The following is a 115,343-nucleotide window of genomic DNA, read 5'->3' as shown; positions in this document are numbered from 1 at the left end:
CAAGGTCAGCCGGCGCAACAAGGACAACGACCTGGAAGCCTGGGTCTACAAGGATTTCGACAGCCTGGGCTTTACCGACCAGCAGCTCAGCCTGACGCAATTCCAGAAGGGCAATGTCGACTATCGCCTGGGCAACTACGGCCCTGGCATCAGCGCCAGCGGCATCAAGCAGTTGATCGGCGGCCTCAACCGTGCGGACTTCTATGACGAGACCGAATCCCGGGTCAACGACTTCACTATGCGTGAAGACATCAACGCCGGTTACCTGATGAACACGATCGATATCGACGACTGGCGCTTTATCGCCGGCCTGCGCTACGAAGGCACCGAGTTCGAAGCCAAGGGCACCGGCGCCACCGACGGTCAGTTCACCGCCACCGACACCCGGCGCCGCTACCACCATTGGCTGCCGGGCCTGCACGCGCGCTATCAGATCGACAAGAACACCCAGGTGCGTGCGGCCTGGACCAAATCCGTGGTGCGCCCGACCTTCGGCCAACTGGCGCCGGGTTTTGTGATTGACGATGACGAGGCCACCTTCGGCAACCCGGACCTCAAGCCGTTGGAATCGAGCAACCTGGACCTGGGCATCGAGCATTTCATGGGGCGTGCCGGCACCGTCTCAGCGTTTGTGTTCTACAAGGACATCCAGAATTTCGTCTACAACACCGACCTGGCCGGTACCGGGGCCTGGACCAACTTCGCCGAGGCCCACACCTACGCCAATGGCGACAGCGCCAAGCTGTATGGCCTGGAGCTGGCCTATTCGCAGAAATTCGATTGGCTGCCGGCGCCGTGGAACGGCCTGCTGGTGGGCGCCAACAGCACATTCAGCCGCTCCAGCGCGGACATCGAAGGCTTCGACGCTACCAGTGGCACTCACCGCAAGCGCAACATCAGTTTGCCCAGCCAGTCGGACACCGTCGGCAACCTGATGCTTGGTTGGGAAGACGACAAGCTCAGCCTGCGCCTGTCGGCCAACTACAAATCGGCCTACCTGTATGAGCTGGCGTCGATCAACGACAAGGCCCATGACCTGCATGTGGACGCGCAGACTTTCGTCGATTTCAGCGCGCGCTATTCACTGAGCAAGAACCTGCAAGTCAGCTTCGAGGCCCAGAACCTTACCGATGAGTCGTACTTCGTCTACACCGGCCACCGCAGCTACAACGGCCAGTACGAAGAGTACGGCCCCACCTACAAAGTGGGCCTGACCTTCACGCATTTCTAACTCACTCAATTCCAATGTGGGAGGGGGCTTGCCCCCGATGAGGGCCTGCCAATTGACGCATCAGTAGCTGACCCACTGAAGCCCCAAGCCCACAGCGTTCTGCATTTTTCCGAAGGATTTGTTCGTTCATGAGAATTTCCAAGCTGTACCTGCTGATTGCCCTGGCCACCAGCGGCCCCGTCTTCGCCGCTGATCTGGCGCTGACGCCCTGGGCGCCCAGCCTGAAGGCCGAAGCCGTGGCCTTCCTGCCCGACGGTCAGACGCGCCTCACCGCCAGCCCCCGTGACGGTCTGCAATTGCTCGACAGCAAGGGCGCCGAACTGGCGCGTCTCAACGGTCACTTCAGCAGCCTCGATACACGCGCCACCGGCCCCCACGCAGTGGTCGCCAGCCTCGACAACGACCGCCAGCAGGCACTGCTGATCAACCTCAATAGCGCCGCTAAAACCTGGGGCCAACCGCTGTACCTGCCGCCCCGCGATTTTCCGGTAAACGGTCTGTGCCTGTACCGCGACGCGGCGGCCAACCTGTTTGTGTTCCTGGTCGGGGAGGAGGGCAAGGGCGAGCAATGGCTGGTAGGCAATGGCTTGACGCTGCTCGCTGAAGCCCGCCGTGTGCGCGGGGTGCCGTTGCCGCCGTCGGCGCAGTTCTGCCAGGTGGACGACGCCACGCAGCAACTGGTGGTGAACGAAGAAAACGTCGGCTGGTGGGCCTACCCGGCGCATCCCGAAGCCGCGGTGAAACGCACGCCGGTGGCGCTGTTCGATGATTCCAAGCGTGAAGCCGGGGCCATGGTGCTGGTACCGGGGGGGATGGTCGCCCTGGACCCGAAAACCGCGCAGTTGCACCTGTTTCAGTCCTCCGGCGCGCGCTGGGTAGAGCAACCGAGCCTGGGTCTGCCCGGCCTCAAGGAGCCGGAGCAACTGGCAATCAACGGTCGGCAATTGCTGGTACGCGACGACGACAACGGCCAACTGTACCAAGGCACCTTCGACTGGCAGGCCAAACCCGTGCCGGTCGCGCCGGTGCTGCCGGAGGTCGCCGCGCTGCGCCAGAGCGAGCCGGTGGGGCGTCAGGGCGACGCGGCGGATGACCCGGCGATCTGGGTTCACCCCGAGCACCCTGGGCAGAGCCGCGTGCTCGGCACTAACAAAAAACAGGGCCTGCTGGCCTACGACCTTGATGGCAAGCTGCTGCAAGAGCTGGCGGTGGGGCGCTTAAACAACGTCGACGTGCGCCCGCGTTTCAAGCTTGGCCAGCAGACGGTGGACCTGGCCGTGGCAAGCAATCGCGATCGCAACAGCCTGAGCCTGTTCAGCATCGACCGGCAGACCGGCGAGTTGCGCGAGGCTGGTGAAGTGCCGACGCCGCTCAAGGAGATCTACGGCATGTGCCTGTTCCAGCCCGCCGGCGGCGACATTTATGCGATCGCCAACGGCAAGGACGGCACCTTTCTGCAATACCGCCTCAGCGCCCCGGACGGGCGCGTGCAGGGTGAGCTGGTGCGCCAGTTCAAGGTCGACAGCCAGCCCGAAGGCTGCGTCGCCGACGACCAGCGCCAGCGCCTGTTTATCGGCGAAGAAGACGTGGGCGTGTGGGCGGTGGATGCCCGTGCCGATCAACCGGCGACCCTGACCAGTGTGATCAAGGTCGGCGAACAATTGCACGCGGACGTCGAGGGCCTGGCGCTGTACCAGAGTGCGCAGCATGACTACCTGGTGATCTCCAGCCAGGGCAATGACAGCTACTTGGTGCTGGATGCCGAGCCGCCGTTCGCCAGTCGCGGTGCCTTCCGGGTCGGCCTGAACGCCGCTGCCGGTATCGACGGCGCATCGGAAACCGATGGCCTGGAAGTCACCGCCGTCAACCTCGGCGGGCCGTGGAACCAAGGCCTGCTGGTAGTGCAGGACGGGCGCAAACGCATGCCTGAGCAAACCCAGAACTTCAAGTTCGTGCCCTGGGCCGATGTGACCCGCACGTTGAAGTTGCCTTGAGCTGTCATCAGCCAGTCATGACTTTTTAATCACTGCACGTTAAACGGATAGAGGACATTCACCATGCACGCGACGATGGAACATATGACGATCTGGGGCTTGATCAGCGACGCCAGCCTGTTGGTCAAGGCAGTGATGGTAACTTTGCTGCTGGCCTCGTTGTGCAGCTGGTACCTGATTATTCAGCGCGGCACGGTGCTGCGGCGTCTGGAGCGGCAGCTGAACGGCTTTGTGCAACGCTTTCGTGCGGCGCCGGATTTGCACGGGCTGTACCGTGACACCCTGCAGGCGGGCGAGGGTGGAGTGGCGCCGATCTTCATCGCCGGGGTCCAGGAATACCAGCACCTGCATAGCCATGATCCGGCGGTGCTCGAAGGGGTGGAGCGGGCCTTGCAGGTGGCGATCACCGCGCAGGAAATCGAGCTGGAAAAAGGTTTGCAGTTCCTTGCCACTGTGGGTTCGGTGAGCCCGTATATCGGTTTGTTCGGCACCGTGTGGGGCATCATGAATTCGTTCCTCGGCCTGTCCCAGGTGCAACAGGCCACATTGTCCACGGTGGCGCCGGGGATCGCTGAAGCGTTGATCGCCACGGCCATCGGCCTGTTTGCGGCGATACCGGCGGTGATTGCGTATAACCGCTTTTCGGCGCGCAGCCAGACCTTGCTCACCCGCTATTACGCCTTTGGCAACGAGCTGCAAGTGCGGTTGCATCGCACCCTGCGCGGTACGCCGATCAACCTGGCCGCGGCCGCCTGAGCAGGAGTACTCCCATGTTAGTCAGGCCACAACGCAAGCACGGGCCCAAGGCCGAAATGAACGTGGTGCCGTATATCGACGTGATGCTAGTGCTGCTGGTGATCTTTATGGTCACCGCGCCGATGCTGACCCAGGGCGTGAAGATCGAACTACCCAAGGTTGCCGCCGAGGCGCTGGCCACCGACACCCGCCAGCAAATCCTCACCTTGTCGGTGCAGGCCGACGGCGGTTACTACTGGAACCTCGGCGAGGAACTGGACACCCAGCACCAGACCGACAGCGCGGTGAGCCTGGAAGAAATGGGCGCCAAGGTCGCGCAGGTGGTGGCGGCGCGCAGTGACACCCAGGTGTATATCCGCGCCGATGACAATGCCGGGTATGGCCGTGTGGTGGCTGCCATGGCGGTGTTGCAAAAGGGCGGTGTCAGCAACCTGGGGCTGGTGACCGAGGCCCCGCAATGACGGCGATGATCATGCACAGTCCCATCTTGCCGATGGCCTCCGCGGCGCCTTTGGGCTTCTGGCGCAATAGCCTGGCCGCCGGTTTGGCGGTGGCCTTGCATGTAATCGTGCTGGCGCTGTTGATGCTGGGCTGGGCGCCACAACCGCTCACGCCGGAGGCCCCGAGCGTGATGCACACCCAACTGGTGATGCTGCCCCCGGCGCCGGTCCCAGTACCGGCCCCCGAACCGGTTGCGGTGACGCCGCCAGCGCCGGAACCGGTGGTATTGCCAACGCCGGTCAAACCCGCAGTCGATCCTCGTGTGCAGGCACAAAAGCTTGAAAAAGCCGCCCTGGCGCGCAAGCGTGTCGAAGAAAAGAAAGCAGAGCAGCAACAACAGCAGCGCCTGGCCAGCGAACAGCGCGAGCGTGAACAGGAACAGCAACGCCAGGCCCAACAACGCCAGGCCGCCGAAACAGCCCGCGCCGCCGTACCTGCTTCGGCTCCGGCGTTCGACAGCCGCCAATACATGCCATTGAGCAAGGAAGCCCCGGAATACCCCGAACGGGCCCTGGACAAAAACATCGAAGGCGACTGCTCGGTGGAATACACCGTCAACCCCCAGGGCCGCGTGGAAAACCCCAAAGTACTGGACGGCTGCCACCCGTTGTTTATCCGCCCATCGTTGGCGGCGGCCAACACCTTCCGCTACCAGCCGAGGATCGTTGATGGCAAGGCCGTGGCCGTGCCGGCGGTGCGCAATACCTTTCACTACCGCATCAAATGACCGACCGGGCCTTGCGCCAGTCCTAAGACCAGCGGTAACCCAGGTGGGAGGGGGCTTGCCCCCGATAGCAGTGGGTCAGCAACCCAGGTATCGACTGAGCAGGCCCCATCGGGGGCAAGCCCCCTCCACAGGTTTGACGGCGTTGACTTGAGCACAGTGGTCCCCGGCTCGGTCGCCAGGTTTTACACCCATCCAAAGGCCAGCGGTAACCAGGGTGGGAGGGGGCTTGTCCCCGATAGCGGTGGGTCAGCAGCGCAGGTATGGACTGGGAAGGCCCCATCGGGGGCAAGCCCCCTCCCACAGGTTTGACGGCGTTGACTTGAGCACAGTGGTCCCCGGCTCGGTCGTCAGGTGTTACACCCATCCAAAGGCCAGTGGTAATCAGGGTGGGAGGGGGCTTGCCCCCGATAGCAGTGGGTCAGCAACCCAGGTATCGACTGAGCAGGCCCCATCGGGGGCGAGCCCCCTCCCACAGTTTTGACGGCGTTGACTTGAGCACAGTGGTCACCGGCTCGGTCGTCAGGTGTTACACCCATCCAAAGGCCAGTGGTAATCAGGGTGGGAGGGGGCTTGCCCCCGATAGCGGTGGGTCAGCAGCGCAGGTATCGACTGAGCAGGCCCCATCGGGGGCAAGCCCCCTCCCACAGGTTTGACGGCGTTGACTTGAACACAGTGGTCCCCGGCTCGGTCGTCAGGTGTTACACCCATCCAAAGACCAGCGGTAACCCGGGTGGGAGGGGGCTTGCCCCCGATAGCGGTGGGTCAGCAACCCAGGTATCGACTGAGCAGGCCCCATCGGGGGCAATCCCCCTCCCACGGGTTTGACGGCGTTGACTTGAACACAGTGGTCCCCGGCTCGGTCGTCAGGTTTTACACCCATCCAAAGACCAGCGGTAAACAGGGTGGGAGGGGGCTTGCCCCCGATAGCGGTGGGTCAGCAGCGCAGGTATCGACTGGGAAGGCCCCATCGGGGGCAAGCCCCCTCCCACAGGTTTGACGGCGTTGACTTGAGCACAGTGGTCCCCGGCTCGGTCGTCAGGTGTTACACCCATCCAAAGGCCAGTGGTAATCAGGGTGGGAGGGGGCTTGCCCCCGATAGCGGTGGGTCAGGCGCGCAGGTATCGACTGAGCAGGCCCATCGGGGGCAAGCCCCCTCCCACAGGTTTAACGGCGTTCGTGTCACGAAAAAATGCCTAGGCGATTTGCTCTTCAGTACGCAGTTGCGCACTCATCTCGTCGCAGCTGTGTGCCCAGTCCAGCAGCCACTGCGGCATCGGTGGCGAAGCTTCTTCCAGCCCCAGTTCCCGAACAAACTCACTCGGCGGCAAGGTGCCTTTGGCCGAGCGGAACAGCCCACGCATTACCACCACCCCAACCACGCGGCCGCGACTGACGAAACGATGTTCCATCAGGCTCCACTTATGGTCCCAGCCGAGCATGCGGGTGTGCACTTCGAACGCTTCGAACAGTTTCAATTCGCGACGGAATTTGCCCCAGGTATCGCCCACGATCGGCAATGCCTTATGCCGCAGGGCGACGCGAAAGGCCCCGGTGCGCAGTACGAAATCCATGCGCGCTACGTCCGCCAGGGTGAAATAACGACCATTGGTGACATGCCGGTTGATATCCAGGTCCAGAGGCCAGACGCGCATCCGCACCACCGTGGTGGCCAGGCCATGGGCAGGTGTGCGCCACGGGCGACGGCACAACATATACAGCAAGCGAAACCAGAGATTCATCAGTCCATCCGAGCCTTGATCAAAAGTGGCACTTTAATAAGCAGACGAGGGCTGGGGTAGGTCCGCAAATGACTGATTTCAGGCAAATCGTGCAATTGGGTGAATTGAGCGGAACGCCAGGCGAAAAAAAACCGGCTGATCAGGCCGGTTTGGGGTGCCTCGCAAACAGCGAGGGGTTAAGCGTGGTTGTCCAGCAGACGGTCAGCACCGCCTTCGACCAGGCCACGCTCCTGCAAACGATCCGCACCGCCTTCGACCAGGCCACGTTCCTGCAAACGGTCCGCACCGCCTTCAGCCAGAGCGCGTTCCTGCAAACGATCCGCACCGCCTTCAGCCAGAGCACATTCCTGCAAACGATCCGCACCGCCTTCGACCAGGCCACGTTCCTGCAAACGGTCCGCACCGCCTTCAGCCAGAGCACGTTCCTGCAAGCGATCCGCACCGCCTTCGGCCAGAGCACGTTCCTGCAAGCGATCCGCACCGCCTTCGGCCAGAGCGCGTTCCTGCAAGCGATCCGCGCCGCCTTCAGCCAGGCCACGATCCTGTAAACGGTCGGCGCCACCTTCGGCGACACGGTTTTCCATCAGGCGATCCGCGCCGCCTTCGGCGACTACGGGGTGAGCGAATGCATTGGCAGCGAGTACCGAGAAAGCAAGGCTAAGCAAGAGTTGGCGTTTCATGAGAGTGTGCTCCGAGTCATTAAGTTGGGGTGTTGCTGTGTATGGGTTGGATGTTACGCGTTGCTTTTTTTAAGAGAACTTCATTGGGCTGATGGTGACTATCGACGCCAGCGATGGCCCGGTTTCCCGGGCCACCGCGCGGTCGGTCATGGCATCTGTGGCAGTTCCTGAGGGCGCAGGTCGAACACCAACACCTCGGCGTCCTCGCCGTGGCTCAGGCGAATCTGGCGCTCATCCCGCACGCGGGCGCCGTCGCCTTCTTCCAGGCGCTGGCCGTTGACCTCAACGCTGCCGCGAGCCACGTGGATGTACACATGCCGCGCCGGTGGCAGGTCCAGCGTCGCGGTTTCTTCGGCGTTGAACAGCCCGGCGTAGACCCGTGCGTCCTGGCGCACGCTGAGGGAACCGTCGGCGCCGTCCGGTGAGATGATCAACTGCAAGCGTCCGCGTTTCTGCGCTTCGCTGAAGTGCTCTTGCTGATAGCGCGGCTCTGCGCCGGCCACCGAGGGCACGATCCAGATTTGCAGGAAGTGCACGCCTCGGGTCTGGCTGTGGTTGAACTCGCTGTGGGCCACGCCGCTGCCGGCGCTCATCAGTTGCACATCGCCGGGGCGGATCACCGAGCCGGTGCCCAGGGTGTCCTTGTGTTCCAGGGCGCCTTCGAGCACATAGGAGAAAATCTCCATATCGCGGTGCGGGTGCTGGCCGAAGCCTTTGCCGGCGGCGACGCGGTCATCGTTGATCACCAGCAGGTCGGAAAAACCCTGCTCGGCGGGGTTCCAATAGTTGGCGAACGAGAAGGTGTGGAACGACTTCAACCAACCATGATTGGCGGCGCCGCGTTCGGAAGCTTTGCGTAGGGTCAGCATGGTCTTTGTCCTCAAGTGAGCGCGGTCTGCGACATGCAGTGCGCTGGCGTTGAGAAGAAGGTTACTGGTTGTCTTTTAATTCATTAAGAAGATGAAAACTGAATAACTGTCCACTTGCGGTTGACAGTTGCGAGCGTGCAATAATGAGCGCCGCCTTCTTCTCTATGGATCCTCCGCACAATGAAAACCGTGGCCATGGCGCTGTTCCCGGACTTCCTCCTGCTCGACATGGCCGGGCCGCTCGAAGTGTTCTCCATTGCCAATCGCTACCTGCCCCCTGCGCAGCATTATCGAATCCTCACCCTGGGCACCGAGCCTGGCCCGTTGCGCGCCTCCAATGGGGTGATGGTGCAGGCCGACCTGTTGCTGGAGCAGGCCCTGGACGCTTATGACCTGTTGCTGGTGCCCGGCGGCCCTGGCGCCTACAACGAGTGCCACCCGGCGTTGCTGCCGTGGCTCAGGGCGGCGGTGCCACGGGCGCGGCGCTTCGGTTCGATCTGCACCGGCGCCTTTGTGCTGGGGTACGCCGGGCTGCTGGACGGTCATCGCGTCACCACTCACTGGCATTACACCGAGCGACTGATCAAGGCGTTCCCCAAAGCTATCGTGGAGACCGATCGCATCTACTTGCAGGACGGGCGCCTGATCACTTCCGGCGGGGTCACCGCGGGCATCGACCTGGCGTTGTCGGTGGTGGCTCAGGACCACGGCAAACAGGTGGCGGTGGAAGTGGCCAAGGTGCTGCTGGTGGTGATGAAGCGTCAGGGCGGCCAGGCTCAGTTCAGCCCGATGACCTCGGCCGTGGCGCCCCAGGAAACCCCGATCACCCGAGTGCAGAACCATGTTCTGGCCAATCTTGAACAGTCCTTCACCGTCGAATCCATGGCCGCTCTGGTTGATATGAGCGCGCGCCACTTTGCGCGGTTGTTCGCCAAGGATGTGCAGATGACGCCCATGGCCTTTCTGCAAGGTGCGCGCATCGACCGCGCGCGGCACTTATTGGAAACCACCGAGCTGCCGCTCAAGACCGTGGCGTTCCACGCCGGTTTCGGCAGCGTGCGGCATATGCGCTTTCTCTTCAGTGAAAAACTCGGCCTGACCCCGACCCAGTACCGACAACAGTTCAGTTAACGACACCATGTCCGTCTAGCGCACCGGATTGTCCGTATCGCTCCCTGTGCCAGCATTGTCCTGTCATTGCCAACTGGCAAGATAACGCCAAGCCCATGGAAAAGGATGCGCGAGCGCCCAAGAACGGGTGTTTCAGCGCGATGACGAGACATGAACAACCCTCAGTCGATGGACGCTGATGGCACACTGCGCTTCGGTGCTTATGTCTTTCACCGCCAGCAACGCCTGGTCAGCAAGGCGGGTTGGCCGGTGCCGCTTGGCGGGCGCGCGCTGGACATCCTCGCGGTGCTGCTCGAAGCGCCGGGACAATTCATCGACAAGGCGACCTTGATCGAGCGCGTCTGGCCGTGCAGCGTGGTGGAAGAGAACAACCTGCGTGTGCATATCGCCGCGTTGCGCCGGGCGTTCGATGGGCAACGCTACATCCTCAATGATCCTCATCGCGGCTATTGCTTCGCGGCACCGGTGCACGGCGCACTGCCTTCGGTGGCGACGCCGTGCCATAACCTGGTTACCCGGCTGACGCCGGTGATAGGCCGTGACGAAGTATTAGGCGTGCTGGTGCGGCGTCTGTCCGGCCAACGCCTGGTGACCCTCACAGGTTGCGCCGGGGTGGGTAAGAGCACCCTGGCATTGGCCCTGGCCGAGCGGGTCTTGCCGCGCTATCGCGACGGCGTATGGTGGGTCGACCTGGCCACGGTGCAGACGCCGAAGGCGATGCTGGAGCAGGTGGCCGCGGTGCTGCAGCTGCAAGCCGGGAGCAGCGCCCATGAGCTGGGACGGCAATTGGCGTCGCGCCAGTTGCTGTTGGTGCTCGACGGCGTTGACCTGCTATTGGTCGCGTGCCGGCAGTGGCTGCGCGTATTGCGTGAACTGGCGCCCCGGGTCAGCGTGCTGATCAGCAGCCGTGAACCGCTGCACCTTCCCGGTGAATGGGTGCTGCGCGTACCGCGCCTGGCGGTGCCCGCACCGGCGGCACTGGCCAGTGTCGAACAGGCGTTGGCCTGCCCGGCGGTGCAGCTGTTCGTGGCGCGTGCGCGGGCCGGTCAGCAAGGCTTTGCGTTGCGTCTTCAGGATCTGGCGCCGCTGCGCGATATCGTGCGGCGCCTCGACGGCATTCCCCTGGCGCTGGAGCTGGCGGCGGCGCAGGTCGACGCGCTGGGCATGCGTGGCGTGCAGGCGCAGCTGTGCAAGGGCTTACAGGTCTTGACTCGGGGGCGCCGCACGGCGGTTGAGCGGCATCAGTCCCTCGCGGCAGCCCTGGATTGGACCTACCAGCGCCTAAGCCTGCCGGAGCGCTGGTTGTTCCTGCAATTGGGGCTGTTCAAGCACGCGGTGAACGTGCCGACGTTGAGCGCGTTGGTGGCCGGCACCGAACTGGAGCATGCCGACCTGGCGTACCTGCTGACACGCTTGGTGAATGTCTCGCTGCTCAGCGTGGAGCCTGGCCCCGGATTGCCGCGTTATCGCCTGCTCAATTGCCTGCGCGGCTATGCCCTGATGCAGTTGCGCGACCCACGGCAAGTGCAACGTTTGCAGCAGGGCTATGGGCATTACCTGGGGCTGGGTTCAGGCCGGCCGTTTGTCCTGCAACTGGTCGAGCAGGCGGCGAGCGTCGACTAGATCCGGCGTCGCGAACCCTTCGCTAAACCGTTCGTACACGCCTTTGAGCAGGTCGCGGGCGGCATCCGCGCGGCCCAGGCTTTGCCATAACCGTGCCATCGATGCGGCGCTGCGCAGTTCCCAGGCCAGGGCGCCTTGGGTTTTGGCCAGGTCGAGGGCTTCGCGCAGCAGGGGTTCGGCAGCCAACGTATCGCCCTGGCCCAACATCTGCTCGGCGGTTACCCGCAATAATTCCGGCGCGCACCAACCGGCGGCCCCCGTGCGTGCACGCGCGGCGTTCTGTGCATCGACCGGGCAGGCGCCGAGCGTGACCAGAATGTCTTCGATCAGCCCCAGACCTTGCAGGTCGCTGCGTTCCATGATGCCGGCGTAATGCCCGGCCCAGGTCTGGAACAAGTGCACCCCATGTTTATGCGACTGTTCCAGCAATAGCGCTTGCAGGCGCTGCGCCGCCGTCTGGTCGCCGTTGTAGCGTGCGATCACCACGCCGGCCAGGGCCAGGGTGTAGCAGATCGAGGTGCCGTGGTTGACCTGCACGGCCAGTTCCAATGCCTGGCTGGCGGTGCGCCAGGCGCGTTCGGGGTAACCCTGCAGCCATAGGATGCGCGCCAGGACGGTCAATGAAGCAACATTCTGGTCGTACTGTATGCCGATGCCGTGAGCGAACCGGTTCAAGTGGCCGCTGTGGGCCATGCGCTGGATCAGCTGTTCGGCATTCTGGCGGGCCAGGACCTGGTCGCCGGTAAAATGCTGGGCCAGCACCTGCAGGCGCTGATTGCTCAAGCCCAGCAGCGGATCGGTGCGCGGATCGAGGCGATCGAACTGCACGCTCTGCGCCCGCGCCTGGTCATAGCGCCCGCCACAGAGGTCGACCGCCATTTGCCCAGAGATCGCGCGCAACTGGCCGCCCAGGTCCTGGCTCTGCTCGGCCAGGCGCGCGGCTTCGGCGAATGCCGTGCCGCTCTGGGTCGCGCCGCCGACTGCGTGATAAACCAGGCTGCCCAAGGCCAGTTGCAGCTGCATCGCCAGGCGCGGGCAGGGCGCTTGGGCCTTGTCCATCAGGGCCAGGGCCTTGCCCACGTACAAAGCGTGTTCGCGCAGCAGCGACAGTTCCTGCCACAGCGGCATGGCGCTGACCGTCAACTTGATCGCCAGCGCCGACGCACCGCCCGTGCCGAGGCCCCAGTCCAGCGCCGCGCGGATGTCTTCGCGCAGCGGGGCGTAGCGGTCGATCCACGGCTGGGTCGCGAGTAGCGACCAATCGGCCTGTGCCTGTTCCATCAGCGCCAGGCAATGCGCCGCGTGACGTTCGCGGGTGGCGTCCAGCTCGCCGGCGAGGCTGAGTTTTTCCAGGGCGTAGGTGCGGGTGATGTCCAGCAGGCGATACACCATATCGTCATCGCTGGGTTCTACGTTCAGCAGGGATTTGCCCACCAGTTGGCTGATCGAGCCGGGCACTTCGGCCGGGGCGAGCGCTGCGCCGGCAATCACCGCCGTTGCGCTGGCCAGGCTGAAGCCGCCGCGAAACACCGCTAGACGGCGCAGGCAGATTTGCTCGCCGGCACTGAGCAGGTTGAAGCTCCAGTCCAGGGTTGCGCGCAGGGTCTGATGACGGGGCAGGTCACTGCGCTGGCCACGGTTGAGCAGGCGCACGTTATCGTTGATTTGCGCCAGCAATCCCGACAGGCCGAAACGCTCGATCTGCGCCGCCGCCAGCTCAATGGCCAGGGGAATTCCATCGAGGCGCTGACAGATATCGATGGCCAGGGGCAGCTCGGTGTCGCTCAGTTCAAAGCTGTCCTGATGGGCCATGGCCCGCTCGATCAACAGTTGCAAGGCCGGGTAACCCAGGGCCTGGGCACGGTTGCCGGAGGCGGGTGGGCAGGCCAGCGGCTCCAGGCGTTGCACCGACTCGCCCTCGGCGCGCAACGCTTCGCGACTGGTGGCCAGGATGTGCAGGTGGGGCGCGTGGCGCAGCAAGGTTTCGCTGATCAGCGCGATGTCGTCCAGCAAGTGTTCGCAGTTGTCGATCACCAGCAGCAACTGGCGCTCCTGCAAGCTGCGCGCGAAAGCCACCAGCGGCCCTTGTTCGGCCGGTGCCAGGTCGAGCAGGGCGGCGAGGTTGGGCAGGATCATCGACGGCGTGCTCAGCGGCGCCAGGTCCAGCAGGTGAATGCCGTCGCGGTAGTGGCCGATCAGCAATTCCGCCACCCGCAGGGCGACGGTGGTCTTGCCGATGCCGCCGGCGCCGGTCAGGGTGATAAAGCGTTGCGTGGGCAGTTGTTGCACCAGGCGGTCGATCAAGGCCTGGCGCCCGATCATGCGAGTGCGGCGCAGGGGCAGGTTGTGGCACGGGCGTTGAGGCGCACCGTCGCTGGGTAGGCTCATCGGTTCGATGCTCAATGGCGCAACAAAACTGTAGCCGCGCTGGGCCACGGTGACGATATAGCGCTGCCCGGCCTGGCCATCGCCCAACGCTTTACGCAACGCCGCCATATGCACCCGCAGGTTGCCGTCCTCCACCACGCTTGTCGGCCACACCCGCGCGATCAGCTCCTGCTTGCTCACCACATTGCCGGCCTGCTCCAGCAGGATCAGCAGGATATCCACCGCGCGCCGCCCCAGGCGTAGCGGCCGACCGGCCTCCAGCACCAGGCGTTGGCGCGGGTGGATACGGTAGGGGCCGAACTGCACGGCCTGATCGCGGAGGTCGTTCATGGGTGGCCATGCTCTGGGAGCGGTAGGCGGCCAGCATAGGCCAGGCGTGTCTGGATCACTAGGCGGCGATCACATGGGACTTGTGACGCAGTTGGTGATTTCGCCAGGTCATTGGGTTGACCCCTTCACTGCGGGTAAACATGTGGCAGAAGTGCGCCTGGTCGCAGAACCCGCACTCCAGGCTGATCTGCGTGAGGCTCAGGGAGGACGTGGTGATCAGCTCCTTGGCACGCTGGATGCGCTGTTGGCGGATCCATTCCTGGGGCGACAGCCCGGTGCTGCACTTGAAAGCGCGAGAGAAATGGCTGCGCGACAGGGCGCAGGCCTGGGCCAGCTCGGCGATGGTCAGGCTTTCGCCGAGGTTGGCCAGGATCAGTTGTTTGGCGATGCGTTCGCGCCGAGGGCACAGGCCGCCAGTGGCGGGCAAGCGAGGCGCACAGTACTCAAGTCGGGCCATGACAGGTATCCGCAGTCGATGGGAGCGTTCCCGGTGAATGGATGCAGTGTAGACGGCTGCATTCTTGGCGCCGGTGCCTGTGCCTGACGAGTTAATCGTTGTTAATTTTGCCAGGTGAGGCGGTTTTTCCTGGCGAAAAAGACAGCACAGGCGTGCAATCCCGATGCCGCGCCTACGTGCTTAGCTGGCGGCCTGATAACCGTCTGGATAGCACCATGAACCGCAACGACCTGCGCCGCGTCGACATGAACCTGCTGGTGATTTTCGAAGCCTTGATGTTCGAAAAGAACCTGACCCGGGTCGCTGAAAAACTGTTTATGGGCCAACCGGCGGTAAGCGCAGCGCTGGGGCGTTTGCGCGATCTGTTCGACGACCCGTTGCTGCTACGCAACGGACGGGGCATGGAGCCCACGCCACGGGCAGTGGCGATACTCAAGGAGCTGCAACCGGCCATGGACACCATTTCCGGCGCGGTCAGCCGCGCCAAGGATTTCGACCCATCCACCAGCTGCGCGGTGTTCCGCATCGGTTTGTCCGATGACGCCGAGTTCGGCCTGTTTCCGCCGTTGCTTAGCCAACTGCGCGAAGAAGCGCCGGGGATCATCGTGGTGGTCCGCCGGGCTAATTACCTGTTGATGTCGTCGCTGCTGGCCAGTGGCGAGATTTCCGTAGGCGTGAGCTACACCACCGAATTGCCGGCGAACGCCAAGCGCAAGAAGCTGCGGGATATTCCGTGCAAAGTGCTGCGCGGCGATGACGGCGTGGCGTCGCTGAGCCTGGATGATTACTGCCAGCGCCCCCATGCAATGGTGTCGTTTTCCGGGGACTTGAGCGGCAATATCGACCTGGACCTGGCGCGCATCGGCCGCGCCCGGCGGGTGGTACTGGCGGTGCCGCAATTCAGCGGGTTGCGGGCGTTGCTGGCGGGCACGCAGATCATCGCCACTGTACCGGACTACGCGGCATGCGCCTTGACCGAGGGCACCACCCTGCGCGCCGAGGACCCGCCGTTTGCGATTGATGCGGCAGAGTTGTCGATGGTCTGGAGCGGGGTGCACGACAATGACCCTGCGGAGCGCTGGTTACGGGCGCGGATTGCCGAGCATATGGCACCGAGGGTCTGAGTCCGGCTCAAGGCCACGTGATGTCTTGTATGGGCGGGCTCGCCCCGCGTCAGGCCTGCGCCGTTATCTCGCGGCGTGGGTCGCCATCGCCTTGGCACGCGGCGCCACGCGCATGCACTTGGCCAACGCCTGGTGCACATCCGCCAGCAGGTCGGCCACATCCTCCAACCCGACCGACAACCGCACCAGACCTTCGCTGATACCGTGCTGCGCGCGTTCCTGCGGGGTGTAGGTGGAATGGGTCATGCTCGCCGGGTGTTGGGCCAGCGATTCGGCATCCCCCAGGCTGACCGCGCGGGTAAACAATTGCAGGGCGTTCATAAAGCGCCGGCCGCTGTCGATGCCGCCTTTTAGCTCGAAGGCCAGCATGCCGCCGGCCTGACCCATCTGTCGTTTTGCCAACGCGTACTGTGGGAAAGACGGCAGGCCGGGGTAGGTAACGTGCTCGACGGCGGGATGGGCCTGCAAGGCTTCGGCCACGGCTTGGGCATTGCTGCAATGACGGTCCATGCGCAGGGCCAGCGTTTTGAGGCCGCGCATCAGCAAGGCCGCGTCCTGCGGCGACATCACCGCACCGGTCAAGTCCTTGAGGCCTTGCAGGCGAATGCGCTGGGCCAGGGCCTGGTTGCTCACGGCAATGCCGGCGGTGATATCGCCGTGGCCGCTGAGGTACTTGGTGGCCGAATGCACCACCACGTCGGCGCCGAGATCGAGGGGGCGTTGCAGGTAGGGAGTGCAGTAGGTGTTGTCGACCACCACGGTCACATTCGGCTGCTGGTGGGCGAGGGTGGCCACGGCGGCGATGTCCACCAGTTGCAGGGTGGGGTTGGCCGGGGTTTCGCAGTAGATCATGCGCGTGGCAGGGCTGAGCGCGGCCTGCAGCGCGGCCAGGTCGGTCAGGTCGACGTGGCGCACCTTGATGCCGAATTCACCGATGCCGTGGTGCAGCAGGGCGAAGGTGCAGCCGTAAAGGGTCTGGCTAACGATCACCTCATCGCCGGGCCGCAACAGCGTCCAGAATGTCGCGGCGATTGCGCCCATGCCGGAACTGAACGCCACCGCCGCCTCGCCGTTCTCCAGGCTGGCCATGCGCGATTCCAACAGCGCGAGGGTGGGGTTGGAAATGCGCGTATAGAAATGTCCGTTGGCCTCACCGGCAAAACAGGCAGCGCCGTATTCGGCGGTGGGAAAGGCAAAGGTGGCGGACAAATAGATCGGCGGCACCAGGGCGCCGTGATGGTCTTTGGGGTCATAGCCGTGATGGATGGCGCGTGTGGAAAAGCCGAATGTCTTGTGTTTATTGTGCATGCCGGGCGCTCCTTGTTTCCTACAATGCTATGCTCGAAATCGCGGCCGAACTTTGCCAAGTTTGCTGCCAAATCCCGTATCAGGGGATGAAAAGCCAATAAAAATAACGTTTAGAGGCACGCTATGCCCACTCACCTCGATCGTACCGATAAAGCCTTGTTAAACGCCCTGCAAAGCAATGCCCGTCTCACGGTGGCCGAACTGGCCGAGCGTGTGTCGCTAACCACCTCGCCATGCTGGCGTCGGGTACGAAACCTGGAGGAAAGCGGGGTAATCAGCGGTTACCAGGCTATCCTGTCGCCCAAGGCGCTGGGGTATGGGGTGACGGCATTTGTCAGCATCATGATGGAGAGTCACACCCAGGAGATTGCCCGCGCTTTTGAACAGCGGCTGCTGGATATCCCGGAAATCGTGGCCTGCCATAACGTGTCGGGGCGCTATGACTTCTTGCTGGAGGTGGTGGCCAAGGATCTTGAGTCGTTCGGCGAATTTGCCCGCGAGGTGCTACAGACCTTGCCGTGCGTCAAAGAGATCTATTCGAGCTTCTCCTACAAATCGGTGCGACCGCTGCGGACTATTCCCTTACCTGCTTGATCGACTTTTCGCTGGTTCAACGCAACCCCGACTGACGGCTATTGTCAGAAATTTCCCACAGGAGTACAAATGTACTCCATGACGACCCTGACCCCCCGCCGTACCGCCATCCTGACCTTTATCCGCGACCGCATCGCGCAGCAAGGCCAGCCCCCCAGCCTCGCCGAGATCGCCGAGGCATTCGGTTTTGCCTCGCGCAGCGTGGCGCGCAAGCATGTGCTGGCGCTGACCGAAGCCGGTTTTATCGAGGTCAACCCCAACCAGGCCCGTGGTATTCGCCTGCTCAATCAGCCGGCGCGACCCGAATGGCTGGATGTGCCTGTGCTTGGCCGTGTGGCCGCCGGTCTGCCGATTGGCGCCGATGCCGAGGTGCACAGCCGCCTGCAACTGGACCCGGCTACCTTCGCGAAAATCCCGGATTACTTGCTGCGGGTGCAGGGCGACTCGATGATCGAAGACGGCATCCTCGACGGCGACCTGGTGGGCGTGCGGCGCAGTGCCGAGGCTTTGAATGGGCAGATCGTGGTGGCGCGCCTGGACGGCGAAGTCACCATCAAACGTTTTGAGCGCAACGCCGACACGGTGCGTCTGCTGCCCCGCAACCCCGCGTACCAACCCATTGTGGTGGGCCCCGACCAGGACCTGGCCATCGAAGGGGTGTTCTGCGGCCTGGTGAGGCAAGGCTGATGGGCGCCGTGGTTGCCCTGGACGCGCTGTTCAATGGTGGCCGCGTCTGGAAGGGCCGGCCCGCCGCGCCACCGGCCAGCCTGCATCCCACCGGGCTGGCGGCGCTGGATGCGGTGCTGCCCAGCGGCGGCTGGCCGGCGTCGGCCTTGAGTGAAATCCTGATGGCCAAGGACGGCGTGGGCGAATTGCAACTGGTGCTGCCGACCCTGGCGCGCTTATCGGCGGCGGGCGAGCGCATTGTGCTGGTGGCGCCGCCCTATACGCCGTACCCCCATGCCTGGCAGAACGCCGGGGTGGACGTGCGTCAGCTCTCAGTGGTGCAGGCCGAGGAGCGCGACGTGCTGTGGGCTGTGGAACAGTGCCTGCGTTCCGGCAGTTGCGGCGCCGTGTTGTGCTGGCCGCACAAGGCCGATGACCGTGCCTTGCGCCGCTTGCAGGTGGCGGCCGAAACCGGCCAGACCCTGGCTTTTGCCTGGCGTGCCCTGAGTGAAGCAATCAACCCATCGCCTGCCGCGTTGCGCCTGGCCGTCGAGGCCAGGCCCGCCCAGGTGCGCGTGCTCAAGTGTCGCGGCGGGCTGGCCCATCCGGCGCCGATTGCGTTGGCCGGGCACTGAGCTTGCCATGCGCTGGGTGTGTATTGTCTTCCCGCAATTGGCGCTGGACGGGGTGCAGCGCCTGCACCCTGAGCCGGATGCGCCCTTGGCGCTGCTCGCCGGTACGCCGCAGCGGCGCGTCCTGCAAACCGTCAATGCCGCCGCGCGTGCGTTGGGCTTACGGCCTGGCCAGTCCCTGACGGCGGCCCATGCGCTGGTCAAGACCTTTGCCAGCGCCGAATACGACCCCGTGCAAATTGAGCGTTGGCAGCAATTCCTGGCGGCCTGGGCCTACCGTTTCAGTTCTCAGGTCAGCGTGTATTACCCACGCGCCTTGCTGTTTGAAATCGAATCGAGCCTGGGGCTGTTCGGGCCCTGGCCGCTGTTCGAAGCGCGCCTGCGCAAGGAGTTGACCGAACTGGGCTTTCGCCACCGCATTGTCGCCGCGCCCAACCCGGCGGCGGCGCGGGTGTTGGCCAATCTCTATGATGGTCTGGCCGTGGCCGATGACGCCGCTTTACAGCAGGCCCTGGCCCCGTTGCCCATCGACCGCGCCGGCCTGGAGCCGCAGGCGGCTACCGCGTTATCGCGCATGGGCCTGCGTACCCTGGCCCACGTGCAGGCCTTGCCTCGGCACACCTTGGCGCGGCGGTTTGACGTCGGTCTGCTTCAGCACCTGGATGCCTTGAGCGGCCAGCGCCCGTTGGCTCTGGACTTCTACCAGCCACCCGACCGGTTTGACGTACGCATCGAACTGAACTTCGACGTGCATTCCCATCAGGCGCTGCTATTCCCTTTGCGCCGTTTGACCGCCGATCTGTCCGCATTCCTCTGCGGTCGCGACAGTGGCGTGCAGCGTTTCGATCTGCATCTGGAACATGCCCAGGCTGCCGACAGTGTGATCAAAGTCGGCCTGCTCAGTGCCGAGCGCGAACCGGGCATGCTGTTCGAACTGGCGCGCGGGCGCCTGGAGCAGGTGCAAGTCAGCGCCCCGGTGCGTGGCCTGCGCCTGCTGGCCGAAGACCTGCCGGTGTTTGTGCCGCAGCGTCAGGACCTGTTCGATGAGCGCCCGCAACAAACCCTGCCCTGGGAGCAATTGCGCGAACGCCTGCGCGCGCGCCTGGGGGATGACGCTGTGCAGGGCCTGCGCTTTCATGCCGACCATCGCCCGGAGTGTGCCTGGCAAGCGGCAGCGGACCCGCGTGCCTGCCAAGGCTTAAACAAGGTGCAGCGCCCCGGCTGGCTGCTGCCGCAACCGAGCCCATTGGCCGAGCAGGGCGTGCATATCCTGATGGGCCCGGAGCGTATCGAATCCGGCTGGTGGGACGGCGCCGATATCCGTCGCGATTATTACTTGGTGCAGACCCGCACCGGCCAACGCGGCTGGGCTTTCCGCAACGTGGGGCAGAGCGATGGCTTGTGGCTGCAAGGCTGGTTTGCATGAGCTACGCCGAGCTGCATTGCCTGTCCAACTTCAGTTTTCAGCGCGGTGCATCCAGTGCCCTGGAGTTGTTCGAACGGGCCAAGGCCCAAGGCTACAGCGCCCTGGCAATCACCGATGAGTGCAGCCTGGCGGGCATCGTACGCGCCTGGCAGGCGGCCAAGGCGGTGGAACTGCCGCTGATCATCGGCAGCGAAGTGCGCCTGGAAAACGGCCCGAAACTGGTGCTGCTGGTGCAAGACCTCAGCGGCTACCAGTACCTGTGCCGGTTGATCACCGTGGCCCGCCGCCGCGCCGAAAAGGGCCGTTATCGCCTGCTGCAAGACGATTTCGATCAACCGATGCCCGGCCTGCTGGCGTTGTGGGTGGCGGCTGACGATGACACCCAGGCGTCGATCAAATGGCTGCGCGAGACCTTCGCCGAACGCCTGTGGTTGGCGGTGCATCTGCATTGCGGGCAGGACGATGCGCGCCACTTGCAGCAACGCCTGAACCTGGCCGCCAGCCTGCAAATACCAGCGGTGGCTTGTGGCGATGTGCATATGCACGTACGTGGGCGCCGCGCTTTGCAAGACACCATGACTGCCATCCGTCATCACGTCAGCGTGGCTGAGGCCGGCACGCGCCTGCACCCCAACGGCGAGCGGCACTTGCGCAGCCTTGACGCCCTCGGCGCGCTGTACCCGCAAGCGCTGCTCGACGAAAGCCTGGCCATCGCGCGTCGTTGCACCTTCGACCTCAGCCAGTTGCGCTATCACTACCCGCGTGAATTGGTGCCCGAGGGGCATACCGCTAAAACCTGGTTGCGCGCCGTCACCGAAGAAGGCATGGCGCGGCGCTGGCCCCACGGCGTCGAGGCCAAGACGTCAATGCAGATCGACCACGAATTGGGGCTGATCAGCGATCTGGGCTACGAAAGCTATTTCCTCACGGTGCATGACATTGTGCGCTTCGCCCGCAGCCGTTCGATCCTGTGCCAGGGCCGTGGCTCGGCGGCCAATTCGGCGGTGTGCTTTGCCCTGGGCATCACCGAGATCGACCCGAGCCTGACCAACCTGTTGTTCGAGCGGTTTTTATCCAAGGAGCGCAACGAGCCGCCGGATATCGACGTGGACTTCGAACACGAACGCCGCGAAGAAGTGCTGCAATACGTATTCCAGCGCTACGGCCGCCACCGCGCGGCGCTGACCGCGGTGGTCAGCACTTATCACGCTGCCGGCGCGGTGCGTGACGTGGCCAAGGCCTTGGGGTTGCCGCCGGATCAGATCAACGCCCTGGCCGATTGCTGCGGGCGCTGGAGTGACGACGCACCGCCCCTGGAGCGCCTGCGCGAAGCAGGCTTCGACCCGCATACGCCGATCCTGCATCGGGTGCTGACCTTGACCCAGCAGTTGATCGGCTTCCCTCGGCATCTGTCCCAGCACCCCGGTGGGTTCGTGATTTCCGAGTACCCGCTGGACACCCTGGTGCCGGTGGAAAACGCCGCCATGGCCGAGCGTACGATTATCCAGTGGGACAAGGACGACCTTGACGCGGTGGGCCTGCTCAAAGTGGATATCCTTGCCCTGGGCATGCTCAGTGCGATCCGCCGTTGCTTCGATTTGCTGCGCCAGCATCGCGGTCGCAACCTGACGCTGGCCAGCATTCCCAAGGACGACCCGGCCACCTACACCATGATCAGCAAGGCCGACACCATTGGCGTGTTCCAGATCGAGTCGCGGGCGCAGATGGCCATGCTGCCAAGGCTCAGGCCCAAGGTCTTTTATGATCTGGTAATCGAGGTCGCCATTGTGCGGCCCGGGCCGATCCAGGGCGGCATGGTGCATCCGTACCTGCGGCGGCGTAACCATGAAGAACCGACGACTTACCCGTCGCCCGAACTGAAAACCGTGTTGCAACGCACCCTGGGCATCCCGCTGTTCCAGGAGCAGGTGATGCAGATCGCTATGGTGGCCGCCGACTACAGCCCCGGCGAGGCCGACCAGTTGCGCCGTTCCATGGCCGCCTGGAAACGCCACGGCGGCCTTGAACCCCATCGCGAGCGGTTGCGCGATGGCATGCTGAAAAACGGCTACACCGAGGCATTCGCCGCGCAGATCTTCGAGCAGATCAAGGGGTTTGGCAGCTATGGTTTCCCCGAGTCCCATGCGGCCAGTTTTGCCTTGCTGACCTACGCCAGTTGCTGGCTCAAGTGCCATGAACCGGCGGCGTTCGCGTGCGCGCTGATTAACAGTTGGCCCATGGGGTTCTACAGCCCGGACCAGATCCTGCAGGACGCGCGGCGCCATCGCTTGCAGGTCCGCCCGGTGGATGTGCAGGCCAGCGACTGGGATTGCAGCCTGGAGCCCATCGACGGCGCGCAACCGGCGATTCGCATGGGCTTGCGCCTGATCTCGGGGTTTCGTGAAGAGGATGCCCGGCGCATCGAAGCGGCGCGCCGGCAGCAAATATTCAGCGACATCGCCGACCTGGACCGTCGCGCCGCGCTGGACTCGCGAGCCCAGGCCCTGCTCGCCGATGCCGGCGCCTTGCGTGCCCTGGCCGGCAATCGCCACCGCGCACGCTGGGAGGTGGCCGGCGTGCACAAGCAACTGGGATTGTTTGCCGGCCTGCCCAGCCCCGACGAAGACGCGGTGGTATTACCGGCGCCCACGGTCAGCGAAGACCTGCACGCCGACTATGCCACCCTGGGCACCACCCTCGGCCCGCATCCACTGGCGCTGCTGCGCGCCGAGTTGCGTCAACGACGCTGCCGCAGCTCCCGCGAGCTGATGGCGGTGGAGCATGGGCGCAATGTCAGCGTTGCCGGGCTGGTTACCGGGCGACAACGGCCCGGCACCGCGAGCGGGGTGACCTTCGTGACCCTGGAAGATGAGTTCGGCAACTTGAATGTAGTGGTCTGGCGCGACCTTGCCGAACGTCAGCGCCTGGCTCTGGTCGGCTCGCGTCTGCTTAAAGTCGATGGCCGCTGGGAAGCGGTAGGCGAGGTGCGGCACCTGATCGCCGGGCGGCTGACCGATCTGTCCGCCTTGCTCGATGGCATGGATGTGCGCAGCCGGGATTTTCGTTGAGCCCAGTAGCATATGCGGCGAATTGCCCCTAACGTATGCAAATGAAACGATCCGCCCCCGGTGCGCTCCAACTGTTGCGACCGTCCTTTCTCTGCGCAGAGCCGAACGATGCAATTTTTATCCAACCCACACGGCTGTGAAGGTTGGGCCGGTGAAATGGCCCAGCGTATTCGCGCATTCGACTGGTCAACCACCGACCTTGGACCGATCGATCGATGGTCCACCAGCCTGGTCTGCACCGTGCAAATGATGCTGGCGTCTCCCGTGCCGATGGTGATGCTGTGGGGGCGAGCGGGCTACATGATTTACAACGACAGTTACTCGGCTTTTGCCGGTGGACGTCACCCTTATCTATTGGGCACGCCGGTGGAGCTGGGTTGGCCGGAAGTGGCGGATTTCAATCGGCATGTGGTGGACACCTGCCTGGCTGGCGGCACCTTGTCGTTCAACAATAAAGACCTGGTGCTGTTGCGCAACGGCCTGCCGGAGACCGTGTGGCTGGATCTGTACTACAGCCCCGTCGCCGGCGATGACCAGCAACCGGCCGGGGTGTTGGCGATTGTGGTGGAGACCACCGAACTGGTGAAGTCCGAGCAGGTGCGCCAAGAACTCACGCACAACCTGGAACAGCGGGTGGCCGCCGAAGTGCAGGCGCGTTCCGCCGCTGAGGACCAGTTGCGCCAGTCGCAAAAACTGGAAGCCATTGGCGGCCTCACCGGCGGCGTGGCCCACGACTTCAACAACCTGCTGCAAGTGATCTCCGGCAACCTGCATTTGCTGGCGCGGCATGAGCCGCACAATGAGCATGTGCAACGCCGGGTCAGCGCCGCGATTGCCGCCGTGGACCGTGGCGCCAAGCTGTCGGCCCAATTGCTGGCCTTTGCTCGGCGCCAGCCGCTGTCGCCAGCGGTGTACAACCCGCTGCGTATTTACGAAACCCTGGGTGAACTGCTGCAACGCGCCTTGGGCGAAACCATTCATATCGACGTGCAATTGCCCCGCGACCCCTGGTGTATCCACGTCGACCGTCACCAGTTGGAAAACGCCTTGCTCAACCTGGCGATCAATGCCCGGGACGCCATGAAAGGCGAGGGTGTGATTCGCATCAGCGGCGAAAACATCATCCTCAACCCCGACGATTGCGTGGGCAAAAGCGTCAACCCCGGCGAGTACGTGCGTCTGTCCGTGGCCGATACCGGGGTGGGCATGTCGCCGGCCATCCAGTCCAAAGTGTTCGAACCCTTCTTCACCACCAAGCGTGATGGCCACGGCACGGGCCTGGGCCTGAGTATGGTGTTCGGCTTTGTGCGTCAGAGTGGCGGCCATGTGGATGTGTGCAGCGAAGAAGGCAAGGGCACCGTGGTGCAGCTGTATTTTCCGCGCAGCCTCGGCGAGGAGTGCCTGGAGGTGCCGGCCGAGCCGGTGGTCTCTGAGTGTGGCCGGGAAACCATCCTGGTGGTGGAAGACAATGAGGGCGTGCGCCTGACCGTGGTGGAGGTGCTCGAACAATCGGGCTACACCGTGCTCACCGCCGAAGATGGCGACCAGGCCATGCGCCAGCTGCAAGCGGGCCTGCAACCGGAGCTGATTTTCACCGATGTGGTGATGCCGGGCCGGGTCAAAAGCACCGACCTGGCCGAGTGGGCGCGGGAGCAGATTCCGCCGGTGCCGGTACTGTTCACCTCCGGCCACACCCGCGACATCCTCTCCAACAACCATCTGCTGACTCCCGACATTCATCTGCTGAGCAAGCCCTACAGCCCCGAAGCCTTGACGCAACGGGTGCGCAGCGTGCTCACCGCTCGATAAGGTTGACCATGACCTCACAACGCAACCTCCCGCCGCTCACGGCCCAGGCCGCTGGCTTTGTGCGCGTGCGCGGCGCTCGCGAACACAACTTGCGCAACGTCGATGTGGACATCCCGCGCGATGCCCTGGTGGTGTTTACCGGCGTGTCCGGCTCGGGCAAATCGTCCCTGGCGTTTTCTACGGTGTATGCCGAGGCTCAGCGCCGCTATTTCGAATCGGTGGCGCCGTATGCGCGGCGCTTGATCGATCAGGTGGGCGTGCCCGATGTGGACAGCATCGAAGGCTTGCCGCCGGCGGTGGCCCTGCAACAGCAGCGCGGCACGCCGAGTGCACGCTCATCGGTGGGCAGTGTGACCACCCTGTCGAGCCTGATTCGCATGCTGTATTCCCGCGCCGGGCAATACCCGGCAGGGCAGGCCATGCTGTATGCCGAGGATTTCTCGCCGAACCTGCCCCAGGGTGCGTGCCCGCAATGCCATGGGCTGGGCCGCGTGTATGAGGTGACGGAAGCGCTGATGGTGCCCGATCCGTCCCTGAGCATCCGCCAGCGCGCGGTGGCGTCCTGGCCGTTGGCGTGGCAGGGCCAGAACCTGCGCGACATCCTAGTGACGCTGGGCTATGACGTGGATATCCCGTGGCGCGACCTGCCGAAAAAACAGCGCGATTGGATTCTCTTCACCGAAGAAACCCCAACGGTGCCGGTGTATGCCGGTTTCACCCCGGAGCAGACCCGCGAGGCGCTCAAGCGCAAGTTGGAACCCAGTTACCAAGGCACGTTCAGCGGTGCGCGGCGCTATATCCTGCACACCTTCAGCCACACTCAGAGCGCGCTGATGAAAAAGCGCGTCTCGCAATTTATGCAGGGCAGCCCTTGCCCGCTGTGCGAGGGCAAACGCCTGACCCGAGCGGCGTTGTCGGTGAAATTTGCCGGGGTGGACATCGGCGAGTTGTCCCAGCTGTCGTTGACGCAGCTGGCCGAGTTGCTGCGACCGGTGGCGGCGGGCGAAGACCGCATGAAACTGTCGGTGGAAAAGCGTCTGGCGGCGCAGCGTATCGCTGAGGATCTGCTGGAACGCGTTAATACACTGATCGAACTGGGTTTGGGCTACCTGTCCCTGGAACGCAGCACGCCGACTTTGTCGTCCGGCGAATTGCAGCGTTTGCGCCTGGCCACTCAGTTGGGTTCGCAATTGTTTGGCGTGATTTATGTGTTGGACGAACCATCGGCCGGCCTGCATCCGGCCGATGGCGAAGCCTTGTTTACCGCGCTGGAGCGGTTGAAGGCGGCGGGCAATTCGTTGTTTGTAGTCGAGCACGACCTGGAAACCATGCGCCGCGCCGATTGGCTGATCGATGTCGGCCCGGCTGCCGGCGAGCAGGGCGGGCAAGTGCTGTACAGCGGGCCGCCCGCCGGCCTGGCCGAGGTGCAGGCGTCGCAGACCCGCGAGTACCTGTTCGCCGCACCGCGTCCGGCCACTGCCGCGCGTCGTGATCCTAGCGCCTGGCTGACGCTGGAGGGCGTAACGCGCAATAACCTTAAAGATTTGCAGGTGGATTTTCCGCTGGGCTGCTTTACCGCCGTCACCGGAGTTTCCGGTTCAGGCAAGTCCAGCCTGGTCAGCCAGGCGCTGCTCGAACTGGTGGGCAGTGGCCTTGGGCGCGTGGTGGAAAGCGACGACGAACCAAGCCTGGAAGATGACGCGCCGCAAGCCAGCGGCGGACGTATCGGCGCTGGGCTGGAACATATCCGGCGTTTGGTGCAGGTGGATCAGAAACCCATCGGCCGCACGCCGCGTTCCAATCTGGCAACCTACACCGGCCTGTTCGACAACGTGCGCAAACTGTTTGCCGCCACGCCGGCAGCGAAGAAGCGCGGCTACGATGCCGGGCAATTCTCGTTCAACGTCGCCAAGGGCCGCTGCCCCAACTGCGAGGGCGAGGGCTTTGTCAGCGTCGAGTTGCTGTTTATGCCCAGCGTCTACGCACCGTGCCCAACCTGCCATGGCGCGCGCTACAACCCCGAAACCCTGGCGGTGAAGTGGCAAGGCATGAACATCGCCCAGGTGCTGGGGCTGACGGTGAACCAGGCGGTGGAGGTGTTTGCCGAACAGCCGGGCGTGCTGCGTTCGCTGGAGGTGTTGCGGGATATCGGCCTGGGTTACCTGCGCCTCGGCCAACCGGCGACGGAGCTGTCCGGCGGCGAAGCGCAGCGCATCAAATTGGCCACCGAGCTGCAACGCAATGCCCGTGGCGCCACCTTGTATGTGTTGGATGAACCCACCACTGGCCTGCACCCACGGGACGTCGACCGCTTGCTCAGCCAGCTCAATCAACTGGTGGACGCGGGGCACACGGTGGTTGTGGTGGAACATGAAATGCGCGTGGTGGCCCAGAGCGACTGGGTGATCGATATCGGCCCGGGCGCCGGTGATCTGGGCGGCAACGTGGTGGCCTGCGGCACGCCGCAGAAGGTGGCCAAAAGCAAAAAGAGCCGGACTGCGCCGTTCCTTGCCAAGGCGATGATCTAATAAGTGATGGGTTCCAAAGGTAGGAGGGGGCTTGCCCCCGATGGCAGCGGGTCAGTCAGCCCATTTGTCGCTGACCCATCGCTATCGGGGGCAAGCCCCCCTCCCACAGGTTTTGATCAGTGCTGGTTAAGGTCGATCTGAGCCTTGGCCTGTTTCACCACATGCTCAACCGTGAACCCGAACTTCTCCTGCAATTTGGCCAATGGAGCCGAGGCGCCGAAGCTGTTCATCACCACTTTGGCGCCCGTCTGGCCGACGTAACGGTCCCAACCCAGAGGGCCGGCCTGTTCGATCACCACGCGTGCCTTCACGGCAGGCGGTAATACGCTGTCGCGGTAGGCCTGGTCCTGGTCTTCAAACAGCTCCCAGCTGGGCATCGACACCACCTGCGCGGCAATCCCTTCAGCCTTGAGCTGTTCATAGGCGTCCACGGCCAGGCTGACCTCGCTGCCGGTGGCTATCAGGATCACCTCAGGCTGGTCAGCCGCCGCCAGCACATAGGCGCCCTTGGCCGCACCACAGGCCGCCGCATAGCGCGTGCGGTCAAGCGTCGGCAACGGTTGGCGCGACAGCACCAGGCAGCTGGGCCGGTGGGTCTGTGCAAGGGCGACCCGCCATAATTCCAGGGTTTCATTGGCGTCGCCCGGGCGCAGGGTCAACAGCCCTGGGGTGGCGCGCAGTTGGGTGAGGTGTTCGATGGGTTGGTGCGTCGGCCCATCTTCACCCACGCCGATCGAGTCATGGGTAAACACGAACACCACCGGCAGCTCCATGATTGCCGCCAGGCGGATCGGCGGCTTCATGTAGTCGCTGAACACCAGGAAGGTGGAGGTGTAGGGCCGCAGGTAAGACAACGCCAGACCGTTGGCGATCGCGCCCATGGCGTGCTCGCGGATGCCGAAATGCAGGTTGCGCCCGCTGTAGTCGTCGGCGCTGAAACGCCCGGCGCCGTCGAACGTGAGGTTGGTCTTGGTCGACGGCGACAGGTCCGCCGAACCGCCGAGCAGCCAGGGGATTTGTCGGGCGAAGGCATTCAGTACTTCGCCACCGGAAGCGCGGCTGGCGACGCCCTTGGCGTCCGTTTCAAAGGATGGCAATTCGTCTTGCCAGTGCGCAGGCATCTCGCCGGCGCGCATGCGCCGCAGTTCGTCGGCACGGTGTGGGTCCAGGCTGGCCAGGGTCTGATTCCATTGTTGGAACAACGGTTCGGCCCGCTCATACAGCGCATCGCGCAATGCCGTGCGTGCGGCATCGGGCACCAGGAACTGGGCATCCTCGGGCCAGCCATAGGCGGCCTTGGTCAGGCGAATTTCTTCATCGCCCAAGGGTTCGCCATGGGCAGCGGCGGTGTTGTGCTTATGGGGCGAGCCATAGCCGATCACGCTGTCGACCACGATCAGGGTAGGCGCCCCGGTATTGGCCTGAAACGCTTGCAGCGCCTGGCTCAAGGCGCCCAGATCGTTGGCGTCGGTGACATGCAGCGTGTGCCAGCCATAGGCCTGGAAGCGCTTGATCACGTCCTCGCTGAACGCCAGCTCAGTATGGCCTTCGATGCTGATGGTGTTGTTGTCGTAGATCCAGCACAGGTTATCCAGCTTCAGGTGGCCGGCCATGGATGCGGCCTCGCTGCTGATGCCTTCCATCATGTCGCCGTCGCCGCACAGGGTGTAGACGTTGTAGTCGAACAGCACCTGGCCGTCGCGATTGAAACGCTCACCCAGCCAACGCTCGGCCATGGCCATGCCGACGCTATTGGCGCACCCCTGGCCCAGCGGGCCGGTGGTGGTCTCGACACCGGTGGTCATGCGGTATTCCGGGTGCCCTGGCGTCTTCGAGTCGGCTTGGCGGAACTGCTTGATATCGTCCAGGCTGATCGCCGGCTGGCCGGTGCGCTGACCGTGGGCATCAACCTCCACCACGCCGGCCAAGTGCAGTAGCGAATACAACAGCATCGAGGCATGCCCCACCGACAACACAAAGCGATCTCGGTTAGGCCAATCAGGCTGCTCCGGGTGGTAGCGCAGAAACCGGCTCCACAGCGTATACCCCACCGGTGCCAGGCCCATGGGCGTGCCGGGATGGCCGGAATTGGCCTTCTGCACGGCATCCATCGCCAGGGTCCGCAGGGTGTTGATGCATTGAGTGTCGACAGCAGTGGCTGGATGAGTCATGAACCGGTCTCCCTCGGGTTGCGATCTGCAGTGGAGGGCAGGGCGGCGCAAAAGGTTTGATCTCATCTCACCTGCCGCGACGAACGGGGCAAGATCAATCCCGGACATGACAAAGCCCATGGGAATGGTCTAGCTTCAAAGGCGTAAGCCATTGATCAACATGCGGAGGTACGCCATGCCAGTGAAACACGACCTGTATCAGGATTTGGGGTTGAGCAAGGAGGCCGTTCACGAACGCAGGGCAAGTGACAAACGCCTGGATTCGCTGCTCGACCAATACGACGTCGCCGACGCGGAAGTGGTAAAGGCCGAAGGAGCAAGTGCCAGCGATGAAGACGTGGAGAAACTGAAGAAAAAACGCTTGTTGGTCAAAGATAAGATTGTGGCGCAGTTGGGCTAATGCCAAATATGAGCAAGCTAGCTTGCGAAAAGCGCTAATGATGACGTAGCGCATCTGTTTCGGCGCCGCGTCCTCAGGCTATTTGCGAGCAGCTTGTTTGCACCATAAAAAGCAATGATAAGTTTGCTGGCGCGTGTGGGGTTTAGAATTTGCATGATATTGAATTGAAGCGTTGCACTCCGAACTCTGAAAGTGGCACAGCACATTGTCGTTCAAAAGCCATATTGGCTAAAGCATCGCCAATGGCTGGCGCGAATTTGAAGCCATGCCCAGAACAAACGGATGCGAAATATACGGATTCCATTATTTGGGATCGATCTATGAGAAAAGATTCGTCAATGCTCATCGTGTAATAACAATTTATTGCGCATATGGGTTTTTTCTCCAGCTCCGGAAATATCAAGCTAACAGCTTCAGATATATCATTTATGTAATTATCTTGTACTGGTACGCTTTTCCATTGAGGATTTTCAGAGGTTTGCTGTCGATTGTGAAAACCAATTTTTACGCCAGGTTCGGAGTTGCAAATTGACGGCAAGCCATAAAGAAGGCTTCCGTCCTGACGTTCGTATAAGAACACCGGGAAATGATCAGCCGAGAAGAGTTGCTTTGACGAGTTTTTCGGCTTGAACCAATACACTGGAACTTGGCGCGGATCTAACAGGTGGTTCAGTTCAGGCATCAAATATTTCGCAATCCATGGGCCGGTCGTAACGATAACTGATTTGGCAACATAAATCTGTCCACGTCTCGTTTTGACAAGTACTCCCCGCTTATGGTTTTCGATTGCAGTAACGCAGTCACCAAAAACAGCGGTGGCGCCAGACTTAACCGCCTGATTTAGCATACACGATCTAGCATTGCTGGCCGATATTGCATATGCGCCTGGTTCGAATACGCCCTTCATTTGCTCTGATATATTGAAGGCTGGAAAATTATTTTTTATCTTCAATCCTGTCCATATTTTATGATCGACGCTTCCCTCCATGGCAGTGTTAATACTTCCTGCTACTAGGCGGCTGTGCTCATGCCCAATAAAAATTCCTCCAGTTCTAACAATTAGTTGCATCTGACTTGTTTGTTCAAGTTCATTCCATAATAGATTTGCCTGCCTAAGTAATGGAAGGTACTTGCAACCTTTCCAGTAAGCTTGCCTGAAAATTCTCGATGCTCCTTGGGAAGATCCTCTGCTATAAGTCGGACTTGAAGCATCAATACCCATTATTTTCGATGAATTTTTCGGCGACCTCCATAATGTTGCTGCACCCATGATTCCAAGGCCAATAACAATGACGTCATAATGGTTGTTCACTTTTTTAATCCTCATTTATCTGGTCCGCGAGTGACAAGCGTGTCGTAAGCGATAAGGATCAATAGTATGCTTGTTATTGTAATAATCATTATTTGTGATGTGTTGGGTGTTTCGGGATTACCGAAAAGCAGCCCAATGGAAAGAAGTGTTAGCGGTAAAATAAACTGCATAAGCCCAGTCAGCGATAATGGGATTTTTCCTGAAGAAAAAGAAAACATCAACAAGGGCGTCACAGATACGATGCCAGCGAGCCAGATTAGTTGATTTGTACCTTCGGGAAGTCTGCTAGGTAGAATAATCGGAAGACTCAATAGCCATACGGCTAATGCTAAGCACAAGCTTAGGAAAAACGTTTCTAAAAATAAACCGCTTAAGGCGTTCAAAATGGTGGTCTTCTTTATGTATGTGTAGGAGCCCCATGTGAAAGCGATTATTAAATAAGTAAAATGGCTGAGGTTTTCACTCCAAAATATAAGAATAATGATCGAAATTAATGCAATCGAAATTGACCACGCTTTGTTGCGGCTTATCTGATCATTGAAAACTAAAAGGCTTAATCCGATGGAGATGAACGGAGCCAGCAAGTATCCAAGCCCGCTCTCCAGCACGAATCCATTTATGGACGCCCATATGAAAGTTCCCCAATTTATAGCAACGAGGAAAGAAGCGAAAAAATGTATAGTTATTGACTTCTTTGTTAGTTTTTTTATTTTTTTGAGGTTGCTTGGGATGAAAAGCAGCGCGGCAAGGATAATAGTTGATAATACTATCCTGTATGCTACCAGTGTTACAGTTGGAACTTCGCTAAATTCTTTCCAGTAGAGAGCGGAGGCTCCAAGCAAAAAATTTGCTATGCCTGAAAAGAATATTGCTAAGTAATAACTTTGACGGGAAGCGTGTTTTGCTAACATGTTTAGGTCGCACGATGGTAAAGCTCGATGATTTCATAGGACCAAAATATATTCCCGTGTACGTCTGTGGAGTAAGCGGCTAAGTCTTGTTTAGACCATTTTTCGAACTCCTCTTTTAAACTTTTTTCAATGGATTGCCAGCCATTTGAGTAATAGAGAAGCGGAATTGTATGTCGTTCTATTAGCTTGTAGGCTAGTGGAGGCGTACCTCGGTGTTTTTGAATGTACCTGGAAAGTACGTCCTGTATTCCGATCAAAGAATTGAGCCCTATAATTGCTTTTCCTTTGGAGTTAAGGTGGGCGGGGAGCTGCTCAAGAAAACGTGATACTACCTCATCCCCATAAAACATGGCTTGAATGGGTAATTCTGTTGCTGGGTCTGCTTTTCTTAATTTATTAATCAGAGCCTGTGAAGGTGTTCGCCATCCGGGAGGGTTGAAAACTATTGTTTGAAACCGTCTCTCAGATAGGTCTTCGAATAAATCCCCAGTATGGAATTCTATTTTGTTGTTTTTAAAGTTTAAGTTTTCATGAAATTTTGCTTGTTTTATTGATATTTCGGATATGTCCGTAGCGATGATGTCATTGTTGCCGAGTTTACGCATTAAAAGTGCGTGAACACCGGTGCCCGTACCAAGATCTAAAAAGCTTTGCCTAAAAGCACTAGAGTCTAATGAGCGCACCAAGTAGTCTCCAAGCTTTATTCCGGCTGGGCTTACTTTGAAAACTTTAGGTGCATGAGTTAGGTTTATACACAGCCCCAAGCCAAAATAAATTTTGTATTTGTTCTCGATATGTTCAGTGCTTAAGTGTTTTTTGGCGGCTGTTTCATTATGATCAAGAAGTCCTTGCATTTTTACGTGCTCCTTCCCAGGGTCGCTGATCGCGCGCAAGCAGTCTTCAATCCATCGATAATAGTTTTTTTAATCTGGTTTTTTTCGAAAATGTTAACTGCTTGTTGTGTAGTTCCCCCAGGTGTCATCACTCTTTCGCAGAGCTTAATTGGATCGTCCTGAGCTAGTTTTAGTAGTCTGGAGGTGCCGCTCATTAATTGAGCTGTAATTAGCAGAGCGCTTGCTTTTTCGAAACCGCTACTAATTGCGTACTCGTAAAGGGCTGCTGCAAAAAATGAAAGGTATGCCGGCCCGCCCCCGACTAAAGCAGTGGCGCTATGCATCAGCTTTTCGTTTTGAATGAAAAGTAGTAAGCCAAGCCCCGAAAGAAGATTTTTGACTTTTTTACTATTGCTCTGGGTTACAGAAGCTGCTGCCAATACAATCGTGACGCCTTCATTCTCGGCACAAGCAAGATTTGGCATTGCACGAAATACCTGTGAGCAATTCAATCGGTCTGTAAGTTCGGATATACACGTCCCGGCCATCACTGAAATTATGATGCCTTTGTATTTTTTTATATGAGGGTTTATTTCCAAGAAACTTGAAAAGTCTTGAGGTGTCGTTGCTAGGAATAAAACCTCCGACGCAATGGGGTTTGGCAATATTTCTATCGCAGTGATGCCGCCATTGATGATTGACGCTCGGCGAACGGCATCGGGTTCAATTGCTAATATCGAGCTTTCTGGGTTGGCGCGTCGCAATCCAAGTGCGATGGCGCTGCCCATATGACCCGCTCCTACAACTATAATTTTTTTCAACGCTTCCATGGTTTTTTCTATCCGGAACGATGAGTGCTGTGTTTTGAGCTTCGTCCCGTATAGAAAATTTATCAAATTGTGAGGGTCCTAAAATCATGTAGTCCCTTTCTCATGGCCAAGCGGGATAGCAAAAATTTAGAGTTCGAAGAGTTCCAGAGGCGAGCAACTAAATCAGCCCAGCAACTCCCGCATACACTCATCCACCGACCGCTGTTGTGTCTCCCCATACAACTTCAATTCATCAATCGTCGGGCTGCCGAGGGCTTTTTCGAATTCAGCCTGGTTTGAGTTGGTTGTGTAGTGGCTTTGCGCAGCGTCCCCCAGGTTTGACTGGAAGATCCCCGCCGCGCTGACCGGCAGAAAGTCCTCGTACACCAGCGGTTCCACATCGATATGGCCTGCGTCGATCAGCTCCGGCAGGGTGCGGGGTTGTGCGGGGTTGCCGCGTGCCGCCAGGCCTTGGGCAGTGGCTAAGTAGCGGAAGTAGGCCAGGCCCTGTTCGCGTAGTTGCGCGTAGGTGTCGGGGAACGCCTGGAAATGGTGCGCCATCAGTTGACCATAGCGCGCGGCGTTCGCCTCGTTGGGGAACGCCCCCAGTTCATCGCGGGCGGCGTTCAGCAGTCGGTCATACAGCGCGCGGCCCTTGGGCGTGAGTGCGACGCCGCGTTGCTCGATTTCGCCGAAACGTGCGCTGTGGCTGCCTTGGGCGTCGGTGAACGCGATGGGTTCGTCGAGGGCTTTGAAGCTGGTCTGGCGCAGCAGGATCGGACACTGGCGGGGTGGCGGGCCTTCGATGACGGCCTTGGGTGTGATGCCTTTGCCGGGCATCGCCGCTTGCACCTGGTCGATGTCCAGCGTGCGCGGAGTGAGATGGTTGATATGCGGGCCTTTGAAGGCCACCACGTCGGCGATCAGGCGGTGTTGGTCACTGAGTTGCTGGTACTGCGCGGCGGTGACGGTCGCGGTGTGGTGCCAGCGGAAGGTTTCCAGGGCTTGTCGGATAAATTCGTCGGCATCCTCGGCGTTCAGGCCACCGTCTCGCTCCGCTTGTTCGATCAGCGCCAGGGCGCCCGGGGTGAAGATCGAGCGCTTGGCCAAGGCGTTTTCGGCGAAGGCGCGCAGGTCGGGATTTTCGATCAGTTCCAGGCGCAGCAGCGAGGTGAACACGCGGAACGGGCTGGTTTGCAGCGCGCTTTCATGCACCGCACGAAATGCCGTGGAGTGCACCGGCACGCCCGCCGGCGTCAGGTCGTAATAGCCCACTGGCTGCATGCCCATAACCGCGAACAAACGGCGGATGGTTGCCAGCTCGGCAGCCGTGCCCAGGCGAATCGCGCCGTGGCGTTCCATATCCAGGCGTTGGATCTCGCCGGTGCGCTGCAGGTGCTGTGCCAGCCGCGGATCAGCCTCCAGCGTCTGCGCGTTGACCTGCGCCACCAGCTCCATCAGCGCGCCATACAGCGGGACTTCAGCGCGGTACATCTCGGACATGGCCTTGGAAAAACCCTTGCGGATCTCGTCGGGGCTGACTTGGGCGCTGGCTGGCATAGAAAAATTCCTGATGACAATGAAAGAGGGCGTGGCCGTTGCCCGGATTTTGTTGAGCCCCGAGACGGCTTGCAAACGAAGAATCCTCTGGACTTCATTCTGCAAACGAATGAGTCAAGGTAAAACCGAGTTCATGTGCATTGATACGGGGATGGGTTCTACACTGGCCGCCAACCAGTGCCTGATGGAGGGTTGGATGACCGCATCTATTCTGCAAACGATCGAGGGCCAGCGCCTGGTGGGTGAGGGCGCCGATGCCTGGCGCGTGTGGGGCCCGTATTTAAGTGAGCGCCAGTGGGGCACGGTACGAGAGGACTACAGTGCCGACGGCGATGCCTGGCGCTTCTTTCCCCATGATCACGCACGTAGCCGCGCTTATCGCTGGGGCGAAGATGGTCTGGCCGGGTTCAGCGACAAGGCGCAGCATTGGTGCCTGGGCCTGGCGCTATGGAACGAGCGCGACCCGATCATCAAGGAGCGTCTTTTCGGCCTGAACAACGCTGAAGGCAACCACGGGGAGGACGTCAAGGAACTGTACTTCTTCGTCGATGGCGTGCCGAGTCATGCCTACATGCGCATGCTCTACAAGTACCCGCATGCAGCGTTCCCCTATGATGATTTGGTCGCCGAGAGCGCCCGACGAGGCTTGGGCGATGCCGAGTATGAAATCCTCGATACCGGGGTGTTCGAGGACAACCGTTATTGCGATGTCAGCGTCGAATACGCCAAGCACCAGCCAGACGATATTTTCATGCGCGTCATCGTGCATAACCGCTCGCCGCAGCCGACGCGCCTGCAGGTGCTGCCTCAGTTGTGGGCGCGCAATGACTGGAGCTGGACCTTCGATGCACCCAAGCCACGGTTGAGCCTGGACGGCGAGCAGGTGTTGGCGCGTCATCCTGCATTGCCGGATCGCTGGCTCAGCGCCTGGGGCCACGACGGGCTGGAGTGGCTGTTCTGTGAAAACGAGAGCAACACCACTCGCCTCGACGGGCAGCCAGCATCGGGGCCGTTCAAGGATGGCATCAACGATTACGTGGTGAACGCGGCGCATTCGGCGATTCGTCGCGACGCCGGCACCAAGGTCGCCGCGCGTTTCATCCTCGATCTGCCAGGCCTGGCGAGCCAGACCCTGTACCTGCGCTTCGCCCCCGTGGAAGCGCCCCAGGTCCACGCCCGCAAACTGTTCGAACAGCGCCGCCGGGAAGCGGATGACTTTTACGCGGCATTGCAACACGGCATCAGCGACGCAGACGCGCGCAATGTGCAGCGCCAGGCCCTGGCAGGGTTGCTTTGGTCCAAACAGCTGTACTACTTCGACGTCAACCAATGGCTCGACGGCGATCCCACCCAACCTGCACCGCCACCCGAGCGTTTGCACCTGCGCAATAGCCATTGGCGGCACCTGTCCAATTTCGACATCCTGACCATGCCCGACACTTGGGAATACCCCTGGTATGCCTCCTGGGACCAAGGGTTCCAGGCCGTTGCCATGGCGTTGATTGATCCGGGGTATGCCAAGCACCAGTTGTTACTGCTGGTCAAAGATCGCTTTATGCATCCCAACGGCCAATTGCCGGCGTACGAATGGCGTTTCGACGATGCCAACCCACCGGTCCATGGGTGGGCCAGTTGGCGCGTGTATCAGCAGGACAAGGCGCTGACCGGTATCGGTGATTTGGACTTTCTTGAACGGATTTTCCACAAGCTGCTGTTGAATTTTTCCTGGTGGGTCAACCGCAAGGACGCTGAGGGGCGCAATCTGTTCCAGGGCGGCTTCCTGGGCCTGGATAACATCGCCCTGTTCGATCGCTCGGCGGCGATGCCGCCTGGCTATCAGCTCGATCAGGCCGACGGCACGGCGTGGGTGGCGGCCTATGCGCTGGATTTGATGCGTATCGCTCTGGAGTTGGCCAAGCGCAATGCCGTGTATGTGGATATTGCGGTGAAATTTTTCGAGCATTTCTTGTATATCGCCGGTGCCATCAACCGGGTCGACGATAGCGAGGAAGGCCTATGGGATGAGCAGGACCTGTTCTTCTACGATGTGCTGCGTCGCCCAGACGGCCAGAACGAACCGGTACGCCTGCGCTCCATCGTCGGCCTGATGCCGCTGTTTGCCGTGCTGGTGTTGGAGCAACGCGAGCATGAAGGTTTGCCTGGGCTACGCGAACGCCTGCTGGGGTTTATGCACCACCGGCCCGATTTGGCCGCACTGGTATCGCGCTGGAACGAGCCGGGACAGGGCAATCGCCTGTTGCTGGCGCTGCTGCGTGGCGAACGGACCAAGGATCTGCTGCGGCGCATGCTGGCTGACGACGAGTTTCTTTCAACGTTTGGCGTGCGCTCACTATCCAAGGCGTTCGCGGACCAACCCCTGGCACTGAAGATAAATGGCGATACGTTGTGCGCGCGTTACCAGCCGGGTGAATCCGACTCGCGGCTGTACGGCGGTAATTCCAATTGGCGCGGGCCGTTGTGGATGCCCATCAACTACATGCTGATCGAGTCGCTGCGCGAATTCGAGCGTTATTATGCCGATCACTTTTCGGTGGAGTACCCGGCGGGCAGCGGTTATCTGGCGTCACTGGGAGAAGTGGCCGACGGCCTCAGCCAGCGGTTGACTCGCTTGTTTCTATTGGATGAAAACGGGTCACGCCCGTCGATGGCGGGGTATGCGCAGTTGGAGGCTGATCCCCTCAGCCGTGAGCTGGTGTTGTTTCACGAATATTTCCATGGCGAAACCGGCCGCGGCCTGGGCGCGTCACACCAAACCGGGTGGAGTGCATTGGTGGCGTTGTTATTAAGTGTTGCGCCGAAGGCTTGAGGGGAATAAGGCCGATATCCGGTTAGTCGGAGGCCGCCAGGGTGAACGAAAAATCCCGCCGGGTGGCGGGATTCTTTGAGCATCGACTTATCAGGCCGGAAACAGTTCGCTCAGCTTCATCGCCAGCATCATGTCGCCTTCGGTGCGCAGCTTGCCGCCCATGAACGCCTGCATGCCGTCGGTGGTGCCGTCGACGATGCCTTCCAGCGTGTCGCTGTCCATCACCAGGGTGACTTGGGCGTCTGGGTTTTCGCCTTCTTTGAGTTCGCAGGTCTTGTCTTTGACCACCAGGGAGAAGTTCTTGGTGTCGTCGATGCGGAAACCGAACACCAGGTCCAAGCCTTCGGCAGCGCTTGGGTTGAATTTGGCTTTCATTGCTTCTACAGCTTTGGCTACGTCAGTCATGGTTTCGATCCTTAAGGGTGGAGTCCAGTGACCTTGGGGTCACGGTTGGCCGCGGTTCATCGGAAGGTGATGAGCTGCGGCGCCTTCAACAGTTGCAAGTGAGTATGGCTGTTGAAGGAAGCCAGGGCCACCTCGCGACCGCGGAATTTCAGCTGGTTGAGCGAGGTGTTCACAATCTGCCAGTTCAGCTCGAAGGCTTGGGCGGCAGGGATGCGGGTAATCAGGTGGAGCAGGGCGGTGATGGTGCCGCCGGAGGTGAACACGGCGATTTTGTGGGTGTTTTCGGCTGCTTCCAGCAGACGCTGCAGGCCGCCTTGGACGCGCTCGACAAACCCCAGCCAGCTTTCCAGCCCCGGTGGGTCGTAGGTGCCGGCCAGCCAGCGTTCGATGATCAGGGCGAAGATGCGTTGGAACTCGCCGCGGTTTTGTGCGGCATTGCGCAGGATGTCCAAAGCATCGGGCTCGCTGTCGAGCAGGTCGGGGAGCAGGGCGCGGATGATGGCGTCGGCATCGAATTCGTTGAAGGCGCTGTCGGTTTCCAGGGTGGGAGTCGGCAGGCCGAGGGTGCGGTATTGATCGAACGCAGCAGTGGCGGTGTGCTGCTGGCGGCGCAGGTCGCCGGCTATGCAGCGGTCGAACACCAGGCCCATGTCCGCCAGGTGGCGACCGAGCACTTGCGCTTGTTCCACGCCGATGGGGGACAGCACGTCATAGTCGTCTGCACCGAAGGAGGCCTGGCCATGTCGAATCAAATAGATGCTGCCCACGTCCGTTCACCCGGTACGTTGAAAGTCTGGCGAGGTTATGAGGATGCCGGGGAGCTGTCAATGGAAAAACATACGCTTGTTTTAAAAGCGTGTTGGAGCAACTGAGCAAGGCCCCTGTGCACAGGGGCCTGGATGTTTTTAACGCGCTTATTGATCGACTCCGCTGACCAGGTGTTGGCCTTGATCGTGGCCGCCGGTAAGCAACAGGCCCAAGTTGAAATGCTCATCGCGCTGGCTTTGCGGGTCACGGGGGTTATTGAACGCTGCGTAGAGCGCTGTGCCCAGTTGCTGGGGCGAGGTCGAGGCGTTGAGCGAGAAATCCGTGCGGGTGTCGCGGCCTTGAATGTCGCGGCCAGTGATCTTCGCCTCGCCCAGTGCCACGCGGCCATGGCTGGAGGCGATGCGCGCGCCGGTCAGGTCGACTGCGCCGCCCACATGCAGCGTTACCCCGTCGCCGCCGTTGATGCCGGACGCCTCGGCGACCGTGTTATTGCTGAACCAGCTGAAGTCCCCCAGCAGTGTGGGTGTGGTGTCGCGGTAGGCCGGATTTTGAAACAGCAGGTTCTTCAACGTGGACGACCCCGTGGCCGCGCCAGTACCAGCCTGGGTCGCGGTTGAGCCACCGACCTTGCTGATCAGCTTGTCCTTGAGCGTGCGCGCCTTGTCGGCCGTTTTTTCGTAAAGGTTCTTTCCGGCGGTCTTGAGCTTGCCCGACCACGGCCCGCCGGCCACGCTGAGCTTATCGACCGCGCCCGCCGGGTTCTTTTCCGTGGTCAATTGCGCGTCGACCTGCACCTTCAAGCCTTGCACCTGATCCTGCCGGCTCTGCACCACCAAGTCGCCGTCGATTGTGCCGCTGACTTCGCGCGCCGTGACGGTGGCCCCCAGCAACTGCGTGTCGCCGCGGCTGTCGAGTTGAATGCGATCGGCCCGCAGGCGGGTATTGTCGTGGGTCTGACTGCTGAGTTGGTCCACGCCGCCCTTGGCGCGCGCGAACAGGCCGGAACCGTTATTGGCCGGGTCCGTACTGCGGGTGCCGCTCACACCCAGGCCGCCGGCGATAGTGCGGTTGTTGCGGTGCTCGTTGGAGACCGCAGACTCCAGCACCAAGTCGCCGCCGGTGGCCGCCAGCTCAAACGCCTGGGCCTGGCCCTGCACTCCTTGCAGGCGCACATGATCGGCCTGGATACGCACGGTGCCCGCGCTATCGAGCGTGCCACCGCGCTGCAACACGCTGTGTTCGTCGATGTCAGCCAGGCTGAACTGGGCACCGGCGCTGCCGCTTTTGCTGCTGGATGTGTCAGCCTGGGTCGCTTTGGCACTGACGCGAGCCCCGCCGCCGATCCCGTCGCCATTGGCCGTGTGGGTATCGACCCCGGCCAGGAACTCAAAGCGGTTTCCGGCGGTGAGGCGAATATCGCCGCTGTTGGACGTGCCGACCTTGGCGCCGTGCAGGGTCAGGTCCTGCCCGGCGTCGATTTCGATCACGCCGTCGGCGATCAAATCGGCACCGCGGCCTTGGGAGTCTTCGACGCTCAAGTCGGATTTATCCAACTGGAAGCCCGCGTTGGCTTTCTTGCTGGTGCCTGGGCTGCTGCCCAGTTCAACCCAGCCGAAACCGCTCAAGGTGCCTTCGCCGGAACCCTGCCAGTCGCGGGCTTGGTTGAAGGTCAGCGAACCGGCGGCCTGAATCTTTAAATCACCGCGTCCCGCGTCGAAGCGGCTGCCTTCATAGCGGCCGTCGCTGCCCAGCTGCACACTGATGCCGCGTTTGCCCTCGATGCTGCCTGGCACTGCGGTACGGGTGGTGTTACCCAGGTCGAAACTGCCGCCTACGCCCAGAACCCGCGCATTCAGGTCGCGGCCGGTGGTGGTGTACAGCCGTAGCGAAACGTCGGTGTCGGTGCCCTTGTCCTGTTGCCAGCTGCTGTTCTCGGCTGCGTTGAAGGTATGGCTGTCGGCCTTGATCGACACGCCGCCCTCGGTGGCCGTGTAGCGTGTGCCGGTATCGGTCAATGCACCCGCGACCTGCACGTTGACGGTGGCACCTTCGAAGGTGCTGACCACCGCTGTGGTGCCTCCGCTCTCGGCGCGGGTGTTCAGCACATTGACGGCCAGGTCGACGCCCAGGTTGGGTGGTTCAATCGCATCGAGCACCGAGGGTTGATAGAACTTGCTCTGATCCACCCCTTCGACCAGTTTCTGCACCGGGCGGGTGAGGTCTTTGTATTCGATGTTGCTGCCGATACTGGCGGTCCAGCCCTTGACCTGCTCGGTTTCGACGGTGCTGTTGGAGACCGCGCGGTTCTCCACGCTGCCGGCGCTGAGGGTGAGGTTTTTGTCAGCCTTGACCTGCGCGGCCTCGGTCAACAGCGTGCCCTGGCCCTTGTCGGCAACCAGATTCAGATCGCCGGCGCTGCTCAGATGGCTCGATTTGACGGTGGTGGAGGCGCTGCTTGTCATCACCTCTTCCTGGCCGACCTTGTAACCGCCGCCGGCTCGATCCATGCCGCCGGTGACAAAGTGGCCAAGGCCGAAGGTATCGGTTTCACTGACGCGCGTGGTCGTGTCGGCTTCGCTGAGCAGTTCGATGGCGTGGCCGGCGATGTTCAAATCGCCCTGGGTACTGCTCACGTCCGAGGCTTTGACCCGCACGGTATTTTCGGCAGTGATGTCCACCGTGGCGCCTTTGAGTTGGCTGCCTTCATGGGTGAGGCTGTCCTGGGTGGTGGTGTTGTGCTCCTGGCTATAGCCGACCCCGGCTTGAAATTGTTTCGAGCCCTTGATGCCGGGCGCCGCTTGTTTGGTCTCGGTGGCGGAAGAGGTGAACCCGTTGCGGGTGGTCTGCGTGACCGTGGTGTCGCGGCTCGTGCCCGCTAGCAAGTTGATATCGCCCGCGGCAGTCAGTTTCAACTCGGCCTTTGCTTCGACATCCGCGCCGATCACATTCAGATCACTGGCGCTTTGCAGGCGCAGGTTGCTCTGGGACTTCACCTGGCTGCGCACCAGGTTGCTGGCGTTTTTCCGCTCGTCAGTCTGGTCCTTGAATAGGCCGAACAGTTTGCTGTCGGAGCGCGACTTTTCCGAGTGCACCAGGCTTTGGCTGCCGTCGATCGTCAGCGAGCCGCTGTTGCTGATCAATACCGCGTCCTGCTGCCCCAGCACCAGGCTGCCGGTAATCAGCACATCGTCGGAGGTGACCCGCAAGGTGCCCTGGGTACTGACGCGGCTGCCGATGGATTGGTCTTCGCTGCGGTTGTCCTTGTCGTTTTTGCCGAACACGGCGCCGGAGAGCAGGTCGCCTTCGTAGTTGTTCTGCGTGCGTTGCTGGGCGGCGCGCGTGACGCCGACATTGACCTGTTTGCCGGACTCGATCGTCAGGTCCCCCTGACTCTGAACCTGGCTGCCCAGCACCGTCAGGTTCTTGCCGCTGCGTACGCTCATCGCCCCGTTGCTTGACAGGCTGCTGGCGCGGGCGGTTTCGGTGGTGCGCGAGGTGTCGTAATCCCCACGCCATAGGCCCTTGCGGTGGTTGAGGGTTTCGCGGGTGGTCTGGGAGTCGTTCAAAGCGCTAAGGCGCAGGTCTCTGCCGGCCGTGGCGTGCAGGTTGCGACCGGCGCTGGCGCTGGAGGCCGACAATTGCAGATCGCCACCGGCCTTGAGCGTCAGATCGGTGCGTGCCTTGAGCTGGGTGCCGACGTGTTCGACGTCGATCTGGGTGGTGGTCTTGTCGTAGGTTTCGGTAGTGATGAACAACACCTTCTTTTTCCAGGACTCTTGCTGTTGGCTCTGGCTTTTGCGGGTTTTGGCCTCAAGGCGCAGATGGCGTCCGGCGCTGGCGTCGATGGCACGACCCTGCACCTCAACCGCCGACAGTGTCAGATCGTTGTGGGCGGCGAGGGCGACGTCGCCGTTGGTGCTGCTGATGCGGGTGCGCACCGGCTCAGGGTTGCCGGAGATGGACAGGTTGCCGGCCGACGTCACCTTGAGATTGCCGCGCGCTGTCAGCGGCGCGGCGATCTTGACCCCGGCGCCGTCGGCGGTGCTGATAATGTTGATGCGTCCGGCCTGCATGGCGCCCAACAGCTGCGCGTCGACCGGCCGGGCGCTTGCCCGGCCGCTGCTTTCGATGACGGCGTCGGCGTAACGCAGGCGATTCTGCCCGATCAAAATGTTGAGATCGTCCCGTGCGGTGAGCGTACCGTGGGTGCTGATGCGTGGAGCGATCAGGTCGAGGGCGCCGGCGCTGTTGCTAACGCCTCGCTCGCCCACGTTGAGGGGATTGGCACTGTTGAAGGTGGTGAGGCGCTTGAGCTTGCCGTCCTCCAGTTCCGGGCTGCCCACTACAAAGCTGGCGCGCGGTGTATTGATAAAGCTGGCGCCGTTGACTGTGATGCCGTTGGGGTTGGCCAGCACGTAGTCGGCTGCGCGCCCGAACACTTCCTGCGGGCCGTTGATGTGGGAGGCCTTGCGGCTGGTTACTTCGTTGAGGATCAAGCCGGCCGCCCGGCCGCTGAACTGCGGATTGGCGGGTAACTGCCCGGCCAGTTTCGAGCGTCCCGCCGCCACCGCATTGTTCAATACCAGACCTGCGCTTTGCACGTTGTAGTCCACGAATCGATTGTGGGAAACCCCAGCCGGGTTGGGCGCGACGATGTTCAATACCGGTACATCCTTCACGGTGAAGCGCTGGGCATTGCCGCTCACCGGCACCACATCGGCGGCGAACGCCTGATGGCCATAGTGAATCGACAGCAGGCTGCAGATCACCCAACGCAGGGGGTGGGAGGGTTTGAGATGAACCGATGGAAAACGGCAATGACTAGTCATGGCTTGACCTTCTTGTTGTTATTGGGGGAGGCGTTATAAGTGCAGGCTTAACTCCATCAGCCAGAAACCTCGTTCCTTGATCGGTAGCGCGGGGCCGAACAGCCCGCGCTGGTAATCCACGTCCACTTGCCAGGTGCGGTGGTTCAAGGCCAGGCCAACGCTGGCCCCGCCTACACGCTGGATATCGGCGCCTTTGAGGTACTGGCTCCAGCCCAGGTCCACCCCCACGCGCGGGCTGATCTGCAACTGGCCCAGCAGGTGTCGGCGCAGGCTCAAGGTATTGCGCCACACCGCGCCGTTGGCGGCGGCCAGCGCAGCGAGGCGGAAGCCGCGCACCGCGTAATGGTCGGTGATCAGCAACTGTTCCAGGCTCGGCAGTGGGTCGGGGCTGTATTGCAGTGCGAGTTGGCTGTTCCACACACCGTCGGCGGTAGGGTTGTGCCGCGTGTAATCGATGTCGACGCGGTATTTATGAAATTGCGCGCGGGGCAAGTCCCGGGATTCACGCCGGCTGTCGCGGTCGGCGCCCAAGCCGTCGAGGCCCTGGGCATAGCTGATATTGGCGTTCCAGATGCCGTCCGCCAGCTTCAACAGGTTGAGACTGGCCTCGGCCACCGTCAGGCTCGGGCTCTGGATCGCCAGGTAGGTATCGGCGATGTAGCTTTGCGAGCGTTTTGTGCTCAGGCGCAGGTTGCCATTGAGCAACGTGTGCTGATCGCGCCACAGCAGGCGGTTGAGGGCGAGGCCGTATTGATGGGCCTGGCCGGTGGCGCTGACGGTCTGGCTGGGCAGGGCGATGCCATAACGGTAGTGGGCCTGGCTGGCGCTCAAGGCCAGGGTCCAGAAACCGTAGGGCAAGGTGTAGTAGATACCCTGGGAACGACTGTAGCGGTGGCTGTCGCCCAGGGAGGTACTGGCGCTGACACTGATGAAGTCATTCAGGCTCAGCGGGCTGTCGTACGCCAGATGGAGTAGCGCCGTGTGCCTTCCTGTCGACTCGGTGCCACGGTTGTTGTAGCTCGCGCTGCTGCTCAGGCGCGGCGCAGTCGAGCGCGGGCGCAGCAACAGGTGCGAGGCCCCAGGTTGCTGGCCGGGGAGTACATCCACCGTCAGATCGACTGAGCGCAGGCGGTTCAACTGATCGAGGCCCTGTTCCAGCTCGCGCAGTTGCAGCGGCCGGCCCAGCATGTCGGGGAACGCGCCGCGCAACGACACCGGTAGGTCCGGATCCGCCAGTTCGATGCTTTCGAGGTAGCCTTCTTCGATGACGATGTCGAGGCGCTGGCCATCTTCGGGAGGCTGTTTCAGGTAGGGGCGAGTGGTGATATAGCCGGCCTCGACGTACAGCGCGGTCAGTGCCGCCAACAATTGGTTGATAGGCGACGCGCCCATGCACGCGCTGAGGTGGGATTGCAGCACCGTGCGCAGGCGCGCCGGCTCGAGCAGGGTATTGCCCGTCAGGCGCAGGCCGCGTATCTGCCAGCACGGTTCGGTGGCGGACGATTGCGGGAGCGGGGCGGCGGGCTCCGATTGCACGGTGGCCTCACGCTCAAGCAGGCGCAGGCGCTGCTCGCGTTCCAGTTGCTCGCGGGTTCGACGCTCGAACTCTTGCGCACGCAGGTCGACCGGGTTGAGCTGTGCGGAGGCTGCCACGCCAGGGAGGCTGGCGCTCGACGCGATGCACAGCGCCATGAGCAGCCAGGCGCGGGTATCGAGGTGCTGGGGGCGCATCGGCGTCGCTCCTGTGTGGGTGTGTTCAACGCCGAGTTTAAAGTCGTTTTCTCCCGTATTTGCTGGGCTTCGGGTCTGAAAATGATGTGGGAATCGAACTACGCAAGTAGGACTTTGTCGCTATTTTTGTAGGATATTGGCCGGGTTAACAGTGTTAGACACGGTGGCGACAATCCCCGTAGACTGCGGCTTTCGAGCCTCATAGGTGTCTTATGGAGTTTCTTGCCGAGTACGCAAGTTTTCTAGCTAAAACCGTCACCCTGGTGGTCGCCATTCTGGTGGTGCTGATCAGCTTCGCGGCGCTGCGCAGCAAGGGGCGGCGCAAGTCCGCCGGCCAATTGCAGGTCAGCAAACTCAACGATTTTTACAAGGAGCTGCGTGAGCGCCTGGAGTCGACCCTGCTCGACAAGGATCAGCTCAAGGCCCTGCGAAAATCCGAGGGCAAGGCCGAAAAGAAGAAGGGCAAACAGAAAGCCGAGGCCAAGCCACGGGTGTTCGTGCTGGACTTTGACGGCGACATCAAAGCCTCGGCCACCGAGAGTCTGCGCCATGAAATCACCGCATTGCTCAGCCTGGCCACGCCCAAGGATGAGGTGGTGCTGCGCCTGGAAAGCGGCGGCGGCATGGTGCACAGCTATGGCCTGGCTTCGTCGCAACTGGCGCGTATCCGCCAGGCCGGCGTGCCGTTGACCGTGTGCATCGATAAGGTGGCAGCCAGCGGCGGCTACATGATGGCGTGCATTGGCGAGAAGATCATCAGCGCGCCCTTTGCCATCCTGGGTTCCATCGGTGTGGTGGCGCAGTTGCCCAACGTCAACCGCCTGCTGAAAAAGCACGATATCGACTTCGAAGTGCTCACCGCCGGCGAGTACAAGCGCACCCTCACGGTGTTTGGCGAAAATACCGAGAAGGGGCGGGAGAAATTCCAGGAAGACCTGGACATCACCCATCAACTGTTCAAGAACTTTGTTTCGCGTTATCGCCCGCAGTTGGCCATCGATGAAGTGGCGACCGGTGAGGTGTGGTTGGGTGTGGCCGCGCTGGATAAACAGTTGGTTGATGAGTTGCAGACCAGCGATGAATACCTGGCGACCAAGGCCAAGACGGCCGAGGTATTTCACCTGCACTATGCCGAGCGCAAGAGCTTGCAGGAACGCGTTGGCCTGGCGGCCAGTGGTTCGGTGGACCGCGTGTTGTTGACGTGGTGGAGCCGGTTGACTCAGCAGCGCTTCTGGTAACACCAATGTGGGAGCGGTGGCTTGCTCCCGATAGCCGTAAGTATCTAAAGGCTGATGCAAAACGCCGTGGTGAGCAGGCTTGCCCTGCGCTGGGCTGCGAAGCAGCCCTCTCCAAAAAATAGGGTTTATTTCGCACACCGAAGCGCTTGCCCCGGGTGCGGCTTTGCAGCCCAGCGCAGGGCAAGCCCGTTCACCCCAAAGAGCGCATTTTTTCAGGTTTGTTTTCATCGCAGGGTAAGTAGATGCCTATGCCCCGATAGCGGTGTATCAATCAACCTATGCGAACTTGAAGAGCGGCCATCGGGGTAAGTCCGCGTCTCACAGGGTTTACGCTTCGGGTACAGATTTTGTAATGATTTTGCGTTGTGGGAAATTCATGTTTCGAATGTAGGATTTAAGTCCTTTTCTCATTGCAGGACTTGCATGAATACCCTCTCGGAGCCCCCCAGTCGTCTTTCCCCAAGACGTTTATTGCTGCCGTTCCCGCTGAAACATCCCGTTTTTCGATTGCTGATCTTGTGCCGGTCCTACGACCGCGCGTTGCCGTGTCCGGCATTCTGAATTCAACCAAGAGACTTTATAAATGGAATGGTTAGCGGATCCAACGGCCTGGCTCGGCTTGTTGACCTTGATTGTGCTGGAATTGGTACTGGGTATCGACAACCTGGTGTTTATTGCGATTTTGGCGGATAAGCTGCCGCCGGAGCAGCGTGATCGGGCGCGGTTGATCGGTTTGTCCCTGGCCTTGCTGATGCGCCTGGGCCTGCTGGCGAGTATTTCCTGGCTGGTGACGCTGACCCAGCCGCTGTTCGAGGTGTTCGACAAGAGCTTCTCGGGCCGTGACTTGATCATGCTGTTCGGCGGCGTGTTCCTGCTGTTCAAGGCCACCATGGAATTGCATGAACGCCTTGAGGGTCACGTGGCGCAACGTTCGGGTACCGCGGCATATGCACTGTTCTGGCCGATTGTGGCGCAGATCGTCGTGCTCGATGCGGTGTTCTCCCTGGACGCGGTGATTACCGCCGTGGGCATGGTGGACGAACTGGCGGTGATGATGATCGCGGTGATCATTTCCATCGGGTTGATGATTGTCGCGAGCAAGCCGTTGACTCGCTTCGTCAACGCTCACCCTACGGTGATCATGCTGTGTCTGGGCTTCCTGATGATGATCGGCTTTGCCCTGACCGCCGAAGGCCTGGGCTTCCATATTCCGAAGGGCTACCTGTATGCGGCCATCGGTTTCTCGATTTTGATCGAGGTGTTCAACCAGGTTGCCCGTGCCCGTCGCAAGAAGTCGGCCCAAGGCGTGCTGCCGGTGCGTGAGCGCACTGCCCATGCGGTCATGCGCCTGTTGGGCGGACGCAGCCTGGCGGTGGAAGAGGTGGGTGAAGAGGTGGTCGATCTGCTGGGCGAGCCCGATGCAGCGCAAGGCCCGCTGTTTGACCGCCGTGAGCGGGTGATGATCAGCGGCGTGCTGCAGCTGGCCGAGCGACCGATCCGCAGCTTGATGACGCCGAGGGCGAAGGTCGACTTTATCGACCTGGCGGACGATCTCGAGACGATTCGCCTGAAACTGATGCATTCGTCCTACTCGCGGCTGCCGTTAATCCGCAACGGTGCCGTTGATGAGCCCTTAGGCTTCGTACACAAAAAGGAATTGCTCAAGGAATACCTGGCCGGTAACGAGCCGAACCTGGAGCACTTGGCGCGCCGGGCGATCAACCTGTTGGACAGTTTTTCGATCCTCAACGCGCTGGAGCAAATGCGCCAGCAGTCGACCCATATCGCCTTTGTGATCAACGAATTCGGCGATTTTATGGGGGTGCTGAGCATGACCGACATTCTTGAGTCCATCGCTGGCGAACTGCCGGACGCCAGCGAAATTGAAGGGCCGGATATTGTCGAGGAAGGCGCAGGCTTTCGCGCCAATGGCGCGCTGAACCTCCACCAGGTTCGCCAGCGCATCGGCTTCAACGCGGTCGCTACCGAGGATTACCAAACCTTGGCGGGACTGGTGATGAGCCTGCTCGATCGTCTACCCGTGGTGGGCGACTGCCTGGAGCATGAAGGGTGGCGTTTGACGGTGGTGGCGGTAGAAGAGCGGCGGGTGACGCAAGTGGTTTTGCAACCTTGCGGCGTGAGTAGTGTTTAAAGGTCCTGCGCACGACGCTGAGTTGCTGGGGCTCGGGCCCGAAGCCCTTGAGTTTCTCCATCAAGGTACCGCGCATATAGATCAGCAACGTCGGGGTGCCTGTTACATCAGGGTGCCTTGGCGTCTTCGCGCAATCCACCACGAGGCTGCGCACGCGCGGGTACTGTCGGGCAATTCGGTCAAATAGCGGCCCGGCCGTAACGCAGGCTGGGCAATGCTCAGAGACAAATAGAATGAATACCGGACGCTTGGTGTTCAATATCCGTTGATATTCCTGGGCATTGGCAATAGTTGCGGTGGCGTACCCCATGGCGTGAACCTCCTGGACAGAGCTGGTTTTCGCCAACGCTAAGCCGGGCCCGCTCCCGCGTCTACTGTCAACCTTTACAGGTCAGCCTCCCGTTCCGCGCGTTCCCGCGCCTTGCGTGCCTGGTTGGCGCACTTCCTGTATTCCTCGTTATCGCGAGAGGCCTTGGCGCGACGATAATCGTGATGGTTCTGACTGGTGTAATTGGCATCGAAAGACTCCTTGAGTCTGGCCAACTCCTCCTTGCATGCGCGACGATCCTCGCTGCCCAACGCATTCCCGGCCACCAACGCAAAAACTACCAGACCTACAACCCTGACCTTCATCACCACTCCCTCATCCTAAGCAGCCCCACCCCCTTCACAGCCTAGCCCCCCAGGCCCATTTTTCCACGCCCACCATCGCCCTCAATTGAGGCGTTCTCACCCAACCTGGGGCCCCGGGTAGCACTCCAGCTGCAAATGCTGGCTCATCGCCGCATAACGCTGCAGAGCTATGTGACTGATCTGCATGGTATTTCCCTTCAGCGTATGTTTTCGCTTTCGCCTATGGCACACTTTCTGCTGTCTATTCCGTTGTTACATACTAAGTTCCGGTATAGCGGAATACACAACCTCTGGAGTGCTTGTCATGCATCACCGACCTTCCGTGTTCAAAGCGTGTGTTTTTCTCTTCGTCGCATCGGCTTCCGTCGCCAGCGTTGTGCAGGCGGCGGGCAGCAAGCTCGATGATGTGCTCAAGCGTGGGCATCTGATCGTGGGTACAGGCAGTACCAATGCGCCGTGGCACTTCCAGGGAGCGGATGGCAAGTTGCAAGGGTTCGATATTGATATCGGTCGCATCGTGGCCAAAGGTCTGTTCAATGATCCGAGCAAGGTCGAGTTCGTGGTGCAATCTTCCGACGCACGGATTCCCAACCTGCTGACCGACAAGGTCGACATGAGTTGCCAGTTCATCACCGTGACCGCCAGCCGCGCGCAACAGGTGGCGTTTACCTTGCCTTACTACCGTGAAGGTGTGGGCCTGCTGCTGCCGAACAACAGCAAGTACAAGGAAATCGACGACCTGCAGGCCGCTGGCGATGGCGTTACCGTCGCCGTGCTGCAGAACGTGTACGCCGAAGAGTTGGTGCACCAGGCGCTGCCCAAGGCCAAGGTCGATCAATACGACAGCGTTGACCTGATGTACCAGGCCGTGAACTCCGGGCGCGCCGATGCCGCCGCCACCGACCAATCTTCGGTCAAATACTTGATGGTGCAAAACCCCGGCCGCTACCGCAGCCCGGCCTACGCTTGGAGTCCGCAGACCTATGCCTGCGCGGTCAAACGCGGCGATCAGGACTGGCTGAACTTCGTCAATACGGCACTGCATGAAGCCATGACCGGTGTGGAATTCCCCACCTACAAAGCCTCCTTCAAGCAATGGTTCGGCGTGGACCTGCCGGAGCCGGCGATTGGCTTCCCTGTCGAGTTCAAGTGACGTTTGAAAACCGGGGCGCCGCCATCGGCGCCCCTCTCAGGTAGCGTTGACCATGAATTATCAGTTGAACTTTGCCGCCGTCTGGCGCGATTTCGACACCTTGCTGGCGGGGCTCGGGTTGGGGCTGCAACTGGCATTGCTGTCGATCGCCATCGGCTGCGTGATCGGCCTGCTGATGGCGTTTGCCATGCTGTCCAGGCACCGCGCCTTGCGCATCCTGGCGTCGGTATACGTGACGGTGGTGCGTAATACACCGATTCTGGTGTTGATCCTGTTGATCTACTTTGCCTTGCCCAGCCTGGGCATTCGTCTGGATAAAATCCCTTCGCTCATCATCACCTTGTCGCTTTACGCCGGGGCGTATCTGACCGAAGTGTTCCGTGCCGGGCTGTTGAATATTCCCAAGGGCTTGCGCGAAGCCGGCCTGGCCATCGGCCTGGGCGAGTGGCGCATCCGCGCCTATATCACCGTGCCCGTGATGCTGCGCAACGTGCTGCCGGCGCTGTCGAACAATTTTATCTCGCTGTTCAAGGACACCTCCCTGGCCGCCGCGATCGCCGTACCGGAACTGACCTATTACGCCCGCAAGATCAACGTCGAAAGCTACCGGGTGATTGAAACCTGGCTGGTCACGACCGCGCTCTACGTGGCCGCCTGTTACCTCATTGCCCTGTTGCTCCGTTACCTGGAACAACGTCTGGCGATCCGTCGTTAAGGAGGGTTCCCCATGTACGAATCTCCCAGCTGGCTGCACGAGTTGTGGATCGCCCGAGACACCCTGTGGGCGGGGTTTCAGGCCAGTGTTTATGTGTCGGCGCTGGCCATTCTTTTCGGCACGCTGATCGGTATCGTCGCCGGGTTGATCCTGACCTATGGCAAGTTCTGGATGCGTGCACCGTTTCGCCTGTATGTCGACCTGATCCGTGGCACGCCGGTGTTCGTGCTGGTGCTGGCGTGCTTCTACATGCTGCCGGCGCTCGGCTGGCAGATCAGCGCATTCCAGGCCGGCGCGGTCGGGCTGACGTTGTTCTGTGGCTCCCATGTGTCGGAAATCGTACGCGGCGCACTGCAAGCCATTCCCCGTGGGCAACTGGAAGCGGGCAAGGCGATCGGTCTGACGTTCCGACAGTCCCTGGGCTACGTGCTGTTACCTCAGGCATTGCGTCAGATCCTACCGACCTGGGTCAATTCCTCCACGGAAATCGTCAAAGCCTCGACCTTGCTGTCGGTGATCGGCGTGGCCGAATTGCTACTGAGCACCCAGCAGGTGATCGCGCGCACCTTCATGACCCTGGAGTTCTACCTGTTCGCCGGGTTTTTGTTCTTTGTCATTAACTACGCCATCGAGTTATTCGGGCGCTACATTGAAAAGCGGGTGGCCTTGCCATGAACCAATCTCACACAACCGAACCGCTGCTGAATATTCGCGGCCTGCGCAAACAGTACGGCGAGGTAGAAGTGCTCAAGGGCGTCGACCTGTCGATGCAGCGCGGTAATGTGGTGACCTTGATCGGCTCCAGCGGTTCGGGCAAGACCACGCTGCTGCGGTGTGTCAATTTGCTGGAGGAATTCCAGGGCGGCCAGATCACCCTGGACGGCGAGTCAATCGGCTATAGCGACGTCGGTGGCAAACGCGTGCGTCACCCGGAGCGCGTGATTGCCCAGCACCGGGCAATGACCGGCATGGCGTTCCAGCAGTTCAACCTGTTCCCGCATTTGACCGCGTTGCAGAACGTTACCTTGGGCTTATTGAAAGTTAAGAAAATGCCTAAGGACCAAGCCGTTGCTCTCGCGGAAAAATGGCTGGAGCGTGTAGGACTTTTAGAGCGGCGCAATCACTTCCCCGGCCAGTTGTCCGGCGGCCAGCAACAGCGTGTGGCGATTGCCCGTGCGATTGCGATGAACCCAAGCTTGATGCTGTTCGACGAAGTCACCTCGGCCCTCGACCCGGAACTGGTGGGCGAAGTGCTCAGTGTGATCAAGGGCCTGGCGGAAGAGGGCATGACCATGTTGCTGGTCACCCATGAAATGCGTTTTGCCTATGAAGTGTCCGACCAGATCGTGTTTATGAACCAGGGGCGTATTGAGGAGCAGGGTTCGTCGAAGGACATCTTCGAACGTCCGCAATCGCCGCGCCTGGCGGAATTTTTGAAGAACATTCGTTTTTAATCAGGAGCACATTGTTATGAGCATCACTCGTTACGGAGCCGGCAGCACTGCCGGCGGTGGCCAGCCTCGGCCTTTCGCGCGTGCCGTGGAGGCGGATGGATGGTTATACGTGTCAGGCCAGGTGCCGGCTGTGGACGGCGAAATCATCACCGGCGGCATTGTCGAGCAAACCCACCAGACCCTGCGCAACGTGGTGGCGATTCTGGAAGAGGCCGGCTATGAATTGAAAGACGTCGTACGGGTCGGCGTATGGCTGGAAGACCCGCGGGACTTCTGGAGTTTCAACAAAGTCTTCGGCGAATACTTCACCCCGGAACACGCCCCGGCGCGGGCCTGTGTGCAGGCCAACATGATGGTCGATTGCAAGGTCGAGATCGATTGCGTGGCCTACAAGAAAAAAGGCTAAATGCTTCGACTTCCATACAGAACCCATGTGGGAGGGAGTAGCTCCCCCCACATTCGACCGGACCGAAAACCATCATGACCGAAGACACCATCAAACGCCGCGCCAAAGGCCTGGACCGAGCGTTCGATATCCTCGATTTTCTCAAGGAAATCGGCCAACCGCTGCGCCCGAACGATATAGCCAGCGGCATCGGCAGCCCCAAGTCCACGGTCTATGAACTGGTCGCTTCGTTATTGGAACGGCGCATCCTGGAAACGGTGGGCAAGGACGGCCACGTCTACCTCGGCCGCCAACTGTACTTTCTCGGTCAGGCGCACCTGCGCCATTTCGACCTGACCCGCGAGGCCGACCATGCCTTGCAGGAAATCGTCAGCCAGACCCACGAAACCGCCCAGATGTGCCTGCTCAACGGGCGCAAATACACCGTGGCGCTGATGCGCGAAGGTGAGCGGCATTTCCGTATTTCCTCGGATATCGGCGAAAACGCGCCCATCCCCTGGACCGCCTCCGGGCGTCTGCTGCTGGGGCACTTGAGCGATCAGCAGATTGTTGACCTGATCGACCCCGAAGATTTCATCCTGCCGGACGGCCAGCGCCTGCCGCTGGAGACTTTCCTGGCGCAGATTCGTCAAGCCAGCCTCGACGGTTTTTTCTCGTTCGACAGCGTGGCCGACACCTTCACCCATTGCTTCGCCGCCCCGGTGCGGGATGCCCAAGGGGTCAGCATCGCGACCCTGTGCATCGTCGCGCCCCGGGCCGACGCCCTCAACAACTACAGCGACTATCGCCGGGTGCTGATCGACAGCGCCAACAACCTGGCCCGTCGCATCAACGAATAGGAACTGCTTATGCCTGCCCTCAACGCCGTCGAAAAAGGCGCTGCCGCCATCGGCGCCCACTTGGTCCGCGACGTCAGCCTGCCGGCCCTGGTGCTGCACCGTGACGCCCTGGAACACAACATTCGCTGGATGCAGACGTTTGTCAGCAACAGCGGCGCCGAGCTGGCGCCCCATGGCAAGACCAGCATGATGCCGGCGCTGTTCAAACGGCAGATCGAACAGGGCGCGTGGGGCATTACCCTGGCCAGCGCGGTGCAGACCCGTGCTGCTTATGCCGGTGGCGTGCGCCGCGTATTGATGGCCAACCAGTTGGTGGGCGCGCCGAATATGGCGCTGATCGCTGACCTGTTGGCCGATCAGGATTTCGATTTTCATTGCATGGTCGATCACCCGGATAACGTCGCCGACCTCGGGTTGTTTTTCGCTGCCCGCGGCCTGCGCCTGAACGTGATGATCGAATACGGTGTGGTCGGCGGCCGTTGCGGGTGCCGCAGCGAGCAGGAAGTGCGCGACCTGGCCAAGGCGATCAAAGCGCAGCCGGCCCTGGCCCTGACGGGTATCGAAGGCTACGAAGGGGTGATCCACGGCGAACACGCCATCCGCGGCATTCGCGATTTCGCCGCGAGCCTGGTGCGCCTGGCGATGGAGCTGCAAGACAGCGGCGCGTTCGATCTGGCCAAGCCCATCGTCACCGCCTCGGGGTCGGCCTGGTACGACCTGATTGCCGAGTCGTTCGAAGCGCAGAACGCCGCCGGGCGTTTTCTCAGCGTATTGCGCCCCGGCAGCTACGTGGCCCACGACCACGGCATCTACAAAGACGCGCAATGCTGCGTGCTCGACCGTCGCAGCGATCTCAACGAGGGCCTGCGCCCAGCCTTGGAAGTCTGGGCCCACGTGCAATCCCTGCCGGAGCCGGGGTTTGCGGTGATCGCCCTGGGCAAGCGTGACGTGGCCTACGATGCCGGCCTGCCGGTGCCGCTCATGCGCTACAAGGCCGGTGTGCTGCCGGCTGAAGGCGATGATGTGAGCGCCTGCGTCGTCACCGCCGTCATGGATCAGCACGCCTTTATGACCGTGGCGCCGGGCGTGGAGCTGCGCATCGGCGACATCATTTCCTTCGGCACCTCGCACCCGTGCCTGACCTTCGACAAATGGCACGTCGGCTGCCTGGTGGATGAGCAATTGCAAGTGATCGAATCCTTGCACACCTGCTTCTAACCCGCGCCGCGCCTATCGGGGGCAAGCCCCACCCACCTGTTGAAATGCGTTCCAATGTGGGAGGGGGCTTGCCCCCGATAGGGCCCTCAGCCCCACCAGAGACTCAGGCATGAACACAACCCCACGCATCGCCCTGATCGGCGAATGCATGATCGAACTGCAACATCGCGCCGACGGCAGCCTGCACCAGAGCTTCGGCGGAGACACCCTCAACACCGCGGTGTACCTGCGCCGTGAGCTGGGCGCTGGTGGCAGCGTCGACTACGTCACCGCCCTGGGCGATGACAGCTTCAGCGATGCGATGTGCAAGCAATGGGCCGACGAAGGTCTCGGCCTGGGCCTGGTGCAACGCTTGCCGGGGCGTTTGCCGGGTTTGTATTGCATCCAGACCGACGCCCAAGGCGAGCGCAAATTTCTGTATTGGCGCAACGAAGCCGCCGTGCGCGACTGCTTTACCACGCCTGCCGCCGAGCCCGTTCTGGCGGCGCTGCCGGGCTACGACATGGTGTATTTCAGCGGTATCACCCTGGCTGTCTTGGGCGAAATCGGCCGCGCGCGCCTGCTGCAAGCCCTGATCGAAACCCGCCGCCGTGGTGGCCGGGTAGTGTTCGACAACAACTATCGCCCACGCCTGTGGCCCAGCGTGGAAGCGGCTCGCGCGGCGTATCACGCGGTGCTGGCCGAAGTGGACATCGCCTTGCTCACCGAAGACGACGAGCGCGCATTGTTTGGTTATGAGGACGCCGAGCAGGTGTTCGCGGCCTATCCAGCCATCGCCGAGGTGGTGCTCAAGCGTGGCGCAGATGCGTGCCTGATCCGCTGCAACGGCGAGCGGTTTTCTGTACCGGCGTTAAAGGTCGATAAGGTGGTGGATACCACGGCGGCGGGGGACTCGTTCAGCGCCGCGTATCTGGCCAGCCGGCTCCAAGGTGGTTCACCCGAGGCGGCGGCATTGGCTGGACATCGTCTGGCCAGTCGGGTGATTCAGGTTCCGGGGGCATTGATTCCCCAGGGGTGAATGGGCGCCTTCGGCGGATCGGGGGCAACCGTCCCACAGTCGATTGCATTGCTCCAGATATATGTAGGAGAGGGCTTGCCCCGATAGGACCCTAAAGGCATCCCTCAATCGCGATAAAACACCTGCACCAAGTGATACCCGAACTTGCTCTTGATCGGCCCATGCACCACCCGCAGCGGTTTCTTGAAAATCACTGCGTCGATCGCCCCCACCATCTGCCCCGGCCGGATCTCGCCCAAATCGCCGCCACGTTTGCCCGACGGGCAGGTGGAGTACTTCTTGGCCAGCACATCAAAGGCTTCGCCCTTGGCAATGCGCTGCTTGAGTTGTTCGGCTTCTTCGCTGGTTTTCACCAGGATATGACGGGCTTGGGCTTTCATTGATCTCTACCAGGTGTGCGACGGCGCGCGATTATGCCTGAAGTCCTTCGTCGACGCCGATCATGCCGCGGATTTTGGTGGCCAGCAGGTCGATGGAAAACGGCTTGGCCACCATGTCCATGCCATCCTCCAGAAACCCTTGGCGCTCGGCAGCCGTTTCGGCGTAGCCGGTCATAAACAGCACCTTGAGGCCCGGACGGTGCTGGCGGGCGATTTCCGCCAGTTGCCGGCCGTTCATGCCCGGCAGGCCGACGTCGGTCACCAGCAGGTCTACACGCAGGTCCGATTCCAGCAACGGCAAGGCGGTCCGGGCGTCCGCCGCCTGGTGCGCGGTGTAGCCCAATTCGTCGAGCAGGTTCACCACCAGCATGCGCACCGCCAGGTCATCCTCGACCACCACCACCGCTTCGCCCGCCAAAGCCACCGGGGCTTCACCGAGGCTGGCCGGCAGGCTGCTTTCCAGGGACGTGCCGTGCAGGCGCGGCAGGTAGAGGCGCACACAGGTGCCCTGGCCCGGGGCACTCTGGATGGTCACATGGCCGCCGGACTGTTGGGCAAAACCGTAGATCATCGACAGCCCCAGGCCGGTGCCCTGGCCGATGGGTTTGGTGGTGAAGAACGGGTCGAACGCCTTGGCGAGTATTTTCGGCGCCATGCCGGTGCCGTTGTCGCACACCCCGAGCATCACGTAATCGCCGGCCTTGACCGGTTCGAGGGTGGTGATGTCGGTGCCGTCCAGGTAGCTGTTGGCGGTTTCGATCAGTAGCTCGCCGCCATCGGGCATGGCATCACGGGCATTGATCACCAGGTTGAGCAGGGCGTTTTCCAACTGGCTGGCGTCGGTGTTGACCGGCCAGATGTCCTGGCCCAGCTTCACTTTGAGGGTGATATGCGCGCCTTTGGTGCGGCGAAACAGGTCTTCCAGGGATGCCACCAATTGGTTCGGGTCCAGCGGGCGGCGGTCCAGCGACTGGCGGCGCGAGAACGCCAGCAGCCGGTGGGTGAGGGCGGCGGCGCGATGGGCGGAGGCCACGGCGGCGTCGGTAAAACGGCCGATTTCATCGCTGCGCCCGGCGGCGATATAGCGCTGCATCAGGTCCAGACTGCCGATAATGCCGGTGAGCATATTGTTGAAGTCGTGGGCGATGCCACCGGTGAGCTGGCCCACCGCTTCCATTTTTTGCGCATGGCGCAGGGCGTCTTCGGCACGTTCACGTTCGTACATTTCGTTTTGCAGGCGCTGGTTGGCCTCGGCCAGGGCCTGGGTGCGCTGGGCCACCCGTTCTTCGAGGTTTTCGTTGAGGTGGCGCAAGGCCTCCTCGGTGAGTTTGCGTTCGGTCTCGTCGATCACAAAGATGTAGAAGCCATTGACCGAACCGTCGTTGCTGAAGCGTGGCAGGTACTTCATCAGTGCGTGCCGCGGCCGCCCATCGCGGTGCGGCGTGACGGTGAGGAAGCTACAGGCCTTGCCCTTGAGCGCGGCGGCGATTTTGTCCGCGCGCCCGGCGTACACCTCCTCGCCGAGCACTTCGCGGATGGTTTTTCCGTACAGTTCCTCGGGCGTCTTGCCGTACCACTCCAGATACGCGCTGTTGTTCAGGCGAAAGCGCTCGTCGTGGTCCACATAACCGATCAGCACTGGCATGGCGTTGATGATCAACTGCAACTCGGTCTGGCTCTGGCGTAGGGCCTGTTCGGTGTGCTTGCGTTCGGTCAGGTCCAGCGCCGCGCCGAGGAAGCGCGCCGGGCGGCCCTGTTGATCCTTGTAGCAGCGGCCGCGGGCGAACACCCAGCGCACCTCGCCATCGGGCTGCAACAGGCGGTATTCCTCGGCGTATTCGGTGCCGTTGGTGATGCAATACTTGATACTGCGCGTCACCGTGCCACGGTCTTCGGGGTGTACGCCTTGCAGGTAATCGCTGATGGGCAACAGGCCGGCGTCCGCCGGATCGACACCGTGCAGGTAGGCGAAGTGGGCGTCGGCGATGAAATGGTCTTCGCCGATGTCCCAATCCCAGGTGCCCACCGCGTCGGTGGCGGCCAGGGCCAATTGCAGGCGTTCCTCGCTGTTGTGTTGGGCCTTGAGGCTGGCCTCGGAGCGCTGTTGCAGCTCCAGGGCTTTGCTGCGCCGCTCGTTGGTTTCGATGGCGGTGACCAGGATGCCAGCGACCTCGCCGCTTTCGTCGCGGATGGGGCTGTAGGTGAGGTCCAGCCAGATCTCGGTATCGCGCTGGTTGCGCTGCAGCACAAAGCGCTGCTCGCTGAAGGTGCGCACCTGCCCCTCCATCACGGCGTTGTAGATCGGTGCGGTGAAGCTCTCCAGTTCCGGCCAAGCCTGGTGTGCCGGCTGGCCCATGGCGCCGGGGTGCTTGTTGCCCGCCAGTCGGGCGAAGCCATCGTTATACAGCTGAATAAGTTGGTGGCCCCACAACAGGAGCATCGGCATCGGAGAGTTGATCACGATGTCGACCGCTGTGCGCAGGCTTTGCGGCCAGTCATTGGCCTCACCGAGCGGGCTGTGTGCCCAGTCCAGCCGCGCGATCAATGCAGCGGCTTCGCTACCGGTGGATGTTCCATTCATGAAAAAGCCCTGAGCGTAACGCCTTGAAAGATGAAAACACCCATTATCCCGTGAGTCGGCCCTGGGTGACTACCCGGGAAAAATAGCACGCATTGGCGTTTTGTCTTGCTAATCAGCTGCTCAGGGCTGAAACCTTTCATCTTCACGCCAGTTCGGGACGGTCGCGAAAAGCCTCCAGTGCTTGGGGGTTAGCCAGGGCATCGGTGTTCTTCACCGGTTCGCCGTGCACCACATTGCGCACCGCCAGTTCGACGATCTTGCCGCTGATGGTGCGCGGAATGTCATGGACGGCGAGGATCTTCGCCGGCACATGGCGTGGCGTGGTGTTGGCGCGGATCACCTGGCGGATCTGCTGTTGCAGCGCGTCATCCAGCTCGACGCCATCGTCCAGACGCACAAACAGCACCACCCGCACATCGTCCTGCCAGCGTTGGCCGATGGCCAAGCTCTCTAGCACCTGGGGCACCTTCTCCACTTGGCGATAGATCTCGGCGGTGCCGATGCGCACGCCGCCGGGGTTGAGCACCGCGTCCGAGCGCCCATGGATCAGCAGGCTGCCATTGGCGCGCTCCTCGGCGTAGTCGCCCTGGGCCCACACGCCGGGAAACTGAGCGAAATACGACGCGCGCAGCTTCTGCCCGTCGTGGTCGTTCCATAGGCCGATGGGCATGGCCGGGAAGTGACGGGTACACACCAGTTCCCCTTTTTCGCCGATCAACGGCTGGGCCTTCTCGTCCCACACCTCGATGGCCATCGCCAGGCTCTTGCATTGCATTTCGCCACGGCGCACCGGCAGCACCGGGTTGCCGATCACAAAACAGGAGACGATATCGGTACCACCGGACATCGACGACAGGCACAGCTCGGCCTTGATCTCGCGGTAGACGTAGTCGTAGCTCTGGGGCGACAACGGCGAGCCGGTGGAGATCAAGCCCTTGAGGCTGCTCAGGTCATGGCTCAGACGCGGTTGCAGCCCGGCCTTTTCCAGGGTGGCGAGGAACTTGGGGCTGGTGCCGAACACGCTGATACGTTCGGCATCGATCAGGTCGATCAAGCGCTCGGGCCCCGGATGAAACGGCGAGCCGTCATACAGCACCGCCGTGGCGCCCAGGGCCAGCACCGAGACCAGCCAGTTCCACATCATCCAGCCGCAGGTGGTGTAGTAGAACAGGCAATCGTCGCGGGACAGGTCGGCATGCAGACCATGTTCCTTCAGATGGGTGAGCAACACACCGCCGGTGCCATGGATGATGCACTTGGGCACTCCGGTGGTGCCGCTGGAATACAGGATGTACAGCGGATGATCGAACGGCACAGCGACAAACGCCGGTTCGCCGCCGGGTTGGTAGGCGTCCTGCCACAGGGTGACGCGGGCCTGGGTGCGATAGTCCTCGACCCGTGCCTCGGGCCGTGCGTACGGCACCACGATCAACTGTTCCAGGGACGGCAAGCGTTCGAGGATCTCATCGAGCTTGGCGCTTTGGTCGATGATTTTGCCGGCATACCGATAACCGGCGCAGGTGATCAGCACCTTGGGTTCGATCTGGCCGAAGCGATCGATCACGCCTTGGGTGCCGAAATCCGGCGAGGAGCACGACCAGATCGCCCCAAGGCTGGTGGTTGCGAGCATACCCACCAGGGTCTGCCAGGTGTTGGGCATGCACGCCGCGACCCGGTCACCCAGACCAACGCCCGCCGCTCGCAGGCTGTTTTGCAGGCCGGCGACATGAGCGGCGAGTTCGGCGTAGGTCAGTTGTTCGCGCTGGCCGTCTTCGCCGATGGCGATCACGGCCGGGTGATGGTCGCGGCGACGCAGCAAATGCTCGGCAAAGTTCAGGGTCGCGCCGGGGAACCACTGAGCGCTGGGCATAGCATCCCCTTCGATCAGTACGGCGCTGGGCGGGCTGCGAAACTGCACATCGAAGAACGCCACGATGGCCTGCCAGAACTCGGCGCGCTGGTCGATGCTCCACTGGTGCAGGGCCGGGTAGTCGCTAAGCTGCACGGCGTGGCGATCATTGATAAAGCGCCGGAACTGGTCCATGCGCGTCGTACGGATGCGTTCCGGGGAGGGTTGCCAGAGGATCTCGGACATCAGCAGGGTCTCTTGTTCTTATGCACGTCTTGCAAACACCAGCGTTTCACTGTGTTTGATCTATTGGGCCAGCCAGCCACCATCGATATTCCACGCCGCGCCACGCACCTGGGCGCCGGCCTCGCTGCATAAGAACAGCACCAGCTCGCCCAGTTGCGACGGGGTCACGAATTCCAGCGACGGTTGTTTCTCCGCCAGCAGATCGTGCTGCGCCTGCTGCGGGTCCACGCCTTGGGCGATGCGATCGTCGATCTGTTTCTGCACCAGCGGCGTCAGCACCCAGCCGGGGCAGATCGCGTTGCAGGTCACGTTGCTGGTGGCGGTCTCCAGGCCCACCACTTTGGTCAGGCCGATCACGCCATGCTTGGCCGCCACATAAGCTGCCTTGCCCACCGAACCGACCTGGCCATGCACCGAAGCGATATTGACGATACGCCCCCAACCCTTGGCCTTCATGCCCGGCAGACCCAAGCGCGTGCTGTGGAACACCGACGACAGGTTGATCGCGATGATGGCGTCCCAGCGCTCGGCCGGGAAGTCTTCCACCGCCGCCACATGCTGGATGCCGGCGTTGTTCACCAGTATGTCCACACCGCCGAACTCACGCTCGGCATAGGCAAACATGTCGGCGATCTGCGCCGGGTCGCTGACGTCCGCCGGATGGTGGCCGACCTGGCCGCCATAGGCTTGCACTTGGGCGATTACCGCACTGGCGTCGCCGAAGCCGTTGAGGATCAGGTTGGCGCCGGCCTTGGCCAGGCTCAGCGCAATGCCCAGGCCGATGCCGCTGGTGGAACCGGTGACCAGGGCGGTCTTGCCGTTCAATGTCGTCATGTTCACCTCACACAATGCCAGTGGCATAGAAAGTACCGATCACCACGAACACCGCAAGGGTCTTGATCATCGTGATGCCGAAAATGTCCTTGTAGGCTTCGCGGTGGGTCAGGCCGGTGACCGCCAGCAGGGTGATCACCGCGCCGTTGTGGGGCAGGGTGTCCATGCCGCCGCTGGCCATGGCCGCGACCCGGTGCAGCACTTCAAGGGGGATATTGGCCGCGTGGGCCGCCGCGATAAAACTCTCGGACATCGCCGCCAGGGCGATGCTCATGCCGCCCGAGGCGGAACCGGTGATACCGGCCAGCAACGTCACAGTGATCGCCTCGTTGACCAACGGGTTGGGGATGCCCTTAAGCCAGTCCGCCAGTACCAGAAAGCCCGGCAACGAAGCGATGACCGCACCGAAGCCGTATTCCGACGCGGTGTTCATCGCCGCCAGCAATGCACCGCTGACCGCGCTTTTGCTGCCTTCGGCGAGTTTGCTCTTGATCGCCGAGAAGCCGAACACCAGCACCACGATAATCCCCACCAGCAACGCCGCCTGCACCGCCCAGATCGCCGTGAGCTTGGCGATTTCGGTGGTCACCGGCGCGCTCATGCCCGGCAGGCTAAGGCTGTGGGTCTTGCCGTACCACTGCGGGATCCAGTGGGTGAACAGCAGGTTCATCACCCCCACCAGGATCAGCGGCGACAGCGCGATCCACGGATTGGGCAATGTCAGGTTCTCGGCGGTTTCCGGCTCGTTGCGCAGTTCGGTGCCGTAGCCTTCACCGGCGCGCTGGGCCTTGTTGCGCTGGCGCGCCAGGTAAAGCATGCCGGCGCAGAACACGAAAATCGTGCCGATCAGCCCCAGCCACGGCGCCGCCCAGGCGGTGGTGTTGAAAAAGGTGCTGGGGATGATGTTCTGAATCTGCGGCGTGCCGGGCAGGGCGTCCATGGTGAACGAAAACGCGCCGAGGGCGATGGTCGCCGGGATCAGGCGCTTGGGGATATTGCTCTGGCGGAACATCTCCGCCGCAAACGGGTATACCGCGAACACCACCACAAACAGCGAGACGCCGCCATAGGTGAGCAGGGCGCAGACCAGCACGATCACCAGCATCGCCTGGCGCGTGCCGAGCAAGCGGATCGCCGCGGCCACGATCGAACGGGAAAACCCCGACAGTTCGATCAGCTTGCCGAACACCGCACCGAGCAGGAACACCGGGAAATACAGTTTGATAAAGCCGACCATTTTTTCCATGAACACCCCAGTAAAGGCAGGGGCGACGGCGGAGGGGTCGGTCAGCAGCACCGCTCCTAGCGCGGCGATGGGGGCGAACAAGATAACGCTATAGCCACGGTAGGCAGCCAGCATCAGCAGCGCGAGGGCTGCCAGGGCAATGATCACACTCATGGTGTGTCTCCAGATAGGATTGTTATTTTTGTGGTGACGCGGTGGGGAAGGGCTATAGCGAGATGCGTGCCAATTACTTAACTTGTTGAAATATATGAATATTTTTCAATTGGATTCGGCTAATGTCTCAATCTGGAGACAGGTGCGGATCAAGTGTGGGAGGGGGCTTGCCCCCGATTGCGGTGTATCAGCCCGAAATAGAGTGCCTTAACCAATGCTATCGGGGGCAAGCCCCCTCCCACAGTGATTGTCTATTTTTTAAGAATTAAGTCTCTGATTGGAGATCAGGTGATGCCTAGCGCGACCATTTTCTTGTACAACGTCGACCGCCCCAGCCCCAACCGCTTAGCCGCCTCCACCACATTCCCATCACAGGCCTTGAGCGCCGCTACAATCACCTGCCGGTCAAACCGCTCCCGCGCCGCGTTGTAGCTTTCACCTTCCTCCGCCGCCACGGCAGTGTTACGTGCCACCGGGCTGAAGGTGCCAATGGCCGCACGGACTTCCTGGGCGTTCAATATCAAGTCATCACTTAACAGCGCCGCGCGCTCCAGTACGTTGCGCAACTCACGGATATTCCCCGGCCAGGCATGCTGGGCCAACAAGTCCAGGGCTTCGCGGTCCAGTTCGTGATGGCTGCGCAGTTCTTCGAGGATCGCCTCGCTAAGCGCCGGAATATCTTCCAAGCGTTCGCGCAGGGGCGGGACCTGGATCGGCAGCACATTCAGGCGGTAATACAGGTCCGCGCGAAACTCGCCACGTTTGATCGCCGCCTCAAGGTCCATCGACGTGGCCGCAATCACCCGTACGTCGCTGTGTAGCATCTCGTTGGAGCCGACCGGTTCGAACTCCTTTTCCTGCAACACCCTTAGCAGTTTGCTTTGCAGCGGCAGGGGCATGTCGCCGATTTCGTCGAGAAACAGCGTGCCGCCCTGGGCGATCTGGAACTTGCCGGGGCGGCCCTTGCGGTCGGCGCCGGTAAACGCGCCGGGCGCAGTGCCGAAGAACTCGGCTTCGAGCAAATCGTGGGGGATCGCCGCGCTGTTGATGCTCACAAATGCCTTGTGTGCCCGTGACGAGGCGCCATGAATGGCCTGGGCCAGCAACTCCTTGCCGGTGCCGGTTTCCCCCAGCAGCAACACCGGCGACTCGGTCTTGGCGCTGCGCCGCGCCCGGCGTTTGACTTCCAGGCTCGCGGCGCTGGTACCGATAAAGTGCGCGAAGGTGTACTTGCTCTGGCGTGAGCGCAGCAACGAGCGGGTGGAGGCCAGTTCCTGCTGCATGCTCATGTAGCGCTCGATCAATGGCGACAGGTTGCGCAGCTCATCGAACAGCGCGAAGCCGATGGCACCGATCACCGCCCCGGCATCGTTGTGAATCGGCAGGCGCATCACCACCAGCGGGCCTTTGGGGGTGTCCTGGATATCCAGCAGGATCGGCCGGTCGGTGCGCACCACCTGGCGCAACAGGCTGTTGGAAATCACCCGCTCGCAGGGTTGGCCGATGGCCTCATCCGCGCTGTTCAGGCCGAAGCGCTTGGCGTAGCGCTCGTTCATCCACACGATATTGGCGTCGCGGTCGACGATCACCGTGCCTTCGCTGGACTGCTCGATGATTTCGAACAGCGACTGGATGGCCAGGCCGCGTACCTGTTGGTAATCGGTGAGGTTATCGGTGAGGTTCATGCCCATGCCGTCAGCGAAAGGGTGAGTGAAGTTCCATAACGTCCTACAGCGGAATATGCGCCGCTGCCATCAGTTCCTTGGTGTAGGGGTGTTGCGGCGACTCGAATACATCGTGGCTGGCGCCGCGCTCCACCACTTTGCCCTCCTTGATCACGATCATGTCGTGGGCCATGGCCCGCACCACGGCCAGGTCATGGCTGATAAACAGGTACGTCAGGCCGTATTTTTCCTGCAGTTCACGCAGCAGCGCCACCACTTGCTTTTGTACGGTGCGGTCAAGGGCGGAGGTGGGTTCGTCCAGCAGCATCAGCGCCGGCTTGAGCACCAGCGCGCGGGCGATGGCGATGCGTTGGCGCTGGCCGCCGGAAAACTCGTGGGGGTAGCGATGCCGGCTGGCGGGGTCCAGGCCCACGTCCTTGAGCACCTGAATCACCTGCGCTTCGCGCTCGGCCAGGCTGCACGGAGCGTGCACCTCCAGGCCTTCGCTGATGATCTGCTGCACAGACATGCGCGGGCTGAGGCTGCCATAAGGGTCCTGGAACACCACCTGCATCTGCTTGCGCCATGGTCGCATCTGGTGATGGTTGAGGGTATCGAGGGCCTGGCCCTGGAAGCGGATGCTGCCGTGGGAGTCCAGCAGGCGCAGGATCGCCTGACCGAGGGTGGATTTACCCGAGCCGGATTCACCAACGATGCCCAGGGTCTTGCCACGTTGCACGCTGAGGCTGATACCGTCCACCGCGCGCAGGTAGGTCTTGCGTTGAAATAGCCCACCACCGAGACGGAACTGCACGCTCAGGTCCTCCACTTGCAACACCGTCTCGCGTTCCTCGCTGCACAGTGCATCGCCCGCCGGTTCGGCATCCAGCAGCAGGCGGCTGTAAGGATGCTGCGGCGCGTTGAACAGAGCCTGGCATTCGGCCTGCTCGACGATCTCGCCGGCGTGCATCACGCACACCCGCTGGGCGATGCTGCGCACCAGGTTGAGGTCATGGCTGATCAGCAGCAGCGACATGCCCAAGCGTTGTTGCAAGGATTTGAGCAGCAGCAGGATCTTGCGCTGCACGGTCACATCCAGCGCGGTGGTCGGCTCATCGGCGATCAGCAGTTCCGGCTCGCACGCCAAGGCCATGGCGATCATCACCCGTTGGCGTTGGCCGCCGGACAATTGGTGGGGATAGGCCTTGAGGCGCTCCCTCGGTTTCTGGATGCCCACCATGTCGAGCAGTTCCAAGATACGCGCCTGCGCCGCTTTGCCGCCCAGGCCTTTGTGCAGCAACAGGGTTTCACCGATCTGCTTTTCGATGCTGTGCAGCGGGTTGAGGGAGGTCATCGGCTCCTGGAAGATCATGGCGATACGGTTGCCGCGCAGCTTCTGCAAAGTCGCCGCCGGGGCGCCCACCAGCTCTTTGCCGCGATACTTCACCGAGCCGGTGGTGCTAGTGCCGGCTTCGGGCAACAGTTGCAGGATCGAATGGGCAGTCACCGATTTACCCGAGCCCGACTCACCCACCAGTGCCAGGCATTCGCCGGGGCGCACATCCAGGCTCAAGTTGTGTACCACGGTCTGGCCGTTGAAGGCGACGCACAGGTCGCGGATCTCGATCAGGTTCATTTGCAATCACTCATGAGCGTGGGTCGAAGGCGTCACGCAACGCCTCGCCGATAAAGACCAGCAGCGACAGGATCAGCGCCAAGGTGAAAAACGCGGTCAGGCCCAGCCACGGCGCCTGCAGGTTCTGTTTGCCCTGGGCGATCAATTCACCGAGGGACGCACTGCCCGCCGGCATGCCGAAGCCGAGGAAGTCCAGGGCGCTCAAGGTGGAAATTGCCCCGGTCAAAATGAACGGCAGGTAGCTCAAGGTCGCAGTCATGGCGTTGGGCAGGATGTGCCGACCAATGATCTTGCCGTCCCCCAGGCCCAGGGCCCTTGCGGCCTTGACGTATTCCAGGTTGCGCCCGCGCAGGAACTCGGCGCGCACCACGTCCACCAGCGCCAGCCAGGAAAACAGCGCCATGATCCCCAGCAGCCACCAGAAATTCGGCTCCACGAACCCCGACAGAATGATCAGCAGGTACAACACCGGCAAACCGGACCACACTTCAAGCACGCGCTGTCCGATCAAGTCCACCCAGCCGCCGTAGTAACCCTGCAACGCGCCAGCCGCGATGCCGATGGCCGCGCTGATCGCGGTGAGCGCCAGGGCAAACAGAATCGACACCCGCGCGCCGAAGATCACCCGTGCCAGCACATCCCGCGACTGATCGTCGGTGCCCAGCCAGTTCACCGCCGAGGGCGGGCTGGGGGCAGGGCGGGTCAGTTCGTAGTTGGGGGTATCGTCGCTGAACGGGATCGGCGGGAACAACATCCAGCCGCCGTCCTGCTGGATCAGCTTTTGTACGTAATCGCTGCGGTAGTCGGCCTGGAACGGCAACTGCCCGCCGAACTGTTGCTCGGTGTAGCGCTTGAACACCGGGAAATACAGCTCGTTCTTGTAGCTCAGCACCCAGGGTTTGTCGTTGGCGATCAACTCGCCGCCCAGGGTCAGGATAAACAGGCCGATAAACAGCCACAGCGACCACCAGCCGCGACGGTTTCTCTTGAACCGCTCGAAACGTCGGCGGGCCACCGGAGACAGATTAAGCATCAGGCGTTCCTCGCGGCGAAGTCGATACGCGGGTCCACCAGGGTGTAGCAGAGGTCGCCGATCAGTTTTATCAGCAGCCCGAACAAGGTGAAGATAAACAGCGAGCCGAACACCACCGGGTAGTCCCGAGAGACGGCGGCTTCGTAGCTCATGCGCCCCAGGCCGTCGAGGGAGAAGATCACTTCGATCAGCAGCGAACCGGCAAAGAACACACTGATGAACGCCTGAGGAATCCCCGAGATCACCAGCAACATGGCGTTGCGAAATACATGACCGTACAGCACGCGGCGCTCGCTCAAACCCTTGGCGCGCGCGGTGACCACGTACTGACGCGTGATTTCATTCAGGAATGAGTTTTTGGTCAGGATGGTCAAGGTGGCGAACCCGCCGATCACCAGGGAGGTCACCGGCAGCACCAGGTGCCAGAAATAATCGGCCACCTTGCCCACGGTGCTCAGCTCTTCGAAATTCTCCGACACCAGGCCGCGCACCGGGAACCAGTTCAGGGAAGTGCCGCCGGCGAACACCACGATCAGGAACATCGCGAACAGGAACGCCGGCATGGCATAGCCGATCACAATGGCGGTGCTGCTCCATACATCAAAGCTGCTGCCATGGCGCACGGCCTTGCGAATGCCCAGGGGGATCGAAACCAGATAGGTGATCAGAGTGGCCCAGAGCCCGAGGGAAATGGTCACGGGCATTTTTTCCAGGATCAGGTCGATTACGGTTTTGCCACGGAAGAAGCTGTTACCGAAGTCCAGCTGGGCATAGCTTTTGAGCATCAACCACAACCGCTCCTGCGCGGGCTTATCGAAGCCGTATTGCTTTTCGATGTCCTTGATCAGCTTCGGGTCCAGACCGCGACTGGCGCGGGAGCCGCTGCCCATGCCTTCGGCGGACGAGCCGCCGACGCCACCGCCGCCAATTCCTTGCAGATGGGCGATGGCTTGTTCGACCGGGCCGCCGGGGGCGGCCTGCACAATCACGAAATTCACCAGCAGGATGATCACCAGGGTGGGGATGATCAGCAGCAGGCGCCGCACGATATAGGCAAACATCAGCGGGCCTCCCCGCGTTTTTCCAGTTCGGCTTTCATTTGTTCATTCGTCAGCGGTGTGGGGCTGATTTCCCACCAGGTTTCCAGGGCCTCGTCGTTCTTGGCCTCGATAGCAGGGCGGCCAAAGCGGTTCCACCACGCCGCCGACGTACCCGGCGGGTAGTAATTGGGGATCCACAGGTAGTTCCATTGCAGCACTCGGTCCAGGGCATGGGCGTAGGTCAGCATCTCGGCCTGGGTGTTGGCCTTGACCAGACCCTTGATCAGGCTGTCCACGGCCGGGTCCTTGAGCACCATGTAGTTGTTGGCGCCCGGATCGAACGCGGCGGCGGAACCGAAGTAGTTGTACAGCTCCATGCCCGGCGAAGTGGTGACCGGGAACCCGGTGACGATCATGTCGTAATCCCGGCTCATCAGGCGGTTTACATATTGGGAGGAATCGATGCGGCGGATATTGAGGGTGATGCCGATCTGCGCCAGGTTGCGTTTGTAGGGCAACAGCAGGCGTTCCAGACCGGCCTGGGCGTTAAGAAAGGTGAACTCCAGCGGCTCGCCCTGGGCGTTCACCAATTTGTCGCCGTCGGGTTTCCAGCCGGCTTGCTCAAGCAGGGCCAGGGCCTGCAATTGTTTGTCGCGGATCATGCCGCTGCCATCGGTGACTGGCGCCTTGAACACTTGGGTGAATACCTCAGCGGGTATTTGCCCGCGCAGCGGTTCCAGAATGGCCAGCTCTTCCTGGCTTGGCAGTTGGGTGGCGGCCAGCGGGCTGTTAGAGAAAAAGCTCTGCTGGCGGATGTACATGTTGCGCATCATCTGCCGGTTGGCCCACTCGAAGTCCCACAGCATCGCCAAAGCCTGGCGCACGCGGCGATCCTGAAACATCGGCTTTTGCACATTGAACACATAGCCTTGCGCCGGTTGCGGCATTTCCTTGGCCAAATGCGCGCGTTGCAGGCGGCCATCGTCGAGGGCAGGGCCGTTGTAGCCGATGGAATAGCCGGTGGCGGAAAACTCGCGGTTGAAGTCGTAGGCCCCACCGCGCAATACCTGGCGCGCCACTTCGGTGTCGCCGAAGTATTCCAGGCTCAGGTGATCGAAGTTGTAGAGGCCACGGCTGACGGGCAGGTCCTTGCCCCACCAGTCGGGGTCGCGGGTAAAGGTGATGGTGCTGCCCGAGTCGATCTTGCTGACTTTGTACGGGCCGCTGCCCAGTGGCGCCTCGTAGCCGCCGCCGTTGGCAAAGTCGCGGGTCTTCCACCAGTGCTCCGGAAATACCGGCAGGGTGGCGATATCCAGGGGCAGGGTACGGTTCTCATTGCTGGAGAAGTCAAAGCGTACCTGGCGTTCGCCTTCCACTTCGACTTGCTTGACGTCGGCGAACAGCGTACGAAAGCGCAGGCTGCCTTGGGTCATCAACAGATCGAAACTGTAGCGTACGTCTTCGGCGGTGATCGGTTTACCGTCGGCGAAGCGGGCCTTGGGGTTCAGGTAAAAGCGCAGCGACAGGCCATCCTCGGCGCGCTCCATCTTCTCGGCTACCAGCCCGTACACCGTGTAGGGTTCGTCCAGTGAACGTTGGGCCAGCGGCGCGTAGAGCCAGCCGTCGATCTGGGACACGCCGATGCCTTTATCGATATACGGCAACACATGATCGAAGCGCCCGATCTCAATGGCCGAACGCCGTAGGCTGCCGCCCTTGGGGGCTTTGGGGTTGGCATAGTCGAAATGGGTGAAACCGGCCGGGTACTTGGCCGGTTCGCCGTACACCGTGAGGTACGTTTGTGGCGCCGCGATCACGGCGGTACTCGCCAGTACAAAGGCCAGGGCAGTACTGATAAGGGGTGTGAAAAAAGCCAATCGCATTGTCAGCCTTGAACGCCGGATAAAAAGAATAGGGATTTGTACGCTAACGGCGGCAGCGTCGCCAGTGATCAGATGCACAACGGCCCACCGAATGGCGGGCCGTTGTTTCACGCATCAGCGCAGGACAAATCAGTCCTGACGGCTGGTAACTTCCAGCAGGTGGTAGCCGAACTGAGTCTTGACCGGGCCTTGCACGGTGTTGACTGGAGCGCTGAACACCACGGTGTCGAATTCTTTAACCATCTGGCCTGGACCGAACGAACCCAGGTTGCCGCCATCGCGGCTGGAAGGGCAGCTGGAGTTGGCTTTGGCGATTTCTGCGAAGTCAGCGCCGCCTTCGATTTGGGCCTTGAGTTCGTTGCACTTGTCTTCGGTGGACACGAGGATGTGGCGGGCGGTGGCTTTGGCCATGAGAGTAACTCCTTGAATGAAAAGGGTGAGCGTACCGGATTCAGGCGGTTATTTCCCGGCAAAGTTCCCGGGGATTGCCTGAGCGGTACGGCGGCGGGCCATGCCTTTCGCAGGCAGGCTGATGTTTCACTATAGAACGATGTAATCGTTGCGCTTGACGATCGGAAGGTGCTCACCCTGGACCAGATGCACGTAGCGGCCATCCGCCAGGTCGATGGGCAGGCAGTCATCTACGTCCAGCACAGCGTCGGTATGCGCCTGGGACCAGTGCCGGCGCATCTGTTGCTTGCCTTGGCTTTTCGCTTCCTGTTTGTTGCGGGCAACCACCAGCAGATAATGGTGGGCCTCGCCGAAACTCTCGGCTTCGTAACCGCCGAGGTTGATGAAATACAGGCGATGGGCGTCAGCGTGGGGGGCCAGGTGGCTGAGTTCGACTTTCCAACCGTCGACGCCATCGACCGCCATCCACGAATCGATATGCACGCCCTTGGCGCTGCCGAACCACGCCTCGCGCAGTTGCGGGTAAGTGCCTTGCAGCGTATCGGCCGCGGCGAATACCACATCATGAACTTCGATCCTGGCGCGTGGGTGTTTGCCCCCGAGCATCACGACAAACAGCATTGCAGATCCTTCCTGGCGATTGGGCAGGGCCCAACCATACTTCGATTGAACCCTTTTGTCCGGTCAATGCCACACGGTTAACCCAAGAACTCATCAGGAGGTTGTCATGCGCAGTATCGATCTGGCGGGCGTTCCCGTTCCCGTCATCGGCCAGGGCACCTGGCGCATGGGCGAAGACCCGAACCATCGCCGCGCTGAAATCGCGGCATTGCAATTGGGGATCGACGAGGGCATGACCCTGATCGATACCGCCGAAATGTATGGTGAGGGCGGCGCCGAAACGGTGGTCGGCGAGGCCATTCGCGGCCGGCGCGATCAAGTGTTTCTGGTGAGCAAGGTCTATCCGCATAATGCCAGCCAAAAGGGCATGCCCCGTGCCTGTGAAGCCAGTCTCCAACGGTTGGGCACTGACTATATCGATCTGTATTTGTTGCACTGGCGTGGCCAGTACCCCCTTGAAGAAACCGTAGAAGCCTTCGAACGCCTGCGCGAGGCCGGTAAGATTGGCCGCTGGGGTGTGTCCAACTTCGATGTGGCGGACCTGCAGGAACTGGCAGCCCCGGCGTGTGCCACGAATCAGGTGCTCTATAACATCGAGGAACGGGGCATCGAATTCGATTTGCTGCCTTGGTGGCAACAACATCATCTGCCGCTCATGGCCTACTGCCCCATCGCCCAGGGCGGAGCACTGCTGTCGAGTCCGACGCTCAAGCAGATCGCCCTGCGTCACGAGGTAGCTCCCGCCCAAGTTGCATTGGCCTGGGTATTGCGCCAGGACGGCTTGATCGCCATTCCCAAGGCGGTGACGCCCGAGCATGTGCGGCTCAATGCCGCCGCTGCCGCGCTGGTGCTCGATGAGCACGACCTCGATGCCATCGACCGTGTATTCGGCGCGCCCAAACGCAAGCATCCCTTGGCGATGGTCTAGCTGACGACAGAGACGGCGCCGTCCATGGCCGCCGTTTCTGCGGTTCGGTTTAACCCGCTACCGGGCTGCGCCAGTCATCCGACCCCGACGTGCCGGACACCTCGTGGGTCCACACGATCTTGCGATAGGTGAAATACACGTCTTCCAGATGGGTGAAATGCGCATTGTCCGGGTCCTGGCAGTTGGGCATGCGTGATTGGATATCCACCAGGGTCGCGCCCTCCAGTTCAATGGTGAAGTAGTGTTCTTGGGTACCAGCCGAAGAGGTACGGAACCATTCCAGTCGACACTTGACCTCTTCGCCGCTGGTCAACGCGCTGAACAGCAGCGGCGATGATTTATCGAAGACCTTGCTGATCATCAGCGGTTTATGCACCCGCTGACCGGTCGGTTGGCCGGATTGCGGGTCCCTGGGAATGATGACCTGATGGGAGAAGGCTTGTACCAGGATCTGGTCTTCGTGGCCCTCCTGATAAATATTGCCTACCGAGTCCTGAGTGAACGTGCCTGCCGTAATCAAACCTTGTTTGACACCGGTGATAGAAAGATACGCGGGTGTTGGCATGACGGGTTTCCTTGCCTGGTTATAGAGGTAGTTCCAACCCGCAATGCTGCCGGTTGGTCAAATGCCTATAACAAAAAACGTGCCGAAAACTGTGATGACCAATAGGGCCGCGCTCTGCGCCGAATCTTCGTCTGTGTTTATCTAAAAAAACGCCTTGAAATGCAGATAAGTTGGAGAATGTGTGCGCATAAGTGCGCATTTAATTGCTCGCTATTATCTTCCTTTAACTATCTAGGTTTCCACGGCCTGGCTGTACAGGGTGTGAGTATTCAACTGCGCAAAAAGCTGCGCAGGCCCCTCATTCAGAGGCTTGTAGGAAATGACTTAAGTATTGGGTGGCTGCTTGCTCAATGGTCTTGGCATGACTAAGGTTTGCGAACTTCGTGGAAGTTAAGGCGAAGCCAGGATGGCAAGTTGATAGGTTGGTCTAGTTGTTATTGTCTTGTCTTGAATCTAATGCTTAGTTGCGTATGGTCCTAAATGGTCTATTCAGGAAAGTTTTGTACTTATTATTTGGAGCTTGCGCAAACTCCCTGCTCGCAGTCGAATTTTGCGGGCGGCGATGTGCGGTTTTCAACTGAGTATGAAACCCTCGAATTCGAGCTGGGCAAGGCCCAATCCATACATGGTGCGTGCCAGCCGGACTGGCAGAAAGTCGTGGCAACCGCCGAGGTTCTGCTAAGGGAACAATCCAAGGATCTTCGCGTGGCTGTCTGGTTGGCCTGGGCGCTGCATCAGCGTGAGTCCTTTCCTGGTCTGCTGGCCGGATTGAAATTATTGCGCCTTCTCTGTGAGTGCCATTGGTCGGAGGTGTATCCCCGAAAAACGCGCACCCGTGCCGCTGCGTTTCAGTGGTTGGTATTGCGCCTGGAGGCATTGCTCGCGCGCCACTTGGCCCTCCAGGACCAACAGCCGCTTTTTCGTGCGGTCGTTGAGGAGCTGGAGGGCCTGGATGAGCTGTTGAGCCGTCATCTGAAAGAGGACGCGCCTTTGCTATTGCCGATTTGCAGGCAATTGACCCAGCAGTTGGAGCGCGCCGCGCAGAGCCAACCGCCGGCCACAGGATTGACCGGCGTGATAGCCCAGGTGAAGCAGGCTACGACACAACTGATCAAGCCTGAGCCGGTGCTGGAGAGTGAGAAGGATGCGCACAAATGGCTGCGAGCATTGCAGGAGCAGGCCCGTCCGCTCTGCGCCTGGTGGTTGCGCCAGAACGCTACCGACCTGCGTGCCTTGCGCCTTAATCGCACGCTGATGTGGCTCTCCCTGCTCAGCTATCCGGACGCGGACAGCGAGCGCATCACCGCGCTGCGCGGCCCAGCACCGGACAAGCTCAAACGCCATCACGAACGCTTTGCCCAAGGCCACTACGCCGATCTGCTGCTGGAACTTGAGGCCAGTCTGGCCGGCGCGATGTTCTGGTTCGACGGCTTACACATGGTCTGGCAATGCCTGGAAGCCCTGCAGGCCGAGCTGGCCATGACTGAACTGGAAGTGAATTTTGCCCTGCTGCTGCAGCGCCTGCCGAACCTGCCTGAGTTTCGCTTCCACGACGGTAGTCCATTTGCCGATGCGGGCACACGGGACTGGATCGCCACGCAGGTTTTACGTCACCTGCGGCCGCCCGAGGCGCCGTGCGAGGCCGTCGAGGAGGCGCCTTGGGAAGTCGCCTTGCAGGCCCTGCAGCCCAGGCTGCGCAAAGACGGGCTCAAGGCCGTCGTGCATGAACTCAAGCGGGGGTTGCATGGGGCTCGCAGCGACCGCGAGCGCTTTCATTGGCGCCTGGCACAGGCCCGGCTGTGCGTGCAGGCGGGCAAACATGAGTTGGCGAAGATCCAGCTCGACCATCTGGACCTCGAGTTGCAACGCACGGGGCTGGAGCGCTGGGAGCCGGAACTCGCTGTCCACGTCACGCAGCTGTTGCACCGCTGCTGTGACCTGTTGCCACAGAGCCATGCCGTACGCGAGCGCAAGGAAGACACCCACCGCAGGCTGTGCCTCTTCGATCTCGAAGCGGTACTTGAATAGGCTTTCGAGCCACTCGAAAAAAGGAGAAACACCATGGCCAAAGAAGGTTCGGTTGCACCCAAGGAACGCATCAACATCACCTTCAAACCTGCCATCGGCGCTGCCCAGGAAGAAGTCGAACTGCCGTTGAAACTGCTGGTGCTGGGAGATTTCACCCAGCGCGAAGACGCGCGCAAGCTCGAAGATCGCAAGCCTATCGCGATCGACAAAAACAGCCTTGACGAAGTCTTGGCCAACCAGGCGCTGAGCCTGGCGCTGAACGTCCCTAATCGTCTTCAGGACGACGCCGATGTCGAGGAGCTGGGGATTCAGGTGCGCATCCATTCGATGAAGGATTTCAACCCCGCCCATCTGGTGGAGCAGATTCCGGAGTTGCAGAAGCTCATGGCTCTACGTGAGGCATTGGTGGCGCTCAAGGGACCTCTGGGCAACACGCCGAGCTTTCGTAAAGCCATCGAACAGGCGCTGGCCGATGACGAGTCCCGCGCACGAGTATTGGCGGAACTGGGCTTGAGCAGCCAACCCGCCTGACATTTTCAGTAAAAGGACACTGACGCCATGAACAGCCAAGCGATACAGACCTCGGTCAACGCCACCGAAGAACACAGCATCCTCGACAACATTATTGCCCAAACATTACTCAGCGCCGACGACGAAGCCTATGCCATCGCCAAGCGCGGGGTATCGGCCTTCATCGAAGAACTGATCAAGCCTCAGAACAGCGCAGAACCGGTCAAGAAACGCTTGGTCGATCGAATGATTGCCGAGATCGACACAAAGCTCAGCCTGCAAATGGACGAGATTCTGCACCATCCGCAATTCCAGGCACTGGAATCCGCGTGGAGGGGCTTGCAACTGTTGGTCGACCGCACCAATTTCCGCGAAAACATCAAAATCGAACTGTTGAACGTTTCGCGCCAAGACCTGCTCGACGACTTCGAAGATTCGCCGGAGGTGACGCAATCCGGGCTCTACAAGCATATCTACAGCGCGGAATACGGTCAGTTTGGTGGCCAGCCGGTGGGCGCGATAATCGCCAATTACTTCCTGGCGCCCAGCGCTCCCGATGTGAAACTGATGCAATACGCGTCCAGTGTGGCCTGCATGGCCCATGCGCCGTTTATCGCCGCGGCCGGGCCGGGCTTCTTCGGCCTTGAGAGCTTCACCGGCCTGCCTGACTTGAAGGATCTCAAGGATCATTTCGAAGGCCCGCAGTTCGCCAAATGGCAGAGCTTTCGCGAGAGCGAGGATTCCCGTTATATCGGGCTCACCGTCCCGCGCTTCTTGCTGCGTACGCCTTACGATCCCCTTGAATGCCCGGTCAAGACCTTTGCTTATCGGGAAAACGTGGTGAACAGCCACGAGCACTACCTGTGGGGCAATACCGCCTATGCGTTTGCCACGCGCCTGACCGACAGCTTTGCGCGGTTCCGCTGGTGCCCCAATATCATTGGCCCACAAAGCGGCGGCGCGGTGGAGGATCTGCCGTTGCATCACTTCCACAGCATGGGCGAAATCGAGACCAAGATTCCCACCGAAGTATTGGTGTCCGACCGTCGAGAATATGAGCTGGCGCAAGAGGGCTTCATTGCTCTGACGATGCGCAAGGGCAGCGACAACGCCGCGTTCTTTTCCGCCAGTTCCGTGCAGAAGCCCAAGCACTTCGGCATCAGTGCCGAGGGCAAGCAAGCCGAGCTGAATTACCGTCTTGGCACTCAGTTACCCTACATGATGGTGGTCAACCGCCTGGCTCATTACTTGAAGGTCCTGCAACGCGAGCAGTTGGGCTCGTGGAAGGAGCGCACTGACCTGGAGCTGGAGCTCAACAAGTGGATTCGCCAGTACGTCGCAGACCAGGAAAACCCTAGTGCCGAAGTGCGTGGCCGGCGGCCGTTGCGCGCGGCCCGTATCGTTGTCAGTGACGTTGAAGGCGAGCCCGGCTGGTATCGGGTCAATCTAAGCGTGCGACCGCACTTCAAATACATGGGCGCGGACTTCACCTTATCCCTGGTCGGCAAGCTCGACAAAGAATGAATCGGGGGCCAGGGATGATGCGCAACCAACGCCTTTTCGAGCGTCTTGATCGCTCCGCACCTCACTCAAAATGCTGTGCGAGTTCTGTCGCGGCCCATCTGGGCAAGATGCTCAGCATCCGCGCCGGCAGCGTCCAAACGCTGCCGGATTACGGCTTGCCTGACCTCAACGATATGAACCAGAGCCTGCACGAAACCCTGAGCCGGTCGCGACTACTGATCGAGCACTTTATCCGGACCTACGAGCCGCGCTTGCAGAATGTCCTGGTGCGCGTCTTGCCCCGTGATCAGGACCCATTGGCCCTGGCATTTTCCATTGAAGCCACGCTGAGTGTTGACGGTGTCACGAAGCCCGTCACCTTCACTGCGCAGCTTGGCGACGCCGGTCGTAGCGAGGTCCATGCCGATGTCCGCTAACCGCTATTACCAGAGCGAACTCAGCGCGCTACGTCAGTTAGGCCGGCGTTTTTCCGAGCGCAACCCGGCGCTTGCGCCATTTCTGGGAGAGACCGGCAAGGACCCGGACGTAGAGCGTTTGCTGGAGGGTTTTGCTTTTCTCACCGGTCGCCTGCGGCAGAAGTTGGATGACGAGTTACCCGAGCTGACGCATTCGCTGATGCACTTGCTGTGGCCCAACTATATGCGACCGCTGCCGGCGTTCAGCATCCTCCAATTCGACCCGCTGCGACATGCCGGCCCCGGCGTGACCGTTGCGCGGGATACACCTGTGGAGAGCGAGCCGGTCGACGGTGAGCGCTGCCGCTTCCGGACCTGTTACGCCACTCAGGTTCTGCCGTTTCAACTGAGCGCCCTGGAGTACAGCGTTAAGGGCGAGCGGGCGGTGTTGAACTTGCGCTTGGACATGAGCGCCGAGGGGAATTTCAACGCGTGCGTATTTGACCGACTGCGCCTGCATCTGGCCGGGGACCGGTATATCAGTCAAGGCCTGTATTTGGGGTTGCTGCGTCATTTGGACGGCATTGAGTTACGGCCGTTCGGTCGCGACGGCGTTGGAATCGATGTCGGCAATGGCCAAGATCTGTCGCTGCGAATTAGCGCGCAGAGCGTACAACCCGTAGGCTTCGCTGAAGAGCATGCACTGATCCCTTATCCGCCCAATACCTTTCGCGGATACCGTCACCTGCAGGAATATTTTGCCTTTCCCGACAAATATCTGTTTGTCGATTTGGTTGGGCTGGATGTACTGCAGACGTTGCCGACCGCAGCCCTCCAGCAAGCGTGCGGTGTGACGCTGCGTTTTGAGCTGAGCGGTCGTTGCCCGCAACTCCAGCAACCTACGCTGGATAACGTGAAGCTGTACTGCACGCCCATCGTCAACCTGTTTGAACATGACGCGGTTCCGATCCGCCTGGATGGCAAACAGGATGAATACTTGCTGATCCCTGGAGAATACAAGCGGGGCAATGCCGACGTGTTTTCCGTTGACCGGGTGACCGGGTGGCGCCCCGGAGGGTTGGGGTATCAGGCATACGTGCCGTTTGAATCCTTCGAGCACGACGCCAACGAGGGCTCACCCTGCTACAGCATTCGCCAACGCGCATCCGCACATCACGGCGGTCTCGATACCTGGCTGGGGTTTGGCAATGGCGTGGGGCAAAGCCAGGAAACCCTCTCGGTCGAGCTGACGTGCACCAATCACAACGTGCCTCGGTCGCTCAAGGCGGGGGCAATCAACCAGCCCTGCGAACAAACTCCCGAAGGCCTGTCGTTTCGCAATATCTGCGCGCCGACCGAGAGTTTTGCGCCGCCGCTGGATCAGGACTTTCTTTGGCGGTTGGTCAGCAACATGTCGCTCAACTACCTGTCGTTGAGCGACATCAGTGCGCTGAAGGTCGTCCTGCAAACCTACGACCTGCAGCGTTACCACGATCGGCAGGCGCAAAAAATCAGTCAGAGAAAGCTGGACGCACTGCGCTCCATCCAGCACACGGGGGTCGACCAATTGCATCGCGGCATGCCGTTTCGCGGCGTGCGAATCGACTTGACCGTCGACGCCCAGGGCTTTTTGGGGCCAGGCGAGATTTTTATGTTCGCGTCGGTACTCAATGAGTTCTTCACGCTGTACGCCAGCCTCAATGCTTACCACGAATTACGAGTCATCAGCACACAAGGAGACGTGTACCAATGGCCAGTCCGGATGGGCCAACAGCCCCTGCTTTAAAGCAACTGAGCCGAGTCATCCGTGAGTACTCGCTGTTCCAGGCGATCGCTCGGGTGATCGAGCAGTTGCGCGATGTGCACCCGCTGCTGGATGACGACGCGTTGTATGAGCGCTTGGAGTTTCAGGCCAATCCAGGGTTGGGGTTTCCCGCTCACGATATTGATCGCTTGGACTTTTTTGTTGAGCAGGGTCAATTGCGCGCCCGTCTTCGCCTCAACGTGTTGGGCCTATGTGGCGCGGGATCGCCGTTGCCTGCGTTTTACGCGGAACAGGCATGCGCCGAAGGCGCTGATGCAACCCGCGATTTTCTGGACCTGTTTCACCATCGATTGCAGCGACTGATGCTGGGGATCTGGCGTAAATATCGTTACCGCACCTGTTTCGAGACAGGGGCACGGGACGCCTTTTCCGAGCAGATGTTTGCGTTGATCGGTTTGAGGGGCCGGCCGATTCGCGCTGCCGCCCAACTGGACTGCAAGCGGCTGTTGCCCTACCTGGGACTGCTTGGCTTGCGAGCCCATTCGGCGGCCTTGATCGAAACGGTGCTGCGTTACTACTTCAAGCACAGCCGCTTGTGGATCGAGCAATGGGTTGAGCGCTCGGTGGCGATCGCTCAATGCCAGACAAACCAGCTAGGCGTCGCCAACAGTGTGCTGGGCCAGGACAACGTGCTGGGCAGTCGTGTCGCCGACCGTGGCGGCAAATTCAGGGTGCATGTGCACAACCTGGGCTGGCAGCGCTTTCACGGTTTTTTACCCACTGGCGCGGACTATCCGCAGCTGTGCTCGTTGATACGGCTGACTGCGCGCGATCCGCTGGAATACGACTTGCGCCTGGTGCTTGCGAAAGAAGAGATCAGGCCGCTGCACATCGGCGAACACAACGTCTGTCGGCTGGGATGGACCAGCTGGCTCGCGCACGACTGTGCTGACGGTGTGCTCATCGTGGCCAGCGACGCACATTAGGGGATCAGCAAAGATGATAAATGTAGACCTGCAACAACTTATCCGCACATTGACCCCACAGGCACGGCGAGATCTGGAGCGGTCCGCCGAGCGATGTGTCACACGGGGTGGCCATGAGGTCTTGGTAGAGGACTACCTATTGGCCTGGTTGGAGCACAGCGATTGCCTTCTGGCACGGGCATTGGCCGACGCTGGTGTCGAGGTCGGCGAGCTGCACGCCATCTTGCAACCAAAAGCGCAGGCCAACGCGTCACGTAATCCGGTATTCGCCCAGGCGCTGGTGCATTGGTTGCAGCAGGCATTGCTCGTTGCCCACCTGCAATTGCATCAAACCGAGGTGGATCACGCCGCGCTGCTATTGGCGCTGCTGCAGCATCCGCAGCAGCATGCCGGCTGTGCTTACCAAGAGCTGTTGAGCCGTGTGGATACGCAGCGTGTGCTTGAGTTTGTGTCGAGTCGCGCCGTTGAAACCCCGCCTGCATTGGCTGACGAGTCCTGCCTGGCACGGTTTACCCACGATCTGACACACCAGGCGCAATCCGGGCGCATCGACCCGGTGCTGTGTCGGGATGATGAGCTTCGCCGGTTGATCGACATCCTTGTGCGCCGACGTAAGAACAATCCGCTACTGGTCGGCGAAGCCGGAGTGGGCAAGACCGCAATTGTCGAAGGACTAGCCCTGCGCGTTGTCGGCGGCCAAGTGCCGGAACTGTTGAAGGATGTGCGCGTGCTGACCCTGGACATGGGGATGCTGCAAGCCGGGGCCAGCATCAAAGGTGAATTCGAGCGGCGCCTCAAGGGGGTGATCGACGAGGTCAATGCATCCCCACGCCCGATTATTCTGTTTATCGATGAAGCCCATACCCTGGTGGGAGCGGGAGGCCCAGCAGGTGGGGCTGATGCCGCCAACCTGCTCAAGCCGGCGCTGGCGCGCGGTGAGCTACGCACCATTGCCGCGACCACCTGGTCCGAATACAAGCGTCACTTCGAGAAAGACCCGGCCCTGGCGCGGCGCTTCCAGCCTGTCCATGTCGGTGAGCCCAGCGTCGAACAGGCGGTTTCGATCCTGCGTGGGCTAGTGCCGGTGCACGAAACCAGCCATGGGGTCTACGTGCGTGACGACGCCGTCGTGGCGTCGGCACACTTGAGTGCCCGTTACCTGGCGGGTCGACAGCTACCCGATAAAGCGGTGGATGTACTGGATACCGCTTGCGCGCGTGCGCGGATCAGCCGGGTTTGCGCGCCTGAGGCGTTGCAGCGTCTGGAGGCGGATCTGGCCGAAGGCGCCCGACAACGCCTGGCATGGATTCGCGACAGGGATGCCGGGGTGCCGGTGGATACGCAGGCTTTGCACGCGCTGGATCTTCGCTTGGCGGCAGTAGAGAGCGAGCGGCACTCATTGGAGCAGCGTTGGCTCGAACAGCGCGCGTGCGCGGCACAGGCACTGACTCTGCGCCGGCACCTGGAGGACGCTCGCCGTGTAGGGCAGGGCGTCGACGCCCTGGAACAGGCACTTGGCGAACAGAGACGCGCATTGTCTGCACTGCAAGGCCCGCAGCCATTGGTTCATCTTGAGGTTTGCCCACGCCTGGTGGCCGAAGTGATCAGCGCGTGGACCGGGATTCCGGTCGAACGCCTGGCGTTTGAGCACAGTGATGCGGTCACTGGGTTTGCCCAGGCACTGCGTGCACGCATCCTCGGCCAGGAGCCTGCCGTGCAGGCACTGGATCGTAATCTAAGAGCGGTCGCCGCTGGCCTCAATAAGCCCGACGCGCCGGTCGGTGTGTTTCTGCTGGTGGGACCCAGCGGCGTAGGCAAGACAGAGACGGCCCTGGCCCTGGGCGACTTGCTCTACGGCGGTGAGCGCTTTGTCACGACCTTGAACATGTCCGAGTACCAGGAGAAACATGCGCTATCTCGGTTGATTGGGGCGCCGCCCGGTTATGTCGGATACGGCGAGGGCGGCGTGCTGACGGAGGCGGTGCGTCAACGACCGTACTCGGTCGTCCTGCTGGATGAAGTGGAAAAGGCCGACCCGGAGGTGCTGAACCTGTTTTATCAGATCTTCGACAAGGGCCTGGCCAACGATGGCGAAGGTCGGGAAATCGACTTTCGCAATACGCTGATCCTGATGACGTCCAACCTGGGCAGCGATTGCATTACCGATCTGTGTTCCGGCGCCCAGCGGCCGGATGCGCAGGCGCTGCACGCGGCGATCTATCCCCTGTTGCGTGACTATTTCAAACCGGCGCTGTTGGCGCGCATGCGCGTATTGCCCTATTACCCGATCGCGGGCGATGTGCTGCAGCAGTTGGCCAGGGCCAAGCTGGAGTGCCTCGGGCGGCGGTTGGAAGGACGCCGGCTGGCGTTCAGCTATACAGCGGAACTGGTCGCGCATATGGCTGACCGTTGCAGCCATAGCGACAGTGGCGCGCGCTATATCGACCAATGGATCGAGACCCATCTGATGCCACAGATGGTCGACCGTCTGTTGGAGGCGATGGCCGTCGGTGAATCGCTGTCGCGCGCCCATGCCGATCTTGACCACCGTGGACAACCGATCTGCGAGTTCAGCCAATGACGGACAATCTCTTTAGCCAACTGCCCCATCCCCTGGCTTATGCCGAAGCATTGTTGGGCTGGTTCACGCGCCTGGGCACCGACAGTGACGAGGCGAGCTTGCCCGAGCTGTGTGCCGCGGCGACGGCGCAGCTTAGCCAGTGCGAACTGAGCCAGTTGTATAAGTACGACGAGACGACGGGTCGGCTTGAGCTGATTGCCCAGCACCTAGCGGGTACCTTGCCGCCAGGCGGACGGCTATGCGGCGACGACGTTCAGCATCAGCCGCTGTTGCAGTATGTCCTCAAGCAAGCCAGCCCTCTGAACCTGGATGACCTGAGTGGTAGCGTTTACGAGAGCGGCTTCTTACCGGCGATGGCGACGCCGTGGCAGTCGTTGTCATGTATACCGCTGTTCGGTCGGCGTGAATGCCTCGAAGGCTTGCTGTTGTGCGCCAGCCTGCGCCCCAGACCCTTGCAGGACTATGCCCGGTCATTGGGGCAATTGGGCAGCTTTGCGTTGACGCAATTGGGGTTACTGCGCCGCGTGCGTCCTGCCCACAGCCGCGCGACGAACCAGGTCAGCGCGCGAGCCCCTCAAAGCACTCACGGCCTGATCGGCACCAGCAAAGCGATGGCCGATACCTGTCGTTTGATCGACAAAGTTTTGCAGGCTCCCTACACCGTGCTGCTAAGCGGCGAGACCGGCACCGGCAAAGAAGTGGTGGCGCGCGCCATCCATAGCGCCGGCCCGCGCAACGGCAAGGCGTTCGTGGTGCAGAACTGTGCCGCCTTCCCCGAAGGCTTGCTGGAAAGTGAGCTGTTCGGCTACCGCAAAGGCGCGTTCACCGGCGCCGAGCGCAACCACATCGGTTTGTTCGATACCGCCGATGGCGGCACCTTGCTTTTGGATGAAATAGGCGACATGCCGTTGTCGCTGCAGGCCAAGCTATTACGGGTGCTGCAGGAAGGTGAAATCCGTCCGCTGGGCGCCAGCGCGGCCCATCGGGTGGATGTGCGCATCATTGCCGCGACCCACCGCGACCTGACGGCTATGGTGGCCGAGGGGACATTTCGCGAGGATCTTTATTACCGTTTGGCGCAATTCCCCATCGAGCTGCCGCCTTTGCGCGAGCGAGATGGCGATGTACTGCTGTTGGCGCGGCATTTCGCCGAAAAGGCCTGTGTCGCATTGGGTCGGTCAACGGTGCAATGGTCGAGTGCGGCGCTCGATCAACTGTCCGGTCATCCGTTCCCCGGCAATGTTCGCGAACTCAAATGCCGAGTCGAACGCGCGGTATTGCTGTGTGACGAGAACCTGATCCTGCCGGCGCACTTGTGCCTGGAGCCGAAGCCGGTAGTGCCCTGTGTCGATGCGACGTTACGCCAGCGCCTGGAGCGGGTTGAGCGGGTATTTCTGCTCGATTGCCTGCACAAGAACCGTGGTAACCGGACCCGTACCGCCCGTGAGCTGGGCGTGGCACGTCGCACGCTGCTGTATCGACTTGCGCGTCTGAACATTCCCTGTGGCGATGTGGCGGGGAGTGCTGAATGAGCCGATCAAGAATGTGTTGTCCGACCGCGTACCTGAATTTTCCGGGAGAAACCTGATGCTTCTACGTCCGTGGCAAGCCTGGGGGCTTGTGCTGTGTCTACTGAGCGGCTGTAACGCCAACTACGTTTTTGATGATGCCGATTACCGTCCGCTGGGCGACCCCCAAACGACGCGTCGTGGTCAGTGAGCAAGGAGTGCCGAGCGATGCAATTAGTGTTCGAGGTATGTGACACCGCCAGCGGTGAGGCGCCGCTGCGCAAGGTGTTTGACCGCGTCGGGGGTGTTATCGGTCGTGGCGCAGGATGCGACTGGGTAATTCCCGATGCGACGCGGTTGCTCTCCAGCCACCATGCGTTGATCGGCTACCGAGGTGGGCAGTACTTTCTGACGGATGTCAGCAGTAATGGCATTGGCGTGGCAGGCGGCATGGAGCGTTTGAGGAAGGGGCAGGCGCGGCTGATCGCCGACGGCGAGGTCTATCAGCTGGGCGCCTTGGACATTCGGGCGCACTTGCGACCGCGCTGGACGACGCAGGACGACCGGCAGGCGCTGGCCTGCGCCGACACCATTCCAGATGACGCATTTCTTGGACTGGACCCGATGCACGCCTTGGCGGATGAGCAACGGCGCGATGAGTCTTGCGAGGAGCTGGATGCACTGGCGCACAGTGTAGAAACGCCCACCTGTTCGTTTGCCCATAGCGCCGTGGAGCGCGATCACCTGACGGTACCGAGATGGGCGCAACCTTCCAAACGCATGCCGCCCCCTCCAGCTGACCCAAGCGTGCCCGAGCTGCCGGCAGCCTTCTGGGCGCAGTTTGGCGACGCCCTGGGCCTACGGATGGATGGGCTCCATAGCGTGGCCTGCGAAGCGCTGGCGATCAAAGTGGCGGGCCTGTTCAGACAAACCGTCGAGGGGATGCAGCAATGCCTGCGCACTCGAGATGAGCTGAACAATGAATTGAACCTGGGCGCAGCCATGCCTGGCTTCAAAAGCCATAACCCGCTGAAAGACTGCCTCGATACCCAGGCGACCATAACGACATTGCTGGGCGCGGGCGAGCTGGGTCAATTGTCCGCCGAGTTGGCGCTTGCTCAAGCCTGTCGGGAGATACAAGTCCATCAGTTGGCGTTGGTGGTGGCTTGTCGAGCGGCGGTGCGCGGCGCGCTCGCGGCGTTCGCGCCGAGCCATTTGATGCTGTGCTTCGAGCGAGAAGGTAAACCGGCCAGGTTCACCACCGACGGCGCGTGCTGGCGCGCCTATCAGCGTCACTACCGACATCTGGTCGATGGGCTCCCCCTGGATGAACAGCTGTTGAACAGCGATTTTTCCAAGGCCTACGAGGAGCAGGTGCGCTTGGTTTCCACGTTGCATGCGGCGTACCCAGGATGAGATTTATGTATCGAACCTTTATTGCATTGATGCTGTTGGCGCTGAGCCTGTCGAGCGGTTGCAGTCATGTGGGACCGTTTTCAACCCTGACCAAATTGGACCTGACATTGACGGCCGGCGAAGCGCTGAATCCGGACTTGCACGGTCGGCCTTCCCCCGTGGTGGTGCATCTGCTGGAGCTGCGCCATCCGGTCGCGTTCGAAAATGCCGATTTCTTCAGCCTGTATGCCCGAGCTGAACAAGCATTGCCTAAGGACTGGGTGAACTCCGAGGAGCTGGAACTACGCCCCGGTGAACAGGTGGCGCTCAAACTCAGCATCGAGCCACAGAGCCGTTATGTCGGCGTGCTGGCCGCTTATCGGGATTTGCCCCATGTGCAATGGCGGCTGGCGTTGCCCGTGGCCCCGCAACAGCGCACGCGTGTCGAAGTGACGTTGGACGAATCGGGTATTCGTCTTGTGGATCCGTTCGCCAGCCGGTCGGGGAACTCAAATGCAGGCCTATAAAGTCATCTGGCAGGAAGGCATGCTGCTGCGTCCTCAGCACTTGCAGCACAACGACCGTTATTACCAGCAGCAACTCAATCAGACACGCCTGTTGGGCAGTGACGGTTGGGGATTCCTGACGCTGCACGTCGATACCCAGCACCTCAACCTGGGCAAGGTGGTGCTTACCCAGGCCAGCGGGATGTTTCCCGACGGCAGTCTGTTTGCATTGGACAGTGCCGACGAACCGCTGGTATTGCAGGTTCCCGTCGGTGCCGGCGGTCAGGCCGTGTACCTGGCGTTACCGCTGGCGATCGGCAATCAGGTCGAAGCGCGGCTCCCGGAGCAGGGCGACGTGCTGGCGCGGTATGTCAGCTGTGAACTTCAAGTCGGCGACTCCAACGCGGGCGCCGATTCGCGCTGCCAGATCCATTGCGCGCGCCCGGACCTGCGATTGGTGTTGGGAGAGCAACGCGATGATCCGCTGCTGGTGAAACTCCAGGTGGCCCAGGTTGTGGAATCGACGCGGGAAGGGGGCGTGACGCTGGATACGGATTTCGTACCGACCTTCCTCTATCTGCAGCGTTCTGGCTACGTGGCGTCGTGCGTCAAGGAGGTGATCAGCCTACTCGCTACCCGGGGCGATGCGATTGCCACGCGCGTCCAGGGTAATGGCGGATCGGCGGGCGCTCAGTTAGGTGACTTCCTCATGCTGCAACTGATCAACCGTACGGAACTGCTCTTGCATCACTACTTGAGCCAGCCCCAGGTGCGTCCAGAAGCGGTGTATCGCCAGTTGCTGTCGTTGCTCGGCGAGCTATCGACATACGGCACCGATAACAAGCGCGCGCAGTCGCAGGGGCGGTACCGACATGACGACCAGGGTGAGAGCTTCCGAGGCTTGATGGACGGCATTCGAACGGCGCTGTCGCGGGTGCTGGAGCAGCATGCGACGCAGCTCACGCTGCAACCGCGTCAATACGGCGTGCTGGTTTGCCCGGTCAGCGATCTCAAACTGCTGGGTTGCGCCACCTTCATTCTAGCGGCCGAGGCCCAGTGCGATTCGGAAGAACTGCGCCACCGTCTGCCGGCGCACCTCAAGATCGGCCCTGTGGAGCGCATCCGTGAGTTGGTCAACCTGCACCTGGCGGGTATCAAGCTCAAGCCGCTGCCGGTGGCGCCGCGGCAGATCCCGTTCCATGCCGGCAAAACCTATTTCATGCTCGATCTCAGTGCCCGCGACATCACACAGCTGGAGCAGTCGGGTGGCTTCGCCTTCCACGCCAGCGGCGAGTTCGCAGGACTGGAACTCAACTTTTGGGCCATCAGGAACTGAACATCATGACTATGGACAGTGAATACCCGCAGGACGAAAAAACCGTCCTGCTAGACCGCGAGGGCAACCAACCGGCACAGGGGACGCTGACGGACTTCCCGACGCCCCCACGCTTCGAACAGCTGGAAGACCGCATGATCTACTCGGCCGCCCTGCAGGGCGTGCAGAGCTTCGATATAGGGCCCAACACTTTGGTAACGGCGGCCTGGGATCTGCTGTCCCAGGTGGTGCAGCTCAAGGCCAGTTCCGGCCGGGAGAGCTTGCAGAGCCTCAACGATCGATTATCGGCGGGGGTCTCGGCATTTGAAATGCGGGCCTCCCATGAGGGGGCGGAAAAGAGTCAGGTCATGTCTGCCCGCTATGTGCTGTGCAGTGTGATTGACGAGGCGGTGGTGACGACGGCGTGGGGTGCCCGCAGTGACTGGTCGACCATGAGCCTGCTGAGCCGTTTTCATCAGGAAACCTTCGGCGGCGAGAAATTTTTCCAGTTGCTGGAGCGTTTGTCCCGCGACCCGATCAAGCACCTGGCCATGCTTGAACTGATGTACCTGTGCTTATCGATAGGGTTCGAAGGCCAGTATCGCGTCATGGAGCGTGGAGCGGCGCAACTGGAAGCGGTACGCGATGGTTTATATCGACAGATCCGGCACGTGCGCGGTGAACGCCTGCCGTCGGCGGCGTCGGTTGAGCCTGGGCGAGCAGGCGACACACCGTTGCGGATGATCTCGGCGACCTGGGTTGTTGTCCTGACCGTCGCCTGCTTGCTGGTGGTGTACTCCGGGTTTGCCTGGGTCTTGCGCAACGAGCGCATGACCGTCCTGCAACCCTTTCAATCCGTGGCGCCGGATCAGACGCGGACGCCGATGTAACGCTGGGAGCAATCAATGAACGCATTCTTCACGGGCGTGGGCAGAGTGCTGCGCAAGAGTTGGGTCTGGAGCCTGCTGCTGGTGTTATGCCTGGCGGCGCTGGTGTGGTGTTTCGGGCCGTTGTTGGCGGTGGACGATTATCGATTCTGGCAAGGGGCCACGGCACGTCTGCTGAGCATCAGCGTGCTGTTTCTGCTGTGGGGCCTGGCGATGGTGGTAGTGGGAGGGCGGCGCGCGGCATGGCTCGACAGGCCGGACCACCAGGCGCGACATCAACGTCAGGTGTTGATCGACCAAGAGCGGCGGCAGGTGCGCGGGCGTTTCAAGGAGGCGTTGCAGACCCTGAAAACCTCACGCTGTTATGGGGAGCATGGCGAACGTTGGCGCAATGACTTGCCCTGGTACCTTCTGATCGGCGAACAGGGCAGTGGCAAAAGCCAGTTGTTGGCCGCCGGCGGCGTGCGGTTTCCGCTGGACCGGAGCGACACACCCTCAGGCACGACCGCCTACTTTGATTGGTTCCTGGCCGATGAGGCCGTGATCGTCGAAAGCGCCGGGCGCTATCTGACGCAGCCCGATGGTGAAGTGGACGAAGCAGGCTGGGCGACGTTGCTGGGCTTGCTCAAATCGCGGCGCCGGGCACGTCCGCTCAATGGCGTGGTGGTGACGCTGGCGGTGGACACCTTGCTCGGCGGCAACGAACACGACTTGGATCTGCATGCCCGTCATGTGCATGCGCGCTTGCAGGACATCCACCAGACGCTGCATATGGATGTGCCGATTTATCTGGTGTTGACCCAGGCTGACCGCTTGCCGGGGTTTGCCGAATTCTTCGATACGCCTCAGGGGGACAGCGCCCAAGCGGTATTGGGAGAGCGTTTGCCCGCCAGTAAAACCGGTACCGAGATGGCCCAGGTACGCGATGCCTTTGAAGCCTTGCTCAAGCGTCTGGGCACGGAGCTGATCCCGCGATTGCACCAGGAGCGCAGTGCCGAGCGGCGCGGCGTCATGCTTGATTTTCCTCGGCAGGCCGCGCGAATCGCCGAGCGGTTGTGCCTGTTCGTGGAGTCCGGGTTCTCGGCTCATCGCTTCCAACGTATCTTTGGACTGCGCGGGTTCTATCTGACGAGTGCGGAAACCGCTGACAGGCGCGGCCATTTTGTTCAAGGCTTGTTCAAACAGGTGATTTTTGCCGAGGCCGGCCTTGCGGGGTTGCAGACCTCGGAGCGTCGTCGCCTCCATCTTCGTCAGGGCTTGCTGATATTGGCGGCATCAGGGGTGGTGGTCGGCAGTGGGGCATTGTGGACGCACAGTTATTCGGTCAATCATCAGCGCCTGATGCAACTGGCGCAGCTGATCGCGCCTCAACCTCCGGCGACACCAGGTTTGGACGCCACTCTGGCGTTGCTGCCACTGCTGGACAGCCGGCTGGCTGCCACCCAGGTGTTTCCTGCGGTGACGGATGCGCGCCAGATCGAACGGGCCGGGCTGTATCAGGGCGAGATCAGTCGCCCGGTGTTGGTGACGGCTTATGAGGACGCGCTGCGCCAACAATTATTGCCCGAGGTCGCGGCGTTGCTTGAAGCGCAGGTGCAGGCCACGCTGAACGACCGCGAAAAGTTGATGGACAACCTGCGGGCCTACCTGATGCTCAATTTGCCCGAGCGTCGGGACGCGACCTGGCTGGCCGAGCGCGTGGCGGCTCAGTGGGCTGCGCTATATGGCGGGGATAGCTCGGCGCAGAACAGGTTGAACGCGCATTTCTCATATTTGCTTAGGCTATCTTTTGAATCGCCGTTGAATGCCGAACGGGTGGCAGCGGCTCGCCAGGCCCTGCGCGGAGAGTCGCTGGCGGGTGTGATCTATCGGGTATTGCGTGATCAGGCCCGCAATCTGGAACCCTATCGCTTGGTGGAGGGGGCAGGGGTGACGGTGGGCGAGCCCCTCATTCCGGGGTTCTTTACCCAACAGTACGTGCAGCACTTTGAAAAGCAGGGCCAGCGTCTGGTTAATGGGATTGTCCAGGACAACTGGGTACTAGGTGAAGGCGGCGATCTTAGTCCGATGGATATGCGGCAGTTGATGCAGGAGCTGGAACAACGCTATTTCAGCGAGTACGCCGATACTTGGAGCCGTGCCTTGAGCCGCGTCCGTCTGGAACCGAGCGAAACCCTCCGAGAGCATGTCGATACACTCGCGGGCCTCTCCTCGATGCAATCACCGCTGGTGCGTTTGTTGCAGCAGGTGCATGAGCACACGCGTTTTCCGACGGCTCATGAGCGCCTTGGTGGCGTACAGCAGGCCATCGAGCGCGGTATCTCGACTCAGAGCGAGGCGGCCGCAGGGTTGCTTAGCGGCCTCCAGACGCAGGCGGTGCCGGACTCCGCTCGCCGTGCGTTGCTGCGTCGCTTCGAGCCCTTGCACCAGTTGCTGGATGCCGAGCGCAACCCCGACGGCGAATGGTTGCAGGCCTTGCGGCTGCTCCACGAGTGGCACTTGCAATTGGTCGCCCTGAACCGCGAAGGGGCGACGGAGCAGGCGGCGTTCAAGTTGGTCAAGCAGCGCATGGAGGGACAGCAGCCGCTGTTAGGCCAACTGCGCGACAGAGCGGCGCGCCTGCCGCTGCCCCTCAAAGGCTGGCTCGAAGCTATCGCTGACGACAGTTGGCGATTGCTGCTCGACGATGCGTATGTGCACGTCAATCAGCGCTATCAGAGTGAGGTCTATGGCTTCTACGCCAAGGCTATCCAGCGTCGATACCCCTTCAATGCGCAAGCCGCGGGCGAGGTCGCGCTGGGGGATTTTCAGGAGTTCTTCAAGCCAAGGGGCGCCATGGCGCGTTTTTACGAGACCTACCTGAAGCCTTTTGTAAGCACCGAAGGCAGCCGCTTCCGGCTGCGCGGCTTGGATGGCCGCAGCCTGCCGATTTCGCGCTCGTCCCTGGAGCAACTGGCCAAAGCTCAACTGATTCGCCTGGGTTTTTTCAGTGAGGAGCAGGGCGAATGGGCCGTTCGTTTCACACTGGCACCCTGCAGCCTGGACCCGACGGTTAGTCGCGCGGTCCTGCGTATCGGCGATAAGCAACTGGAGTACCGCCACGGTCCGATCGTGCCGACGACGTTCCATTGGCCTGAAGAGGCAGACAACGGCCGCAGCAGTCTGGTGCTGGAGCGTGGCGCCCAGCGGCCGTTCGGTATCGAGAAAAACAGCGGGCCCTGGTCGTTCTTCCGCTTCTTGGATCTGATGCAAAGCGAGCCCGCCAATGGTCGCAATGCCCAGGTACTCAAGGCCGATCTTGCGGGGCTGCGCGCCAACTTCCTGCTCAGCAGCGCACGCCACCCGGGCCCGTTCCAGATGGCGGCATGGCGCACTTTCCGTCTGCCGGAGCAGCTGTGAACCAACTGCGCGACCCGTGCCGCAGCGCCGGGCGCACCGAACGAGGCAGGACCCGCGCGCGCAATGAGGATGCATTTCTCGATTGCCCGCAACACGGTTGCTGGGCCGTGGCCGATGGGATGGGCGGGCATCGCGCCGGTGATGTGGCCAGCCAGTGGGTGATCAGCAGCCTTGCCGCGCTGCCGCGCCAGAGCAATTTCGACCAGCGGCTCAAGGCCGTGCGGCATTGTCTGCGGATACTGGACAGTCGGCTGGGCCGAGCGTTGCCCCTCAATGCAAGCGCGCCGTACGCAATCATGGGCAGCACGGTTGTGGCGTTGTTGCTGGAGGGCAATCGGGCGGCCTGCATCTGGGCAGGGGACAGCCGTTGCTACCTGTGGCGCGGGCAGCGCTTGTATCAGCTATCGCGAGACCATTCCTTGCAGCAGCAACTGATGGATACGCAACGCTTGACCCGGCAACAGGCGCAGTCCCACCCGGCAGCGAGGTCTCTGACCCGTGCGCTGGGCGGGCGGCAACCGCTGATGCTGGAGGTGTTGGAGCTGTGTACTCGTCCTGGCGATGTGTTTTTGCTTTGCAGCGATGGTTTGTATCAGGGCCTCGGTCTTGACGCCTTGGGACGCGCGCTGAGTAGGGGCGCACCCGGTCAGGTGGTGGATAGGCTGTTCACCGAGGTGCTGCGTGGGCCGGCAGCGGATGACTTGACGGCCGTGGTGGTTCAGCCATGACCGCCGGGGTGGGGCCGACTGATGTGCTGGCAGGGCGTTATCAGCTTGAGCGCGTACTGGGTTGCGGCGGCATGGGCGTGGTCTATCGGGCTCGCGACCTGCTGCATGAGGCGTTCGGCGACGCCAACGCCTGGGTCGCCCTGAAACTGCTGGGCGAGCCATTGGCCCAGTCCCCGGATGGGCATGTGTTGCTGTACAGCGAATTCGCCCTGACCCGCAGCCTGCGACATGAGCATGTCGTGCGGATGTTCGCCTTCGACGTCGACACCGTCCGTGAAGTGGCGTTCTTCACCATGGAGCTGTTGCAGGGAGTGACCCTCGATCGCCTGCTGTTGGAGTGTCCGGAGGGTTTGCCGTGGAGCGAACTGCAGCCTCTGGCGCTGCAGTTGTTAGATGCCTTGAGCTACGCCCACCGGCAGGGCGTTCTGCATGGCGATGTAAAACCGGCGAATATCCTGTTGGGCGACGAGGGGTTGCGTCTGTTCGATTTCGGCCTGGGCCAGGCACAGGAAGCGGCGGGGTTGCCTGGTTTGAGCCGTAGCCGTCTGAATGCCTGGACGCCTGCGTACGCGGCACCGGAGCTGATGGCGGGTGGGGAACTGTCGGCCTTGGCTGACCTGTACGGCGCGGCGTGTGTCGTCTATGAACTCGCCCAGGGCCGCCGCTCGGCGCCACGTCAGCCCGACCAGCCGCTGCCCCGACCGCGCGGCTTACCCAGGCGGTGTTGGCCGGCGTTGCGCTCGGCCTTGCATTGGACGCCGGAGCAGCGAAAGGTCACGGTGGCACAGCTGCGCGAGGCCATGGCCGGCGTCAGACGGTGCTGGTTCGTGTAGTGACGGCTTTAACCGGGCAGGTCGTGCAACTGGCAGTAATCGGCCCAACTCATGCCCGCCATCTGCGCCACTTCCTTGTGCACCTCCAGGCGCTGGGCTTCGAACGCTTCAGGAGAGTCACTGGTGAGCTTGAGCGTCAGCTCCCAGGCAAACAGGCCCAGGCGCTCGGCTTCGGCTTCGAAGGCCTCGTGCAAACGTTCGGCGCGGTATTCGGCCAGGGTTTCGCCTCTGGCCCGGGCGGCCAGTGGATTCAACCCGTCCAGCTCGGCGACCAACGTCGGGTGCGCTGCCTGAAAGCGTTCGAGGGCTAAGCGGTGATTGTCGCCGGGGCCGGATTCAAGCACGGGAGCCCGCCTCCAGATGCGCCTTTCTGCGCCGGGCGCGTTTGCGCAAGTGTCGGTTCACCCTGGACTGCAGTGGATCGAGAATAAAGAACAGCAAGTAAGCTGTCAGTACCAGCGTCAGGTCAATCCAGGTTCCGCCAATGGGGCCCGAAACCTCTTCGATCACATCCTTGATCAAAAACAGCAGCGCTACACCGCTTAACCACAACGCTGCGTTAAGCAGCAGTGGGCGCATCGCATTCGACAACTTATGTTGCATTTCGAGCTTACCTCCTTGGTACCTGATACCACTCAGGCGCTGTTCCCTGAACGGGCACCTCAGCCTGAGACCTCACCGGGCTGCCCATAACGCCTCAAAAGCCGGCAATAGTACCCGTTCAAGAAAGATTAGGAATTTTGCCTGTCCGAAAGTTCAATAAATCGTCAGCGAAAACTTACCGATGCTGCGACAGCCAGCCAATAAAATTGCAGGCCCAGCCTTCAAATCTCTTTCGCTCCCGATGCCAGGACGTGTAGCGTTAGCCCGTGTTTCCGGGGCCCTGCCTTAAAGGGCGTATGCGATGGGCAGAGGGATGGGTCATGGTGCAAACGCTCTCCAAACTTTTCTTCACCCAGCGCCTGGCCGCATTGGCCAGCACTGAGTCATTACGGGCGATCCGCGAAGGGTTGTTGTGGATTCTGCCCTGCCTGCTGGTGTCGGCCGGTTTCTTGATTCTGTCCGAGTTGGCACGGGTACTGGGGTTTGAGCCCTCGGTGGTGGCGTTCCTCGCTGGGCTGCATAACCAGATCAGCTCGGTCATCCCGTTGCTGGTGGCGGCGTCCATTGGCTACATGTTGGCGATCCAGCATCGCCTACCGCAGTTGCCGGTTGCCTTTCTGTGCCTGGCCCATGTAGTGGTGGCGACATTCATCCTGCGTGACTTCCCCCGAGCCTCGGCGACCTTTGTGTTGTTTATCGCCATCGCCTCGCCGCTATTGAACGTGCCGGCAGTGGCCTGGCTGCACCGTTATCGTTGGACCCGTCTGGTCAATGAGGACCTGGTAGGGCATAACCTGCGCGGCACCATCAATATGGTGGTGCCCGGCGCCATCACCGCCCTGGTTCTGGTGATAGTGCTGTCTCTGCTGCTACAGGTGCCTTATGTGGCGCAGTTGCAGGGGCCGCAGGTGCTGGATGCGCTGCAGTCGCCTTACGGCAGCGGCTTGTTTGTGACGTTGATGAACTCGCTGCTGTGGTTCTTCGGGATTCACGGCGTGTACGCCATGCAGCCGCTGTTCGATGTGCTGGATCAGGCCGTGGTGCTCAACGGCACGGCACTGGCGGCCGGCGAGCCGATCAAGTACCTCTTGAACAGCGGTCTGCTCGGCAGTTTTGCCTTTATCGGTGGCTCTGGCAGTGCGTTGTGCCTATTGCTGGCGATTCTGCTGTTTTCCAAGAGTCAGTCCATGCGCCTGGTGGCGGTAGCGAGTTTGCCGTTGTCGCTGTTCAACGTCAGCGAGGTACTGTTGTTCGGCTTGCCGATCATCCTCAACCCGCGGCTGTTCATCCCCTTTCTGTTAGTACCTGCCTCGAACGCGATGCTGGCTCTGGGGGTGGTGCATATGGGCTGGGTGTCACCGGCGGTGGCCAGCGTGCCGTTCACCTCGCCGGTGCTGCTCAATGCTTATCTGAGCACCCATGGCGACCTGGCGGCGGTCGGGTTGCAGGTGGCGTTGCTGGGCCTGGGTACGTTGGTTTACACGCCGTATGTTCGGGCAATCCATCGCCAGGCCAGTGAAGGTGGCACGGTGTACCTCAAGTCTCTGGACATGACCTTCCGTGGCCTGGAAGAAAAAGGCCGGCTGCGTGAGCTCGACCCGGTGCTGGCCTCCCACAAGACCCTGGCACGCCAGGCCAATGAGCTGAGTCGCATCCAGCAGATCAGCGACTATGATTTTTATCTGGAATTCCAACCCCAAGTCTCGACGCGCACCGGCCTGTGCACCGGTTGCGAAGCCTTGATGCGTGCCCGCGATGGCCAGGGCACGGTGCATTCGCCCTGGGAATTTCTGCAGTGGCTGGCTCAGGCGCAGTTGATGCCGGACGTGGATATGTGGGTAGCGTCCCAAGCCGTGCGCCAATACCAGCAGTGGCAAAAGCTCGGATTCACGCTGCCCATGACTATCAATATCTCCAGTGCGACCTTGACCGATGCCGCCTACGGCGAACGCCTGGTCGGCATTCTGGCCCAGGCTCACGGGTTGGTTTCCGTGGAAATCACCGAAGACGCCCTGGTCAGCGATATCCAGGCCACCCGCCAGACCATTCAGAAACTCCAGGCGATTGGCGCCAAGGTGTATATCGATGATTTTGGCACCGGGTTTTCGGCCCTTAGTTATCTGCACCAGTTTCCAGTGGACTTCATCAAGATCGACCGCAGTTTCGTAGTCGCCCAGCACGACCCCAAGGGCGTCCAGGTCCTGACGGGCATGCTGCGGTTCTGTGAAGCGCTGAACCTGGGCGTGGTGGTCGAAGGCGTCGAGACCGCCGAGCAACTGGCCTTCCTGAACACCGGCAGCGAGCTGTTTATCCAGGGCTGGTATTTCAGCAAGGCGCTGCCGGGCGATCAATTGCAGGGCTTTGTGCGCGAGCGTGCGGCGCTGGCGCAGACCTAGGCGGATTCGTAGCGGCGTCGGGTCTGTTCGATATCCTCGACCAACGCGTCGATACCGGCCAGATGCGCGCGGTTGTCGTGATCCCATGGGTGAAAGCCCGGTTTGAAGTAATGCAGCCACGGCACCAGCATGCGCGGGAATACGCCTTTGGGGCCGTACAGAAACTTGAGCATGCGCCAGAAGCCTTTGAAAAAGCCTCCTGCCTTGCGATCGGCCACCAGCAGGCGCACGTGAAAATCCAATACCACCAGCCAGAACAACAGCGTGGTGGTCAACATGGTCCCGGTGCGCAGCAGGTAGCGCGCGGGCCCAGGCTTGATCACCGTATTCCACACGTCAAACGCCACCGCTTTGTGCTCGGTTTCTTCCAGGGCGTGCCAGTACCACATTTGTTGGTAGCCCTTAAGTGAGGGGCCGAAGCGCGACGGGTCGCTGAGCAGGATCTCGGCCAGCATGGCGGTGTAGTGCTCCAGTGCGATGGTCACGGCCAGGTTGAAAGCCGGCGGCAGGTGTTTTTTCTGCCAGTCGAGGATGAATTTCAAGCGCCGGTCGAGGGTGTGCGCCGGCAGGCCCGCCGCTTGCAGTAGATCGTTATAGGCCACATGTTCGCGGCTGTGCATGGCTTCCTGGCCGATAAAGCCCTGGATTTCCTTTTTCAGCAGCGGGTCGTCGATGCGCTGACGGTAGTGGCGCACGCTGTCCATAAAAAACAGCTCACCCTGGGGAAACAGCAGCGACAGGGCGTTGAAGAAGTGCGTAACGAACGGGCCTTGCGCGTGCCAGTCCTTGATGCGCTCGGCGGGTAGGGCAAAACGGACATCGCGACGGATGGGTAGCATGGGCTGTGCTCCTGTTCAGAGACGGGACTCGTCATTGGTTTCGAAAACCGGCGTGCGCGGCTTGGGGGCCATGCGCTTGCTGGCGAACACCACCAGCGCCTGATAGGCCGCCGGCAGGCAGCGGGCGAGCAGGTCGAGGGCGTAGGCGTCGCGGCCGATCAACACGCGACGCTTGTTTTTGCGCACGCCGTGCAGGATCACTTTGGCGGCCTGGTCGGCATCAGTGATAAACAGTTTTTCGAAGTCGGCGCGGGCCTGTTGCTCGCTGTGGATCAGAAAGCCGGTCATATTTGCGTCGATGCGGCTACTGCGACAGATATCGGTGCGGATGCCGCCGGGGTGGACACAGGTGGCCGACACGCCGCAGCGTTGCAGATCGAGTTCCTGGCGCAGCGCCTCGGTAAAACCGCGCACGGCGAACTTGGTGGCGTTGTAGCCACTCATGCCGGGTTGGGCAAACAGCCCGAACACGCTGGAGGTGTTGATCACATGCCCCTCGCCGCTGGCCTTGAGGTGCGGCAGGAACGCCTTGGTGCCGTGGACCACGCCCCAGAAATTGATGCCGACGATCCACTCCAGGTCCGCGTAGTCCACGCCTTCCACGGTGCTCGACAGCGCCACGCCAGCATTGTTGAACACCAGATTGACCTGGCCATGTTCGTCCACGCAGCGCGCGGCCCAGTCCTCCACGGCCTGGCGGTCGGCCACATCAAGCACCTGGGTGGTAACCCGCACTGGCGACAGGGTGGAGGTCTTGATCAATTCCTGGGTGTGCTCCAAGCCTTGAGCGTTTTTATCCGCCAGCGCCAGGTGGCAACCTTCGCGAGCCAAGGCCAGGGCCAAGGCGCGCCCCATGCCGGAAGCGGCGCCGGTAATGGCCGCCACGCGACCGTTGAATGACTTCATGACAGGCTCCCTTCGATATTGGCGTGGGCCACCGCGACTGCGCGCGGCGTGGCGTTGGCCGTCGCTACGCCCGCTACATAGTCCTTGAGCGCGAACTGGCGGGTGACCTGCTTGAAGCGCCAGGTCGAGCCAGGCCACAGCGTGGTGTTCTTGCCGGTGCGCGGGTCCAGGTACCAGCTCTGACAACCGCCGGTGTTCCAGATGGTGCGCTTGAGTTTGTCCTGCAGGTGGGCGTTATAGGCCTGCTCCACCGACGGTTTGACCTCCACCGTGGCAATGCGCTGGCGTTGCATCTGCTTGAGCGCGTCGAGGATGTAGGCCACTTGGGCCTCGATCATCAGGATCATCGAGTTGTGCCCCAACCCGGTGTTGGGCCCGATGATCAGGAACAGATTCGGGTAGCCCGGCACCGTGGTGCCTTTATAGGCATGGGCGCCGTCGCGCCAGGTGTCCATCAGGTCCACGCCGTCGCGGCCAATGATGCAGCCACGGGGCAGGGGGTCGCTGGCTTGGAAACCGGTGCCGAAGATCAAGCAATCGGCCGGGTGCTTGATGCCGTCGGCGGTGATCACCCCGTCCGGCTCGATGCGCTGCACGGCCTCGGTCACCACCGCCACATTGCTGCGCGACAACGCCGGGTAATAGTCGTTGGAGATCAGCACGCGCTTGCAGCCGATGGTGTAGTTCGGGGTGAGGGTTTTGCGCAGGGAAGGGCGCGCCACTTGTTTATGCAGATGGCGCAGGGCGATGCGTTGCACCGTCTTCATCAGTCGCGGGTGCAGCGCAAAGCCCACCACGCGACCTTCCAACGCCCAGTAAAACGCGCTGCGCACCAGGCGCTGGGTGAAGGGCAGGTGCTTGAACAGCCAGCGTTCGAACGGCGAGATCGCGCGGTCGGGCTTGGGCATGATCCACGGTGGGGTGCGTTGGAACAGGTCGAGGTGGGCCACCTGCGCAGCGATCTGCGGCACGAATTGAATCGCACTGGCGCCGGTGCCGATCACGGCCACGCGCTTGCCTTTCAACGCGTATTCATGGTCCCACTGCTGGGAGTGGAAGCGCTTGCCCTTGAAGCTGTCCAGGCCCGGAATATCCGGCAGCGCCGGACGCGACAGGCCGCCCATCCCGGATACCAACACCCGTGCGCTCACCTGGCGACCATTGCTGAAACTCAATTGCCAGCGTTGCTGTGCTTCGTCGAATACCGCACGGGTCAGCCCCATGCCGAAGCGCAGGTAAGGCGCCAGGTCGAAACGGGCGGCGCACTGCTCCAGATAAGCGCGGATTTCCGCCTGCGGCGCGAACTGCCGCGTCCAGTTCGGGTTGGGCGCAAACGAAAACGAATAAACATGGGACTGCACATCGCAGGCACAACCGGGGTAGTGGTTGTCGCGCCAGGTGCCGCCGAGGCTGTCGGCCTGTTCGGCGACGAAGAAGTCGCGAACCCCGGCTTCCTTGAGTTTGATGGCCATGCACAGGCCGGCAAAGCCTGAGCCGATGATGGCGATGTCGATCGAGTCACTGTGGGCATTCATAGGCTGTCCTTGGTGGGCATCGCAGGTGCTCCTGTTTTTGTTTTGTCGTGTGGAGAGAACGCCATTGCAAAGGAAAATTTAATTAATTATTTTAAAAAAGATTTTAAATAATCTACCTGAAAATATCGCCTACGCTAGGTCCTTGTCTCAAATGTGCGATTTGTCCGACGGACGCGCACGCTGTGCATGAGGTTCGGGTCCAGGGTGTGGACGGTGGCCAAGGCCCGACCAATTCCGGTGGGGTGCGCGGCGGCAGGGAATGCAGAGGACCGAGCGCATGACGATGGAATGGGTGGTGGCTGCGGGTGTGGGGGCGTGTGTGCTGGCCTGGGGCTTTAGCGCCTGGATGACGCGGCGCATTGAAGCGGCGGTGCCGCGCGACGGGTGTGTTGTCGAGGTCGACGGCGAACGCTTCCACTATAGGGACGAGGGCAAAGGCCCGCCGCTGGTGATGATTCACGGGCTGATGGGCAGCAGTCGCAACCTGACCTACGCCTTGTCCGCACAGTTGCGCGAGCACTTTCGGGTGATCACCCTTGATCGTCCGGGCTCGGGTTATTCCACGCGCCAGGCAGGCACCGCAGCCGACTTGCCGGGGCAGGCGCGGCAGATTGCCAGGTTTATACAGACGCTGAGCTTGGACAAACCCCTGGTGTTGGGGCACTCACTGGGCGGTGCGATTTCGCTGGCGCTGGCCCTGGATCATCCTGAGACGGTAGCGGGCCTGGTGCTGGTGGCGCCGCTGACTCATCCCCAACCGACTTTGCCGCTGGTGTTCTGGTCACTGGCGGTACGTCCCGGTTGGCTGCGCCGCTGGGTCGCCCACACGCTGACAGTGCCCATTGGCCTGTTGACCCGCCGCACGGTGGTCAAGGGCGTCTTCGCGCCGGACGCCGCCCCAGACGATTTCGCCACCCGCGGCGGGGGTTTGCTAGGCATGCGCCCGAACAACTTCTATGCCGCCTCCAGTGAAATTGCCCTGGTCAACGATGACCTGCCGCAGATGGTCAAGCGCTACCCGCGCCTGACCTTGCCCATTGGCCTGATCTACGGCGCCCAGGACCGCGTGCTGGACTTTCGCAAGCACGGTCAGGCCCTCGCCGACGCGGTGCCGGGCCTGAAACTGCAACTGGTGGAGGGGCGCGGCCATATGTTGCCGATTACCGCCACGGCGCGGGTGGTGGAGCTGGTGCAGCAGGTGGCCAAGCGTGCGCGGCCGCTGCAAAACGTCACGCCTCTACCTCCGCCCGTTGCGCTGACGAATAAATAATCGTGAGGTGGGTCGTGGGCGAGGGCGAGGCAAAAGGTTGTTTTAGAGACCTGACTGCGCAGCAGAAAAACAGACTGCGCAGTCACGTCAAAAAGCCCTCGACAAAGTAGTTGACGACCTAACGATTCCGCGCTATCTATTTAAAAAAATATTTCAATATTTATTTTGAAATGAATTTTTTGAAGTGCCTAAGAGCGAATAACAATGAAAAAAACGCCTTTTGTCGCCCGTTTATGTTCCCGCAGCCTTCTGCGCTCCATGCACCTGGTGTGTGCCCCTCTGTCGGCGCGTGTCGCCCGGAGGTTGCCATGAACCAGACCCTTACAGCACCGACCGTATGGGCCGACGGTAAACGCCACCTGTGGTGGCTGGGCATCATGCCCCTGGCCACACCGTTGTTGTCCGGGGCATTGGCGATCAGCACCGGTATCCAGCAACTGTGGTGGGTCGGGGTGCTGGTGATCTTCGGCCTGATCCCGCTGATCGACGGCCTGCTCGGCGAAGATGTCAGCAACCCGCCGGAATCCGCCGTCGGCCACCTCGAATCCCAACGCTATTACCGCTGGATCGTCTACACCGGCGTGCTGTTCGTCATCGCCTCGGTGGTGATCACCGGCTGGCTCGCTGCGGGCGGTATCGCCTGGATCATCGACGGCGGGCTGATTCGGGCCACCGCCCATCTCGACCCGGCTAACTGGATGTCCCAACTGGCCACCTACGTCACCGCCCGCACGCAATTGCATGGCGAACCGAGCTGGTTCACCTACCTGGGCATGGCCATGTCGACCGGCGCCGCCACCGGCATCGCGATCAACACCGCCCATGAGTTGGGGCACAAACCCAAACCCCTGGAAGTGTTCCTGGCCAAGGTCACCCTGGCGCCGACCTTTTACGGGCACTTTTACACCGAACACAACCGTGGCCATCACGTCCGCGTGGCCACCCCGGAAGACCCGGCCAGCTCGCGTCTGGGCGAGAGTTTCTGGGCCTTCCTGCCGCGCTCGGTGTGGTTCAGCGCACGCTCGGCGTGGAACCTGGAGCGTGAACGCCTGCGCAAACTGGGCCTGCCGGCCTGGCACTGGAAAAACGGCGTGCTCAGTGCCTGGATGTACAGCGTGGTTCTGTGGGGCGCGATGATCGCCTGGCTGGGTGCCGCGGTGATTCCATTCCTGATTATCCAGGGCATCTACGGGTTCTCGCTGCTGGAAGTGGTGAACTATGTCGAACACTACGGCCTTAAACGTCAGAAGTTGCCCAACGGACGTTATGAGCGCTGCTCGCCGCGGCACTCCTGGAACAGCAATCGGATTGTCACCAATATCTTTCTGTTCCAGTTGCAGCGACATTCCGATCACCATGCCAACCCCACACGCAGTTACCAGTCGCTGCGTCATTTCGATGAGTCGCCGCAACTTCCCTACGGTTATGCGAGCATGATTGTCTGGGCTTATGTGCCGTACTTGTGGCGCCGACGCATGGACCATCGGGTACTCAAGCATTATGCCGGGGATATCACCCTGACCAATTTGCAGCCGTCACAGCGTTTGAAGTATCTGGAAAAATACGGGAATAACGCGACCCCATTTTAATGTGATTAAAGCGAGCGTTAACGGCGCCAGATATATCCAGCGTGGGGGTTTTGTCGCCCTCGATTTACCGCTCAAGTTGTCAGCAAGTTGTGTTTGACCCGAACAAAAACAATTAAAGGGAAGGACGTCCATCATGCAAGCACATACCAAATTCACTGCCCATGTCGTACTGGCCGCGTTGGGCCTGATCGCCTACCACCAGGCCCAGGCTGCCCGTATCGAACCGGCGGGTAGCGCCTTTACGGCTCAGGGGCCGATCAGCTTTTCCAAGGGCGCGCTGATCAGCGCCGATTGCACCATCAAAGTGGCGGGAAAAGTGGCGGCCGATGGTTCATCGGTCAATGTCGACAAAGTCGAATTCGACGGCGGCCTCAAGTGCAGCCGGGTCGAAGCGATTAACTTGCCGTGGATATTGGTCGCTAAAGACAGCCGCAGTGGGTCTATGTCGAAAATCAGTGTCGACGTACATGCTTTCGGCCTGGGCGGTAAGTGCGGTCCTTCCACCGCCGACGGCACCTGGGATAACGCCACCGGCAAGTTGGAAGCGGCCAATGTGCCGATTGGCGAAGACTGCAAGATTAAAACGGTGTCGATCAAGATGCCGCCTAACTTCAAAGTCGTTGAATAGCAACACAGGTTAATAGCGGTAATTACATTGAGATTTGGCTGGAAAGGGAAGTTCTGCAGTTTCACCGTGACCTCTCGTTCATGGCCATTACCCCCTGGCGAAATGAATTCGCCATAACATGTGAGGAAAAACAATGAAAAGCTTGAAAACCCTCGTATCGTTGTCTGCTTTGGCTGTCTGCATGGGTGCTGCGTCGATGGCGAACGCCTATAGCATCGCTCCGGTCAATACCAGCTTCACCGCGCCAGGCACGATTTCGGTGAAATCACCTTCTTCGTTCCAGGCCACCGTTAACTGCGGTGCCACTTTCACCGGTAATGTCGACGCCACTGGCGTTGCCAAAATCACCGGCGTAGCGGTCACCGGTGGCGGGCTCTGCGCCTTGCCGAAAATCACCGGGCTGCCTTGGACCCTGACCGCCACCGGCCCGTCGGCAGGTTCCGTGACCAACGTCGGCTACACCATTGCTGCCTCGGTTCTGTACCCGGCTTCCAATTGCGGCCCGTCCACCATCGCCGTGGGTTACAGCGGTGGGGTGCTGACGGCGGCCAACCAGACCCTGAGCGGCAGCTGCACCGTCGTCAGTCTGAGCGTCACCCCAAGCCCAGCGCTGACCATCGTGCCTTGATGGTCGGCTGAGAACGAAGGGCTGATCACCCGTAAAAAAACCGGCGCCCTGAATGGGCGCCGGTTCAAGCAGGGCCAGGCAGCAAGACGAACCGGCAGCGCCGGCTCAGAGCGATAATAATAAGGAGTGCCGCATGAATAATAAGAAACAACAGATGCAGGTTTTGCTGGGGCTGGCATTGATAGGCGGCGTGGTGATGACCGCACCTGTTCAGGCCGGCGGTTTTTCAACACCCACCTATGGCGCACCAGGCTGGGGCCGGGCCTTTGCCGGCGGTTCGCTGTTTAAAAACGATCCCAGCTCGGCGTATAACAACCCGGCCGCCATGGCCTTCGTCGACCGCAATGTGGCGCAACTCACCGTCGACTACGCGCGCATCAAGATCAAGTACAAGGGTGATGCCTTCGACTACGCCGGCAACCCGATTTCCAGCACACCGTTGGACGCCAACGGTTTCCCTGACGTGGCTGCGACCACGCAGAATAACAACGACGGCGGCGAGGGTGGTTTTACCGCCTGGTTACCCACCGGCTTTATGGTTATGCCCCTGGGGGACCGGTTCGCGTTTGGCTTGAGCCAGGTCGTCCCACAAGGCATGCGTTCCACCTGGGATGAAAACTCCAAACTGCGCGACTTTGCCGTGGACACCAAAATCGAAACGGTGGGGCTCACAGGCTCCTTGTCCTTCAAGGTCAACGATCAGTTCTCCCTTGGCGGCGGGTTGATCGTGCAGCACAGCAAGGGCTTCGTCAGTCAGAACGTCGACCTGCTGTCCGCCGCCGCCGTGTCCGATTCGGTGCTGGGCGGCATCAACTTCCCGTCGGATGTGGGCACCGCCCTGATGCGGGTGAAGGTCGACAATATTTCGACCGGCTGGTTTACCGGTATCGTGTGGAAACCCACCGACCGCGACACGCTGGGCCTGAACTACCACGCCAAGATCAAGAACAAGATGACCGGCAAGTACACTGTCCGTGCCGATCAGTTCTCCAATAACCTGATGACCCAGCCGAGCCCGTTTGGCGGCACCGGTACGTTGGTCAACACCGCCTATCCAGGGCTTGAGTTGTACCCGAACGGTGCCCATGCCAGCGTGCAATTGGACATTCCCGCCACAGCGGGCCTGGACTGGGTGCATCAGTTCAGTGACCGCTTCACCATGGGCGCAAGCGTCACCTGGACCGAGTGGTCATCGTTCAAGGACCTGACCCTCGAATCCGCGGGCACCACCGTTGTCTCCATTCCCTACAACTATAAGAACACGTGGATGTATTCGTTGGGCGGCGACTATCGGTTGACCGATGAATTGACCCTGCGCGCCGGCGTGGCCCTTGACCAGACACCCACCCGCAACTCGACGCGCGACCCGCGGATCCCCGACGGCGACCGTACGTTCCTGTCCTTGGGCGCCGGTTACGACGTCAAAGCCGTCAAAGGCTTGAGCCTGGACTTGGCGTATTCCCACCAGTTCGTTCAGGAGGTCAAGCTCAAGACTCAAAACGTCGATCGCCTGGGCGGCGCGCGTCTGGATGGTAAAGCCGAGTCGTCGGGTGATGTAGTGAGTGTATCGGCCACGTACGCGTTCTGATTCGAAGCTGATCGGTCAGGGCAGTCAGCGCATCTGGCTGCCTCGTTCGACCCTTTTTCCGACAATCCGGCTGAGCCCGCTCAGCCGCTATTTTTTTGGCTCAAGCATTAAATAAAAATTTCAAAACAAAATTTGAATTTGTGTTTCCCAGTTTGTAGTGTGGCGTTACGCCGCTGTCGCGTTTGAGCGAGCTGCGTAGGTGCCGTGCCCTGAATCGAGTAGAGGTATCCCATGGTTATCTGGTTATTGGCGGGTTTCGTAGCGGCGCTTGCCCTGGCGTATCGACAAGCGGCGGCGGCCCAGTGGTTGGGGGTCAGCCTGGTGTGGCTGGCATTCGGTTACCTGTTTTCCGTGGTCGCCGGCGTTGGCGTCACGGTCGCGGCGCTGCTGGTGGTGGCGCCCGCGCTGCTGATGACGATCAAGCCTTTGCGCCGCGCGTTGTTGACCAGTAAAGCCCTCGGCCTGTTTCGTACGATCATGCCGGCCATGTCTGATACCGAGCGCGCAGCCATCGAGTCCGGCACGGTGTGGTGGGACGCCGAACTATTCAGCGGCAAGCCCAACTGGCAGCGGCTGTTACAGGCCGCTCCGGCCAGCCTGAGTGCCGAGGAACAGGCGTTTCTCGATAACGAAGTGGAAACCCTGTGCGACATCGCCAACGATTGGGAAACCACCCAGGTCTGGCAGGACATGTCGCCCGAAGGCTGGCAGTACACCAAGAGCGCCGGGTTTCTCGGCATGATCATTCCCAAGCAATACGGCGGCAAAGGTTTCTCCCATTACGCCCATTCCCAAGTGGTGATGAAGTTGTCCACCCGTTGCTCGGCGGCGGCGATTTCGGTGATGGTGCCCAACTCCCTGGGCCCGGCCGAACTGCTGCTGCATTACGGCACCGAGGCGCAGCGCAATTACTACCTGCCGCGCCTGGCCCGTGGCGAAGACATCCCGTGCTTCGCCCTGACCAGCCCCTATGCCGGCTCCGATGCCGGGGCGATTCCCGATGTAGGCATCGTCTGCAAAGGCGTGCATGAAGGGCAGGAGGTGTTGGGCTTTCGCGTGACCTGGGACAAGCGCTACATCACCCTCGGCCCGATCGCCACGGTGCTGGGCCTGGCATTCCGCGCCGAAGACCCGGACGGCCTGCTCGGCGCGGCCGGCTCCCTGGGCATCACCTGTGCGTTGATTCCCACCTCCCACCCCGGCGTCAACAGCGGCCGGCGGCACTGGCCGCTTAATGCGGTGTTCCAGAACGGCCCGACCACCGGCAAAGACGTATTTATCCCACTGGACTGGGTGATCGGCGGCCGCGAGCAGGTCGGCAATGGCTGGCGCATGTTGATGGAATGCCTGGCCGCCGGCCGGGCGATTTCCCTGCCGTCGGCCAACGTCGGCCTGGGCAAGGTGGCGGTACGGGGCACGACGGCCTACGCCGCCATGCGTAAACAGTTCGGCCTGCCCATCGGCAAGTTCGAAGGGGTGCAGGCGCCGCTGGCGCGCATGGCCGGGCATTTGTATGCCTGCGACGCGGTGCGCAAAGTCTCGGTGGCGTCCCTGGATGCTGGTGAGAAACCCTCGGTGATCTCGGCCATCGCCAAGTACCACGTTACCGAGCGGGCGCGGATGATCGTCAACGACGGCATGGACATCGTCGCCGGCAAGGGCATCTGCATGGGCCCCAATAACTTCCTGGCCCGCGCCTATCAGCAAAGCCCCATCGCCATCACCGTGGAAGGAGCGAACATCATGACGCGCTGCCTGATCATCTTTGGCCAGGGCCTGATCCGTTGCCATCCCTATGTGTTCCGCGAGATGGAAGCGGCGCGCAACCCGGACCGGCGCCAGGCCCTGGAGGCCTTCGACAGCGCCATGTTCGGCCACGTGAGTTTTGTGCTGGCCAACACCGTACGCGCGGCGGTGCATGCACTGACCGGCGGCAAGCTGATTGCCGCACCGGCCAAGACCGAACCGGCGCTGGCGTCCTACTACCGCCAGGCCAACCGGCTGTCGGTGGTGTTGGCGTTGATCTCGGATATCTCCATGGGCGTGCTGGGCGGTGCGCTCAAACGCAAGGAAAGCCTCACCGGGCGCCTGGGGGATGTGCTGTCGCAGTTGTACATCTTGTCGTGCGTGCTTAAACGCTTTGAGGACGATGGCCGGCCCCAGGCGGACCTGCCGCTGGTGCATTGGTCGGCCCAGGACGCGCTGCTGCGCGCCCATGAAGCCCTGGCCGAAGTGCTCGACAATTACCCCTCCAAAACCGCCGCGCGTGTGGTGCGGGCCTTGAGTTTTCCGTTCGGTCTGCCCTTGCGCAAACCGTCGGACCGCCTGTTGGCCGACGTCGCCGATGCGGTGCAGACCCCCGGCGCCACCCGCGATCGCTTGCTGGCCGATTCCTACATCCCGCGCCCGGAAATCGACAAGCTGGCCTACGGCGAACTGGGTTTCCGTTTGCTGCCCCAGGTCGAGCTGATCGAAGCGCGCCTCAAGCCGGCGATCAAGCAGGGCCTGCTCGAACCGCTGCCGGTGTCGACCACTGCGTTTACCGCCTGGCGCGTCAAGGCCCGGGCCCTGGACTTGATCAGCGACGACGAAGACACCTTGCTCGCCCGCTACGTGGAATACGCCGATCACGGCATCCAGGTGGATGACTTCCCTCAGGACTTCGGATTGTTGGAGGCGTTGCAGCAACGCAAGCAGGCGCTGGAACCGGTCGCCAAGCGTCGTACGACCCAGGGCGAAAACGCCTCGGTCAACTAAGAAAACCCCGGTCAGTGTAGGAGGGGGCTCGCCCCCGATAGCGGTGGTTCAGCCAATGAGCCGGTGACGGCTAGATCGCTATCGGGAGCAAGCCCTTCCCGCATTGGATCGGGTTTACACGGTCAGAATGTGTTGAGAGTGATTGCTGATATGAGTGACAGCTACCTAACCTTCGTCAATTCCCCCTGGGGCCGTCGCCTGGCTCAGGCGGTGGGCTTGCCCCAGCCCTTGCCGCTGCAGCGCCATCGCAGTGGCCAGCAGGGCCTGGTCAATCCGGTGATCGTCGCCGGGGCAGGGCGCCTTACGGCCCAGGTGCAACGGATCTTCAGCGCCACCGACACGGTGGCCGCCACTGCAGCGACGCTCAAGGCGCCCTCCACGGTCAAGGTGCAGGGCGCGGTGTTCGATGCCAGCGGCGTGGCCAATCTGGAACAACTCGACGAGCTGTACGCGTTCTTCCACTGCAACGCCAAACGCCTCGGCCAGCACGCGCGGGTGGTGGTGCTCGGCACGGCGCCGGAGCACTGCGCGGACCTGCCCCAAGCCGTCGCCCAGCGCGCCCTCGAAGGTCTGGTGCGGTCCCTGGCCAAGGAACTGCGCCGGGCCATCACCGTGCAGTTGCTGTACGTAGCGCCGGGGGCTGAAGACGCGCTGGACAGCAGCCTGCGGTTTTTTCTGTCACGCCGTTCGGCCTATGTGTCGGGGCAGGTGGTGCGCGTGGAAGCCCCGGTGGACGGTCACGTCACGCTCAATTGGGATAAGCCGTTCGCTGGCCGCCGTGCGTTGGTCACCGGCGCGTCCCGTGGCATCGGCCTGGCGGTCGCTCAAGTACTGGCTCGCGACGGCGCGCACGTGGTGTGCGTGGACGTGCCCCAGGCCCAGGCTGCGTTGCAACAGGCTGCCGACTCAGTGAACGGTTCGGCGTTGCCGCTGGATATCACCGCGCCCGACGCCGCCTCATCGTTGCAGGCCCATGTCAGCCAGTACGGCGCCTTCGATGTGGTGGTGCATAACGCCGGGATCACCCGCGATAAAACCATCGCCAAGATGAGCGAAGCGGCGTGGCAGAGTGTGCTGGCGGTCAACCTGCAAGCGCCGCTGTGCCTGAGCGATGCGTTGCTGGACGGCCAGGGCCTGAATCCCGGCGGGCGTATTGTGTGCGTGTCGTCGATTTCCGGCATCGCCGGCAACCTCGGGCAAAGTAACTACGCCACTTCCAAGGCCGGGGTGATCGGCCTGGTGCAAGGGCTGGCACCACGGGCGGCGACCCAGCAGGTTACGGTCAATGCCGTGGCGCCGGGCTTTATCGAGACGCAGATGACTGCCCGCATCCCGTTGATGATCCGCGAAGCGGGGCGGCGCATGAATTCGCTGTCCCAGGGCGGGCAGCCGATCGACGTGGCCGAAACCATTGCCTGGCTGGCCCATCCGGCGTCGGGCGGGGTTAACGGCCAAGTGGTGCGCGTGTGCGGCCAAAGCCTGTTGGGAGCCTGATGCCATGGACGACCTGACGCAGATCATCGACCCCCCGCCGTCACGCACGCGACTGCTGCTGGATGGTGTGCGCGCACTGCGCAAACCCAAGCTCGACGGCGCGCCGCTGCTGCCCAAGGCGCGCCTGGTGCGCCCGGCGGTGGAGCTGTCGGCTGAGGGTATCGCCGCGTATGGCCGCGCCTGCGGCTTTCGCCGTGAGCAGGGCGTGCCGTTGACCTATCCCCATGTGCTGGCTTTTCCTTTGCACTTGATGCTGTTGACCCGCCCCAGTTTTCCGTACCCGGCCAGTGGCATGGTGCACTTGGCCAACCGTATCCGGCAGCATCAGCGCTTGCAGGAAGGCCAGGCGTTGCGGCTGGAAGTGTATGCCGCACGCTGGGTCGCGCACCCCAAGGGCCAGGCGCTGAGCATCGCCACCCGTGCCTATAGCGCTGGCGCACTGGTGTGGGAGGGCGACAGCCTGTATCTGCGCCGGGGCGTGGCCGATCCGGTCGGCGCGCCTTGGGACGAAGCGCTGGCGCTGCCTTCAGACAGTTTGGTACGCACTCAGAAGTGGCTGTTGCCGGCCGACCTGGGGCGACGGTTTGCCAAAGTCTCCGGGGACTTCAACCCGATCCACACCTCGGTGATCGGCGCCAGACTGTTCGGTTTTCGCCGCGCCATCGCCCACGGCATGTGGACCTTGGGCCGCGCGCTCGCCGCCCAGCAACCGCCGGGTGGCCTGGAGCGCGCCGAGGTGCAGTGCGAATTCAAGTTGCCGATCCTGTTGCCCGGCCAGGTTGCGCTGTGGAACTTACCCGCCAGCGGCCCGCGTCGCGCCTTCGAAGTGCGCAACGGTGCGGGCGACAAGCCCCATCTGCGCGGTCTGCTGTCCATCAATGAGAACCTTCAATGAGTCACTACAGTTTTAACCCGGCGCCGACCCGTCGCGTGGCGATCATCGGCGGCAATCGTATTCCGTTCGCCCGTTCCAACACCGTGTACGCCCACGACAGCAACCAGGATTTGCTGGTGGCGGCGCTGCAGGGCCTGGTAGACCGCTACAACCTGCACGGCCAGCGCCTGGGCGAGTTCGCCGCCGGTGCGGTGATCAAGCATTCGCGGGATTTCAACCTGGCGCGCGAGTCGTTGCTGTCTACCACGTTGTCGCCCGAAACCCCGGCCTACGACGTGCAGCAAGCCTGCGGCACGGGGTTGGAAGCGGCGTTGCTGGTGGCCAATAAAATCGCCCTTGGCCAGATCGAAGTGGGTGTCGCGGGGGGCGCCGACACCACCTCCGACGCACCCATCGGCATCAACGAGTCCCTGCGTCACACCTTGCTGGCGGCCAACCGCGCCAAGGGCTTGGGCGACAAGCTCAAGGCGCTGCTCAAGGTGCGCCCATCGATGTTCTTCAAGCCGCTGCTGCCGCGCAACGGTGAGCCGCGCACCGGCCTGTCCATGGGCGAGCACTGCGAAGAAATGGCCAAGCGCTGGCAGATCAAACGCCTGGCCCAGGACGAACTGACCCTTACCAGTCACCAGCGCCTGGCAGCGGCGTACCAGCGCGGTTTCTTCGACGACCTGATCAGCCCCCATCGTGGTCTGGCCCGGGATAACAACCTGCGTGCCGACGCCAGCCTGGAAAAACTCGCCGGCTTGTCCCCCGCCTATGACCGCCAGAGCGGCACGCTTACCGCCGGCAATTCCACGCCGCTCACCGATGGGGCCTCGGTGGTGCTGCTGGCCAGCGAAGCCTGGGCGGCCGAGCACGGTTGGCCGGTGCTGGCCTACCTGCGCACCGGCGAGACGGCGGCGGTGAATTTTGTCGACGGCAGCGAAGGCTTGCTGATGGCGCCGGCCTACGCGGTGCCGCGCATGTTGCAACGTGAAGGCTTGAGTTTTGCCGACTTCGATTTCTTCGAGATCCACGAAGCGTTTGCCGCCCAGGTGCTGTGTACGCTCAAAGCCTGGGAAGACCCCGTCTACTGCCGCGAGCGGCTAGGCTTGGCGGCACCGCTGGGAGCAATCGAGCGGGCCAAGATGAATGTCAACGGCGGCTCCCTCGGTTGCGGTCATCCGTTCGCCGCTACCGGCGGCCGGCAGTTGGCGGCGCTGGCCAAGGCGATCCATGAACGCGGCGGCGGTCGTGGCCTGATTTCAATCTGCGCCGCCGGCGGGCTGGGCATTACCGCCATCGTCGAAAAATAGCGCTGTCAAAAACAACAACAAGGAGACTGCCATGAACGCTATCAGCCTGGAACAACGCGAACGCATCTGGTTGGACGCTTATCTGCCCGGCGTTCCGGCGGATATCGACGCCGGCATCGAGGACTACCCGTCGCTGCGGGAGGTGTTCCTGGAACACCTGGAAAAATTCCGCGAGCGTGTCGCCTACGTCAGCATCGGCACCGAAATGACCTACGCCGACTGGCAGGTACAAGGCTTTGCGTTCGCTGCCTGGCTGCAGGAACAGGGCGTGCAGCGCGGCGACCGCGTGGCGCTGATGATGCCCAATTGCTTGCAGTACCCGATCTGTTTGCTCGGCACCATCCTGGCGGGGGCGGTGGTGGTCAACGTCAACCCGTTGTACACCGCCCATGAGCTCAAACATTTGCTCAAGGACAGCGGCGCCGAAACTGTGGTGATCTTCGAAAACTTCGCCCACACCCTGGAAAAAGTCATCGAAGGCAGCAGCGTCAAACGCGTGGTAATCGCCGCCATCGGCGACCTGCTCGGCACCTTCAAGGGCGCGGCGATGAACTTCATCCTGCGCTTCGTGCAAAAGCAGGTTCCGGCCTTCAACCTGCGCGGCTCGGTGCGCTTCAATCAAGTGTTGAAACAGGGCCGGGCGCTTTACCCGCAGCCGGTGGTCATGCAACTGGATGATCTGGCGTTTCTGCAATACACCGGCGGCACCACGGGGGATGCCAAGGGCGTAATGCTCAGCCATCGCAACATCATCGCCAACCTGTTGCAGGCCAAGGCGTGGGTCGGGGACCAGTTGGATCAGGACAAGCAGGAAACCAACGTGACCTTGCTGCCGCTGTACCACATCTTTTCCCTGACGGTGAACTGCCTGATGTTCATGTGCCTGGGCGGGCGCAATATCCTGATCGCCAACCCACGGGACGTGAAGCGAGTGCAGATGATCCTGCGCAAGGAGCGCTTCAACGGCATTGCCGGGGTCAACACGCTGTTCAACGGGTTGCTGGAGAACCCGGAATTCTGCGCGCGGGACTTCTCCGATCTGCGCATGGTCATCGCCGGCGGCATGGCCACGCACACCGCAGTCGCCAAGCGCTGGAAGGAAGTCACCGGGCTGCCGATCATCGAAGGCTACGGCCTGACCGAGTGTTCGCCGGTAGTGAGCATCAGCCCCATCGATATTTCGCGCATGCGCGAGATGGAATTCACCGGCAGCATCGGCGTGCCGTTGCCTTCCACCTGGGTGCGTTTTATGCGCGAGGACGGCGAAGTCGCCGATATCGGCGAACAGGGTGAGCTGCAAGTACGCGGCCCACAGGTGATGCAGGGCTACTGGAAGCGCCCCAAGGAAACCGCCGAAGTGCTGGACGCCGAGGGCTGGCTGGCCACCGGCGACATCGGCGTGATGGACGAGCGCGGCTATATCCGCCTGGTGGATCGTAAAAAAGACATGATCCTGGTCTCGGGCTTCAACGTGTACCCCAACGAAATCGAAGACGTGGTGGCCCTGCACCCCGGCGTGGCCGAAGTGGCGGCGATTGGCGTGGAAGACGGCGTGACCGGAGAGAAGGTCAAGATTGTCGTGGTGCGCAAGGATCCGAGCCTGACCCAGGAGCAAATCCTCGCCCACTGCCGGGAATACCTGACCGGCTACAAAGTGCCGCGTTACGTGGAGTTCCGCACCACCGAACTGCCCAAGACCACCGTGGGCAAGGTCCTACGCCGCGCCTTGCGCTGATGTCAATGTATGCAGCTGACTAAAGGTGGGAGGGGGCTTGCCCCGGATGGCAGAGTGTCAGTCTGTGTATTTTTTAGCTGATGCACCGCTATCGGGGGGGCAAGCCCCCTCCCACCTTTGATAGCCATTCCAGGCGATGTGGTTTCAGCTGACACTCCGAGTTGCCTGGATGTGGGGCCGCTTCGCAGCCCAGCGCAGGGCAAGCCTGCTCACTGATGTACATGTATGCAGCTGATCTAAAGGTGGGAGGGGGCTTGCCCCCGATGGTGGAGTGTCAGCCTGTGGTTTTTTAGCTGATGCACCGCTATCGGGGGCAAGCCCCCTCCCACCTTTGATAGCCATTCCAGGCGATGCGGTTTCAGCTGACACTCCGAGGTGCCTGGGTGTGGGGCCGCTTCGCGGCCCAGCGCAGGGCAAGCCTGCTCACTGATGTACATGTATGCAGCTGATCTAAAGGTGGGAGGGGGCTTGCCCCCGATGGCGGAGTGTCAGCCTGTGGTTTTTTTAGCTGATGCACCGCTATCGGGGGCAAGCCCCCTCGCACCTTTGATAGCCATTCCAGGCGATGTGGTTTCAGCTGACACGCCGAGGTGCCTGGGTGTGGGGCCGCTTCGCAACCCAGCGCAGGGCAAGCCTGCTCGCTGATGTAAATGTATGCAGCTGATCTAAGGAAACTCTGAAAAAGACTTTCTGATTTGGCAAAATACCGCGACCCCACCCACCGAGTTTCCCGATGAAGCAGATGACCTTCGCCGACGCCGAGTACGCTGGCAAGCGCAAGCAAACCCGCAA

General features: G+C 61.4%; 90 protein-coding genes and 1 pseudogene (1 of these 91 running past the window's edge). 55 read left to right on the top strand and 36 right to left on the bottom strand.

From position 1 onward, the window contains the following. The 5 genes from FIV35_RS20815 to FIV35_RS20795 form a co-directional block, all read left to right on the top strand. Positions 1 to 1,231 carry the 3' portion of a TonB-dependent receptor gene (locus tag FIV35_RS20815; RefSeq protein WP_034138428.1) on the top strand. The gene continues 1,283 nt to the left of window position 1, outside the view, so only the last 1,231 of its 2,514 coding nucleotides appear in the window; its start codon lies off the left edge, out of view; it ends in the stop codon at positions 1,229 to 1,231. Between the two features lie 128 nt (positions 1,232 to 1,359). Next, the gene (locus FIV35_RS20810; protein ID WP_034138427.1) at positions 1,360 to 3,225 is read left to right on the top strand and encodes a phytase; all 1,866 of its coding nucleotides are present in this window, start codon (positions 1,360 to 1,362) and stop codon (positions 3,223 to 3,225) included. Positions 3,226 to 3,288: 63 nt separating this feature from the next. Then, positions 3,289 to 3,981, top strand: a complete 693-nt coding sequence (gene tolQ / locus FIV35_RS20805; RefSeq protein WP_034098384.1) for a protein TolQ — start codon at positions 3,289 to 3,291, stop codon at positions 3,979 to 3,981. Positions 3,982 to 3,995: 14 nt separating this feature from the next. Then, entirely contained in the window at positions 3,996 to 4,442 is a 447-nt protein-coding gene (gene tolR / locus FIV35_RS20800) for a protein TolR (protein ID WP_034114013.1), read from the top strand. Continuing rightward, complete coding sequence (locus FIV35_RS20795) at positions 4,439 to 5,209, top strand: energy transducer TonB (protein WP_034138426.1); 771 nt, start codon at positions 4,439 to 4,441, stop codon at positions 5,207 to 5,209. Before tolR ends, FIV35_RS20795 begins: the two co-directional genes overlap by 4 nt. A 1,193-nt stretch (positions 5,210 to 6,402) precedes the next feature. Here FIV35_RS20795 and FIV35_RS20790 read toward each other — a convergent pair. The 3 genes from FIV35_RS20790 to FIV35_RS20780 form a co-directional block, all read right to left on the bottom strand. After that, positions 6,403 to 6,948, bottom strand: a complete 546-nt coding sequence (locus FIV35_RS20790) for an acyl-CoA thioesterase (RefSeq protein ID WP_034138425.1) — start codon at positions 6,946 to 6,948, stop codon at positions 6,403 to 6,405. A 176-nt stretch (positions 6,949 to 7,124) separates the two neighbouring features. Continuing rightward, positions 7,125 to 7,628: a hypothetical protein gene (locus FIV35_RS20785; RefSeq protein ID WP_083377862.1), complete on the bottom strand. Its 504-nt coding sequence runs from the start codon at positions 7,626 to 7,628 to the stop codon at positions 7,125 to 7,127. Between the two features lie 146 nt (positions 7,629 to 7,774). Continuing rightward, on the bottom strand, positions 7,775 to 8,497 hold the full coding sequence (locus tag FIV35_RS20780) for a pirin family protein (protein ID WP_034098374.1): 723 nt from the start codon (positions 8,495 to 8,497) through the stop codon (positions 7,775 to 7,777). A gap of 180 nt (positions 8,498 to 8,677) precedes the next feature. On the opposite strand from FIV35_RS20780, the gene FIV35_RS20775 reads away from it, so the two are divergent. Next, a complete protein-coding gene (locus tag FIV35_RS20775) occupies positions 8,678 to 9,628 on the top strand; it encodes a GlxA family transcriptional regulator (protein ID WP_034098372.1) in 951 nt (316 codons plus the stop codon). 150 nt (positions 9,629 to 9,778) lie between these two features. Beyond that, complete coding sequence (locus FIV35_RS20770; RefSeq protein ID WP_034138423.1) at positions 9,779 to 11,251, top strand: ATP-binding protein; 1,473 nt, start codon at positions 9,779 to 9,781, stop codon at positions 11,249 to 11,251. Here the strand turns inward: FIV35_RS20770 and FIV35_RS20765 are convergent. Then, entirely contained in the window at positions 11,198 to 13,969 is a 2,772-nt protein-coding gene (locus FIV35_RS20765) for an ATP-binding protein (RefSeq protein ID WP_034138422.1), read from the bottom strand. The two genes, FIV35_RS20770 and FIV35_RS20765, sit on opposite strands and share 54 nt — an antisense overlap. A gap of 58 nt (positions 13,970 to 14,027) precedes the next feature. Next, positions 14,028 to 14,426 (bottom strand): helix-turn-helix domain-containing protein, encoded by a 399-nt coding sequence (locus FIV35_RS20760; protein WP_034138421.1) that lies wholly within the window; start codon positions 14,424 to 14,426, stop codon positions 14,028 to 14,030. A gap of 215 nt (positions 14,427 to 14,641) precedes the next feature. Between FIV35_RS20760 and FIV35_RS20755 the strand changes: the two genes are divergently transcribed. Next, positions 14,642 to 15,550 (top strand): LysR substrate-binding domain-containing protein, encoded by a 909-nt coding sequence (locus tag FIV35_RS20755; RefSeq protein ID WP_034138420.1) that lies wholly within the window; start codon positions 14,642 to 14,644, stop codon positions 15,548 to 15,550. 63 nt (positions 15,551 to 15,613) lie between these two features. Here the strand turns inward: FIV35_RS20755 and FIV35_RS20750 are convergent, their stop codons facing one another. After that, positions 15,614 to 16,858, bottom strand: a complete 1,245-nt coding sequence (locus FIV35_RS20750) for a methionine gamma-lyase (protein WP_034138419.1) — start codon at positions 16,856 to 16,858, stop codon at positions 15,614 to 15,616. Between the two features lie 123 nt (positions 16,859 to 16,981). Between FIV35_RS20750 and FIV35_RS20745 the strand changes: the two genes are divergently transcribed. The 7 genes from FIV35_RS20745 to uvrA all read left to right on the top strand — a co-directional run bounded on the left by FIV35_RS20745 (position 16,982) and on the right by uvrA (position 27,581). Continuing rightward, positions 16,982 to 17,452, top strand: coding sequence for an Lrp/AsnC family transcriptional regulator (locus FIV35_RS20745; protein ID WP_034098361.1), 471 nt, complete (start codon positions 16,982 to 16,984; stop codon positions 17,450 to 17,452). Between the two features lie 69 nt (positions 17,453 to 17,521). Then, on the top strand, positions 17,522 to 18,139 hold the full coding sequence (lexA, locus tag FIV35_RS20740; protein ID WP_034138418.1) for a transcriptional repressor LexA: 618 nt from the start codon (positions 17,522 to 17,524) through the stop codon (positions 18,137 to 18,139). After that, on the top strand, positions 18,139 to 18,753 hold the full coding sequence (imuA, locus tag FIV35_RS20735; protein ID WP_034098357.1) for a translesion DNA synthesis-associated protein ImuA: 615 nt from the start codon (positions 18,139 to 18,141) through the stop codon (positions 18,751 to 18,753). The genes lexA and imuA overlap by 1 nt, the downstream gene beginning before the upstream one ends. Before the next feature lie 7 nt (positions 18,754 to 18,760). Next, positions 18,761 to 20,176, top strand: a complete 1,416-nt coding sequence (locus FIV35_RS20730) for a Y-family DNA polymerase (protein ID WP_034138417.1) — start codon at positions 18,761 to 18,763, stop codon at positions 20,174 to 20,176. Beyond that, positions 20,173 to 23,244, top strand: a complete 3,072-nt coding sequence (locus tag FIV35_RS20725) for an error-prone DNA polymerase (RefSeq protein ID WP_034138416.1) — start codon at positions 20,173 to 20,175, stop codon at positions 23,242 to 23,244. The genes FIV35_RS20730 and FIV35_RS20725 overlap by 4 nt, the downstream gene beginning before the upstream one ends. Positions 23,245 to 23,352: 108 nt before the next feature. Further along, positions 23,353 to 25,053 (top strand): ATP-binding protein, encoded by a 1,701-nt coding sequence (locus FIV35_RS20720; RefSeq protein WP_034138415.1) that lies wholly within the window; start codon positions 23,353 to 23,355, stop codon positions 25,051 to 25,053. An 8-nt stretch (positions 25,054 to 25,061) separates the two neighbouring features. Beyond that, on the top strand, positions 25,062 to 27,581 hold the full coding sequence (gene uvrA / locus FIV35_RS20715; protein ID WP_034138414.1) for an excinuclease ABC subunit UvrA: 2,520 nt from the start codon (positions 25,062 to 25,064) through the stop codon (positions 27,579 to 27,581). Positions 27,582 to 27,697: 116 nt separating this feature from the next. On the opposite strand, the gene tkt is transcribed toward uvrA, so the two are convergent. Further along, a complete protein-coding gene (tkt, locus tag FIV35_RS20710; RefSeq protein ID WP_034138413.1) occupies positions 27,698 to 29,752 on the bottom strand; it encodes a transketolase in 2,055 nt (684 codons plus the stop codon). 175 nt (positions 29,753 to 29,927) lie between these two features. Between tkt and FIV35_RS20705 the strand changes: the two genes are divergently transcribed. Continuing rightward, positions 29,928 to 30,152 (top strand): DUF465 domain-containing protein, encoded by a 225-nt coding sequence (locus FIV35_RS20705; RefSeq protein WP_034098345.1) that lies wholly within the window; start codon positions 29,928 to 29,930, stop codon positions 30,150 to 30,152. A gap of 142 nt (positions 30,153 to 30,294) precedes the next feature. Here FIV35_RS20705 and solA read toward each other — a convergent pair whose 3' ends face one another. The 5 genes from solA to hglS form a co-directional block, all read right to left on the bottom strand. Next, positions 30,295 to 31,464, bottom strand: coding sequence for an N-methyl-L-tryptophan oxidase (gene solA / locus FIV35_RS20700; RefSeq protein WP_162276699.1), 1,170 nt, complete (start codon positions 31,462 to 31,464; stop codon positions 30,295 to 30,297). Positions 31,465 to 31,475: 11 nt separating this feature from the next. Then, positions 31,476 to 32,375: an EamA family transporter gene (locus tag FIV35_RS20695; RefSeq protein WP_034138412.1), complete on the bottom strand. Its 900-nt coding sequence runs from the start codon at positions 32,373 to 32,375 to the stop codon at positions 31,476 to 31,478. Positions 32,376 to 32,377: 2 nt separating this feature from the next. Then, positions 32,378 to 33,229, bottom strand: a complete 852-nt coding sequence (locus tag FIV35_RS20690; protein ID WP_034138411.1) for a methyltransferase — start codon at positions 33,227 to 33,229, stop codon at positions 32,378 to 32,380. A gap of 2 nt (positions 33,230 to 33,231) precedes the next feature. Beyond that, the gene (locus FIV35_RS20685; RefSeq protein WP_080761446.1) at positions 33,232 to 34,038 is read right to left on the bottom strand and encodes a pyrroline-5-carboxylate reductase family protein; all 807 of its coding nucleotides are present in this window, start codon (positions 34,036 to 34,038) and stop codon (positions 33,232 to 33,234) included. Between the two features lie 162 nt (positions 34,039 to 34,200). Then, complete coding sequence (gene hglS / locus FIV35_RS20680) at positions 34,201 to 35,577, bottom strand: 2-oxoadipate dioxygenase/decarboxylase HglS (protein WP_034138409.1); 1,377 nt, start codon at positions 35,575 to 35,577, stop codon at positions 34,201 to 34,203. Positions 35,578 to 35,773: 196 nt separating this feature from the next. On the opposite strand from hglS, the gene FIV35_RS20675 reads away from it, so the two are divergent. Continuing rightward, positions 35,774 to 38,404, top strand: coding sequence for an MGH1-like glycoside hydrolase domain-containing protein (locus tag FIV35_RS20675; RefSeq protein ID WP_173668938.1), 2,631 nt, complete (start codon positions 35,774 to 35,776; stop codon positions 38,402 to 38,404). Positions 38,405 to 38,494: 90 nt separating this feature from the next. On the opposite strand, the gene FIV35_RS20670 is transcribed toward FIV35_RS20675, so the two are convergent. From FIV35_RS20670 to FIV35_RS20655, 4 genes are all read right to left on the bottom strand, one after another. Further along, positions 38,495 to 38,809 carry an SCP2 sterol-binding domain-containing protein gene (locus FIV35_RS20670; protein ID WP_034098342.1) on the bottom strand — a complete coding sequence of 105 codons (315 nt, stop codon included), beginning with the start codon at positions 38,807 to 38,809 and terminating at the stop codon, positions 38,495 to 38,497. 56 nt (positions 38,810 to 38,865) lie between these two features. Then, positions 38,866 to 39,576, bottom strand: a complete 711-nt coding sequence (locus FIV35_RS20665) for a histidine phosphatase family protein (RefSeq protein WP_034098340.1) — start codon at positions 39,574 to 39,576, stop codon at positions 38,866 to 38,868. 147 nt (positions 39,577 to 39,723) lie between these two features. Continuing rightward, a complete protein-coding gene (locus tag FIV35_RS20660; protein WP_052198966.1) occupies positions 39,724 to 44,406 on the bottom strand; it encodes a hemagglutinin repeat-containing protein in 4,683 nt (1,560 codons plus the stop codon). Positions 44,407 to 44,439: 33 nt separating this feature from the next. Next, positions 44,440 to 46,137, bottom strand: a complete 1,698-nt coding sequence (locus FIV35_RS20655) for a ShlB/FhaC/HecB family hemolysin secretion/activation protein (RefSeq protein ID WP_080761445.1) — start codon at positions 46,135 to 46,137, stop codon at positions 44,440 to 44,442. 212 nt (positions 46,138 to 46,349) lie between these two features. Here FIV35_RS20655 and sohB point away from each other — a divergent pair, with 212 nt between their 5' ends. Both sohB and FIV35_RS20645 read left to right on the top strand, forming a co-directional pair. Beyond that, positions 46,350 to 47,375, top strand: coding sequence for a protease SohB (sohB, locus tag FIV35_RS20650; RefSeq protein ID WP_034138408.1), 1,026 nt, complete (start codon positions 46,350 to 46,352; stop codon positions 47,373 to 47,375). Between the two features lie 583 nt (positions 47,376 to 47,958). Beyond that, entirely contained in the window at positions 47,959 to 49,527 is a 1,569-nt protein-coding gene (locus FIV35_RS20645; protein ID WP_034138407.1) for a TerC family protein, read from the top strand. A gap of 52 nt (positions 49,528 to 49,579) precedes the next feature. Here FIV35_RS20645 and FIV35_RS20640 read toward each other — a convergent pair. Beyond that, positions 49,580 to 49,837, bottom strand: a pseudogene (locus FIV35_RS20640) (thioredoxin family protein); the annotation flags it as partial. A 74-nt stretch (positions 49,838 to 49,911) separates the two neighbouring features. After that, positions 49,912 to 50,160 (bottom strand): hypothetical protein, encoded by a 249-nt coding sequence (locus FIV35_RS20635; RefSeq protein WP_034138406.1) that lies wholly within the window; start codon positions 50,158 to 50,160, stop codon positions 49,912 to 49,914. Positions 50,161 to 50,464: 304 nt separating this feature from the next. Between FIV35_RS20635 and FIV35_RS20630 the strand changes: the two genes are divergently transcribed. From FIV35_RS20630 to FIV35_RS20595, 8 genes are all read left to right on the top strand, one after another. Further along, positions 50,465 to 51,313 carry a transporter substrate-binding protein gene (locus FIV35_RS20630; protein WP_034138405.1) on the top strand — a complete coding sequence of 283 codons (849 nt, stop codon included), beginning with the start codon at positions 50,465 to 50,467 and terminating at the stop codon, positions 51,311 to 51,313. A gap of 52 nt (positions 51,314 to 51,365) precedes the next feature. Beyond that, positions 51,366 to 52,028 carry an amino acid ABC transporter permease gene (locus tag FIV35_RS20625; RefSeq protein WP_034138404.1) on the top strand — a complete coding sequence of 221 codons (663 nt, stop codon included), beginning with the start codon at positions 51,366 to 51,368 and terminating at the stop codon, positions 52,026 to 52,028. A 12-nt stretch (positions 52,029 to 52,040) separates the two neighbouring features. Next, complete coding sequence (locus FIV35_RS20620) at positions 52,041 to 52,703, top strand: amino acid ABC transporter permease (RefSeq protein WP_034098332.1); 663 nt, start codon at positions 52,041 to 52,043, stop codon at positions 52,701 to 52,703. Next, entirely contained in the window at positions 52,700 to 53,482 is a 783-nt protein-coding gene (locus FIV35_RS20615; protein WP_034098330.1) for an amino acid ABC transporter ATP-binding protein, read from the top strand. Before FIV35_RS20620 ends, FIV35_RS20615 begins: the two co-directional genes overlap by 4 nt. A 16-nt stretch (positions 53,483 to 53,498) precedes the next feature. Further along, complete coding sequence (locus FIV35_RS20610; RefSeq protein WP_034138403.1) at positions 53,499 to 53,888, top strand: RidA family protein; 390 nt, start codon at positions 53,499 to 53,501, stop codon at positions 53,886 to 53,888. A gap of 74 nt (positions 53,889 to 53,962) precedes the next feature. Then, positions 53,963 to 54,727 (top strand): IclR family transcriptional regulator, encoded by a 765-nt coding sequence (locus FIV35_RS20605; RefSeq protein WP_034098328.1) that lies wholly within the window; start codon positions 53,963 to 53,965, stop codon positions 54,725 to 54,727. A gap of 9 nt (positions 54,728 to 54,736) precedes the next feature. Beyond that, on the top strand, positions 54,737 to 55,945 hold the full coding sequence (locus FIV35_RS20600; protein ID WP_034138402.1) for an amino acid deaminase: 1,209 nt from the start codon (positions 54,737 to 54,739) through the stop codon (positions 55,943 to 55,945). 109 nt (positions 55,946 to 56,054) lie between these two features. Beyond that, a complete protein-coding gene (locus tag FIV35_RS20595; protein ID WP_034138401.1) occupies positions 56,055 to 56,963 on the top strand; it encodes a sugar kinase in 909 nt (302 codons plus the stop codon). Positions 56,964 to 57,067: 104 nt separating this feature from the next. On the opposite strand, the gene FIV35_RS20590 is transcribed toward FIV35_RS20595, so the two are convergent. The 12 genes from FIV35_RS20590 to FIV35_RS20535 form a co-directional block, all read right to left on the bottom strand. Then, the gene (locus tag FIV35_RS20590) at positions 57,068 to 57,343 is read right to left on the bottom strand and encodes a peptidylprolyl isomerase (RefSeq protein ID WP_034098324.1); all 276 of its coding nucleotides are present in this window, start codon (positions 57,341 to 57,343) and stop codon (positions 57,068 to 57,070) included. Positions 57,344 to 57,374: 31 nt separating this feature from the next. Next, a complete protein-coding gene (locus FIV35_RS20585; protein WP_034098323.1) occupies positions 57,375 to 59,924 on the bottom strand; it encodes a hybrid sensor histidine kinase/response regulator in 2,550 nt (849 codons plus the stop codon). A gap of 142 nt (positions 59,925 to 60,066) precedes the next feature. Next, a complete protein-coding gene (locus FIV35_RS20580) occupies positions 60,067 to 62,019 on the bottom strand; it encodes an acetoacetate--CoA ligase (RefSeq protein WP_034138400.1) in 1,953 nt (650 codons plus the stop codon). A gap of 60 nt (positions 62,020 to 62,079) precedes the next feature. Beyond that, entirely contained in the window at positions 62,080 to 62,853 is a 774-nt protein-coding gene (locus FIV35_RS20575) for a 3-hydroxybutyrate dehydrogenase (RefSeq protein WP_034113961.1), read from the bottom strand. A gap of 7 nt (positions 62,854 to 62,860) precedes the next feature. Continuing rightward, positions 62,861 to 64,252, bottom strand: coding sequence for a GntP family permease (locus FIV35_RS20570; RefSeq protein WP_034113959.1), 1,392 nt, complete (start codon positions 64,250 to 64,252; stop codon positions 62,861 to 62,863). A 284-nt stretch (positions 64,253 to 64,536) separates the two neighbouring features. Beyond that, on the bottom strand, positions 64,537 to 65,937 hold the full coding sequence (locus FIV35_RS20565; RefSeq protein ID WP_034138433.1) for a sigma-54 interaction domain-containing protein: 1,401 nt from the start codon (positions 65,935 to 65,937) through the stop codon (positions 64,537 to 64,539). Positions 65,938 to 65,980: 43 nt separating this feature from the next. Continuing rightward, positions 65,981 to 67,552, bottom strand: a complete 1,572-nt coding sequence (locus FIV35_RS20560) for an ABC transporter ATP-binding protein (protein ID WP_034138399.1) — start codon at positions 67,550 to 67,552, stop codon at positions 65,981 to 65,983. Between the two features lie 10 nt (positions 67,553 to 67,562). After that, positions 67,563 to 68,585, bottom strand: coding sequence for an ABC transporter permease (locus FIV35_RS20555; RefSeq protein ID WP_034138398.1), 1,023 nt, complete (start codon positions 68,583 to 68,585; stop codon positions 67,563 to 67,565). Beyond that, positions 68,585 to 69,646 (bottom strand): microcin C ABC transporter permease YejB, encoded by a 1,062-nt coding sequence (locus FIV35_RS20550; protein ID WP_034138397.1) that lies wholly within the window; start codon positions 69,644 to 69,646, stop codon positions 68,585 to 68,587. The genes FIV35_RS20555 and FIV35_RS20550 overlap by 1 nt, the downstream gene beginning before the upstream one ends. Next, complete coding sequence (locus FIV35_RS20545; protein WP_034138396.1) at positions 69,646 to 71,508, bottom strand: extracellular solute-binding protein; 1,863 nt, start codon at positions 71,506 to 71,508, stop codon at positions 69,646 to 69,648. The genes FIV35_RS20550 and FIV35_RS20545 overlap by 1 nt, the downstream gene beginning before the upstream one ends. Before the next feature lie 129 nt (positions 71,509 to 71,637). Further along, a complete protein-coding gene (locus tag FIV35_RS20540; RefSeq protein ID WP_010210937.1) occupies positions 71,638 to 71,919 on the bottom strand; it encodes a peptidylprolyl isomerase in 282 nt (93 codons plus the stop codon). A gap of 129 nt (positions 71,920 to 72,048) precedes the next feature. Then, the gene (locus FIV35_RS20535; RefSeq protein WP_034138395.1) at positions 72,049 to 72,540 is read right to left on the bottom strand and encodes a DUF1543 domain-containing protein; all 492 of its coding nucleotides are present in this window, start codon (positions 72,538 to 72,540) and stop codon (positions 72,049 to 72,051) included. Between the two features lie 106 nt (positions 72,541 to 72,646). Between FIV35_RS20535 and FIV35_RS20530 the strand changes: the two genes are divergently transcribed. Next, on the top strand, positions 72,647 to 73,468 hold the full coding sequence (locus tag FIV35_RS20530) for an aldo/keto reductase (protein ID WP_034138394.1): 822 nt from the start codon (positions 72,647 to 72,649) through the stop codon (positions 73,466 to 73,468). A 49-nt stretch (positions 73,469 to 73,517) separates the two neighbouring features. On the opposite strand, the gene FIV35_RS20525 is transcribed toward FIV35_RS20530, so the two are convergent. Further along, the gene (locus tag FIV35_RS20525) at positions 73,518 to 74,033 is read right to left on the bottom strand and encodes an Hcp family type VI secretion system effector (protein WP_017527976.1); all 516 of its coding nucleotides are present in this window, start codon (positions 74,031 to 74,033) and stop codon (positions 73,518 to 73,520) included. A 480-nt stretch (positions 74,034 to 74,513) separates the two neighbouring features. On the opposite strand from FIV35_RS20525, the gene tssA reads away from it, so the two are divergent. The 16 genes from tssA to FIV35_RS20445 are packed head-to-tail and all read left to right on the top strand — an operon-like array spanning position 74,514 to position 94,393. Continuing rightward, complete coding sequence (gene tssA / locus FIV35_RS20520) at positions 74,514 to 76,061, top strand: type VI secretion system protein TssA (RefSeq protein ID WP_034138393.1); 1,548 nt, start codon at positions 74,514 to 74,516, stop codon at positions 76,059 to 76,061. 33 nt (positions 76,062 to 76,094) lie between these two features. Then, on the top strand, positions 76,095 to 76,592 hold the full coding sequence (gene tssB, locus FIV35_RS20515; protein ID WP_034138392.1) for a type VI secretion system contractile sheath small subunit: 498 nt from the start codon (positions 76,095 to 76,097) through the stop codon (positions 76,590 to 76,592). 27 nt (positions 76,593 to 76,619) lie between these two features. After that, positions 76,620 to 78,095, top strand: coding sequence for a type VI secretion system contractile sheath large subunit (tssC, locus tag FIV35_RS20510; protein WP_034138391.1), 1,476 nt, complete (start codon positions 76,620 to 76,622; stop codon positions 78,093 to 78,095). A gap of 14 nt (positions 78,096 to 78,109) precedes the next feature. Beyond that, positions 78,110 to 78,511 (top strand): type VI secretion system baseplate subunit TssE, encoded by a 402-nt coding sequence (gene tssE, locus FIV35_RS20505; RefSeq protein ID WP_034138390.1) that lies wholly within the window; start codon positions 78,110 to 78,112, stop codon positions 78,509 to 78,511. Beyond that, positions 78,501 to 80,276: a type VI secretion system baseplate subunit TssF gene (gene tssF, locus FIV35_RS20500; protein ID WP_034138389.1), complete on the top strand. Its 1,776-nt coding sequence runs from the start codon at positions 78,501 to 78,503 to the stop codon at positions 80,274 to 80,276. Before tssE ends, tssF begins: the two co-directional genes overlap by 11 nt. Next, the gene (gene tssG, locus FIV35_RS20495) at positions 80,240 to 81,241 is read left to right on the top strand and encodes a type VI secretion system baseplate subunit TssG (protein WP_034138388.1); all 1,002 of its coding nucleotides are present in this window, start codon (positions 80,240 to 80,242) and stop codon (positions 81,239 to 81,241) included. Before tssF ends, tssG begins: the two co-directional genes overlap by 37 nt. A gap of 13 nt (positions 81,242 to 81,254) precedes the next feature. Beyond that, positions 81,255 to 83,822: a type VI secretion system ATPase TssH gene (gene tssH, locus FIV35_RS20490; protein WP_034138387.1), complete on the top strand. Its 2,568-nt coding sequence runs from the start codon at positions 81,255 to 81,257 to the stop codon at positions 83,820 to 83,822. Then, entirely contained in the window at positions 83,819 to 85,354 is a 1,536-nt protein-coding gene (locus FIV35_RS20485; protein WP_034138386.1) for a sigma-54 interaction domain-containing protein, read from the top strand. Before tssH ends, FIV35_RS20485 begins: the two co-directional genes overlap by 4 nt. Positions 85,355 to 85,409: 55 nt before the next feature. Further along, positions 85,410 to 85,541 (top strand): type VI secretion protein, encoded by a 132-nt coding sequence (locus FIV35_RS29945; protein WP_080758744.1) that lies wholly within the window; start codon positions 85,410 to 85,412, stop codon positions 85,539 to 85,541. 17 nt (positions 85,542 to 85,558) lie between these two features. Then, positions 85,559 to 86,746 (top strand): type VI secretion system-associated FHA domain protein TagH, encoded by a 1,188-nt coding sequence (tagH, locus tag FIV35_RS20475; RefSeq protein ID WP_034138385.1) that lies wholly within the window; start codon positions 85,559 to 85,561, stop codon positions 86,744 to 86,746. 5 nt (positions 86,747 to 86,751) lie between these two features. Next, positions 86,752 to 87,252, top strand: coding sequence for a type VI secretion system lipoprotein TssJ (gene tssJ / locus FIV35_RS20470; protein WP_034138384.1), 501 nt, complete (start codon positions 86,752 to 86,754; stop codon positions 87,250 to 87,252). Continuing rightward, entirely contained in the window at positions 87,239 to 88,567 is a 1,329-nt protein-coding gene (tssK, locus tag FIV35_RS20465; RefSeq protein WP_034138383.1) for a type VI secretion system baseplate subunit TssK, read from the top strand. Before tssJ ends, tssK begins: the two co-directional genes overlap by 14 nt. A 5-nt stretch (positions 88,568 to 88,572) precedes the next feature. Further along, positions 88,573 to 89,436: a type IVB secretion system protein IcmH/DotU gene (gene icmH, locus FIV35_RS20460; RefSeq protein WP_231980913.1), complete on the top strand. Its 864-nt coding sequence runs from the start codon at positions 88,573 to 88,575 to the stop codon at positions 89,434 to 89,436. 15 nt (positions 89,437 to 89,451) lie between these two features. Then, positions 89,452 to 92,832: a type VI secretion system membrane subunit TssM gene (gene tssM, locus FIV35_RS20455; RefSeq protein WP_083377864.1), complete on the top strand. Its 3,381-nt coding sequence runs from the start codon at positions 89,452 to 89,454 to the stop codon at positions 92,830 to 92,832. After that, positions 92,829 to 93,560 (top strand): PP2C family protein-serine/threonine phosphatase, encoded by a 732-nt coding sequence (locus FIV35_RS20450; RefSeq protein ID WP_249040637.1) that lies wholly within the window; start codon positions 92,829 to 92,831, stop codon positions 93,558 to 93,560. Before tssM ends, FIV35_RS20450 begins: the two co-directional genes overlap by 4 nt. Next, positions 93,557 to 94,393, top strand: coding sequence for a serine/threonine-protein kinase (locus tag FIV35_RS20445; RefSeq protein WP_034138381.1), 837 nt, complete (start codon positions 93,557 to 93,559; stop codon positions 94,391 to 94,393). The genes FIV35_RS20450 and FIV35_RS20445 overlap by 4 nt, the downstream gene beginning before the upstream one ends. 8 nt (positions 94,394 to 94,401) lie before the next feature. On the opposite strand, the gene FIV35_RS20440 is transcribed toward FIV35_RS20445, so the two are convergent. Further along, positions 94,402 to 94,737 (bottom strand): DUF6388 family protein, encoded by a 336-nt coding sequence (locus FIV35_RS20440; protein WP_034138380.1) that lies wholly within the window; start codon positions 94,735 to 94,737, stop codon positions 94,402 to 94,404. Next, the gene (locus tag FIV35_RS20435; RefSeq protein WP_034138379.1) at positions 94,730 to 94,996 is read right to left on the bottom strand and encodes a hypothetical protein; all 267 of its coding nucleotides are present in this window, start codon (positions 94,994 to 94,996) and stop codon (positions 94,730 to 94,732) included. Before FIV35_RS20435 ends, FIV35_RS20440 begins: the two co-directional genes overlap by 8 nt. 320 nt (positions 94,997 to 95,316) lie before the next feature. On the opposite strand from FIV35_RS20435, the gene FIV35_RS20430 reads away from it, so the two are divergent. Next, positions 95,317 to 97,392: a PTS sugar transporter subunit IIC/EAL domain-containing protein gene (locus tag FIV35_RS20430; protein ID WP_034138378.1), complete on the top strand. Its 2,076-nt coding sequence runs from the start codon at positions 95,317 to 95,319 to the stop codon at positions 97,390 to 97,392. Here the strand turns inward: FIV35_RS20430 and FIV35_RS20425 are convergent. Genes FIV35_RS20425 through FIV35_RS20415 form a run of 3 tightly spaced genes read right to left on the bottom strand, consistent with a single transcriptional unit; the run spans position 97,389 to position 100,672 of the window. Next, positions 97,389 to 98,231, bottom strand: a complete 843-nt coding sequence (locus tag FIV35_RS20425) for a metal-dependent hydrolase (RefSeq protein ID WP_034138377.1) — start codon at positions 98,229 to 98,231, stop codon at positions 97,389 to 97,391. The genes FIV35_RS20430 and FIV35_RS20425 overlap by 4 nt on opposite strands. A 15-nt stretch (positions 98,232 to 98,246) precedes the next feature. Continuing rightward, on the bottom strand, positions 98,247 to 99,137 hold the full coding sequence (locus tag FIV35_RS20420) for an SDR family NAD(P)-dependent oxidoreductase (RefSeq protein WP_034113925.1): 891 nt from the start codon (positions 99,135 to 99,137) through the stop codon (positions 98,247 to 98,249). Continuing rightward, positions 99,134 to 100,672 carry a flavin-containing monooxygenase gene (locus tag FIV35_RS20415; RefSeq protein WP_034138376.1) on the bottom strand — a complete coding sequence of 513 codons (1,539 nt, stop codon included), beginning with the start codon at positions 100,670 to 100,672 and terminating at the stop codon, positions 99,134 to 99,136. Before FIV35_RS20415 ends, FIV35_RS20420 begins: the two co-directional genes overlap by 4 nt. A 277-nt stretch (positions 100,673 to 100,949) precedes the next feature. Here FIV35_RS20415 and FIV35_RS20410 point away from each other — a divergent pair, with 277 nt between their 5' ends. The 10 genes from FIV35_RS20410 to FIV35_RS20365 all read left to right on the top strand — a co-directional run bounded on the left by FIV35_RS20410 (position 100,950) and on the right by FIV35_RS20365 (position 114,551). Continuing rightward, on the top strand, positions 100,950 to 101,942 hold the full coding sequence (locus FIV35_RS20410; RefSeq protein WP_034138375.1) for an alpha/beta fold hydrolase: 993 nt from the start codon (positions 100,950 to 100,952) through the stop codon (positions 101,940 to 101,942). 308 nt (positions 101,943 to 102,250) lie between these two features. Then, positions 102,251 to 103,531, top strand: a complete 1,281-nt coding sequence (locus tag FIV35_RS20405; protein ID WP_034113922.1) for an alkane 1-monooxygenase — start codon at positions 102,251 to 102,253, stop codon at positions 103,529 to 103,531. Between the two features lie 133 nt (positions 103,532 to 103,664). Next, on the top strand, positions 103,665 to 104,159 hold the full coding sequence (praA, locus tag FIV35_RS20400) for an alkane oxidation protein activator PraA (protein WP_034138374.1): 495 nt from the start codon (positions 103,665 to 103,667) through the stop codon (positions 104,157 to 104,159). A 133-nt stretch (positions 104,160 to 104,292) separates the two neighbouring features. After that, on the top strand, positions 104,293 to 104,787 hold the full coding sequence (gene praB / locus FIV35_RS20395; RefSeq protein ID WP_034138373.1) for an alkane oxidation protein activator PraB: 495 nt from the start codon (positions 104,293 to 104,295) through the stop codon (positions 104,785 to 104,787). A 133-nt stretch (positions 104,788 to 104,920) separates the two neighbouring features. Next, complete coding sequence (locus FIV35_RS20390; RefSeq protein ID WP_034138372.1) at positions 104,921 to 106,375, top strand: outer membrane protein transport protein; 1,455 nt, start codon at positions 104,921 to 104,923, stop codon at positions 106,373 to 106,375. 231 nt (positions 106,376 to 106,606) lie between these two features. Beyond that, positions 106,607 to 109,132 carry an acyl-CoA dehydrogenase gene (locus FIV35_RS20385; RefSeq protein WP_034138371.1) on the top strand — a complete coding sequence of 842 codons (2,526 nt, stop codon included), beginning with the start codon at positions 106,607 to 106,609 and terminating at the stop codon, positions 109,130 to 109,132. A gap of 150 nt (positions 109,133 to 109,282) precedes the next feature. Next, positions 109,283 to 110,626 carry a 3-oxoacyl-ACP reductase gene (locus FIV35_RS20380; protein WP_034138370.1) on the top strand — a complete coding sequence of 448 codons (1,344 nt, stop codon included), beginning with the start codon at positions 109,283 to 109,285 and terminating at the stop codon, positions 110,624 to 110,626. Between the two features lie 4 nt (positions 110,627 to 110,630). Next, the gene (locus FIV35_RS20375) at positions 110,631 to 111,521 is read left to right on the top strand and encodes a MaoC/PaaZ C-terminal domain-containing protein (protein ID WP_034138369.1); all 891 of its coding nucleotides are present in this window, start codon (positions 110,631 to 110,633) and stop codon (positions 111,519 to 111,521) included. Continuing rightward, complete coding sequence (locus tag FIV35_RS20370) at positions 111,518 to 112,816, top strand: acetyl-CoA C-acetyltransferase (RefSeq protein WP_034138368.1); 1,299 nt, start codon at positions 111,518 to 111,520, stop codon at positions 112,814 to 112,816. Before FIV35_RS20375 ends, FIV35_RS20370 begins: the two co-directional genes overlap by 4 nt. Before the next feature lie 31 nt (positions 112,817 to 112,847). After that, positions 112,848 to 114,551 (top strand): AMP-binding protein, encoded by a 1,704-nt coding sequence (locus tag FIV35_RS20365; protein WP_034138367.1) that lies wholly within the window; start codon positions 112,848 to 112,850, stop codon positions 114,549 to 114,551. Positions 114,552 to 115,343 lie beyond the last annotated feature (792 nt).

Origin of the sequence: Pseudomonas rhodesiae (assembly GCF_007858255.1) — a bacterium.
Classification (GTDB): Bacteria; Pseudomonadota; Gammaproteobacteria; order Pseudomonadales; family Pseudomonadaceae; genus Aquipseudomonas; species Aquipseudomonas rhodesiae.
Note: the sequence above shows the minus strand (reverse complement) of the source record. Positions and strands in the feature narration are given on the sequence as shown.

What these genes read in the sequence shown, in the direction of transcription:
- FIV35_RS20810 (WP_034138427.1), top strand. Translation starts at nt 1,360, where the DNA reads ATGAGAATTTCCAAGCTGTACCTGCTGATTGCCCTGGCCACCAGCGGC.
- tolQ (WP_034098384.1), top strand. Translation starts at nt 3,289, where the DNA reads ATGCACGCGACGATGGAACATATGACGATCTGGGGCTTGATCAGCGAC.
- tolR (WP_034114013.1), top strand. Translation starts at nt 3,996, where the DNA reads ATGTTAGTCAGGCCACAACGCAAGCACGGGCCCAAGGCCGAAATGAAC.
- FIV35_RS20795 (WP_034138426.1), top strand. Translation starts at nt 4,439, where the DNA reads ATGACGGCGATGATCATGCACAGTCCCATCTTGCCGATGGCCTCCGCG.
- FIV35_RS20790 (WP_034138425.1), bottom strand. Translation starts at nt 6,948, where the DNA reads ATGAATCTCTGGTTTCGCTTGCTGTATATGTTGTGCCGTCGCCCGTGG.
- FIV35_RS20785 (WP_083377862.1), bottom strand. Translation starts at nt 7,628, where the DNA reads ATGAAACGCCAACTCTTGCTTAGCCTTGCTTTCTCGGTACTCGCTGCC.
- FIV35_RS20780 (WP_034098374.1), bottom strand. Translation starts at nt 8,497, where the DNA reads ATGCTGACCCTACGCAAAGCTTCCGAACGCGGCGCCGCCAATCATGGT.
- FIV35_RS20775 (WP_034098372.1), top strand. Translation starts at nt 8,678, where the DNA reads ATGAAAACCGTGGCCATGGCGCTGTTCCCGGACTTCCTCCTGCTCGAC.
- FIV35_RS20770 (WP_034138423.1), top strand. Translation starts at nt 9,779, where the DNA reads ATGAACAACCCTCAGTCGATGGACGCTGATGGCACACTGCGCTTCGGT.
- FIV35_RS20765 (WP_034138422.1), bottom strand. Translation starts at nt 13,969, where the DNA reads ATGAACGACCTCCGCGATCAGGCCGTGCAGTTCGGCCCCTACCGTATC.
- FIV35_RS20760 (WP_034138421.1), bottom strand. Translation starts at nt 14,426, where the DNA reads ATGGCCCGACTTGAGTACTGTGCGCCTCGCTTGCCCGCCACTGGCGGC.
- FIV35_RS20755 (WP_034138420.1), top strand. Translation starts at nt 14,642, where the DNA reads ATGAACCGCAACGACCTGCGCCGCGTCGACATGAACCTGCTGGTGATT.
- FIV35_RS20750 (WP_034138419.1), bottom strand. Translation starts at nt 16,858, where the DNA reads ATGCACAATAAACACAAGACATTCGGCTTTTCCACACGCGCCATCCAT.
- FIV35_RS20745 (WP_034098361.1), top strand. Translation starts at nt 16,982, where the DNA reads ATGCCCACTCACCTCGATCGTACCGATAAAGCCTTGTTAAACGCCCTG.
- lexA (WP_034138418.1), top strand. Translation starts at nt 17,522, where the DNA reads ATGTACTCCATGACGACCCTGACCCCCCGCCGTACCGCCATCCTGACC.
- imuA (WP_034098357.1), top strand. Translation starts at nt 18,139, where the DNA reads ATGGGCGCCGTGGTTGCCCTGGACGCGCTGTTCAATGGTGGCCGCGTC.
- FIV35_RS20730 (WP_034138417.1), top strand. Translation starts at nt 18,761, where the DNA reads ATGCGCTGGGTGTGTATTGTCTTCCCGCAATTGGCGCTGGACGGGGTG.
- FIV35_RS20725 (WP_034138416.1), top strand. Translation starts at nt 20,173, where the DNA reads ATGAGCTACGCCGAGCTGCATTGCCTGTCCAACTTCAGTTTTCAGCGC.
- FIV35_RS20720 (WP_034138415.1), top strand. Translation starts at nt 23,353, where the DNA reads ATGCAATTTTTATCCAACCCACACGGCTGTGAAGGTTGGGCCGGTGAA.
- uvrA (WP_034138414.1), top strand. Translation starts at nt 25,062, where the DNA reads ATGACCTCACAACGCAACCTCCCGCCGCTCACGGCCCAGGCCGCTGGC.
- tkt (WP_034138413.1), bottom strand. Translation starts at nt 29,752, where the DNA reads ATGACTCATCCAGCCACTGCTGTCGACACTCAATGCATCAACACCCTG.
- FIV35_RS20705 (WP_034098345.1), top strand. Translation starts at nt 29,928, where the DNA reads ATGCCAGTGAAACACGACCTGTATCAGGATTTGGGGTTGAGCAAGGAG.
- FIV35_RS20695 (WP_034138412.1), bottom strand. Translation starts at nt 32,375, where the DNA reads ATGTTAGCAAAACACGCTTCCCGTCAAAGTTATTACTTAGCAATATTC.
- FIV35_RS20690 (WP_034138411.1), bottom strand. Translation starts at nt 33,229, where the DNA reads ATGCAAGGACTTCTTGATCATAATGAAACAGCCGCCAAAAAACACTTA.
- FIV35_RS20685 (WP_080761446.1), bottom strand. Translation starts at nt 34,038, where the DNA reads ATGGAAGCGTTGAAAAAAATTATAGTTGTAGGAGCGGGTCATATGGGC.
- hglS (WP_034138409.1), bottom strand. Translation starts at nt 35,577, where the DNA reads ATGCCAGCCAGCGCCCAAGTCAGCCCCGACGAGATCCGCAAGGGTTTT.
- FIV35_RS20675 (WP_173668938.1), top strand. Translation starts at nt 35,774, where the DNA reads ATGACCGCATCTATTCTGCAAACGATCGAGGGCCAGCGCCTGGTGGGT.
- FIV35_RS20670 (WP_034098342.1), bottom strand. Translation starts at nt 38,809, where the DNA reads ATGACTGACGTAGCCAAAGCTGTAGAAGCAATGAAAGCCAAATTCAAC.
- FIV35_RS20660 (WP_052198966.1), bottom strand. Translation starts at nt 44,406, where the DNA reads ATGACTAGTCATTGCCGTTTTCCATCGGTTCATCTCAAACCCTCCCAC.
- FIV35_RS20655 (WP_080761445.1), bottom strand. Translation starts at nt 46,137, where the DNA reads ATGCGCCCCCAGCACCTCGATACCCGCGCCTGGCTGCTCATGGCGCTG.
- sohB (WP_034138408.1), top strand. Translation starts at nt 46,350, where the DNA reads ATGGAGTTTCTTGCCGAGTACGCAAGTTTTCTAGCTAAAACCGTCACC.
- FIV35_RS20645 (WP_034138407.1), top strand. Translation starts at nt 47,959, where the DNA reads ATGGAATGGTTAGCGGATCCAACGGCCTGGCTCGGCTTGTTGACCTTG.
- FIV35_RS20635 (WP_034138406.1), bottom strand. Translation starts at nt 50,160, where the DNA reads ATGAAGGTCAGGGTTGTAGGTCTGGTAGTTTTTGCGTTGGTGGCCGGG.
- FIV35_RS20630 (WP_034138405.1), top strand. Translation starts at nt 50,465, where the DNA reads ATGCATCACCGACCTTCCGTGTTCAAAGCGTGTGTTTTTCTCTTCGTC.
- FIV35_RS20625 (WP_034138404.1), top strand. Translation starts at nt 51,366, where the DNA reads ATGAATTATCAGTTGAACTTTGCCGCCGTCTGGCGCGATTTCGACACC.
- FIV35_RS20620 (WP_034098332.1), top strand. Translation starts at nt 52,041, where the DNA reads ATGTACGAATCTCCCAGCTGGCTGCACGAGTTGTGGATCGCCCGAGAC.
- FIV35_RS20615 (WP_034098330.1), top strand. Translation starts at nt 52,700, where the DNA reads ATGAACCAATCTCACACAACCGAACCGCTGCTGAATATTCGCGGCCTG.
- FIV35_RS20610 (WP_034138403.1), top strand. Translation starts at nt 53,499, where the DNA reads ATGAGCATCACTCGTTACGGAGCCGGCAGCACTGCCGGCGGTGGCCAG.
- FIV35_RS20605 (WP_034098328.1), top strand. Translation starts at nt 53,963, where the DNA reads ATGACCGAAGACACCATCAAACGCCGCGCCAAAGGCCTGGACCGAGCG.
- FIV35_RS20600 (WP_034138402.1), top strand. Translation starts at nt 54,737, where the DNA reads ATGCCTGCCCTCAACGCCGTCGAAAAAGGCGCTGCCGCCATCGGCGCC.
- FIV35_RS20595 (WP_034138401.1), top strand. Translation starts at nt 56,055, where the DNA reads ATGAACACAACCCCACGCATCGCCCTGATCGGCGAATGCATGATCGAA.
- FIV35_RS20590 (WP_034098324.1), bottom strand. Translation starts at nt 57,343, where the DNA reads ATGAAAGCCCAAGCCCGTCATATCCTGGTGAAAACCAGCGAAGAAGCC.
- FIV35_RS20585 (WP_034098323.1), bottom strand. Translation starts at nt 59,924, where the DNA reads ATGAATGGAACATCCACCGGTAGCGAAGCCGCTGCATTGATCGCGCGG.
- FIV35_RS20580 (WP_034138400.1), bottom strand. Translation starts at nt 62,019, where the DNA reads ATGTCCGAGATCCTCTGGCAACCCTCCCCGGAACGCATCCGTACGACG.
- FIV35_RS20575 (WP_034113961.1), bottom strand. Translation starts at nt 62,853, where the DNA reads ATGACGACATTGAACGGCAAGACCGCCCTGGTCACCGGTTCCACCAGC.
- FIV35_RS20570 (WP_034113959.1), bottom strand. Translation starts at nt 64,252, where the DNA reads ATGAGTGTGATCATTGCCCTGGCAGCCCTCGCGCTGCTGATGCTGGCT.
- FIV35_RS20565 (WP_034138433.1), bottom strand. Translation starts at nt 65,937, where the DNA reads ATGAACCTCACCGATAACCTCACCGATTACCAACAGGTACGCGGCCTG.
- FIV35_RS20560 (WP_034138399.1), bottom strand. Translation starts at nt 67,552, where the DNA reads ATGAACCTGATCGAGATCCGCGACCTGTGCGTCGCCTTCAACGGCCAG.
- FIV35_RS20555 (WP_034138398.1), bottom strand. Translation starts at nt 68,585, where the DNA reads ATGCTTAATCTGTCTCCGGTGGCCCGCCGACGTTTCGAGCGGTTCAAG.
- FIV35_RS20550 (WP_034138397.1), bottom strand. Translation starts at nt 69,646, where the DNA reads ATGTTTGCCTATATCGTGCGGCGCCTGCTGCTGATCATCCCCACCCTG.
- FIV35_RS20545 (WP_034138396.1), bottom strand. Translation starts at nt 71,508, where the DNA reads ATGCGATTGGCTTTTTTCACACCCCTTATCAGTACTGCCCTGGCCTTT.
- FIV35_RS20540 (WP_010210937.1), bottom strand. Translation starts at nt 71,919, where the DNA reads ATGGCCAAAGCCACCGCCCGCCACATCCTCGTGTCCACCGAAGACAAG.
- FIV35_RS20535 (WP_034138395.1), bottom strand. Translation starts at nt 72,540, where the DNA reads ATGCTGTTTGTCGTGATGCTCGGGGGCAAACACCCACGCGCCAGGATC.
- FIV35_RS20530 (WP_034138394.1), top strand. Translation starts at nt 72,647, where the DNA reads ATGCGCAGTATCGATCTGGCGGGCGTTCCCGTTCCCGTCATCGGCCAG.
- FIV35_RS20525 (WP_017527976.1), bottom strand. Translation starts at nt 74,033, where the DNA reads ATGCCAACACCCGCGTATCTTTCTATCACCGGTGTCAAACAAGGTTTG.
- tssA (WP_034138393.1), top strand. Translation starts at nt 74,514, where the DNA reads ATGGTCTATTCAGGAAAGTTTTGTACTTATTATTTGGAGCTTGCGCAA.
- tssB (WP_034138392.1), top strand. Translation starts at nt 76,095, where the DNA reads ATGGCCAAAGAAGGTTCGGTTGCACCCAAGGAACGCATCAACATCACC.
- tssC (WP_034138391.1), top strand. Translation starts at nt 76,620, where the DNA reads ATGAACAGCCAAGCGATACAGACCTCGGTCAACGCCACCGAAGAACAC.
- tssE (WP_034138390.1), top strand. Translation starts at nt 78,110, where the DNA reads ATGATGCGCAACCAACGCCTTTTCGAGCGTCTTGATCGCTCCGCACCT.
- tssF (WP_034138389.1), top strand. Translation starts at nt 78,501, where the DNA reads ATGTCCGCTAACCGCTATTACCAGAGCGAACTCAGCGCGCTACGTCAG.
- tssG (WP_034138388.1), top strand. Translation starts at nt 80,240, where the DNA reads ATGGCCAGTCCGGATGGGCCAACAGCCCCTGCTTTAAAGCAACTGAGC.
- tssH (WP_034138387.1), top strand. Translation starts at nt 81,255, where the DNA reads ATGATAAATGTAGACCTGCAACAACTTATCCGCACATTGACCCCACAG.
- FIV35_RS20485 (WP_034138386.1), top strand. Translation starts at nt 83,819, where the DNA reads ATGACGGACAATCTCTTTAGCCAACTGCCCCATCCCCTGGCTTATGCC.
- FIV35_RS29945 (WP_080758744.1), top strand. Translation starts at nt 85,410, where the DNA reads ATGCTTCTACGTCCGTGGCAAGCCTGGGGGCTTGTGCTGTGTCTACTG.
- tagH (WP_034138385.1), top strand. Translation starts at nt 85,559, where the DNA reads ATGCAATTAGTGTTCGAGGTATGTGACACCGCCAGCGGTGAGGCGCCG.
- tssJ (WP_034138384.1), top strand. Translation starts at nt 86,752, where the DNA reads ATGTATCGAACCTTTATTGCATTGATGCTGTTGGCGCTGAGCCTGTCG.
- tssK (WP_034138383.1), top strand. Translation starts at nt 87,239, where the DNA reads ATGCAGGCCTATAAAGTCATCTGGCAGGAAGGCATGCTGCTGCGTCCT.
- icmH (WP_231980913.1), top strand. Translation starts at nt 88,573, where the DNA reads ATGACTATGGACAGTGAATACCCGCAGGACGAAAAAACCGTCCTGCTA.
- tssM (WP_083377864.1), top strand. Translation starts at nt 89,452, where the DNA reads ATGAACGCATTCTTCACGGGCGTGGGCAGAGTGCTGCGCAAGAGTTGG.
- FIV35_RS20445 (WP_034138381.1), top strand. Translation starts at nt 93,557, where the DNA reads ATGACCGCCGGGGTGGGGCCGACTGATGTGCTGGCAGGGCGTTATCAG.
- FIV35_RS20435 (WP_034138379.1), bottom strand. Translation starts at nt 94,996, where the DNA reads ATGCAACATAAGTTGTCGAATGCGATGCGCCCACTGCTGCTTAACGCA.
- FIV35_RS20430 (WP_034138378.1), top strand. Translation starts at nt 95,317, where the DNA reads ATGGTGCAAACGCTCTCCAAACTTTTCTTCACCCAGCGCCTGGCCGCA.
- FIV35_RS20425 (WP_034138377.1), bottom strand. Translation starts at nt 98,231, where the DNA reads ATGCTACCCATCCGTCGCGATGTCCGTTTTGCCCTACCCGCCGAGCGC.
- FIV35_RS20420 (WP_034113925.1), bottom strand. Translation starts at nt 99,137, where the DNA reads ATGAAGTCATTCAACGGTCGCGTGGCGGCCATTACCGGCGCCGCTTCC.
- FIV35_RS20415 (WP_034138376.1), bottom strand. Translation starts at nt 100,672, where the DNA reads ATGAATGCCCACAGTGACTCGATCGACATCGCCATCATCGGCTCAGGC.
- FIV35_RS20410 (WP_034138375.1), top strand. Translation starts at nt 100,950, where the DNA reads ATGACGATGGAATGGGTGGTGGCTGCGGGTGTGGGGGCGTGTGTGCTG.
- FIV35_RS20405 (WP_034113922.1), top strand. Translation starts at nt 102,251, where the DNA reads ATGAACCAGACCCTTACAGCACCGACCGTATGGGCCGACGGTAAACGC.
- praA (WP_034138374.1), top strand. Translation starts at nt 103,665, where the DNA reads ATGCAAGCACATACCAAATTCACTGCCCATGTCGTACTGGCCGCGTTG.
- praB (WP_034138373.1), top strand. Translation starts at nt 104,293, where the DNA reads ATGAAAAGCTTGAAAACCCTCGTATCGTTGTCTGCTTTGGCTGTCTGC.
- FIV35_RS20390 (WP_034138372.1), top strand. Translation starts at nt 104,921, where the DNA reads ATGAATAATAAGAAACAACAGATGCAGGTTTTGCTGGGGCTGGCATTG.
- FIV35_RS20385 (WP_034138371.1), top strand. Translation starts at nt 106,607, where the DNA reads ATGGTTATCTGGTTATTGGCGGGTTTCGTAGCGGCGCTTGCCCTGGCG.
- FIV35_RS20380 (WP_034138370.1), top strand. Translation starts at nt 109,283, where the DNA reads ATGAGTGACAGCTACCTAACCTTCGTCAATTCCCCCTGGGGCCGTCGC.
- FIV35_RS20375 (WP_034138369.1), top strand. Translation starts at nt 110,631, where the DNA reads ATGGACGACCTGACGCAGATCATCGACCCCCCGCCGTCACGCACGCGA.
- FIV35_RS20370 (WP_034138368.1), top strand. Translation starts at nt 111,518, where the DNA reads ATGAGTCACTACAGTTTTAACCCGGCGCCGACCCGTCGCGTGGCGATC.
- FIV35_RS20365 (WP_034138367.1), top strand. Translation starts at nt 112,848, where the DNA reads ATGAACGCTATCAGCCTGGAACAACGCGAACGCATCTGGTTGGACGCT.